This is a genomic window from Kribbella swartbergensis (assembly GCF_054784135.1).
Window position 1 is genome coordinate 503,944 of the sequence record NZ_BAAGPM010000027.1, and the last position, 92,733, is coordinate 596,676.

Here is a 92,733-nt window from a genome sequence, read left to right on the forward strand (position 1 = left end):
GACCTACACGTTCAAGGTGCAGTCATGAGGGCCTTGGGCGGCGCGCTGGTCGCCGGCTTCGTCGCAGCGGTCCTGACGGTCGCACCGGCTCATGCGGTGACGACCATCTCCAGCGGTCACGTGGACGCGATCGACGTCGACTGGACCGGGTCAGCACTCACACTCGACCTGCGCGACGGCACGGTCACCCCGGCGGTGGATCGGCAACCGGCTGACGTCGTACTCAACGCTGTGTCGGCCAGCAAGACCACCGTGCCGTCGAGCTCGGCGTACTCGTTCCTGGGTACGCCGGGGTCGCCGGTGTGGATCCTGCCGCAGACGCAGGCGAGTGGGATCGTCTGGCCCGGGTTCAACACCGAGGGGGTGCCGAGCGGCGCGTTGTCGGGGAACACGGTCAGCTTGAGGCTCGTGTCGGCGACCGGACCGGCCCACGTGAGCGTGTACACCACGAGCTCACTCGGTACACCGACGGTCTGGTTCGACTCCGGCAACGGGCTGCCGGACGCCCGGTCGATCCCGGTCAACACCCACTCCCACGCGAACTGGGCCTTCGAGGCGGCGGGCACCTACACCGTCGTCTTCGAAGTCACCGCCACCACAGCGGGCGGCACCCCGATCAGCACCGGCCAGAAGACCTACACCTTCACCGTCCAGCCGTAACCGGCAGACGTCGGGACCTGGGACAGCCTTTGGGTGCCTTGAACATTTCCTGTTCAGGTCACCGCTGGGTGTTCCAGGTCCCGATCCGTTACGTGAGCTTGGTCCAGACCTGGCGGAGGGCACGGGCCGCGTCCCCTTGGAGACCGGCTTCGTCCAGGGTCTCGGCAAGTTCGTCGAACTCGGGACCCCAGCGCCAGGCCACTCGGCGGAGTTGCTCGGGAAGGGACGGGTCCTGGAGTGAGCCGGCATCGCCGCGGACCTGTTGGGCGGTGAGGGCGTCGGTGACGCCGTACTTCTCGGCGAGCTGGAAGGCAAGGACCGCAAGGGCTGCTTTGCCCTTGTTGTAGAGGGCGTACGACGACTTGGCCGCGCTGGCCGCACCGGGCTGATCGCCGACCACCATGGGTGTGACCGCGGTCCCGGCCCACAAGTCGGCTGCCTGCTGAGCGGCCGCGCCGGACAGCATGAGGTGCGTCGGGCTCGGCCCCCCGGTCGGCGGCGGACCGACCACACCCGCGTCCACGAACGTCGCCGCGGAGACCGCTGCCTGTGCGGCGCGCAACGACTTCGGCGACAACGGGTTCGCCTCGATGTACAGCCCGTCGAACCCGGCCTGACCCACCTGTACGGCGATGTCCACCGCACCCTGTGGTGCACACGAGCACAGCACCACCTCGGCCTGACCGACCGCCTCCGCGAACGGCGTTCCGATCAGCCCGGCCTCCTCGGCCCGCGTCGTACTCTCCGGACTCCGTCCCTCCGGCACCCAGTGCACTTCGTGGCCTGCGGCAACCAACTGGGCGGCCAGCTTCGAACCCATCGCGCCGGGGTGGAACACAGCAATCCGCATGGAGCCGTCCTCTGCAGAAGCGGTCAGTGCTCCCCAAGATAGGCCAGTACGGCGAGCACGCGGCGGTGCTGTTCCTCGTTGGTGAGCAGACCGAGCTTGGTCAGGATGCTGCCGACGTGCGTCTCCACCGTGCGCTCGGTCAGGAACAGCCGGCGGCCGATGCCGACATTCGTGCAGCCCTCGGCCATCAACGCGAGCACTTCACGCTCCCGCGGGGTCAGCGGGGCGAGCCGATCGTCGGCGCGCCGGCGGCCGAGCAACCTGGCGACGACCTCGGGATCGAGTGCCGACCCGCCTGCCGCGACCCGGTCGAGGGCGTCCAGGAACTGGTCGACCGCGAGCACGCGATCCTTCAGCAGGTAGCCGAACCGGCCGGTCGCGACCAGTTCGACCGAGTGCCGGGTCTCGATGTGCTGGGACAGCAGCACGATCGCGAGACCTGGATTCAGCATCCGGAGCCGGCGCGCCGCCCGGGCCCCGTCGTCGGTCTGGTCGGGCGGCATCCGGATGTCGATCACCGCCAGGTCGGGCGCGGTCTCCGCGACCACCGTCATCAGGGTCGGCGCGTCCGGTGCCAGGCCGACGATCTCGTGCCCGGCATCGGCCAGCAACCGCGCCAGCCCCTCCCGGAACAGCGCCGAGTCCTCCCCGATCACGATCCGCACGGCAGCACCGCCTCCACCGTCGTACCCCGGCCGGCCGGGCTCCGCAGGTTCAGCGAACCACCGACGGCGTCCACCCGATCCAGCAGTCCGCTCAGACCCGATCCCGGACGCGGCGCCGCACCACCACACCCGTCGTCCTCGATCAGCACCGTCACCTGCTCGGCCGAGCGGTCCACCCGAACCGCGATCGACGTCGCGTTCGCGTACTTCACCGCGTTCGTCACCGCCTCCGCCGCCACGAAGTACGCCGTCGTGGCCAGCTCCTCCGGCAGATCAGGCGGGATCTCCAGCCGAACCGGGATCGGCAGCGACTGCGTGATCGCGCTCAGCGCAGCCTGCAACCCGTCGTCCAAGCTGGTCGGCCGCAACCCGTGCGCGATCTGTCGTAGCTCGGCGACCGCGGTGGCCAGCTCCGCGACCCCCTGGTCGAGCAGCCCGTCGACATCGACCGTCCCGTCGTCCAGGTGCCGCTGGGCGAGCCGCATCGCCATCCCCAGCGAGACGAGCCGCTGCTGCGCTCCGTCGTGCAGGTCCCGCTCGAGCCGTCGGCGTTCGGCATCACCCGCCTGCACGAGCCGGGCCCGGCTCGCCTCCACCTCCCGCAAGGCCCCGGCCAGCTCGGCTCTCAGCCGCGTCACCTCGACCAGACTGGCCGCCCCGGCCGCCACAGCCTTCAGTACTGCGGGACTGGTCGAATCCGATCCGAGTACGCCGATCTGCGAACCACCCAGCATCACCGGGACCAGCTCTTGCCCACCAACCGGCGTACCCGCGGCATCGACGAAGCCCGACGCCCCGGGAACGAGCAGACCGACGCGCAGGCCCGGATCTCGTAGTGCCGTGCGCAGGGCGGACTCCAGCTCCTCCGGCTGAGCCTGCTCGGTGTGGATCCGGCGCTGCAGGTCCTCGATCGCCAGCAGCGCAGCCCGTCGTGGTGGATAGAGCCTGCGGTCAACTGAGCGCTGGAGTCTGGTCCGCAGTGGCGACAGAGCCAGTGCGCAGAGGGCTGTGGCGGCCGCAGCCACGACGGCCGAGTCGCGGCCCAGAAGTAGACCCAGCGACACGGCTGCTACGGCGTACGTGCCCAGCAGGACGACCATGACGATGCCGTACGTGACTGTGTCGGCCAGCACGCGGTCGACGTCGTACAGGTCGTGCCGAAGCATTGCCACTGCCACCGAGACGGGGAGGGACAGGAGCGCGACGACACCGAAGACGGTGGCCACGATGCCGGTGTCACCGGTGACCACGATCTCGGCCAGGCAGACGAACGGGTAGAGGACGGCGGCGAGACCTGCCAGCGCCAGCCATTTGAGCTGAGCCCGGACCGTGCCGGTCGATCGGCGGTACCGGACCATCACGGACACCGCTGACGCCAAGCACAACGCCAGGAACGCGACGAACACGACCTCGCTCACAATCTGGAGCGGTCGCGGCAGGACGTCGTACGGGCGAGGCAGGTCCTGCAGGGGTTCGAGGAACGGGCTCGACGCGAAGGCACCGAAGACCTGCTGGGCCAGGCACAGCAGCACCAGGGCCGGCGCGATGGGCCGCCAGAACGCACGGCCGTTCGGGAAGTAGAGCAGCAACAGGCTGATCGCGGCGAGCAGCCACCAGCCGCTCTCGTCGAGCCAGGCGACGACACGGGTGTCCAAGGGCACGCCGTCGGCGTTGTAGTAGACGCCGCGGGCGGCCAGGAACACCGTGATCGCGCCGATCCAGCCGAGCAGTGCTCCGACCACGCCCTCACGTCGGCTGACCACCAATCCGAGCAGGGTGACCACGATCCCGATCGCCGCCAGGCCGAGGAAGTTCCGCAGCGTGTGCGGGCCGGTGCGGTAGGCGATCAGCAGCCAGGAACTCCCCGCCACCATCACCAGGACGAGCAGGAAGGTACCGAGCGCGACCCATCGCGGCCACCGCATGTCGTCAGAGTAAGACCGCAGGACACCGTACGGCTCTGAGCCAGCACGGAGACCGCCTCCGTACCCGCTCCGATGTGCCCGGTGGTCCCTCTGCCGTTGGCTGAGAACGTCAGCTCAGACCCGGGAGGTTCACCATGGCTACGCAGACCGTCGCCAGCCCTGTCACCGCCGATCCGGTGCTCCGGCGCCGGGTGGGAACCGTCGCCGTGTTGCTTGCGCTCACCGCCGTCGCGGCGATTCCGGGCGGACTGCTGTGGCCGGAGCCCGCCGCAGGTGGCGAGACGTACGCCTACAGCGACATCCAGCCGGTCCGCGACCTGTGGTGGGGCCTCCTGGTGGTGCTCAGCGCCGCACTCGTCATCAACGTGCCGGCCCAGGCGCTGCTGACCACGTTCATCGTCCGCGGCCGCGGGTCCGGCTGGGCGACGGCGGGCGCATTCGTGATGTGGGTCGGCACCGCGCTGTACGCCGTCGGGGTCGCGGGCTGGGCCGCCGTGTACTACTTCGCCACCGCGCCCGGTGTCGACGCGGGCGTGATCGAGCGGATCAACGACGACACCTCGCACCTCTTCGGAGTGATGATCCCCGGTGCGCTGCTGGTTGCTCTCGGCACCGTTCTGCAGGCGATCGGCCTCTGGCGTTCCCGCGCCGTCCCGCGCTGGATCCCGCTGCTGTGGCTGACGATCGTGGCAACGTTCATCGTCCCCGGGAACGGCGTGGCAGGACTCGTCACCGCCCTGCCGATGACAGCCGCTGCCCTGGGTACGGCGTACTACGCGTGGCGAAAGGTCTGACGGCCTGGGTCAGGCGCGGCCCTCGAAGAGGCTGGTCACCGAGCCGTCCTCGAACACCTCGCGGATGGCCCGGCTGATCAGCGGCGCGATCGACAACTCGGTCAGCTTGTCGAACCGGCGCTCCTGCGGGATCGGCAGCGTGTTGGTGACGATGACCTCGCTGGCCTGGCAGTTCTTCAGCCGGTCGACGGCCGGGCCGGACAGGATCGCGTGGGTCGCCGCGATCACCACCCCCGCCGCGCCGTCGGCGTACAGCGCGTCGGCCGCCTTGGTGATGGTGCCGGCGGTGTCGATCATGTCGTCGACCAGGATGCAGACCCGGTCCTTGACCTCACCGACGACCCGGTTCGCGACCGTCTCGTTCGGCCGTTCGATGTCGCGGGTCTTGTGGATGAACGCCAGCGGTACGCCGTTCAGCCGGGCCGACCACTGCTCGGCCACCTTGATCCGGCCGGCGTCCGGCGACACCACGGCCAGCTTCTGGTCGCCGTACTTGTTCTGCACGTACTCGCTCAGGATCGGCAGCGCCATCAGGTGGTCCACCGGGCCGTCGAAGAAGCCCTGGATCTGCGAGGTGTGCAGATCGACGCAGATCAACCGGTTCGCGCCGGCGGTCTTGAAGAGATCGGCCATCAGCCGCGCCGAGATCGGCTCCCGGCCGCGGTGCTTCTTGTCCTGCCGGGCGTACCCGTAGAACGGCAGCACCACGGTGATCCGCTTGGCCGACGCCCGCTTCAGCGCGTCGACCATGATCAGCTGCTCCATGATCCACTCGTTGATCGGCGAGGTGTGGCTCTGGATCACGAACGCGTCGCTGCCCCGGACCGACTCCTCGAACCGCACGTAGATCTCGCCGTTGGCGAAGTCGTACGCCGACGTGGGCACCAGGCCGGCCCCGAGCTGCTCGGCGACCTCCTCGGCCAGACCGGGGTGAGCCCGGCCGGAGAACACCATCAGGTTCTTCTCGGTGGTTCGCTTCATCCCGCTCATGGCCGGCCTCCCGTTACGCCTTCTCGCCAGTGTCGCCCACAGCGCCTTCGGCCGTCTCCGCTACGGCGTCCGACTGCTCTGCGGCCAGGGCCTCTTCCGCGGCCTTCGCGGTCTTGGTGCCGGCGCGCTTGCGGGCCACCCAGCCCTTGATGTTGCGCTGCCGGGCCCGCGCAACGGCGATCTCACCCGGGCCGACGTCCTCGGTCAGCGCCGTACCGGCGGCCAGGTAGGCGCCGTCCGCAACGGTGCGCGGGGCGACCAGCACCGAGTTGCTGCCGATGAACGAGTGCTTGCCGATGTGCGTCGGGTGCTTCGCGACCCCGTCGTAGTTGGCGAAGATCGTGCCGGCGCCGATGTTCGCGCCCTCGCCGATCGTCGCGTCACCGGCGTAGGTGAGATGCGGAACCTTCGCGCCGTCGCCGATGCTGGTGTTCTTGGTCTCGACGAACGTGCCGACCTTGCCCTTCACACCGACCTTCGTGCCGGGGCGCAGGTACGCGAACGGGCCGACCGAGGCCTGCGGGCCGATCTCCGAGTCCGATCCGTGCGCCCGGATGACGGTCGCCTGGGCACCGACCCGGACGTTGGTCAGTGTGGTGTCGGGGCCGATCGTGGCGCCCTCGTCGATGGTGGTCGAGCCGTGGAGCTGCGTGTTCGGCAGCAGGGTGACGTCGCGGGCCAGCTGGACGGTCTGATCCACCCAGGTCGTGTTGGGGTCGACGATCGTGACACCGTCGCGCATCAGCTTGCCGAGGGTACGGCGGTTCAGCTCGGCGCGGAGCGTGGCCAGCTGGACCCGGTCGTTGACACCCTCGGTCTGCATCGCGTCGGCGGTCACGTAGGCACCGACCCGCTTGCCGTCCGCCTTGGCGATCGAGATCACGTCGGTCAGGTACAGCTCGCCCTGCGCGTTGTCGGTGGTGATCCGGCTCAGGCCGTCGCGCAGCGTGGCCGCGTCGAACGCGTAGATCCCGGCGTTGATCTCGTCGATCTGCCGCTGCTCCGGCGTCGCGTCCTTGTGCTCGACGATCGCGGCGACGGTGCCGTCCTCACCCGGGACGATCCGCCCGTACCCCGTCGGGTCGGGCACCCGCGCAGTCAGCACGGTCACCGCGTTGCCCCGCTTGTCGTGCTCGGCGACCAGCTCCAGCAGGGTCTCGGCCTCGAGCAGCGGGACGTCGCCCGACGTGACGATCACCGAGCCGTCGAAGTCGTCCGGTACGGCGGTGAGCCCGGCGCGCACGGCGTCACCCGTACCCAACTGCTGCTCCTGGACCGCGGTCTTCACGCCGGGGTCGATGTCGTGGAGGTGCGCCTCGACCAGTTCGCGGCCGTTGCCGACCACGACGACCAGGTGTTCGGGGGCGAGGGCACGGGCGGTGACCACGGCGTGCCCGACGAGACTGCGCCCGCCGATCTCGTGCAACACCTTCGGGGTCGCCGATTTCATCCGGGTTCCCAGACCGGCGGCCATGATCACGACCGCCGCGGGACGTTGGGAAGTCACGCGGTCTTCTCCTCGAGTTCCCTGCGAGTTTCTGGAACCAGTATCAGCATGGACACTCGAAACGGTGCCCGCGCAAGCCTACTTGCTCTCCCATCCCCCGCCCGCACCCGCCCAGAGGCACCACGTGACCGGCCTCACTCACCGCGTGCGCCCGCCGTACCGCCACCGCTTCACCTCCGGCCGGCCCGGAGTTCGTCCGTACCGCCTGAAGTTCCGGACGGGAAGCGTCCGGAACCGGTTCTATCGTGGCTTCACAAGGCCAGAACCACACCATCCTGCGCATGACCGCCACCCCCGCCTGACAAGACCTGGTGAGCCACAGAAGGAGCTGTCATGAGTCTGTCTCTCGGAGCCGTCGTGCTGAACGTCCCGAACATCCACCGCTCGGCATCCTTCTGGAGCCAGGCCCTCGGGTACGAAGCTCGCCCGGACAACCCGGCGTTCCTCGGACCGCGCAGCGGCGCCGGCACCCGGCTCCACCTCGACGAAACCGACCGCACCCACCTCGACCTGTGGGTCGACCGCACAACCTCCGACCTGGAGACCGAGGTGGAGCGCCTGATCGGGCTGGGGGCACGGCGGGTCGACTGGGACTACCCGCCGAACGCCGACTTCGTCGTACTCGCCGATCCGGGCGGCACCCTTTTCTGCGTCATCGAGTGATACTGGCTGGAACCGGCGTTCGAGGAGGGGCGATGTCTGGTTCGATCGAGCCGTTCGCGGTGGGGGCCGAGGACGGCAGGCAGCTGATTTCTCCGACCGGTGCGGAGGTCCGAATCATGGCGCGGACGCCGGAGACCGGCGGGGCGCTGACCGTGATGGAGATCGTGAGCCCGGCGAAGGACGGGCCGGCCGTACACGTCCACTCGCGTGAGGACGAGGTCTGGTACGTGGTCGAGGGCGACTACCGGTTCCGGGCGGGCGACGCGAAGTTCCGGGTTTCGGCGGGTGGGATGGCGTTCGGGCCGCGCGGCGTACCGCATGCGTTCCAGAACCTCGGCAACGAACCCGGGAAGCTGCTCATCATCACCGCGCCATCCGGCCTGGAACGGTTCTTCGAGGACTTCCACGCCCTGCTCCCCGGCCCCCTCGACCCCGACGCACTGGCCACCGTCGGCCAAGCCAACGGCATCACCTTCGTCGGCCCACCCCTAGCAGTCTCCGACCCCGTCTGAGAGGTGATCGCCGGCCACGACAACCGCATCGTCTCGACCGCGCCGGCGGTGCGAGGATGGCGGCGTGCGTTCCTCTTCGGTGCAGCGGAAGGAAGTTCTGCGAACGGTTGCCGAGCTCGTACCCGAGGCGGTCGGCGCGGACTGTGTGCGGGTGGGCGTCGACGGAGTGGACGGTTCAGGCAAGACCACGTTCGCCAATGAACTCGCCGACGTACTCCGAAACCTCGGCAGGTACGTCGTACGCGTATCCGTGGACGACTTCCACCACGTCGCAGCATCAGATACCGGCGCGGGCGTCAATCACCCGAGGGATTCTGGCTCGACTCGTTCAACTACGACCGCCTCCGCGCCGACGTACTCGAACCCCTCGGCCCAGGCGGCTCCCGCCCCACAGCCCACGACCTGACCACCGACCAGATCCTCACCCCTCCCTACGAACTCGCCCCCGCATACTTCGCGGAGTTTGAGCGTCAGCAATCGAGAGGTCAGGGACAGGCCGACCGGCGGTGTTTGCGACCGCATGCTCGCGACACTGCACGGTGTGGCGCGGATCTCGGACGGTCCCTGTTCGGTGGCTCAGATGAAGTGGGCGGCGGAACGGCGCGTTACGTGTCGTACCCGAGTCCGTCCCAGGGTTCGTAGTACGCGATGAAGTCCCCTGGCTCGATGTTGATGGAGTATTCGCCGCCGGACCGGTAGACCACCCAGCCAAAGGTCACACCGTCGACCTTCTCGGTGAACGGCTCGACCTCGATCGGCTCCAGGACGTACTCGCCGAGCTCGGCCAGCCGGGCCGCGACGAGCTCCTCCGCGCCGGCCGAACCTGCCTGACCTGGGGGCAGCCCCGCACGGCGAGCAACCTTGTCGACCCGCACCTCGTCGAACGTGCCGTCGGCCTTCCACAGGAACAGCCCGACATAGGCCGCCCTTGCATCGAACAGTTCGTCGCTCAGGAAGAACTTCCGCCCGTCCTCGGCGGTCCCGGCGTACGGCACGTGATAGTCATCAGGCACGATCGTGAAACGCGCAGGAGCTTGGCCCACGGCACCTCCTCCACTCACAGCCGTCGACGACGGCAACCTTGTCGGACCCGCCGCCGTTGCCGACGGCTCGTCCGGCCTCGACGCACACCCGGCCAGTACGACGACCATCACAAGCGCGACCACCCACACCACGCCCCGACGCAGCACCAAGCGAGCCGCGGCTCCCCTCGCCCGCCGCGCAACCATCGACTGACTCACGGCGCACAACCTACGGGCCCGACGCCATTCCCCGAACCCGTTCTCGGACCACCGTTATCGGACCGTCTCTTTCCTGCGTGAGAACGGCGCCCAACAATGCGCCCGCCGCAGTGCAAGCCACCACGACGTGTGCGCATCCCACCCGCCGAAGCTACAGCTCGTCGACTGCCTGGGCGGCAGACGGGCAGTGGAATCCTGTGGCGGCACTTGCGCACCGGTGACAAGGTGATCTCATGCCCGACGTCGTGCTTCCGCTGACGGTCAGAGATCTGACCGCCGAAGATCTCCATCCGGGGTTCTCCGGCTGGTCAGAGACTCACCTCGAGGGAACATTCCGGGCGCTCGACCGGGCGAAGCTCGGCGAGGTCGACTTTCTCGCGGTCTGTCCGCCTTCAGGCATTCCCGTGGCTACCGGCGGCGTGGACTACGCCAAGCCGTCAGGTATCGCAGTGCTCTGGCAGCTTTCGGTTGATCGGCCGCTGCGTTCCTGTGGCATCGGCACAATTCTCGTTCAGGCGCTGGAACAGCGCATCCGCCGCCGCGGCCTCACCTGGGCCGAACTGGGAGTCGACGAGAACAAACCCCGCCCCCGCGCCCTCTATGAGCGCCTCGGGTACGTCGCCACCGGTCGCGAACCCGCCGCCTGGAACGAGCAGGCGCCAGACGGCACAATCACGCGCTACGAAACGATCATCACGGTCATGCGCAAGAAGCTCGCATAGCCCCTCTCCAGTCCACCCGAGTTCGTCGGACCGATCGGGAGCACTCACCCGACCACACGCTCACGACATCACAGGGTCTGACAGCACGCCGTACGTCGCCGCTGCACCGCATCCCGGAACTGAAGACAGCGCGCCGTCAGAGGCACCGTCCGAGGCGGCGGCGGCCCGCGTCGCCCGGCCTATAGTGACGCCGTGGATATGAACGATTATCAACAAGCAGCCCTTCGCACAGCTGCACCAAAGGAGAAGCACAACGAACTGTTCCACCTTCTGCTCGGGCTCGTGGGTGAAACAGGAGAGATCGCCGAGAAGGCCAAGAAGATCGTCCGCGACAAGAACAGCGATTTTTCTCAATGGGACCTCGAAGATCTCAAGAAGGAACTCGGTGACACGCTGTGGTATGTCGCTGTCATCGCGGACCACTTTGACGTCCAGCTCGAGGATGTTGCTCAGCTCAACATTGCGAAGCTCGCCGACAGGCAGAACCGAGCGATGCTCGGCGGCAGCGGCGACAACCGTTAGTAGTCCAGCCGTAGACCGTGATCCACGGCTGTAGTACTAACTGGGCACCGTCGATGGGGAGGGACGCACTGACCGCATACGATGCGTCGCCGGACAGTCCGCAAGGTCGGCCAACTGGTGCCGGCCTTGCTTGTCTTCGCCGTACTTGGTGCCTTTCCGGCAGGAAACAGAGGAGAAACTCGTGACGCTCCCGGCCCCGGTCCAGGACCTGTGCGACCGCTTCCTGTTGCTGGCCGAGCGGGAGCTGCCCACGGGACTGCTGACCGGGCTCTATCTCCATGGCGGGGTGGTCTTCGGCGAGTGGGCGCCGCGGGAGTCCGACGTCGACTTCCTCGCCACGCTCGCCCACCGGCCGGAGCCGGCGGAGGTGGAGGCGCTGCGGGGCGTGCACGCACGGATGGCGGCGTACTCCCCGATCCGGTTCGACGGGCCGTACGTGCTCGCCGCCGACCTGGCGTGCGACCCGCGCACGCTGCCGCCGGTGCCGGAGATGATCCACACCGGGCAACTCGAGACGATCGCCTCGCCGGCGCGGATGATCGTCTGGCACGAGCTGGCCCGGGGCGGCATCACCGTCACCGGTCCAGAGCTGTCCACGCTTCGGGTATGGACTGACGAGGCCGCGCTGCATGACTACACCGTGGGCAACCTCGACACCTACTGGCGCCGCAACGCCGAAGGCCTGGTCCGGGCGACCCCTGGCGACCTCCCGGCGGACGAGCGCGAGCGCGACTATCTGCTCTCGCACTGCATCCTCGCCTCTGTGCGTCTGCATCACCTCCTGGTCACCGGCGAGATGACCGCGAAGTCGCGCGCCGGCCGCTGGGCACTGACCCACTACGACGAGCGCTGGCACCGGGTGCTGGCCGAGGGTCTGCGTCTGCGCGACGCCACCGGCTCTTCCGGGTACGCCGACCAGGCGGACCTGCTCGCGGACGTCCGGGACTTCCTTACGCACGTCGTGGAGACCACCACCGGCAGACCCGTCGCCCCTGCCGACGCCTGACGACGATCCATCCGGTTCGCGACGGCGGGTGAGGCGGCTCGGTCGCCCCGCGACATCGGGCCGAGCCGGGCAGCCGGTGCCCGCGGCTGATTTCCGGACGGCGTGGGTCGCGATCCGGAGCTACGGCTGGAGTACTAACGGCCGACGAGCCAGCGGATCAAGCCTTCCTCGGTCGCAGAGTGGTCTCCGATATGGCCACCGGGCGACCAGACCGGCGCGGCGCCCGGAATCCCGGCAACAAGCCACTCCGTATGCCGGCGAGGAACGGACTCGTCCTCTGTTGCGGCCATGACCCGAGTCGGCGCCTTCACCTGGTCGAGCCGGAAGCCCCACGGGGACACCAGAGAGATGGCGTCGTCGACGTAGCCACCCGGCCCGTTCGCCACCCCCTCTCGAAATGCCTCCAGCAGCATCTCGCGGAGCTCCCCAGACACGTCAGGCAGCGGGTCCGGACCGTCGAGCCAAGCGACCAGGTCTCGATACTCATGTTCGACGATCCACGCCTCGCCGCGTTCGGTGTCCTTCCACTCGCGCACATCGTCGTCCGACATACCGGCGAAGAAGTCCAGGTCCGAGGCGGTGTAATCGGCGACCCCGAGTTCAGTCGCACACCGTGTCACCCGCTCCGGCAGCAGCGCAGCCACGGCGAGCGCCCGCGGTCCGCCCGCGGAGATTCCGAGTACCGCGAACTCGTCGATCCCGAGCCTGTCCGCTATCAACATGACATCCTCGGATGCGTCCGCGACCCGAAGGCCAGGACGACGCGTCGACTGCCCATACCCGGGCCGATCGTAGGTGATCGCCCGCACCTGCTGCCGTTCGTAGACACCGCCGATGTGCCGCAGATACCGGCTGCCAGGCGCACCGTGCAGCACGAACAACGGTCGCCCATCCGGCACACCCCACTCCGCGAACGCGATGGTGCGTCCGTCCGGTGCCGTCACATAGGCCGTTCCTCCCATCAGCCCACCCCCAAACTGCACTGTACGACCCGATGGCCGTCCGAGTGGTTCAGCGAAGTGAGGCCGTGCCGCGAGGCGAGGCCGCGTGGTGGAACGCCACTGCACCAAGCCATGCCCATGAGTTGCCAACTACCTCCGCTACTTCCGCCGACACCCTCCCCTCAGAGGTTGTGGTGAGGAGCCCCCGTAGCGCCCGAAGGCACGCCACCACAGCGGCCGGCCGGTGAGACCCCTCCAGCGTGAGTTCCACTCGACCACAGGCAGACGACGCCACGTGGCGGTCGACAAGCGGGCGACAGCACGCGCCCAAGGGTGGGCGGGAGCGGCGGCGAGCACGGCGACGCAGGAGCCGCGCGTAGCGCCGCGTGGGGATACAACCACCACAGCAGCCGGCCTGAGCCGGGTCCACGGTGAGCTCACTCGACCAAAGGCCCCCGACACCACGTGGCGGTCGACCAAGCGGGCGACAGCACGCGCCCAAGGGTGGGTGGGAGCGGCGGCGAGCACGCGACGACAGGAGCGGGCGTAGGGGCGCGTGGGGAATCCGCATGGAGTGGCGGGACCCGCAGGCGGGGCCTGCGGGTCCGGGGGCTCCCCCGCCTGGTTTCGATCCAGGTCTTCGAGATTCAAAGTCTCGCGGGCTGCCGAGTACCCCACGGGGGATCGTGGTCGCCGGGACAGTTTGCCATGGAGTGGGGTGATCGACACGCCAGGGGTTCCTTACCTACGGCTCCGTAGGTTACGGTGGCGTAGGTAAGCAGGACTCCACCCGAGGGAAAACGCCATGACTCCACCCCCCGTAGCAGCACCGGAGGCGCCCGTCCGGGCCCAGCAGGTCGACGACTTCGACGTCGACACCGGAACGCTCGGAGGTGAGCAGAAACGCCCCTGGGAACAGGTGGCACTGGGGTTGTTCATCGGCATCCCGTTCCTGGCCGTGTTGGCCGCCGTGCCGATCGCCTGGGGCGGGTTCCTGGGCTGGCGCGACATCGTCATCGCGGTGGTGTTCTACACGATCGCCGGCCACGGCATCTCGATCGGCTTCCACCGGCTGTTCACGCACAAGTCGTTCAAGCCGAACCGGCCGATGAAGTACGCGCTGGCGATCGCCGGCTCGCTGGCGATCGAGGGTCCGGTGATCCGCTGGGTCGCCGACCACCGCAAGCACCACAAGTTCTCCGACCGCGACGGCGACCCGCACAGCCCGTGGAAGTACGGCACCAGCCTCGGCGCGCTGACCAAGGGGTTCGTGCACGCGCACATCGGCTGGCTGTTCGACACCGAGCAGACTCCGCAGCGGCAGTACGCGCCGGATCTGCTGAAGGACAAGGACATCGTCAAGGTGTCCCGGATGTTCCCGCTGCTGGTGACGATCTCGCTGCTGGCGCCGGCCGTCATCGGTGGACTGTGGTCGTGGTCGATCGAGGGCGCGCTGACCGCGTTCTTCTGGGCCAGCCTGGTCCGGATCGCGCTGCTGCACCACGTCACCTGGTCGATCAACTCGATCTGCCACACGATCGGCGACCGGCCGTTCAAGAGCCGGGACAAGTCCGGCAACGTGTGGTGGCTGGCGATCCTGAGCCAGGGCGAGTCGTGGCACAACCTGCACCACTCGGACCCGACCTGCGCGCGGCACGGCGTACTCAAGGGCCAGCTCGACACGTCGGCGCGCTGCATCTGGTTCTTCGAGAAGATGGGCTGGGTCAGCGACGTCCGCTGGCCGGTGCGCGAACGCCTGGAGGCGCGCCGGGTCGACCCGAACGCCAGGACCACGCTGAAGGCGGCCGCCTGAGGCGTCACCGGAGGTAAATCGCCCACCGGCAACACCGAAGTACGGCATGATGCTGACGTGATCTCGACGTGACGGAACCCAAACCGCGGCGGTCCGGCCGGATCCGGATGACGAGTGCCGAACGTCGCGAACAACTCATCACCATCGCCCGCGGGCTCTTCGCCCAGCGGGGGTACGAGGCGACGTCGGTGGAGGAGATCGCGGCGCGCGCCGAGGTCTCCAAGCCGGTCGTGTACGAACACTTCGGTGGCAAGGAGGGCCTGTACGCCGTCGTCGTGGACCGTGAGGTCCGGGCGCTGCTCGACGGTGTCACCCAGTCGCTCACCGCCGGGCGGGCGCACGAACTCGTCGAGCAGGCGGCGCTGGCGCTGCTGGACTACATCGAGAACAACTCCGACGGCTTCCGGATCCTGGTCCGCGACTCGCCGGTCGGGTCGTCGAGCGGTTCGTTCATCTCGATCCTGAGCGACGTCGCCACCCGGGTCGAGCACATCCTGGCCGAGGAGTTCAAGCGCCGCGGCCTGGACCCGAAGAACGCGCCGATGTACGCCCAGATGCTGGTCGGCATGGTCGCGCTGACCGGCCAGTGGTGGCTGGACGCCCGCAAGCCGAAGAAGCCGGACGTGGCCGCGCACCTGGTCAACCTGGCCTGGAACGGCCTGTCCGGCCTCGAGGCCAAGCCGACCCTGTCCACGCGTCCGCACAAGTAACCCCAGACCCCGGTAGGACGCGACATCCTCCCGTGGCATGACCCCCGGCGGGGCGCTTCCCCGTACCCTGGCCCGCATGACGGGGATCCTCACCGCGCGGCCCGTGCCTGCCCGCAGCAAGGCGTTCGACCTGCTGCTCGCCGCCGCTCTGTGCATGTTCTTCGGCTTCCTGTCGCTGGCGATGGTCGGCGCGGGCGCCGCCGGCCCGCTCCGGGGCGCCCTGGCCGCCGTCCTCGGGTTCGGCATGCTGATCCCGCTGATCTGGCGCCGGACCCACCCCGAACTCGTCTTCTTCGCGGTGTCGTCGGTCGCGGTGCTGCAGTGGCTCGCCGGGGCCCAGTTGATGCCCGCCAACATCGGGCTGCTGGTCGCGCTCTACACGATCTCCGTGTACGGCGACGTGCGGTACAGCCGGATCGCGCTCGGGATCGGCGGTCTCGGCGTCCTGATGGCGACCGCCCGCTACTACGGCAACAGCGACTGGCGTCAGCAGGTCACGATGATGGTCGCCTTCGGCGCGGTCGTCTTCGGCGTCTGGGCCTTCGGCGAGCGCCGGCGTACCCGGGGCCTGTACGTCGCTCAACTCGAGGAGCGGGCCGCCCAACTCGAACGGGATCGCGACCGTGAGGCCAAGCTGGCCGTGTCCAACGAGCGGACCCGGATCGCCCGGGAGATCCACGACGTGGTCGCGCACGGTCTGTCGATCATGATCGTCCAGGCCGACGGCGGCCTGTACGCCGCGGACCAGTCGCCGGAGGCGGCGAAGAAGGCGCTCGCCACGATCGGCGACACGGGGCGCGCCTCGCTGACAGAGATGCGCAAGATGCTCGGCCTGCTCAAACAGGAGGAGCAACTCGAGCTCGACCCGAACCAGCCCCGGCCGCAGCCCGGTGTGTCGAGCCTGCCCGAACTGATCGAGAACGTCCGCGATGCCGGGCTCACCGTCGACTACGAGGTGACCGGTGAACCTCGGGATCTTCCGGCGCTGCTCGGCCTGACGGCGTACCGGATCGTGCAGGAGGGCCTGACCAACACACTGAAACACGCCGGGCCGGGAGCGCGAACCTCCGTCCGGCTGGACTTCGGGCGCGAGATGCTGACCGTGGTGGTCACCGACGACGGCCGGGGTGCCGGGGTCGCGCCGAGTTCGGATCCGGGTCACGGCCTGGTCGGAATGCGGCAGCGGGCCTCGATCTCCGGCGGTACGGTGAACGCCGGACCGAAGGCGGGCGGCGGTTACGAGGTGATCGCCAAGCTCCCGTACCACCTGCCCACTGGAGGCGAGCAGTGACGGACGATGTGATCCGGGTGTTTCTGGTCGACGACCAGGAACTCGTCAGAGCCGGGTTCACGATGCTGGTGGACTCCCAGGCCGACATGCGGGTGGTCGGTCAGGCGGGCGACGGCGGTGAGGCGATCGAGAAGATCCAGGTCACCGCGTGCGACGTCGTCCTGATGGACGTCCGGATGCCGCGGCTGGACGGGGCGGAGGCCACCCGCCGGCTCCAGTCGTTGCCGCAGGCACCGAAGGTGATCGTGCTGACCACCTTCGACCTGGACGAGTACGCCTTCGCCGCGATCAAGGCCGGCGCGGCCGGCTTCCTGCTCAAGAACACGCCGCCGGCCGACCTGCTGTCCGCGATCCGGCAGGTGTACTCCGGTGACGCCGTGGTCTCCCCGAGTACGACGAAGCGGCTGCTGGAGCACTTCGCCGGATCCCTCCCCGACACCGAGACGGAGCGTCCCGACCTGGCCGAGCTGACCGCCCGGGAACGCGAGGTCCTGGTCGAGGTCGCCCGCGGCCTGTCGAACACCGAGATCGCCCGCCTGTTCACGTTGTCCGAGGCAACGGTCAAGACCCACATCGGCCGCATACTGGCCAAGACTGGCCTCCGCGACCGGGTCGCGCTGGTGGTCCTCGGCTACGAAACGGGCCTGGTGAAACCCCAGAAGTAATACCCAGGTACTACGTCGACTGCAGTCTGCGGTCCGACGAGATCCGCGGCTGAACTCACTAACTTCGTGGCCAACGACAACGTCGAGCTGAGGAGTGAGATGAGTTTGCAGACCGGTGAGCTTGCGGTGGGACGGCTGCCGCAGGACGGGGAGCCGCGGACGGCGATCCGGGCGCACGAGCTGCGCAAGGTGTACGGGCAGGGTGACACCGCGGTCGCCGCGCTCGACGGCGTCTCGGTCGACTTCGGGGTCAGCCGGTTCACCGCGATCATGGGCCCGTCCGGTTCGGGCAAGTCGACGCTGATGCACTGCCTCGCGGGCCTGGACACCCCCACCAGCGGTCAGGTGCTGCTCGGCGAGACCGAGCTCACACAGCTCCGCGACGCCGAGTTGACCAGGATCCGCCGGGATCGGGTCGGCTTCGTGTTCCAGTCCTTCAACCTGCTGCCGATGCTGTCGGCAAAGGACAACATCCTGCTCCCGCTGGAGCTCGGCAACCGCAAGCCCGACCAGCAGTGGTTCAGGACGCTGATCGACGTACTCGGGCTGGAGGACCGGCTGACGCACCGGCCGTCGGAGCTGTCCGGCGGTCAGCAGCAGCGCGTCGCGGTGGCTCGCGCGCTGATCGGCCGGCCGGAGGTGGTGTTCGCGGACGAGCCGACCGGCAACCTCGACTCGCGGTCGGGCGCCGAGGTGCTCGGGTTCCTGCGCCGTTCGGTGCGCGAGTTCGGCCAGACGGTGGTCATGGTGACCCACGACCCGCTGGCCGCGTCGTACGCCGACCGCGTCGTGATGCTTGCCGACGGCAAGCTCGCGGGCGAGCTGCTGGAGCCGACGCCGGAGACCGTGCTCGACGCCCTGCGGCAGCTGGGGGCCTGAGGTGCGACGCTCCATCCTCTCCTCGCTGCGCGCCCACCTGGGCCGCCTGATCGCCGCCTGCCTGGCGATCGTGCTCGGGGTCGGTTTCGGCACCCTGGCCCTCACCGCGCACGCGTCCGCGTCGAACGGGGTCGACGAGACCATCGGCGCCCAGTACCGCGGCGTCGACACGTTCGTCTATCCGGAGAACGCGGAGATCACCCCGGCCGACGTGGCACAGTTGAAGAACCTCCCGCAGGCCGACTCGGTCGTCACGTACATCAGGACGTACCTGACCGCCTCGTTCCCCGACCTGGTTCGGCCCGCCGGTCTCACCGTCGAGGCGCTGTACGACAGCACCCGCATCGCCGGTCCCGGTACGTCGTCCGGCCGGTTGCCGACCGCAACGAACGAGATCGCGCTGCCGGCCAAGCTCGCTGCCAAGCACAAGATCTCGGTCGGCCAGTCGCTGCGGATCAACGCGTACACCGGCAGGTCGTGGACCGTGACCGTGGTCGGCCTGCTCGACGACTCCAAGGTCGTCGGCCCGCCGGCGGCCGTCGCGACGCCGGCCGCGGTGAAGACGTTCGAACCGGACGCCTTCACCCGGGGTGTCGGGATCGCCGCGAAGCCCGGCGTCGACCAGCAAACCCTCGCCACGGCAGCACGGGCCGTCCTTCCCGGTGAGCTGGCGGTCTACACGGGTGAGGCGTGGATCGACCGCGAGGTGAAGAGCTTCACGAACGGCATCGACGTACTCGGTGGCGTGTTCGGCATGTTCGCCGTGATCGCACTGTTCGTCGCCTGCCTGGTGATCGGCAACACCTTCACCATCGTGATCGCCCAGCGCACCCGCGAGATGGCGTTGCTGCGCTGCGTCGGCGCATCCCGCAAGCAGGTGTTCTCGTCGGTCCTCGCCGAAGCGTCCGTGGTCGGGGTGATCGCGTCAACTGTCGGTGTGGTCTTCGGTGTGGCGCTTTCCGCGCTGGCGCTCGCGCTGGCCCGCGAGTTCGACTGGGGTCTGCCTCCGGTCACGCTGCACCTTGATCTCCGGTCGCTGTTCGTACCACTCGTGCTGGGTACCGTGGCCACCATTGCGGCTGCCATCGTACCGGCTCGCCGGGCGACGAAGGTCGCTCCGCTCGCCGCTCTGCGGCCGGAGGCTGCTCCCGCGGCGGCGTCGAAGGCCGGCGTACTGCGGCTGATCCTCGGCTTCCTGTTGCTGGCCGGCGGAGGCGTTCTTCTGACCGTCGCTGCCTCCTCGCACCAGGTGCTCGTCGGAGTCGCCGGCGGTGTGCTCTCGTTCCTCGGCATACTGGCGGTCGGATCCCTGCTCGTGCCCGCCCTGATCCGGCTGATCGGCATCCTGCCGGCCCGCAGCGGCGGGGTCCCGGCCCGGATCGCCCTCGCGAACGCCGTACGGAATCCGAAGCGTACGGCGGCCACCACGTCCGCACTGCTGATCGGTGTGACGCTGATCAGCCTCACCTGCGTCGGCATCGCGTCGGTGCGCAAGACGTTCGACGTGTCGATGGACGGGCAGTACCCGGTCGACATCATGGTCGGCGCATACAACGAGAAGATGCCGGCCGGTGCCGAGCAGCAATTGCGCGACATCAAGGGCATCACCCAGGTCGTCCCGGTCAGCCAGGTCAGGATCACCACCGGTGGCCAGGAGCTTCCGGTGACCGGGATCGACCAGGCCGCGGCCGGGTCCGTCGTCCACAACCCGTCGCTGGCCGCGCAACTGCAGCCGGGCAACGCGCTGCTGGACTCGCAGACGATGAACATGCTGAGCCTCGAGGACGGCAGCCAGGTGACCGTCGTGGCCGGAGGTCAGAAGCTCACCCTCACGGCCCATCGGGCGAACGGGCTGGATCCGATCACGATCACCTCGGCCGACCTGCGCAAGTTGTCGCCCACTGCGTCGACCACCGGGTTCTGGCTGGCTTCGGATCCGAAGGCGGACGGTTCGGCGGTGATCGACGCGGTCGAGCAGTCCATCCCGACCGTCAAGGAACTCTCGGTCAGCGGCGGGCTGGCCGAGCGCAGCAGCTACACCGAGATCTTCGACGTCCTGCTGATCGTCGGAATCTGCCTGCTCGGCGTTTCGGTGCTGATCGCGCTCGTCGGCGTCGGCAACACGCTCAGCCTGTCCGTGCTCGAACGGACCCGCGAGAACGCGTTGCTGCGAGCGATGGGGCTCACCCGCCGCCAGTTGCGCAGCATGCTCGCGGTCGAGTCGTTGCTGATGGCACTCGTGGCCGCCGGCCTCGGGATCGCGCTCGGCCTGATCTACGGCTGGACCGGGACCAGCGCGTTGATGGGCGGTCAGGTGGTCGACGGCAGCGTCCAGTACGCCGTACCCGTGAGCCTGCTGCTGGCCATCGCCGCGGTCGCCGCAGTGGCCGGCCTGCTGGCCTCGGTCCTGCCGGCTCGGCGGGCGGCCAAGGTGGCACCCGCCGGAGCTCTGGCGACCGAGTAGCTCAGACGATCTCGACCCTGTTCCCGTGGCCGTCGGCGGTGTGGAACCGCCGGCGGCCCTGGATCGTCTCGTTGTCCCACGTCACGGGATAGCCCAGCTTCTCGAGCTTCGCGGCCAGCGCATCCAGGTCGTCCACCGCGAACGCGGGGTGCGCCTTCTTCGCCGGGCGGACACGACACCTGCACATGGTCCAGGCGCATGCTCACGCCTCCTTCTTCCGGGCGACGGCGAAGATCCGGCGGAACGGCAGCAGCGTCCCGTAGTCCTTCTGCTGGTAGACCTTCGCCAGCCGAGCGCCGTACTCGTCCTCGAACCGCTGACGCAGGTCGTCCGGCAGCGACTGCAGCACGGGCCGCGCGCCGGTCCCCTTCACCCACTCCAGTACGGCGTTGTCGCCCTGCAGCAGGTGGTAGTACGTCGTCTCCCACGCATCGACGACACACCCCTCGGCGCTGAGCACGTCGACGTACGTGTCCGGACCCGGGACTTCAGGGCGCAGCGAGGCGTTCTTCGCGTACTGCGCGTACGGCTCGGTCGCGGCCAGGTCGCGCAGGATCGCGTGCGACGGGGCGTGGCCGTTGCCGGGGATCTGGATCGCGAGCCACCCACCCGGGCGCAGGGCCCTGACGAAGCCGGGCAGCAGGTCGAGTTGCTCCGGGATCCACTGCAGGACGGCGTTCGTGACGATCACGTCCAGCGAGCCGGGCTCGGCGGTCCACTCGAGCAGGTCGCCGACCTCGAAGGTGAGCTTGTCGTCGGCGTACTGCTGCGCCGCCTCGATCATCTGCGGCGAGCTGTCGATGCCGCGGATGGTGGCCTCGGGCCACCGCTCCCGCAGCGTCGCGGTCAGGCTGCCCGGACCGCAGCCGAGGTCGACGACCGTGCGTACGGCGTCCGCCCGGATCCGGCCGACCAGATCCGCGAACGGGCGTCCGCGCTCCTCGGCGTAGGTGCCGTACTGCCGCGGACTCCAGACCGGTGACGTACGCATGGTGCCGCCTCTCCCCGAGGATTTATCTTGATGTCGAGATACTGTAGACCTGCGAGTTGTCTTGATGTCAAGAGTCTTGATGACGTAATCTCGACGGCATGGAAGACGAGGTCGATCGGCTGCTCGAGGCCTGGCGCCGGGAACGACCCGACCTCGACGTGGCGCCGATGGAGGTGCTGTCGCGGGTCAGCCGGCTCGCCCGCCACCTGGACCGGGCCCGCAGCCAGGCGTTCGAGGCGCACGGCCTGGAGTCCTGGGAGTTCGACGTCCTCGCGGCGCTGCGCCGGTCCGGGGCGCCGTACCAGCTCTCCCCGGGCAAGCTGCTGAAGGAAACCCTGGTCACCTCGGGCACGATGACGAACCGGGTCGACCGCCTCGCCGCCCGCGGCCTGGTCGAACGCCTCCCGGACCCGGCCGACCGCCGTGGCGTCCTGGTCCAGCTCACCGACGCCGGCCGGGACGCGGTCGACGCCGCGATGGCCGACCTGCTCGCCCACGAGCGCACCCTGCTCGGCTCGATCAGCGAGCGCGACCAGGCGAAGATCGCCCGGGTCCTGCGTGAACTGGTCCGGCCGTTCGACCTCGAAAAGCACTGAGCCGGGGATTTTCCCGGCACCAGAGAAACCACCGGGAATTGTGCCGGAATTATCCGAAAAGACGACCCGTCACTTCGCCTCGATCCAATCGTTGCTAGTTGCAACGAGATCGTGAGACTGCTGTAGCGGTCGACTATCGACACTGAGTGAACAGGCCGACTAGGGTCGTCACTGTCGGTGGCAGACCGACCACGAATCGTATAACTCAAGGCATCTTCGGCGGCTAGAGGTGGCCCGCCGAGGATGGCCGCGCGGTGTCCGGGGCTCGGGGCCCGAACAACGCCGGCCGGCACGGGGCCCGCTCACCCGAGGTCGCGGTGCGCCCTCCGAATCACAGGGGATCGGAGGGCGCACCGCGACTCAGTTCTGTTTCCACACGTTTTTCCACAGGCGCGGCGGCAAATATTACTCGCGGGTCGAGGATCGTGCGGCTGTTCACAATCCCGGCATTTGATCAAAGTGGGGGTATTAGCGCAAGCGGATCATTCGGCGCGTTCCGCGGCGTCGAACCAGGCGGTTTCCAGTTCCGCCCGTTCCTCGGCCAGCTTGCGCAGTTCGGTGTCGAGCTCGGCGAGCCGCTCGTAGTCGCTCGCGTGCGCGGCCAGCTGGTCGTGCAGTTTTGCTTCGGTCTCGGTCAGCTTGGCCAGCTGGCGCTCGATCCGGTTCAGCTCCTTCTTCGCCGCCCGGGCCGCTGCGGCGTCAACCACCGGCGCCGGCTCGGTCTCGACCTCAGGCTCCGGCACAGGCGTCGTACGGCGTGGCGCCTCGCCGCTGAGCTCGTCGATGTACTGGTCGACACCGCGCGGGAGATGCCTGACCCGGCCGTCGCCCATGATCGCGTAGACCATGTCGCTGACGCGCTCGAGGAAGTAGCGGTCGTGCGTGACCGTGACGACGACGCCCGGCCAGCTGTCGAGGAAGTCCTCCAGCACGGTGAGCGTCTCGACGTCCAGGTCGTTGGTCGGCTCGTCCAGGATCAGCACGTTCGGCTCGTCCAGCAGGATGCGCAGCAGCTGCAGCCGCCGGCGTTCCCCACCGGACAGATCGGAGATCCGCGTCGTCAGCTTCTCGCCGCTGAACCCGAACCGCTCCAGCAGCTGCGACGACGTGAGCTCACCACCACGACCGGCGAGGGCCGCTGTACGGCGTATCTCGGTGATGTGCTCCAGGACCGTCGCCGTACCGTCGATGTCGTCGAGTGTCTGCGACAGGGTGGCGACGCGGACTGTCTTGCCCTGCTTGACCACGCCGCGGTCGGGTGCCAACTCGCCGGTGAGGACCTTGAGGAACGTCGTTTTGCCGGCGCCGTTCGGGCCCAGCAACCCGATCCGGTCGCCCGGGCCGAGGCGGAACGTGACGTGGTCGAGCATCACCCGGTCGCCGAACCTCAGGGTCACGTCCTCCGCGTCGAACACGTCCTTGCCGAGCCGCGCGGTCGCCAACTGCGACAGCGCGAGCCGGTCCCGCGGGGGCGGCTCGTTCTCGATCAGGGCGTTGGCGGCGTCGATCCGGAACTTCGGCTTACTCGTCCGGGCCGGTGCACCGCGACGCAACCAGGCCAGTTCTTTCCGCAGCAGGTTCTGTCGCTTGGTCTCCGCAACCTGGGCGGTGCGGGCGCGCTCCGCCTTGGCGAGTACGTAGGCGGCGTACCCGCCGTCGTACGACGTGACGCGGCCACCCTGCACCTCCCACGTGTTCGTGCACACCGCATCCAGGAACCAACGGTCATGGGTGACCACGATGAGAGCTGACGCGCGGTCGACCACGTGCTGGGCCAGCCAGTTGACCGCTTCGATGTCGAGGTGGTTCGTCGGCTCGTCGAGGACGAGCAGGTCCACCTCGGTCAGCAGCAACCTGGCGAGCGAGACACGGCGGCGTTCGCCACCGCTCAGTGTGCCCACCAGCGCTTCGTGGTCCACTCCGCCGAGCAGGTGCTCCATCACCGACCGTGTGCGCGGATCGGCCGCCCAGGTGTAGGTCTCGACGTCGCCGAGTACGGCGTGCAGGACGGTCTGCTGCGGGTCCAGGTCGTCACTCTGGCCGAGGTACCCGAGCCGCAGGTCGCGGTTGTGGGTGATCCGGCCGCTGTCGGGCTCCTCCCGGCGCGCGAGGATCTGCAGCAACGTCGACTTGCCGTCGCCGTTGCGCCCGACCACGCCGACGCGCTCACCCCGGCCGATGCCGAGGCTCACCGTGTCGAGAAGTGTCCGGGTTCCGAAGCCTTTGGAGACGGCTTCCAGGTTGACCAGATTAGGTGCGGGAGAACCAGCCATATCGCGGACCAGGGTAGCCGACGGCGTCCCGCGTGCCAGGATCGTCCACGTGCTGACTCCTTCCTGGCTCGAGGGCCTGTCACTCGGTGACCCTGTGTCGTACTCCGTGCTGGAGGGTGGTGTCGCCAGCAAGACCTACCGCGTCCGTACGACGCTCGGCCGCTCGGTGATCGTGAAGACGCACAACGACCCCCCGCCTGAGCTGTACTCCCTGGAGGCCGAGGGTCTCAACGCACTACGAGTGCCCGGCGGATTCGCCGTACCCACGGTGCTTCGGGTGGCTCCCGAATTCCTCGTCCTCGCCGACCTCGGCTCCGACGCTCTGGCGGACCAGACGCCTGACTTCTGGCGCGACGCCGGCCACCGCCTCGCGATGCAACATCAGGTCGTTTCGGACAAGTTCGGTTACCACCACGACAACTACCTGGGCCTACTCCCTCAACGAAACCCCTGGACGGACGACGGCCACGCGTTCTTCGCCGAGCACCGACTTCTCCGCTTCCTCGAAGTCCCGCGCTGCTACGAAGCGCTGGACGCCGAGGACCGCCGCCGTCTGGAACGCGTCGCCAACCGCCTCCCCGACCTCGTGCCGGCGCAGGCCCCGTCCCTCCTCCACGGCGACCTCTGGCACGGCAACCTCCTCCCCGGCCCGGCCCTCATCGATCCAGCGGTCTACTACGGCTGGCCCGAAGCCGAACTCTCCATGCTCCACGGCTGCGGCAACATCCCCGACACCTTCTACACCGCCTATCAAGACCTCCACCCCCTCGAACCAGGCTGGCAAACCCGCCTCCCCCTCCTCCACCTCAGAGAACACCTAGCCGTCCTGGCCCACTTCGGCCCCACCCCCACCGCCCAAACCGAGATCCACCAAACCCTCGCCCCGTACTAACTTCCCCAGACTTCAGGTCTGGTTGAGGTGGAGGAGGTATTGGTTTTGGTTGAGGGGGTTGCCGTCGGTGCGGCGGTAGCCGGGGGGTGGGGTGGGAGCGGGCGTAGCGGTGGTGGTTGTGGGGGTGAGGATGCCTTCGCCGTGGGTGAGGGCTGGGAGGTGGGTTTCGAAGGTGTGGGTGGTGGCGGCGGGGATGGTGCCGGTCAGGTGGGCTGTGTCGGGCTGGAGGGTGGTTCCTTCGATCACGGCGCGGGATTCGGCGAGGAGGGAGAGGACTCGGGCGACGGAGTCGGGCGGGATGTCGAGTTCGAAGTGGATGACGGGTTCGTGGACTGTGGTGCCGGCGGCCGCTATGGCTTGCAGGAGAACGAGCGGGACGAGGCGGCGGAAGTCGGCGGCCACGGTGACGGGGGCGCTGTAGCCGGTGTGGGTGAGTGCCACCTCGATGTCCGGGATCTCCCAGCCGTAGAGGCCCTGTTGCAGGGTTGTACGGACGGTCTCCTCGATGGCGGTGTGGAAGGCTCGCGGAAGCGCACCCAGTTCGGACTCGATGCGATAGTCGACACCGGAGCCGGGGCCGACGCGGAAGCCGACAGTCGCCGGCCAGAGGTTGTCAGGGGCACCGATCTCCCGGTACGCCGTACCGACGCCGTTCAACCGTTCGATATGGATGGGGCTGGTCTCACTGAACTCGACGGCCAGCCCGTACTCGCTCTCCAGCAGCGACGCGATGACTTCCTTCTGCACCTCGCCGTACAGGCTCACGGTGATGTCGTCGGCCTTGCGGACGTGGATCAGCGGGTCCTGCTCGGCAAGTTGCGTCAGCGCCTGGAAGAGCTTCACCCGGTCACGCGCACCGACCACGGTCTCGAGCGTCGGCGGCGGGAACAGCCGTCCGACGCCGTTGCCCGGCACCCCGAGCTGATCCCCGATCCGCACCTCCTTCAACCCCCGCAGAGCGACGATCTGTCCGGCCTCGGCGCACTCGACGGGAAGGCGAGCTCCGCGAGAGAACAGTTCGACCGCACTCGGACGGGCCTGGTACGACGCCCCGGCCGCAGGGTGCACGTCGACGTACGACCGCGCCGGCAGCGATCCCGCGAACACGCGAGCCGACGCGATCTTCTGACCAGCGGCACCACGCTCGACCTTGAAAACCCTGGCCTGCAAGGGCTCCTGGCGAGATCCTGTTGCTCGTGGCAACCACGAGCGAATACCGTCGATCAGGTCGGCCACGCCAGCGCCCGTCATCGCGGATCCGAAGTACACCGGATGAACAGCAGCCGCAGCCACCTGTCGTCGCAGTTCGGCCGAGTAGTCGTCGGCAACCAACCGGTCGTCCAGATACCGGGCCACGAAATCGTCGTTGCGCTCGGCAAGCAGTTCGGCGAGTGCTTTGCCTACCAGGTCGAACGGCTCGAAAGATGCCGTTCGAGTGCCGAGACCCATCACCGACCCCATCGGCACGCAGGCGGGGGTCAGGAGACGTTTCACATCGGCCAGCAGGCCGTCGTACCGGGCGCCTAGCCGGTCGATCTTGTTCACGAACAGCAGCGTCGGGATCCGCAGCCGCTGGAGCGTGCGCATCAGCAGCCGGGTCTGCACCTGCACGCCCTCCACCGCGGAGATCACCAGCACGGCGCCGTCCAGCACGGACAGCGCACGCTCGACCTCGGCGATGAAGTCGGAGTGCCCCGGGGTGTCGATCAGGTTGACGGTCAGGTCGCCCAGCTCGAACGACACCACCGCCGAGCGGATGGTGATCCCACGCCGCCGTTCGAGCTCCATCGAGTCGGTCTGCGTGTTCCCGTCGTCGACCCGGCCGACCCGGTCGATCACCCCGGCGGCGTGCAGCAGCCGCTCGGTCAGGCTGGTCTTACCGGCGTCGACATGCGCCACAATGCCCATCGTCAGAGAGTTCAAGAGTCCTCGCGAATGCGTCGAAGCGATCAGTCCTGTCGAGGTCGATCACTCCGCGGCGCATCCCGGTCTCCCATCCATCCAACGAGGCAACTCCATCGGACGCTAACACCCCTCCCCCTCGCCCGACGACCGATTTTCTCCCGGCCGAGGTCGCGGGGCCTACCGGTTGGCGGGGGCGGGGAGGATGCGGGCGCCGGGGACGGGGCCTTCGGCTTGGCGGACCATGCGGCAGAGGCCGGATTCGGCGAGTTCGACCGCGAGGTCGACGGCGCTGCGGCTGTCGGCGGCCAGGAACAGGCAGGTGGGGCCGGAGCCGGAGATCTGGGCGGCCAGCGCACCCTGCTCGAGGCCGAACTGCAGCGTGTCGCCCAGCTCGGGGCGCAGCGACAGCGCCGCAGGTTGAAGGTCGTTGCTGAGGGCAACCGCGAGAGCTCCCGGCTGACCGGACAACAGGGCCGACAGCAGCTCGGGCCGGACCTGCGGCGCCTCGACCCGGCGGAGCGGGCGCAGCCGGTCCAGTTCCCGGTAGACGGCCGGCGTCGACAGACCGCCGTCGGCGATCGCGAAGACCCAGTGGAACGTCCCCCGCGACATCACCTCCGTCACCTGCTCACCGCGTCCCTGGCCGAGCGCGGTGTGCCCGACGAGGCAGAACGGCACGTCGCTTCCCAACTCCGCCGCGATGTGCTGCAACTCGGTCTGCGACAACTGCAACCCCCACAGCCGGTTGCACGCCACCAAAGTAGCTGCCGCGTCAGTGGATCCACCCGCCATTCCGCCCGCGACCGGAATCGTCTTGCGGATGGTCAGGTCGACGCCCTCGTCGACGTCGTACTCCGCCTGCAGCAGCCGGGCCGCCCGCACCGCGAGGTTGGTCTCGTCGGTCGGTACGTCGGCCGCGAAGTCGCCCAGCACCTCGACCGAGATCGAGGGATCGTCCTCCCGCAGCACCGCCGTGACGTCGTCGTACAGGGCAACAGCCTGGTAGACGGTGGCGACGGGATGGAACCCGTCCGGGCGCGGCGGGCCGACCGACAGACCCAGGTTGATCTTGGCCGGCGCACGCACCGTGACCTCAGCAGAAGGTGACACCCGCACAGGCTAGGGCATCGCCGCGCCGGCCAGGGCGGCGAACTCGGTGATGCCGAGCATCTCGCCGCGCAGCCCCGGGTCGATCCCGGTGACCCGGAAGACCTCGTCCAGGCGGTCGCGATCCGGCATCCAGCGCGACAGCGCCGACCGGATGGTCTTCCGCCGCTGCGAGAACGCCGCCTCGATCACCGCGAACACCTGCTCGCGCGAGGCCGCGGTGGCCGGCGGTTCCCGCCGCTCGAAGGCGACCAGCCCGGAGTCGACGTTCGGAGCCGGCCAGAACACGTTCCGCCCGATCGCCCCGGCCCGGCGGACCTCGGCGTACCAGGCCGCCTTCGCCGACGGTACGCCGTACGTGCGTGACCCGGGCGCGGCGGCGAGCCGGTCCGCGACCTCGGCCTGCACCATGACCAGCCCGTGCCGCAGCGACGGGGACACCTCGAGCAGGTGCAGCAGCACCGGTACGGCGACGTTGTACGGCAGATTCGCCACACACGCGGTGGGGGCGCCGATCTCGTCGGGTCGCACGTGCATCGCGTCCGCCTCGACCACGGTCAGCCGATCGGCCTGAGCCGGGGCGTACGACGCGATCGTCGCGGGCAGCGCCGACGCCAGCAGCGGGTCGATCTCGACCGCGGTGACCCGATGCCCCTCGGCCAGCAACGCCAACGTCAGCGACCCCAGCCCCGGGCCGACCTCCAGCACGGTCTCGTCCTCGGACAGCTCCGCGACGCGGACGATCCGGCGGACCGTGTTCGGGTCGATGACGAAGTTCTGGCCGCGCTGCTTGGTCGGGCGGACGCCCAGCCCGGCGGCCAGTGAACGCACATCAGCCGGACCGAGAAGTCTCGGTCCGGCTGATGTCGACGAATCAGACGAGGTCACCCCGTCAGTCTGACAGTGAGGTTGCTATGGCGACCCCACCGCCCCGTCATGCCCGCTTGCCGCAGACCGGCCAGTCGCCGTAGCCGCCGCGCGCCGCGCGGACCTTCTCGGCGATCGCGATCTGCTGCGCCTTGCTGGCCAGGTGGGCGTTGCTCGCGTACGCGTCACCGCCGTACGCGACCCAGGTCTGGTGGCTGAACTGCAGGCCGCCGTAGTACCCGTTGCCGGTGTTGGCCGACCAGTTGCCGCCGGACTCGCACTCGGCGATCCGGTCCCACACGCTGGTGTCGCCGGTCGGCGGATCCACGTCGGTGGTGGCCGGCTTCGGCTCCGCGGGCTTCGGCTTGGTGCCGACCAGGACCTTCTCGTCCACCGGGGCGGTGACGACCTTGCTGGTGACCACCTTCGTGGCCGACAGCTTGCCGTCGAGGTAGGTGTACAGGTACGTGACCGACTTCGCGCCGTCGGCGCCCTTGACCGTGGTCTTCTTCGTGCCCTCGAGCAGGGTGGCCGACTTCGTCTCGTCGGTGCCGTGGGCGATCGCCAGGGTCTTGGTGACCTTCTTCAGGTCGACCTTGACGTAACCGATCCGGTTGACGCCGGGCTTGAGCGCGGTGGCCGGCGCCGGGCTGATCCGGTCGTCCTTGTCCCACACGATCTTCGCGCCGGTCAGCGCCTCGCCGACGGTCGTGGCCATCGACTTGACGGTCGCGACCTTGCCCTGCCGCACGATCTGCACGGTCTTCGGGGTCCGGACCACGAGCTGCAGCCCCTCGCGCCCGATCGGCGCGCTTCGGCTGGTGGAGAACACGGCCGCGGTGTCGTACCGCAGGCCCAGGTCGGTCAGCGCCTCGTTGACGCTGTCGGCGGTGGTCCAGAAGACCTTCTTGGTGCCGTCCGCGGTGACGGTCAGCTGGCGACCGTACTGCACCGCGATCTCTTGACCGTCTTTGAGCTTCGAGTCCAGGGAGGGGGCGACGACGTCGTGCTCGCCGACCTGGATCTTCTCGGCCTTCAGGGCGTCCGCCACGGTGGAGCCGAAGGTGTGGACCTTCTGCACCTGGCCGTCGACGGAGAGACTGACCGTCTTGCTCTTGCTGGCATACGCCATGGAGCCGCCCGCGACGGCGAACGCGGCCGTCGCACCGACGACCGCGATGATGGACTTACGCACTAACGCTCCCAGGTAGGGCTACCCGGGCACGGGGTGGGACAGCACAGGCGCCGGCGGCGCTGACCGGGCGCGATGAGGCCCGAGACCCGCGACTGGCACCGAGGGGCGTACTGCCCGGAACCTTCCCCGATCCCGGCCAACGTCACGAGACCATAACGAAGATGTAGCGGAAGCGCCAATCCCCTCGTCGGCGAGTCGCGAAAAGGTGTAATGGGACGGTCACACTTCGTGATTGCCCCAGTGCCCCCGATGGACGACTTCCGCCGTACTCCGGCGGCCTCGTTTGAGCGACGGCGACCGCTTGTCCGGGGCCCGGTAACCGACCGACAGCAGGCCGATCAGGTCGAAGCCCTCCGGCACCCCGAACTCCTGGTGGAGCTTGCCCACCTTGTCGGCGGGAGGTCCGAAAAAGCAGGCTCCCAGGCCTTCGTCGACGACCGTCTGCAGCATCAGCAGGACCGCCATTCCGGTGTCGACGTACCAGTACGGCGCGGTCCACCGCGACTCGTCGCGGTCGGTCCAGCCCTTGTCCGGCTCGGTGTAGCGATCGAGGTACGCGTCCTTGTGCGCGAAGGCCAGGATCAGCAGTGGCGCGCGGCGCAGCCCTGTGATCCATTCCACATACTTCTCGTCGACGTCGGCGCCGGCGATTCGCCAGTACCGCTCGCGGTCGTCGCCCTCGAGGGTGAGGAACGCCCAGCCCTGGCTGAACCCGCCGGAGGGGGCGCGCAGACCGTTCTCCAGGATGCGTTCCCGGACCTCCGCGGGAACCGGCCGGTCGGGGTCGTAGTTGCGGACCATCCGGCGCCGCCGGACCACCTCACTGAACTCCATGAGGCACTGTCTACCAGGAGCCTCCGAAGACCCGGTCGGCGTTGTCGTTCAGGGCGCCGCAGAGCTCGGCGACCGAGATGTTCAGCACGCCGGCCATCTTCCGGACCGTGTGCGGGATCAGGTACGACGCGTTCGGCTGACCGCGATGCGGGGACGGGGTCAGGTACGGCGCGTCCGTCTCGACCAGCACCCGGTCGAGCGGCGTCACGGCCAGCGCGTCCCGCAGCGACTGGGCGTTCTTGAACGTCACCACCCCGGCGAAGCTCAGGAACGCGCCGCGGTTCACGCACTCCCGGGCGAACTCGGTGTCACCGGAGAAGCAGTGCATGACCAGCCGGTCCGGTACGCCTTCGCGGTCCAGGATCTTCAGGATGTCGTCGTGCGCGTCCCGGTCGTGGATCATCAGCGTCTTGTCCAGCCGCTTGGCCAGCTCGATGTGGGCGGCGAACGACTCGTGCTGCGCGGCCCGGCCGTCCTCACCGGTGCGGAAGTAGTCCAGCCCGGTCTCGCCGATCACGCGGACCTTGTCGCTGCTCTTCGCCAGCCGCTCGATCTCGGCCAGCGCGTTGTCCAGCTCGCCCGCGGCCTTGAGCTTCGGCGCTTCGTTGGGGTGCAGCGCGACACCGGCGACGACGTTCCTGTACTGCTGCGCGGCCTCGACCGCCCACACCGCTCCCGGCAGGTCACAGCCGACCTGGACGATCCGGGTGACGCCGACCGACGACGCCAGCTTGATCGCGTCGGCCGGGCTCAGCCAGGCACCGTCCTCGCCGTCGGCGATGTCGAGATGGCAGTGCGCGTCGACGACACTCATCGGCAACGGATCGGGCACCGCCGGCCGGGACCGGTCCCGCGAGCGGCCGTCCTCCCCGATCGGGGCCCGCTCACGAGTGGGCCGGTCGACTTCCACACCCTCAGCAGACATACGGCCTAGGTTACTGACTACTTCTCCGCAGCCTCTTTGACCTTGGCCACGAGCATTTCCCACATGCTCTGCGAGTGAGCCGCATCCTCCTCGCTCGCGTTGTTGTCCTGTGTCAGCGACAGGTGCGTGGACGTCCCGTGGTCGTCCAGCCGATAGGTGAGCGTGTGGTAGTTCTCCGGTACGTCGGGCCGGCCGCTCAACGGACTGTAGTGCGTCACCTTCAACAGCCGGCCCGGATCGACCTCGAGAATCTCGCCCTTGTCCTCGTAGGGCTTGCCGTCCCACTCACCACTCCAGGTGACCGGGCTGCCTTGCCGCCAGTCCGTCTCCACGTCGGCGCCGAACCAGATCTCCTTGAGCCGATCCGGATCTGTCAGCACCTCCCACACCCGTGCCGGCGAGGCCTCGATGTCGGTCTCCGCCGTGGCCAGGAAGTTCGCCATGATCCTCAACTCCTCTCTCCCCCGACCGTAAGGCCTCCCGTCGTCAAGGTCTTGTAGAAAGGCGTCAGCCGAGGCGACCGAGCTCATCGTCGACCACTTCCGCCGCGAGTTTGGTGAAGATCGGCGTCGGCGGCCGCACCGGTGTCCCCGGTACGACGGGCTCCTGCGCCCAGCGTGGTTGGGCGGTGTAGTCGCCGGTGATGACCGGGTACACCGGTCCGCCGTCGAGATCGTCCACCTCACGGACCTCCGGCTGCGGCACGAACTTGCCGGTTCCGCCGAGCGCCTCGTGCACGCGTTGTGCCGAGTGCGGCAGGAACGGTGCGAGCAGTCGGTTGCTGTCGGCCACCACTTGGGCGGCGACGTGCAGGATCGTCGCCTTGCGGTCCGGGTCGGACTCCTTCCACGGGGCCTGCTGGGAGAGGTACTGGTTGGCCTCGGCCGCGTTCCGCATCGCCTCGCCGATCGCGAGTTTCAACCGGTGATGCCGCAGATGGTCGCCGGCCACGTCGAACGCCTTGTTGCTCGCGGCAAGCAGTTCGTGGTCGGCCGGGGTGAGCCGGCCGGCGGCCGGGATCGCGCCGAAGTTCTTCGCGAGCATCGACGCGGTCCGGTTCACCAGGTTGCCCCATGTGCTGACCAGTTCGTCGTTGTTGCGCCGGACGAACTCGGCCCAGGTGAAGTCGGTGTCCTGCGTCTCCGGCCCGGCGACCGAGATGAAGTACCGCAAGGCGTCCGGGCCGTAGCGTTCCAGTACGTCGCGGACGTAGATCACCACCGACCGCGAGGACGAGAACTTCCGGCCCTCCATGGTGAGGAACTCGCTGCTCACCACCTCGGTCGGCAGGTTCAGTACGCCGTACTGCCCCGGCGACGCGTTGTGGCCGAGCAGTTCGGCCGGCCAGATCTGGGCGTGGAAGGTGATGTTGTCCTTGCCCATGAAGTAGTACGACTCCGCGCCGGGATCACACCACCACCGGCGCCAGGCGTCCGGATCACCGGTACGGCGGGCCCACTCGACGCTGGCCGACAGGTAGCCGATGACCGCGTCGAACCAGACATAGAGCCGCTTGCCCGGGTTGTCCTCCCAGCCGGGCAGCGGGACGGGGATCCCCCAGTCGATGTCACGCGTCATCGCCCGCGGCCGGACGTCGTCGAGCAGGTTGAGGGCGAACTTCAGCACGTTCGGCCGCCAGCCGGTACGAGTCTGCAGCCAGGAGCCGAGCGCGTCGGCGAGGGCGGGGAGGTCGAGGAAGAAGTGCTCGGTCTCGACGAAGACCGGCGTCTCACCGTTGATGCGGCTGCGCGGGTTCCGGAGGTCGACCGCGTCGAGTTGGTTGCCGCAGTTGTCACACTGGTCCCCGCGTGCGGCGTCGTACCCGCAGATCGGGCAGGTGCCCTCGATGTAGCGGTCCGGCAGGGTCCGCCCGGTGGACGGCGAGATCGCGCCCATCGTGGTCTTCGGGACGAGATATCCGTTGCGGTGAACGGTTCTGAACAACTCCTGCGCTACGGCGTAGTGGTTGCGCGTGGTGGTCCGGGTGAACAGGTCGTACGACAACCCGAGCCCCTGCAGGTCCTCCACGATGACGCGGTTGTACCGATCCGCCAGTTCGCGCGGCGACAGGCCTTCCCGCTCGGCCTGCACCAGGATCGGCGTCCCGTGCTCGTCCGTTCCCGACACCATCAGCACGTCATGACCGGCCATCCGCAGGTACCGGCTGAACACGTCGGAAGGAACCCCGAAGCCGGAGACATGGCCGATGTGCCTGGGCCCGTTCGCATACGGCCAGGCCACCGCCGACAGGATGGTGGTCATGCTGCGACTGTAGGGATCAGACTTGGCCGGGACCACCCGATTAGCGCTCGAAGTCGGTGCGACTCAGCAGCCCGAGGTCGGCGGAGGTACACAGGGGCGGGCTACGGTTGGGGTATGTCCTTGACCGCGAGTGACGTCGACCTGTTCGAGGCCTCGAGGCCGCGGCTGGGGGCCATCGCGTACCGGTTGCTCGGATCGGCGAGCGAGGCCGAGGACGCCGTACAGGAGACGTTCCTGCGGTGGCAGGCCGCGGACCGTGACCGGATCGAGGTCCCGGACGCGTGGCTGACCAAGGTGCTGACGAATCTGTGCCTCAACCAGCTCACCTCGGCCCGCGCCCGCCGCGAGACCTATGTCGGCCAGTGGCTGCCCGAACCCCTGCTCGCCGGTGACCCGATGCTCGGGCCCGCCGAGACCGTCGAGCAGCGCGATTCGGTGTCGATCGCCGTACTGACGCTGATGGAGCGGCTGTCGCCGAACGAACGGGCGGTCTACGTACTGCGGGAGGCGTTCGGCCACTCGCACCGCGAGATCGCCGAGATCCTGGACATCTCCGAAGCCGCCAGCCAGCAGATCTTCCACCGGGCGAAGCAGCGCGTCGCCGACGGCAGGACGCGTACGGCGGTCGACGAGGCGGCCGCCCGCCGGATCGTCGAGGAGTTCCTCGCCGCGGCCGCCAGCGGCCGGACCGAGCCGCTGGTGAAACTGCTGACCAGCGACGCGGTCGCGATCGGCGACGGCGGCGGGAAGATCCCGGCCCGCACCAGCCCGTACACCGGCGCACTGGCGGTCGCGAAGTTCGTGCGCGGCCTGTTCAGACCCGCCGAGCACAAGCGGGCCATGATCGGCGGCAGTCCCGACCTGTACGCCGGCGTGGCGAATGGCGAACCCGCGATCCTGATCGTGGTGGACGGCCGGGTCGTCGGAGTGATGGCTCTCGAGGTCACCGCCGACGGCATCACCGCCGTCCACAGCGCAGTCAACCCCGACAAGCTGGAGCGTGCCACCGCGCGGTGGAACACGTCCGACCACGGTGAGCCGCTGCTGCGCGCGTGGTGACCCCGATGTGACCTGCTTCACAGCAAGGACCTGTCAGGAATCCGGCGCCCTCCCTGTTCAGGAGGCGTCAGCAACCAGACAGGAGCGCCCCTATGAAGCACCACATCATCGTCCTCGGCGCCGGTTACACCGGGGCCGTCGCCGCCGGCCGCCTCGCCCGGCGGCTGCACCGCGACGACGTCCGGATCACCCTGGTCAACGCCGAGCCCGACTTCGTGGAGCGAGTCCGGATGCACCAACTGGCCACGGGGCAGGACCTCAAGACCCGGCCGCTCGACCAGCTGTTCGCCGGTACCGGGGTCGAAGTGCGCCTCGCCACGGTGACCGGTGTGGACGTCGACCACAAGACGGTCGCCGTCACCGGCGCGAACGGCGACGAGGAACTCGCCTACGACACGCTCGTCTACGGACTCGGCAGCCGCTGGAACGACCACGGCGTCCCCGGCGCGGCCGAGCACGCCTACGAAATTGCCGGCCGACGCGGAGCGCTGAAACTGCGGGAACGCCTGGCCGGCATGGCTGCCGGCGAGACGGTCACGGTCGTTGGCGGCGGTCTGACCGGCATCGAAGCGGTCACCGAGATCGCCGAGGCGAGGCCTGACCTGAAGGTCGCGCTCGTGGCCTCCGGCGGTCTGGGCGACTGGATCGCCCCGAAGGCGCGGACGCACTTGCGGAAGGTCTTCGCTGACCTCGACATCAGCGTCCACGAGAACGCCGAGGTCGCCCGGGTCGAGGCCGGGTCGGTCGTGACCACGGACGGCGCCGTCATCCCGTCGGCGACCACGGTCTGGACCGCCGGGTTCGCGGTCCACCCCATCGCGGCCGCGAGCTCGCTGGAAACCACCGACAGCGGCCAGATCGTGGTCGACGAGGTGATGGCCTCGGTCTCGCACCCGGACGTCTACGCGATCGGCGACGCGGCCTACGCGATGGGCGACACCGGGAAGCCGCTGCGGATGTCGTGCGCGTCGGGGATCCCGACCGCGTGGCAGGCGGCCGACACGATCGCCGCGCGCCTGACCGGCGGGAAGCTCCCCCATGCCCCGCTGCGCTACTTCAACCAGTGCATCAGCCTTGGCCGCAAGCAGGGACTCATCCAGTACGTGACCGCGGACGACCAAGCGCTGAGCTACTCGCTCCGTGGCCGCAAAGCCGCCGTCTACAAGGAGCTCGTCTGCAAAGGCGCCGCCTGGGGTGTCGAGAACCCGATGCTGAAGCTACCGGTACGCCGCAAGCGCATCGTGCAGTCGCAGTCGGGAAAGGGCTCCGCGGTGCGGGCCCTGGCCTAGCCTGCGTGAGCGGGCGTCCTCATGGGAGGGCGCCCGCCGCTTCGCTACAGGAGTACGACGATCTTGCCCTGGGCGTGGCCGGACTCGCTCAGTTCCTGCGCCTTGGCGGCGTCGGAGAGGGCGAAGGTCTCGGCGATGCGGACCTGGAGGGTGCCGTCGGCAACCGCCTGGAGCTGCTTCGACAGGTTGGCGCCGATCTCCCCCGGTGTGGCGGAGCTGACCGCCGACAGCGCGACGCCCAGTTCGCCGGCCTGCATGTCGGCGATGGTGACGATCCGGTCGGTGCCGCCGCGCAGCTCGATCGACTCCTGCAGGCCGCCCTGTCCGGCCGCGTCGAACACGGCGTCCACGCCCTGCGGTGCGGCCTCCCGGACCCGGTCGAGCAGCCCGTCGCCGTACGCGACCGGAACAGCGCCGATCGAGCGCAGGAAGTCGTGGTTCGCGGGTGACGCCGTACCGATGACCGTGACACCGGCGGCCGTGGCGAGCTGTACGGCGACCGAGCCGACCGCGCCCGCGGCACCGTGCAGGAGCAGCGTCTCGCCGGCCTTGACCCCGAGCTCGTTCAGGACACGTTGGGCCGTCTCACCCGCGACCGGCAGGGCGACCGCCTGCTCCCAGCTGACCTCGGCCGGCTTGCGTACGACGTTCCCGACGATGGCGTGCTCGGCGTACGCACCGGTCGCGGACCAGCCGACCACCTCGTCGCCGACCGCGAACTGCGCGCCCTCGCCGGCCTCGTCGACCACACCGGCGACCTCGAGCCCGGGCGTGGCCGGGAAGGTCACGTCGATGAAGCCCTGGGTCCAGCCGCGGCGGATCTTGAAGTCGATCGGGTTCACGCCGGCGGCACGCACCCTGACCCGTACCTCCCCCGGACCGGCGTGCGGCTCGGCCGCGTCCTCGGTCCGCAACACCTCGGGACCGCCGAACTCCTCGAACACCACCGCTTGCATGTGCTTCCTCCATCGATTGGTTGACACTTCAACCGATGGTGGTGCCGCGGCCGGCCAACCCGACTGGCCGTTCGGCCAGTTGTCCACCGCCCGAACGACGGGCTCGGGTGGACGTATCAACCGACGTACTCTGACTCTCATGCTGAAGGCAGGTTTGCTCGCGTCGGTGGCGCACATCATCGACGGACCGGCGGTGGAGATCCTCGAGCGGCTGTCGGCGGCCACCGCGGAGCTGATCCCGCACCGAGCGGTCGCCCAGCTCGCCTCCCAGTGCGCGTCCACCCCGGTCACGTCGTACGGCGAACCCGCCCTGGCCGAGGCGATCACCGGCGCCGACCTGGCGGCGTTGCTCGGTGCCGTCACCGCCGGTCAGCCGTGGCAGGGCGTCGTACCGATCGCCGGCTCGGATCACCCCGTCCTGGCCGTCTCCAGCGACCGGGCACCCCGCGGCTCGGTGGTCGTCTTCATCCGGTACGACGAGACGCCGACACCCGCCGCGACCGTGCTCCAGGACCTGTGGGACCTGATCACCACGCACATGTACCGCCTCACGCTCGAGCGCGAGCCCGGCGCCCTCGCACAGAACCGGGCCGTCGCCGAGGCCCGGGCCGACGTGGCCGCCGAGCTCGGCGAGGCCCACGCCGCCACCCTCGCCACGCTCCTCGGCGTCCTGCGCAACCAGCGCATCGACGACGCGTCAGCCCGGTCGATGGCGGTCGAGCTGGCCCTCAACGGGCTGGCCGACCTCCGCACCGACAGCCGGCGGGACCGGGTGGACAGCGGCGAGGAACCGGCCGGCAAGGCGTTCGACCGGCTCGCGGACTCGCTCCGCGCGCTGCTCCGGCACGGCCCCGTCGACCTCGAGCTCGATGCCCCCGGCAACGACCGGCTGATCCCGTCCGGCGTGGCGCACCGCGCCCGGGTCGCGGTCCGGGCCGTCGTCCTCGCGATGCTCACCCAGGACCCGGTACGACGGATCCGGGTCGGCTGGCGGTGGAACGGTAAGGAGCTCCAGGCGACCGTCCGCGACGACGGCCCCGGCCGGCTCGAGGACGTCCTCGACCTGGGCCAACTGGCCGAGCGCCTCCGCCTGCACGAGGACGACCTGGACCTGGACGCCGTCCCCGGCTGGGGGCTGACCGCCCGGATCACCATCCACCCGCACTCGACGCCGCACACGGTCACCTCGGACCCGCTGGCCGCGCTCGGCACCCGCGAAATCGAGGTCCTCGAGCGCCTGGCGCAGGGTCAGCGGAATCGCTCGATCGCCGACGAACTGCACATCAGCGAGTCCACGGTCAAGTTCCACGTCGCCAACATCCTCACCAAGCTGGCCGTGACCAGCCGCACCCAAGCCGCCGCCCTCTACCACGCAACAGCGGTCTAGAAAGGCCCAGTTCAGCCGGTCACACCGTGCCGTCTGGCGTAGCGAGCCGCCTCGGCGCGGTTCGGAAGTCCCAGCTTGCGGAGCACGGCGGCGACGTGGTGTTCGACGGTTCGAGTGGACAGGAACAACGTCCGCGCGATCTCGGCGTTCCGCAGCCCGTCGGACAGCAGCGTCAGTACCTCGAGCTCACGGGCGCTCAGACCATCGGGCGACGTGCGGGACGACCGTCTCGGGATGTCGCGAACACCCGCCCGTCGAAGCCGGCGGGCCGTCAAGTCCCGCATCGGGGTGGCGCCAAGCCGATCGAACTCCGCCAGGGCCTCGCGGAGCGCCCACTCGTCGGGGGCGTCAGCCAGCGCCAGAGCCGCTTCGTACGGACAGCCGATTTCCCGCCATGCTTGTGCTGCCTTCCGCCACTCGCCCGCAAGTTGCAGGCGATAGGGCTCAGCGGCGTCGGGCGGTGGCGTCGACGGGCCGCCGACCCGTGACGACCAGTAGGCCAGCTCGCCCACGAACCAAGGTTCCCGCCCCTGGCCGGCGCGGATCAGCGGCGCAGACGCAACAGCGCGGACCAGTTCGCCATCACCGGCGTACACCCCGGCTTCGGCCAGCGCCGGCGCGGTCCCGACGATCCAGCCGACGACCGGTTCTGCGGGACGCATCGCCGCCCGTGCCTCCTCGAGCAGCCGGCGCGGCTCGGATTCCCCTCGGCGGACGCGGAGACGACCGAGCACGACCATGCTCACCAACTTGCGTCCGTCGTCCACACTTGCCGATCGCAAGACGTCGGCCGCCATCGCCTCCGCCTGCTCCCACCTGCCCTGATCAAGCAACGCACGCGACTGGAAGGCACGCAGCCACTGGCGCCAGATCTCCTGGTCGTGCTCTTCGGTGAAGGTGATTCCCTCGGTGTACCACCGCTCGGCCTGCCGGTACCACCGTCGGGTGACGCTGATGAGCTCGAGCCAGAAGTAGCCCAAGCCCACCTCGCTGTATGCGCCGGCTCCTTGGGCGAGCCGGATGCTCTCCGCGAGCAGGTCGAGTCCCGACGGCTCGCCGTTCTGGGCGCGACCCACACCGATCGACATCAGTGCGAGCGCCCGGACCAGCGGCAGTTGGTCGTCGTCTCCAGCAGGCATGACGCGCTCTCCCCAGGCGATCGCCTCGGCGTTGCAGAACGACATCGCGCACAGCTTGGCTCGTATTGCGCAAGCCGAAGCGTACTCCGGTCCCGGCTGCCCGGAGAGCACCTCGAGTGCCTCGTCGCACGCAGCCTGGCCGAGCGGTATCCAGCGGGCGCCGAGCAACGCGGTGACCGCGAGACCGAGAAGAGCGCCACCGTGGCGACGGGCGTCGCCGAGGTCGCGCCATACCGCAACCGCTTCCTGCCAGGCCACGAGCGCGCTGTCCAGGTCGTCGCCGAGATGGCTCTCCTGGGCCAGTCCCTCGAGAAGTGCCGCACGAAGCCTGGGCGGAATCGGTTCGGAGACCTCCAGGGCCCGGCGGAAATGCCTCGTAGCCTCCCTGTGCGCACCCATGGCAGCGGCCTGCTCTGCCGCCGCTCTGGCGAACTCGAGAACTCCGGCCGCGTCGCCGGCCAGGGCGGCGTGCTCCGCCAGACGCGCAGGTTCGACCTCACTCGCCGGACGCGAGCGCAGGACGGCAAGCGCGCGTCGATGAAACAGCGCGGCACGGCTCGGCGTGAGCGCGTCCTCGACAGCGACCCGTGCGAGCTCGTGCCGGAAACACACCGCTCCGTCTGCGGCTGTCAGCAGGCCGCGGTCCACACACTCGTCGAGTTCGATCGCCGAGCGACCCGAGACCGCCTCCACCACCGCGGCGGCAACACGGATGCGCAGACAGGCAACGGCGTCGAGCGCGTCCCGCGCAGCCGGCCGCAGGCGCGCCGCCCTCGCGAGTACGGAATCACGTACGGTCGCGGGAACTCCGGCCTGACCACCGGCGATCACCTGGGTGACGAAGAACGCGTTCCCACCCGTCCGCCGGTGCAACTCCTCCGGGTCGACGTCGGTGCCCGTGGCGAGCCTGGCCACCGCCTGCTTGGTGAGCGCGGGGACGGTCAGCCGCCGGACGACCGGCAGGGTGGCCAGGTCCCCGGCCAATACCCGGAGCGGATGCCGAGCCCCCACTTCGTCCTGCCGGTAGGTCACGACGATCATCAGGGCACAGTGCTCCAGCCGACGAGCGAGGTAGCGAAGGACGTCGAGAGTCGCTTCGTCGGCCCAGTGCGCGTCCTCCACCACGACAAGCGTCGGTCCGCCGGCGGTCAGCTCGCGGAACAACCGGCGGCGCACTTCCTGCGGATCCGGGTGGCCGGTGAGAAGCCCGGCGACTTCCGGCGCCAGGTCGTCGGCCATGTCGCGGAGTGGCCCGAGCGGAATCGGCGTAGCGAGCGCCTCGGCCGCACCGGAGCAGGTTCGAACCTGGCCGAGCCCACGCCGGAATGCCGTGACGAGCGCAGTCTTTCCCGCCCCGGCATCGCCACCGACGAGGACGAGGCGTCCGGCGCCACCTACCGCCTCCGCCCACCACGAGGCCAGCGACGCCAACTCCTCGTCGCGCTCCTCCAGGGTTCGGGCAGCCTCCATGACACCACGATGCCAGTGACCGGGCCCGACTAGGTACCACGACGACTCTTTGGGTAGTCACTACCGATGTCGACGACCGCCCATTCATCCCATCGTCTGGATACCGAACGAAGCGGGAGGGCGGAACATGAAGTACGACGTGATCATCGTCGGCGCGAGCATCGCCGGGTGCACGGCCGCGACGGCCTACGGACGCGCGGGTCTGCGGGTCGCACTACTGGAACGGCACAGTAGCCCACAGTCACACAAGACGCTGTGCGGGCACTTCATCCTCGGAGGGACGCACAGTACTCTTCAACGGCTCGATCTGTGGCAACCGATGCTCGAGCACGGAGCCGCCGTCATTCGCGGTCTTGGGGTCTGGACCGAATCAGGCTGGATCATCCCCCGTCCGGGCAACGGGGTCCCACCTGCCATCAGCCTTCGCCGGAGAGTGCTCGACCCCCTGTTGCGAGAGATCGCCGGCAACACGCCAGGAGTCGATCTCCTGCTCGGACACCGGGCGGAGGATCTCGTCATGGACCCGGCCGGAACCGTCGGAGGAGTCGTGGCGGTCACCGCCGACGGCGATCGCCGGACCCTGCGCGGAAGGCTGGTGGTCGGAGCGGACGGTCACCGGTCGACCGTGGCCGGCCTGGCCGGTGTGGCGGAGGACCGGGCTCCCAATGAGCGCTTCCTGTTCTGGACCTACTACGAAGGCGCGGCCATGAACGGCCCGGGCGACGGACAGGTATGGATGCTCGATCCCGACGTCGCCGTCTGTATCCCGGTGGACGCCGGCCTGACCCAGGTGGGGGTTTTCCCCAGCAAGGCGCGGCTGCCCGAGTTCGCCGACGACCGCGTCGAGGCGTTTCACCGCTTCGTCGAGCGGCTACCGGACGGCCCTACCCTCGCCGGCGCCCGTCGGGTATCGAACCTCGTCGGCACGACCGACTACCCCTGCGTCAGGCGCGACCCCACGCCACGCCCCGGACTCGCGCTCATCGGCGACGCCGCGACCGCGTCCGATCCAGTGCCCGCGGTCGGGTGCGGCTGGGCGTTCCGGAGCGCGGCCTGGCTGGTGGACGCCACCGCCGGCACCTTGGCTGCCGGCGGCGACCTCCGTCCCGCCCTGCGGAAGTACCGCCGCGCCCACCGATTCATCGACAAGTGGGACGACCTCGGCCGCCAGGACGCGCTGGCCGGACCGCCGAACGCCATCCAGCGCGCGATCCGGAAGGCCGCGGTCCACGATGCAGGCATCGCCCGCAGGCTCGCGATGTTCTCGATGCGGGCGGCGGCACCCTCGGTGCTGGTCAACCCGGCGGTTGCCGTCCGGGCTACAGTCGGTTCACAGCGCCGACTGGTGCGCGAGCCCGCCGGCACCTGACCGGTCGTCGTCGAATGAACTGTCTGATCACCCGATCGCGGTGACCGGAGTTTGATCAGTCGTCCTCGCTGAGGCGCGGGAAGAGTGGCTCGCCCTTGGTCAGTACGGCGCCGGCCGGGAGTTGACCCCAGGTGGCGGCGTCCTGGATCCGCTGGTCCTTGAGCGAGCCGAGCTTCTCCTCGGCGCCCAGCAGAGTCCAGAGCTTGGCGGCTGTCTTCGGCATCGTCGGGTTGTGCAGTACGGCGACCGCCCGCAGCGTCTCGGCGGCCGTGTAGAGGATCGTGGCGAGCCGGTCACGCTTCGACTCGTCCTTCGCGACCTTCCACGGCTCCTGCTCGGTGACGTACCCGTTGATCGCGCCGACCAGGTCGTTGATCGCGGCCAGCGCGTCGTGGAACGCCAGCGTGTCGATCGCCTTGTCCGCGGTCGCCACGGTCTGGGTCAGCTTGTCCACCAGCGCCTGCTCGGCCGGGCCGTGGTCGGTGGGCTCCGGCAGCGAACCGTCGAAGTACTTGCCGACCATCGCGGCGATCCGGCTGGCCAGGTTGCCCAGGCCGTTGGCGAGCTCGGAGGTGTAGACCGCGCTCAGGTGCTCCCAGGAGAACGAGCCGTCCGAGCCGAACTGGATCGTGCGCAGGAAGTAGTACCGGAACGCGTCGGAGCCGAAGTGGTCGGTGATCTCGTGCGGTGCGATCGCGGTCAGTTTGGACTTGCTCATCTTCTCGCCGCCGACCAGCAGCCAGCCGTGCGCGAACACCTGCCGCGGAACCGGGATCCCGGCCGCGATCAGCATCGCCGGCCAGATCACCGCGTGGAACCGGAGGATGTCCTTGCCGACCAGGTGCACGTTCGCCGGCCACAACTGCCCGAACCGCTCCGGGTCGGCACCGTAGCCCGCGGCGGTCGCGTAGTTGAGCAGCGCGTCGACCCACACGTACAGCACGTGCTTCTCGTCCCACGGGACCGGGATGCCCCAGTCGAAGGTGGACCGGGTGATCGACAGGTCCTGCAGACCCTGCTTGACGAACGCGACCACCTCGTTGCGGGCGCTGGCCGGCGCGACGAAATCGGGCTGCGACTCGTACAGCTCCAGCAGCCGGTCGGCGTACGCGGAGAGCCGGAAGAAGTAGTTGGTCTCCGAGACCGTCTCCAGCTCGGTGCCGTGGATCATGCACCGCTGGGTACCGTCCTCGTCGGTCCTGATGTCCGCCGGGAGCTTGAACTCCTCGCAGCCGACGCAGTACAGGCCCTCGTACTCGCCCTTGTAGACGTCGCCCTGGTCGTACAGCGCCTGGACGAACTCCCGGACGCGCTCCGTGTGCCGCGGCTCGGTGGTCCGGATGAAGTCGTCGTACGCGATGTCGACGTCGACCCAGGCCGGCTTCCAGGCCTCCTCGACCAGCTTGTCGGTCCACTCCTTCGGCGACATGCCCTGGGCCTGTGCGCTGCGCATCACCTTCTCGCCGTGCTCGTCGGTACCGGTCAGGTACCACTTCCGCTCGCCGCGCTGCGCGTGCCAGCGGCTGAGGACGTCCCCGGCCACGGTCGTGTACGCGCTGCCGATGTGCGGCGCCGCCGTGACGTAGTAGATCGGGGTGGTGACGTAATAGGCCTTCTCGGACATAGGAAAAGGGTAGTGCCGCCCGCCAGGGCTAGTGACCAGGGTCCCGGGCGGCGAGGACGGCGTCGTATACGGTTCTTTTGGGGACGTTGAAGCGCTTGGCGACGTCTGCGATGGCCTGTTTGCGGGGTGTTCCGGCTTCCTCGTCCGCGGCGACCTCCTCGGCGAGCTCCGCCGGGGTCAGGATCCGGTCCGGATCGGCGCCGGAAACGACCACGGTGATCTCGCCGCGTACGCCGTCCTTCGACCAGGCCACCAACTCTTCGAGCGGGCCGCGTTTCACCTCTTCGTAGGTCTTGGTGAGCTCGCGGCACACCGCCGTACGACGATCCGCGCCGAACGCCTCCGCCATCGCCTCCAGGGACGCGGTCAGCCGGTGCGGCGCCTCGAAGAACACCATCGTCCGCGGCTCGTCCGCCAACTCGCCCAGCCGTCGCGCCCGCTCCCCCGGCTTCCGCGGCAGGAACCCCTCGAACGTGAACCGATCCACCGGCAGGCCGGACACCGCCAGCGCGGTCAGCACGGCCGACGGGCCCGGTACGACGGTCACGTCGACGCCGGCCTCGATTGCCGCGGCGACCAGCCGATACCCCGGGTCCGACACACTCGGCATCCCCGCGTCCGTCACCACGACCACGGTCTGCCCCGACGTCAGCGCCTCGACCAGCTCACCGGTCCGCTCCCGCTCGTTTCCCTCAAAGAAGCTGACCACCCGGCCGGCCAGCGCGATCCCCAGCTCCGAGGTCAATCTCCGCAACCGCCGCGTATCCTCCGCCGCCACCACATCAGCCCCGCTGAGCACCCGCCCCAACCGAGCCGAAGCATCCCCCACATCCCCAATAGGCGTCCCCGCCAACACCAATCGCCCGGTCACGGTCCCCATCATCGCAGCCCTCGAGCCGCATACGGCGGGACAGTGCTACTGGGGGCTCCGTACCATGGCGGGCGTGACTGCTGTGATCGAGGACGGGACTGCTCGGCGTGGGGACGCTGCCGAGGGGCGGGACACGCTCGGGCGGGACGTGCTCGGGAGGCGGCTGCCGCCGCTGAAGGAGCGGCTGTATCCACCGATGCCGAGGGACTTCGAGGGCGGCTGGATCGCGACGCTGCTGATCACCGGCCTGGCCGCGTTCCTGCGGTTCTGGAACCTCGGCGACCCGGTGAAGTTCGTCTTCGACGAGACGTACTACGCCAAGGACGCGTTCAGCCTGCTCAAGTTCGGCTACGCCCGGCAGTTCATCGACCAGCCCGAGGGCGCCGCGGACAAGGCGATCCTGGCCGGCAACCTGGACGTCTTCAAGGACACCCCGAGCCTGACCGTGCACCCCGAGGTCGGCAAGTGGATGATCGCCGCCGGTGAGCAGTTGTTCGGGATGAACACGTTCGGCTGGCGGTTCATGCCGGCCCTGTTCGGCAGCCTGACCGTGCTGCTGCTGATCCGGACCGTACGGCGGATGACCCGGTCCACCCTGATCGGCTGTATCGCCGGCCTGCTGCTCGCCGTCGACGGCCTGCACTTCGTCATGTCCCGGGTCGCGCTGCTCGACATCTTCCTGGCGTTCTGGCTGGTCGCCGCGGTCTCGTGCCTGGTCGCCGACCGCGACTGGACCCGCCGCCGGCACGCCGACTCCCTCGACACCCCGGTCCCGGACGGCGAGCGCCGTACGATCGGCCGCTGGCTGCTGGTCCGCCCGTGGCGGATCGCCGCCGGTGTCTGCTTCGGCCTCGCGCTCGGCACCAAGTGGTCCGCGGTCTGGGTGATCGCCGGTTTCGGCATCCTCGTGTTCGCCTGGGACTTCGGCGCCCGGCGCGCGCTCGGCGTACGGCGCGCGTTCCTGAAGTCGGCGCTGGTCGACGGCATCCCGGCGTTCCTCAGCATCGTGCTGGTCGCCGTCGTCACCTACACCGCGACCTGGACCGGCTGGCTGCTGCACGACAACTCCTACGGCCACGACTACGCGTCCAAGAACCCGGCGCACGGCGTGATGAAGGTCGTCCCGGACGACTTCCGGTCACTGATCCATTACCACGAGGAAGTGCTCGCCTTCCACACCGGCGACTACATCAAGAACGCCACCCACCCGTACGCCTCGAACCCGGCCGGCTGGCCGATCATCGCCCGCCCGATCGGGTTCGACGCGGTCAACGACATCAAGCCCGGTACGGCGGGCTGCACCGCGCCGGCCGGGACGAACTGCCTCTCGGTGATCTCCGCGCTGGGCACCCCGCTGCTGTGGTGGGGCGGCGCGCTGGCGCTGATCGCCTCGCTGGTCTTCTGGATAGGCCAGCGAGATTGGCGGTTCGGCCTACCGATCGTCGGCTACGCCGCCTGCTGGCTGCCGTGGTTCGCGTTCGACGACCGGCCGATCTTCTTCTTCTACGCGGTCACGATGGTCCCGTTCACGGTGATGGCCCTGGCCCTGGTCCTGGGCAAGATCCTCGGGCCGGCCCGGACGGCGCTCGGCCAGGTGGCCCCACGCCGCCTGATCGGCAGCGCGGTCGTCGGCGCGTTCGTCGTCCTGGTCGTGCTGAACTTCGCCTACATCTGGCCGATCCTCACCGACGAGGTCCTCCCCCACCCCCAGTGGCTCCAGCGCATGTGGTTCAAGTCCTGGATCTGACAGCCCGGGACCGAAGCGCGCACCAGCAAGACGTCACCTGCTCGGCAGGACCTGCCGGGGTCAGTGGCCGAGCTGACCGTGGTGGCCGTCGAGGCCGTGGTGGCGGTGGCCTTTCTTCTTGTGGCGTTTCGAGGAGACCTGGCCGCCGACGCCGCCGAAGAGGGCCAGGCCCTTGACGACCACGACCGGGGCGTTCGGGTCCGGGTGGTCGCCGCCCCGGGCCGCGAAGCCGCCGAAGATGCCGACGCCCTCGCTGCGGACGGTGACCGCGTCCGGCACGGTGATGTCGATCCCGCCGAACACCGCGAACGCCCAGACCGTCACCTCCCGGCCCTCGAACACCGCGTTGGTCATGTCCAGGTCGTGCCCGCCGAAGATCGCGACCGCGTTCGTCCGCCGCTTGACCCGCCACCGGCCCTTCCGCTCCCCGCCGCCGAAGATCGCGAACATGGTGTCGAAGCTGCGCGACGGGTCGGCCGGCTCTTCGATCGGCACCGGGCTGTTCGACGGCGCGGCGGCCGGGATCGTCTGCGCCGGGATCACCAGATCCCGCGTGATCGGCTCGAGGTCGCCCAGCGTCTTCGCCTGCAGCGTCTGGTCGAGTCGCTCGGCGTGCTCCTCCTGCGTCAACCGCCCGGACATCAGCGCGTCCCGCAGTACGTCGACCACCCGGTCACGATCTGTGTCAGAGGCACGCAGGTGTGCCTGCGGGTGCGGGCGGTCGGGCAGGTTCTCCATAAGACCGAACGATATAGCCGAACAGGCTCCGGAAGGACCCGGATTATTCCCGGACCGGCCCCCTAGGCCGTCGCCTGGCGGCGTACTCGGAGGGCGAAGAGGACGGCGATGGTGGTGATCGACGCGAAGGTGAGGGCGGTGCCGGGGTAGCCGCCCAGGCCGAGTCCGAGACCGCCGAGCGCGGCGCCCAGGAAGGTGCCCAGGCTCATGCCGGCCGCGTTGATGCTCAGCGCCGAGCCACGGAGGTAGCCGCTGCGGCGGACCAGGAGCGTGGTGACGCAGGCGGCGACGGTGGCGTGGCTCGCGCCCATCAGCGCGGTCAGCAGCAGCGTCAACGGAAGAGTCGGCGAGAAGTAGAAGGCGGACACGCTGATGAGCGCGACGCCGAGGCCGACGAGGAGCATCTTCTCCGGGCCGATCCACGGACGCTCGAGCGCGATGTAGCGCCCGGCCAGCAGGTTGCCGAGGAAGAACGAGGCACCGCTCAGCGACCAGACCAGCGCGAACCAGCCCGGCGCGAGGTCGAACTTCTCGTCGTAGAACGCGGCCAGGTAGGCCAGGTACCCCATGAACGCCGCGGTCCGCAGCATCGCGATCACGAGCAACGGAAGCGCGCCGGGGATCCGGCCCAGGGCCCGGTACGTCGCCAGGTAGCTCATCCTCCGGCCGCCTTCGGAACGCAGCGGAGCCTTCCGGCCGCGGCCGCGCCAGAAGAACGCGGCCGACAACCCCAGCGACACGGTCGCCGCGGCGAGCAGGTTGCCGCGCCAGCCCCACAGCATTCCCGGTACGGCGAGAACCGGCGCGGCCAGCATCGCCATCGCCGACGTGGTTGCGGACACCAGTGTCGCCGCCCGGCCGGCCGCCGCCGGTGACGTGAACCGGTCGGCCGCGGCGGCTCCGATCGCCGGCGTCAGGATCGACGTCGACGCCCCGATCAGCAGGCAGAACGCGGCCAACGCGAACACGTTGCCAACAGCACCCAACACCGCCGAGATCCCCAACAGTGCAAGCCCTCCGGCCGCCACCAGCTCACGGGGAAGCCGATCGATCAGCGGCGCCAGCGAGAACCCGACGATGAGCGCCGCCAGACCGCCGAGCCCCCGCAGCCCGCCGATCTCCGCCACGTTCCCGCCGGCCGCCGCCGCGATCGGCACCAGGTACATCCCGAACACCGTGAACGGAATCAGACTCACCGCGGAGGCCAACAGAAACGGCCACAGCCGCCGAGCCATCCGCCAATCCCCCGGCACCTCCGTGGGAAGTGACGGGACGACAGGGGTGGTGAGGGCTGGGTTCTGACTGGGGCTGCTCATGTGTCCGTCCTTGCGTAGCGGTAGAGGCTGCTCGGGCGGGAGCTGAACTGGGAGAAGGGGAAGGGCTCGGCGGAGAGGGCGGTGACGCCGGACCCGAGGAAGGACCGAATCACGGCACTTCCGGTCTGAGCATAGACGGCCAGCGGCTTCGCTTGCTGGCGGCAACGATCGAGGAGTACGTCGAACGTCCCGTTGGACAAGGTCATTCCGGTCGCCACCACCGCGTCGGCGGCGTCGATCACCTCCGTCATGTCGCGGGAAACCGGCAGTCCGGACGCGGTCTCGCGGAGGTTGAAGTCACACGGCAGGCAGACCCCGCCGCGGGCCGTGATCGCGTCGACGAGCGGGTTCACCACGCCGATCAGCGCAACCTTGGTGCCCTCGGCAACATCCAGCAACCCGGCGACGGCGGCGTCCCGGGCCCGGGCCCGCACGTCCGGCGTACCGGCGGGAAGCACGATCTCCTCGGCCAGCAGCGACGCGTGGTGCGGCTCGATCGACGCCAGGTAGGCGTCCAGCGCCGCGATCCGGACCGGCAGGGCGGCATCGGAGCGCAGTACGTCGTCCAACGTCAGGCCCGAGGTGTCGGCGCAGTACTCCGGGTCGACATCACCCGCCTCGAAGGACGCGGCGCCGAAGACCTCACCGACCCTGAGCAGGACGTAGTAATTCCGGTAGGTCACCTCAGCCCCGGGCAGCCGAGTGGTGTGGTGCAGCCAGAAGGCACTGACAACGGGAAGTGTGGACGGGTCCGGACCGACCGAGCCGGCAAGCACCGCAGCAGTCAACTCGGCAACAGACATGGGTGCAGAATCCGACAGATGAGCGGTCATGGGAGATCGGCCAGCCTTTCGGGGTGGTACGACAGGGCGGACAGTTCTGGGCGGCCCGCGGGCTGGAAGCAGTACAGCAGCGAGCGGCGGTCGGACGCGGTCCGGTTCGGCGCCGAGCGGTGCACCATCAGCCCGGGGAACATGAGGACCGACCCCGCCGGTGCCTCCACCGTCACCGCGCGGGACGCGTCGAGGGACAGTGGATCCACCAGCAGACCGGTCGGGTCCCGCGGATCCCGGCGTACCGGGCCTTCCGCGGGACTCCCCGGAATCAACGTCATCGCGCCGTTCCCGACGGTGTTGTCGTCGAGCATCACGATCGCGGTCGCGATGTCGTACGCCGCCTGACCGGCCCAGCAGTACCAGTACGGAAAGTCCTGGTGCCAGGCGAACTCCGAGCCGACCCCGGCCCGCTTGAAGTTCAGCTTGGCGACGAACCGCCCGGCCGACGCACCGATCAGCGAACTCATCGGCGCGATCAGCCGCGGCTCGTCCCACAACGCATCCAAGGCCGGGTGTAGTTGCGACACCGGCGACAGACTGCGGACCGCCTTGCCCTCCAGGCCCGGCTCCCAGTGGATCGTTGTCCCGCGCACCGATTCCAGCCGGTGGCCGTCAGGCCAGACCGTCACCTCGGTCTCCCCGGCCTCGGCCGCCGCCACGACGTCCGCGTGCACCTGCTCGACCACGTCCCGCAGCCGGTCCACTTCGGTTGCCGTGAACAACTCGGGCAGCAACTCATACATGTGGACTCCTTCCCCGCCCCGGTCAGGCATATCCCTAGATTAATGCGACGGTGTCGCAGATGGAAACGCCTCGCGCCGGACCAGCGCCGAGTCCCGCCGGTCCCACGACATCGCCGACCACGGCACCGCGAGTTCGTCCAACGACGCGATCTCCCGCGGCCGCATCGACGCGATCGGCCGTGCCTCGGCATGACGGGAAAAGGCGGAGTCGACGTACCGCGTCCCGGTGTCGGCGGCCAGGAAGATGTGCGTGCGGCTGCTGTCGCAGTGGTGTTCCCACAACGCCGACAGGTACGCCGCGCCGGCCGACAGCCCGGCGAACACACCCGAGGTCCGGAGCAGGTCCACGGCGGCCGACATCGCGTAGTCGAACGACACCCAGTGCAGCCGGTCGTACAAGTCGTGCCGCACGTTCCGGAACTCGATCGAGCTGCCGATCCCGGCGATGATCATCTCCGGGTCCTGCGTGTGCCCGGCGCCGAACGTGATGCTGCCGAACGGCTGCACCCCGACCAGGTTCACGTCACGGCCGCGGTTGCGCAGGTACTCCGCGATCGCGCCGGTCGATGCACCGGTCCCGACCCCGCCGACCAGGCACAGCGACCCGGTCGGCACCAGCTCGTCGACCAGGTCGGCCACCGCGCCGTACCCGAGGTAGTGGATGTCGTCGTGGTACTGCTGCATCCAGTGGTACGTCGGGTTGTCGCGCAGGATCTCGCCGATCCGCCGGACCCGGAGGTTCTGGTCCAGCTGCAGGTTGTTCGACGACGGCACCTGCTCGACGGTCGCGCCGAGGATCTCCAGCTGGACCTTCAGCGTCCGGTCGACGGTGGTCGACCCGACGATGTGACACTTCATCCCGTACCGGTGACAGGCCAGCGCGAGCGCGTGCGCGTAGATCCCGCTCGAGCTGTCGACCAGCGTGTCGCCGGGACGCACCACCCCGGTCTCCAGCAGGTGGCGTACGGCGCCCAGCGCGGAGTACACCTTCATCGTCTCGAACCGCAGGCAGATCAGGTCGTCGCCGGATCCGGAACGGACCCGGATCGGATCCGGGTCCTTGATGGCCTCCGCCAGGTGGTCGTGCAGTCGGGCAGCAGTCATCGCCGCGGTTCGCTCCTCGTGTCGGGGATCATCACGGGCGGAGAATCGGATGGGCGGTGACCGAGGTGGGCGGCTCTCACCAGCCGCCTGGTGAGGTCGGTCGCAGGGTTGGCCATCACGGTCGCGGGTGAGCCCTGCTCGATCACCCGGCCGGCGTCGATCACCAGGACCTGGTCGGACACGGCCGCGACCAGGCCGAGGTCGTGGCCGATCCAGATCAGCGCGGTGCCGCGATCCTTCAGCTCGGCGAGCAGTTCGACGACGAGCGTCGCACCGCGATCGTCCAGGGCGGTGGTGATCTCGTCGCAGACCAGTACGTCGGGCCGCGCGAGGACGGCGCGGGCGAGGGCCGCACGTTGCAGTTCGCCGCCGGACAGGCGACTCGGCGGCCGGGCCGCGGTCACCGCGGAGACGCCGAGGCGGGCCAGCGTGGCGACCGCTTCGGCCCGGGCGTCGCGAGCAGGGAGGCCGCGCAGGCGCTGCGCTGTCCGAGCGACCTGTTGGTCCACCGGACGGCGTTCGTCGAACGAGCCGCGGACTTCCTGCCAGACGTACTGGACCCGGCGGTTCTGTTCCAGCGATCGCTTCCGGAGGACGGGCAACTCGGCGCCGTCCAGCAGAATCCGGCCCGTGTAGCGCTCGTGAAGCCCCGCAACGCAGCGGGCGAGGGTGGTCTTGCCGCTGCCGGAGCGGCCGACGACGCCGACGCAATGGCCCGGTCGGACGGCGAGGTCGACCTCGTGCAGGATCGGGTCCCGGCCGCGCGGGCGCAACGACGCTGACAGATTCATCGCCTGAAGCAATGGTTTGCCGGCGTTGGACGTTCCCAAGGGTTGGAGTTCGGGCGCGGCGGGCAGGACCTCGGGGCCGCCGGACTCGATCACCTGCCCGGCCGAGAGTACGACGACGTGCTGTGCGAGCGCCCGGACGAGGTCGAGGTCGTGGCTGAGCAGCAGGATGCCGAGCCCGCTGCTCGCCAACTCCTCGAGTTCGCTGACGAGTTGGAGGCGGGTGATCGAGTCGAGGCCGGTGCTCGGCTCGTCCAGCACCAGCACCTTCGGGCGGCAGGTCAGCGCCTGCGCCAACGCGATCCGCTGCCGCTGCCCGCCCGAGAACTGATGCGGAAAACGGCGCATGGTCGCACGATCGTCGGGCAACTGAGCCGCCCGGAGTGCGCCCGGGACGACGTCCTCCCCCGGATGATGCAGACGTTCCAACTCCTTGAGCGTCGCACCGATCCGTCGCGCGGGGTTGAGTGCGCTGCCCGGATGCTGCGGCATGTAGGCGACCACTCGCCCACGGACGCCGGCCGCCGCAGTCGTCGGCCCGTTGCCGTCGACAACCACCCGCCCGTCGGCCTCGACCGAGCCGCCCAGTCGCACCCCGTTCCCATGCTCCCCCAGCAGCGCCAACGCCGACGTGGTCTTCCCCGACCCCGAAGCCCCCACCAACGCCGTCACCTCCCCCGCCCACACGTCAAAGCAAACCCCATCGACGAGGATTGCTTCGCCGGCCCTGGCAGTCAGCCGGCTAACACGCACAAGGGGGCTCATCGGGCCACCTTGGCGAGGCGGCGGGAGTGGTGGACCAGGCGGTCGGCGAGGAGGTTGAAGCCTAGGGTGAACGAGACGAGCATGAGCGCCGGCGCGAGCACGGCCCATGGTTGGAGCAGGAGGCCTTCGCGGTTCCGGGAGACGCTGACCGCCCAGTCGGGTGCCGTCGGGCTCAACCCGAGCCCGAGGAAGTTCACCGAGGCGACCAGGAACACGGCCAACGTGATCCGGGTGCCGACATCTGCCGCAACCGGTCCGAGTACGGCGCGGCCGACGTACCCGAGGTGGATGCCGAACCAGCTCTCCCGCTGCATCCGGAGCGCCTCCACGACGGGCCCGCTCGCCGCATCGAGCGCGGCCGCCCGGACCAGCCGCGCGACGGTCGGAACGTTGACCATGGCAACGGCTGCCGTGATCGCCAGGGCCGACGCCCGCCACCCCACGGCGACCACGCTGATGACCAGCAGCGACGGCAACGGGAGCAGTACGTCGAGCGGCCGGATCAGCGACTCGTCGAGCCAACGATGCCGAGTCGACGCCGCGGTCAACCCGATGAGACCTCCGACGAGGTAGGCGATCAGCACCGCACCCAGCGCCATCCCGAGCGACGTCCGGCCGCCGTTCAGCAGAAGTTGCAGCACGTCTCGTCCAAGCCCGTCCGTCCCCAGCAACCCCTCGGGTGCGTAGGGCAACCCAGGTTTGGCCTCGAGCCGGATCAGCGGCCCGAAAAGGGCGACGAGCAGCGGCAAGAGCACCAGCGCAGCCGACAAGGCGACCGGCACCCGCGCGGCGAACACCCCAGATCGAGCTCTCATCGCAACAGCTCCGTGCGCGGGACCAAGCGGTTACAGACCAGGTCGGCGCCGAGATTGATCACCAGGGCCGCGACCGCCAGCACCAGCGTGAGCCCTTGCACGACCGGAACATCACGGGTCTCCACTCCGTCGACCAGCGCGGTCGCGAACCCAGGGATCGCAAAGATCGCCTCCACGACCAGAACCCCACCCAGCAACGTGTCCCCCGTCCGCGCCAGCTCCTGCACTCCCGGCACCGCCGCGTTCGGCAACACATGCCGCAACAGCAACCGCCGCCGCGGCACTCCGAGCCGCCGGGCTTGTACGACGTACTCCGCATGCAGGGCTGTGATCGTGCCGGCCCGCACCTGCCGCGAGAGCAGACAAACCGTCCGCCCGAACAGCACCGCGACCGGCAGCACCAGCAACCCCGGACTCGCGAGCAGATCGCCGCCGACCCAGGTGGCCGGCAACCACCCGAGCTTCAGCGAGAACACCGCCACCAGCACCACCGCGATCACAAAGTCCGGAATCGCACTCAGTGCCAGCGTGATCGAGGTGATCGCCCGGTCCAGCCGGCCGTTCTCGCGCGTGCCCATCACGATGCCCAGGGCAACGGCCAGCGGAACCACGACCGCCAGCGTGGCGAGTGTGAGCACCAGCGTCGCGCCGATCGAGTCCTTGACGATGTCGATCACCGGCCCGCCGCTGATCAGCGACGTACCCAGGTCACCGGTCAGCACGTTGCCGAGCCAGTGCGTGAACCGTTCGATCGCGGGCTGGTCGAGGCCGAGCTGCGTGCGCATCCGGTCGACCTGCTCGGGGGTCAGCGTCTCGGTGAATCGCAGGTCGGCCGCGTCACCGGGAAGCAGCGCGGTCAGGACGAAGACGAGGACGGACAGTACGGCGAGCTGGCCGACGGCGAGTGCGGCGCGTTGCGCGGCGTACGACCGCATTCAGGCCAGCCACACCTTGTCGAACCGGCCGGAGTCCAGCGTGTTCGGCGGAGCCGGCTGCACCCCTTGCACCTTGGCCGACACCGCGACCAGATAGTCCGGCAGACCCCAGGCGAGGATGCCGCCCTCGTCCCGGAGCGTCTTCTGCAGTTCGCCGTACTTCGCCGAGCGCGCCTTCTCGTCGGTGAGCACCTGCGCGGCCGCGAACGCGGCGTCGAAGGTCGGCCGGCGCCAGTGCGTGACGTTGAACGGCGACTTGGACAGCAGCCGGTCGGTGACGTACTGCGGGATCGGCATCGCACCGGATCGGTGGTTGCCGATGACCCCCTTGGTGAGCAGGTCCTTCGCGTACGTCTGCGGGCTGCCCGTGGCGACCTTCAGTTTGACCCCGGCCTCGGCGACCTGCTCGGCGAACAGCGTGGCCGCCTCGACGAACCCGGCCGACGCGTCCGCGGTGAAGATCTCGATCTCCTTGTTCACCAGGCCGGCCTTCTTCAGCAGCGCCTTCGCCTGCTCGACGTCGCGCTCGCGCTGCGGCAGGTCCTCCGGGTAGTACTGGTAGCCCTTGCCGAACAGGTCGTTGCCGACGGCACCGCGACCGGCGAGCACCACGTCGACCAGCCGCTGCCGATCGGCGAGCAGCTTGAACGCCATCCGGACGTCCGGGTTGTCGAACGGCGGCCGGTCGCACTTCATCACGAACGCCTGCATCGTGCTGGCCTTCGCCGCGACGATCCGGACCGCCGTGCCGGCTTCCGCCGTACGGGCGAAGGTCGCGGTCATGTCGTTCGCGTACTCGGCCTGTCCGCCCTGGACGGCGTTCGCCCGGGCCTCGGCGTCGGCGGACAGGATGTGGAGTTCGTCGATCCGGGCCGGCTCGTCCCAGTAGTCGTCGAACCGGCTCGCCACCATCGACCGGCCGGCGTCGAACGAGACGAACCGGAACGCGCCGGTGCCGATCGGCCGGGTCGGATCGGTGAAACCGTCGCGGACGATCTGGGTGCCGATCCCGGCCAGCAGGGCGGGAAACTCGGCGTTCGGCGCCGCCAGCACGAGCTCGACGGTCCGCGGGTCGACCGCCCTGCTGCGGCGCAGGTCGAGGGTGGCCAGTGACGACTGCGCGACGCGCTCCGGCACCTTCGGATCGGCGATCCGGGCCAGGCTGTAGAGGACGTCCTCGCTGGTCAGCTTGTGGCCGTCGTGGAAGGTCGCGTCCCGGAGGGTGAACCGCCAGGTCGTCGCCTGCGCGTCACTCTCCCACTGCTCCGCCAGCCGCGGCACCGGCTTCAGGTCGGGACCGAGTTCGACCAGCTTCTCGTACATCGCCTTGTGCCGGGCGATGTCGACGAACAGGCTCTGGACGTGCGGGTCGAGCACCTCCTTGGCCCCGCCCCCGGCGTACACGGCACGCAGCCGCCCACCCTGCTTGGGCTGGGCGGCCGCCTGCCCGTCGGATCCGCAACCGGTCAGCGCCGCCAGCCCGAGTCCACCGGCCAACCCCAGGAATCCTCGCCTGTTCAGAGCTTCGGACATGCGCGTTCCTTCACGGTAGAGGTCCCGGCAGCGCGGCGGCCGCCGGTGAGGAATCCTGCCGTTAATGAAAATCGTTGTCAAATTCAGCGCGCATCCGAACCTGACGAGTTCATTCTTTCCGGCGACCCGACCCCCTGCTCAGCGTGACGGCGTGTCACCACCCCGGTCCCCGGAGTTGTGAGACGGCCGGCGGGCTGCTACTCGTCGCAGTCGGCGGAGGCGCAGGGGTCGGCGGGGATGTTCGCGACGATGCGGTCGAAGACGGCCGTGAACTGGTCCTGCTCCTCGCGGCTCAACTGGTCGAAGAAGTAGGTCCGGACCGCGTCGACGTGGTCCGGCGCAGCGGCCTCGACCGCCTTGCGACCCACGTCGGTGAGCCGGACCATCGAGCCGCGGGCGTCGGAGGCACACTCCTCGCGGCAGACCAGTCCGCGCTTCTCCATCCGGCTGACCTGGTGCGACAACCGGCTCCGCTCCCAGCCGACGGACTTGCCCAGGTCGCGGGTCCGCAGGACGCCGTCCTCGGCGACGGACAACGGGTGCAGCAAGGCATAGTCGGCGCCGGACAGGCCGGAGTTGCCGATCAGCCGGCTCTCCAGAGCGCGCATCAGCTCGCGGTACGCGTCACGGTACGACTGCCACAGACGCGCCTCGCGCGCGTCCAGCCACCGTGGTTCCGTCATCCGACCATCATACGGACTTCTGTTGACATATCACCGAGTCCGGCGTTCACGGGGTGCGCGCGAGGGCAACGGCCAGCCCCACGGTCGCCGCCATGATGAGCAGTTCCACGCACGCCAGCCGCCGGAAGGCCGCCGGGTCGCCGGCCGCCAGGTCCGGCAGCGTCGTACGGCGATGCCACCAGCCGACCGTGACCAGTACGGCGAACGCGACCGCCTTGGCGAACACCAGAGCGCCGTACCCGCTCGTCACCCACTGGGTGATCAGCCCCCAGCCGTCCTCACGGCCGCCGAGGTGGATCTCCGCCGTCAGCAGCCCGGTGACCCCCATCGCGATCGCGGCCGTCAGAGCCAACCGGCTGAACAACTCGACCGCGTGGCGTTCCCGGGCGTACCGCAGTACGGCGCCCAGGCCGCCGATCCAGGCGGTTGCCGCGAAGACATGCACGACCAGAGAGCTCGTCCCGAGCACCGACCAGAAGCTCGTTCGATCGATGGCGCCGTGACCGGTGAGCAGCGGTCCCGTGAGCGCGGCCGCGGTGATCACCAGCGCGAACCGGGCTCCCCGGACAGTGCGGCACCCGCTGAGCACCACGGCGAGGATCGCCGTCAGGACGACGGCCACTGCGAGCGCCCGGACCTGGTCGAGCTCGCCGGCCGCGGACGCATGGTCGGCGAGGTGCGCCAGCGGAATGCCGAGGATGACGGCCGCCGTGGTGATCAGCCCGGCGACACTGGCCACCGCCCAGACACCGGCCGCGACCGCCGCGTCCTGACAGGCCCGGACCGCCCGCGGACCCAGCTTCCCGTCGGTTGCCGGAAGCAACAGTACGGCGGCCAGCACCGCACCGCCGGTCGCGATCGCGGCGGCGTCGGCGACGAAGCGCAGTACCGGAACCGACCAGGACAAAGGCAGTCCGGCCCCGAGCAGGCCCGCGGGCGGCGGCTGCGGCGCGCCACCGGCCGCGACCAGGGCAACCACCATCACCACGATGCCTGCCGCGACCATCGCGGCGCCCGCCAGTAGCCGGCGCGACGGCCGGTCGCGTCCCTGCCCTGCGCCGACAGGGCTGGACGAACCGGCTCCTGCCGGACTCATTGCGAGGCGGGACGACGACGGACGATGACCACGGCCAGGGCGACCACGACCAGCATGACCAGGCACATCGCGACGATGGTGACCGTGTTCGAGCTGCCCTGGCCGGCGGCGGGCGTGGTGCCGGCCGGCTCGGTCGCCGGATGACCGACGTGGGTGACAGTGAACGACCCGGTGACCGTGATCGGGTGACCGTCGGCGGACACCACCCGGGCGTCGACCTGATACCGGCCGGCCTCGATCATCGCGCCGACCGGCTGAGTCACCTTCTTGTCGAGCACCTGGACGTCACCGGTCGCGACGTTCTTCCCACTCGGTGACTTCACCTGGACCTGGGTGCCATTGGTGCCGACCGGCTCGCTGAAGGTCAGCACCACCTGGGTCGGCGGCGCGGCCATGGACGACCCGTCGGCCGGTGTCATCGACTCGAGTTTGGCGTGCGCCGCCGCCACTCCGGTGGACCCCACCAGGGCGAGCAGCGACGCAACCACGACTGCAATCAACCGGCGCACGACTACGACTGTGCCCTTCCGGCGTCCGCCGTACCAGCGGCAACGGCCGGCGCGGCCTTCCGCGGCCGCAGGCCGAAGGCGAGACCGAGCAGGCCGGCGACCAACCCGGCGCCGCCGAGCCAACGGGCGACCGGGTCGGATTCACTGTCGCCGTCGGCGGTCGTCGCCGCGACCGGAGTGGTCGCGGCGGCCAGTTTCAGCGTCGGTGCCGGGTGCTCCGGCTCGTCGGCGCCGTCCTTGGCGACGTCGGCCCACTTGACCACCTCGCCGTCGCTGTAGGTCTGGTCGGCGGGGAAGTTCAGTGAGTCGACGCCTTCCGGCAGCCGGCCGACGGACAGGGCGAACTCGTCGAAGTCGTTCGGCGGGATGCCCGGCCCGGTGGCGGTCCAGGTGACCGTGGTGACCGCCTCGGACAGGTTGACGTCGCCGACCTTGATCGGCGCAGGCAGCTTCTCGGTCTTCTTCTCCACCTTCCACCCGTCCTTCACCTGGGCCCCGACGTGGGCGAACGGGTGCTCCTCGGGCAGCGAGACGACGAGCTTGGTGGTGCTGGTGGTGTCGGACTCCGTCGGGACCCGGAAGACCAGCTTGGCGTACCCGCCGGGCTTGGCGTCCGGCGACGACACCGTGACATGGGCCGACGCCGACGTGGCGGCACCAGCCAGGACGAGCGTGGACACCGCGGCGATAGCGGCGGCACGCAGGACGTACTTCTTGGACATGACACGACCTTTCGCGGTCACACGAGTTCACCGGACCGCGTTGCGATGCGGCCCGGTCAGGAAGGAATCGGGATCACTCGTGCGACCGGCGGTCCACGCCGGGAAACGTTCGCGGTCAGCCATCGCTGCAGCGGCCGAGGCGCCGACGGCATTGCGGCAGGTACGGCGGCATGGCGCCGTACCGGAATCAGGACAGGAAGCCTTGGCAGCAGGCGCGCGAAGATCCGCCGAACGCGGTAGACCCAGCGGTGGGCACCGCTGACGACGGCGACGCCGGCCATCAACGCGGCCAGGTGGGCGGCGGTCATCAGCAGGCTGCCGTGAATCCCCGGGTGCATGCCTTCGTGTCCGGTGTGGGACGCATCGAGCGTCACGTGGACGAAGAGTTGCACGCCGGCCAGGACGAGTGCGGACAGCAGGCGTTCGCCGGCCAGATACTCACCTAGCATCCAGCAGACACCCGTCAGGGCCAGCAACGGCGGTAGCACCCCGAGCGGCACCGGCCCGCCACCCGCGAGCGCATGCCCGACCACCGCGACCACGACGCTCAGCGCCGCGACCACAGACGTCGTACTGCTCTGCGCGGCCAACGCCAGTCCCCCTCGAGTCCCGGTTGTCTATCGGACACTCTACGAACAGCGGCCGGCACGGAGTTCCGAAGGCCTGTCGACGGGCAGTGACATGATGACCGAATGGATGTAGCGGTTCTGGAGGTCGGTGGGAGCCATGTGACGGCCGCCGTGGTGTCGTCGGGCACGTGGGACGCCAACGTGGTGGAGCGATCCGAACTGGATTCGCAGCAGGCGGCCGAGCTCGTCCTGGACGACCTCGCCACCGCGGCGCGGAAGTTGCCGTTGGCAAACGGCCTGGCGGTCGCGCTGCCGGGACCGTTCGACTTCGCGACCGGGGTCGCCTGGTACCGCGGACAGGGCAAGTTCGACAACCTCTACGGCCACAACGTCGGCGACGGCCTGCGCGACCTGCTGGACCTCGACCAGATCCTGTTCATGAACGACGCCGAGGCGTTCGCGGTCGGTGAGTGGACGGCCGGTGAGGTCCGCGGCGTCGAGCGCTGCGTCGGCGTCACCATCGGCACCGGCATCGGTACGGCGTTCCTCGCCGACGGACGCGTGGTCCGCGAGGGTGAGACGGTGCCGCCGGGCGGTGAGCTCTACAGGACGTCGTACGACGGCAAGCCGCTGGAGGACTGGATCTCCGCGCGGGCGATCCTGCGTGCGTACTTCGCCCGGACCGGCACGGAGGAGCCGGAGATCGGGGTGAAGGAGATCGCCGAGCGGGCGCGCGGTGGCGCCGACGACGCGCGAGACGTGCTGCTCACGGCGTTCGGCGTACTGGCTGCTGCTCTGACGCCGTGGCTGGAGCGGTTCGGGGTGACGAAGGTGGTGCTTGGCGGCTCGATCTCGGGGGCGTTCGACCTCGTCCGGTCCGTCTTCGAGTTCGACGTCTCGGCGACCGAGGACACCGAGCGGTCCGCGCTGATCGGCGCGGCGGCGCACTACCTCCGGTCGCGCTGAACTGTCGGCACCCCTGGCTACGGTCGGCTCATGAAGATCGCCGCACCACGGCTGCGCACCCACCTCGACCCCGCGTCGCCGACGCCGGACGAGATCGACGACGAGACCCGCTGGCTCGATCTCGCGCTGGAGGACGTGGACCTGAGCGACGTCGTCGCCGAGCACGTCGAGCTGAGCGGCTGCCGGCTGACCCGCTGCAAGCTGGCCGGTTCGGACCTGGACAAGCTGATCCTGGTCGACACCGAATTGTCACAGTGCGACCTTGCGAACGCCCGCTGGTCCGACGCCGCCGTCACCCGGCTCGCGGTCACCTCGTCCCGGCTGACCGGGTTCGCCGGGCCCGGGGTGAGCCTCCAGCACGTCACTGTCCGCGACAGCGTGCTGGACTTCGCGTCGTTCCGGTTCGCGAAGTTCGTCAAGGTCGAGTTCAGCGACTGCCGGCTGCAGAGCGCGGACTTCATCTCGGCCGACCTGAGCGGCACGGTGTTCCAGCGCTGCGACCTGACCTCGGCCGAGTTCTCCCAGGCGAAGGCGAGCGGCGCCACCTTCGTCGACTGCACCTGGGACGGCACCCGCGGCGTCGGCAGCCTGGCCGGTGCCACCATCGCGAACGCCTCCCCGATCGACATGCTCGCCGTCACCACCGCGCTCGCCTCCGCCCTGCAGATCAAGCTGGCCCACCCGGACGAGCTCGACGGAGCGTGACCATGGACACGTACCGGCTGGGCGGGCCAGGGTCCCTATTAGGGTGGGGAACGCATCGACGGACATTGGCAGAGGGAAGCGGAGCACGTGGTGACTGACTCGACCATCATCTACACCCACACCGACGAGGCTCCGGCGCTGGCCACGTACTCGTTCCTGCCGGTGATCCAGGCGTACGCCGGCCAGGCCGGGATCGCGGTCGAGACCCGGGACATCTCGCTGGCCGGCCGGATCCTCGCGGTCTTCCCGGAGTACCTGAAGGAGGACCAGCGGATCGCCGACGCGCTCACCGAGCTCGGCGAGCTGGCCAAGACGCCCGCGGCGAACATCATCAAGCTGCCGAACATCTCGGCCTCGATCCCGCAGCTGAAGGCCGCGATCGCGGAGCTGCAGAGCCAGGGTTACGCGCTGCCGGAGTACCCGGACGAGCCGAAGACCGACGAGGACCGCGACATCCGCGCCCGCTACGACAAGATCAAGGGCTCCGCGGTGAACCCGGTGCTGCGCGAGGGCAACTCCGACCGCCGCGCCCCCGCCTCGGTGAAGAACTACGCCAAGGCCCACCCGCACCGGATGGGCGCCTGGACCGCCGAGTCGAAGACGAACGTCGCGACGATGGGCCACGACGACTTCCGCTCCACCGAGAAGTCGACCGTGATCGAGGCCGACGGCACCCTCCGGATCGAGCTGGTCGCCGAGGACGGCACCACCACGGTGCTGCGCGACGCGGTCCCGGTGGCGGCCGGCGAGGTCGTCGACGCCTCGGTGATGCACGTGGCCGCGCTGCGCGAGTTCCTCAGCGGGCAGGTCGACCGGGCAAAGGCCGAGGACGTGCTGTTCTCGCTGCACCTGAAGGCCACCATGATGAAGGTCTCCGACCCGATCGTGTTCGGCCACGCGGTCCGCGCGTTCTTCCCGAAGACCTTCGAGCAGTACGGCGAGACGCTCGCCAAGGCCGGCCTGTCCCCGAACGACGGGCTCGGAGCGATCCTGTCCGGGCTGGCCGAGCTCCCCGAGGGCGCCGAGATCAAGGCCTCGTTCGATGCCGAGCTGGCCGACGGCCCGGCGCTGGCGATGGTCGACTCCGACAAGGGCATCACGAATCTGCACGTCCCGTCCGACGTGATCGTGGACGCGTCGATGCCGGCCATGATCCGCACCTCCGGTCACATGTGGGGCGCCGACGGCCAGGAGCACGACACCCTCGCGGTGCTGCCGGACAGCAGCTACGCCGGCATCTACCAGGTCGTCATCGACGACTGCCGGGCCAACGGAGCGTTCGACCCGGCCACGATGGGCTCGGTGCCGAACGTCGGGCTGATGGCGCAGAAGGCCGAGGAGTACGGCTCGCACGACAAGACCTTCGAGGTCGCCACCGCCGGTACGGTCCGGCTGGTCGACGAGGCCGGCAACGTCGTCCTGGAGCAGGCGGTGCAACCCGGTGACATCTTCCGCGCCTGCCAGACCAAGGACGCCCCGATCCGCGACTGGGTCAAGCTGGCCGTCACCCGGGCCCGCGCGACCGGCGACCCGGCGGTGTTCTGGCTGGACGAGACCCGCGCCCACGACGCGAACCTGATCGCGAAGGTCAACGAGTACCTGGCCGACCACGACACCGAGGGTCTGGACCTGCGGATCCTGGCGCCGGTGGACGCGATCAAGCTGTCGCTGGAGCGGATCCGCCGCGGTGAGAACACCATCTCGGTGACCGGCAACGTGCTGCGCGACTACCTGACCGACCTGTTCCCGATCCTCGAGCTCGGCACCAGCGCGAAGATGCTGTCGATCGTCCCGCTGATGGCCGGCGGCGGCCTGTTCGAGACCGGCGCGGGCGGCTCGGCGCCGAAGCACGTGCAGCAACTGGTCAAGGAGAACTACCTGCGCTGGGACAGCCTCGGTGAGTTCTTCGCCCTGGCCGCGAGCTTCGAGCACCTGGCCCAGGTGACCGGCAACGCGCGCGCCCAGGTCCTCGCCGACACGCTGGACCGGGCGACCGCGACGTTCCTCGAGGAGGACAAGTCGCCGACCCGCCGCGTCGGCGGGATCGACAACCGCGGCAGCCACTTCTACCTGTCCCTGTACTGGGCGCAGGAGCTCGCCAAGCAGACCGACGACACGGAGCTGGCCAAGGCGTTCGGCCCACTCGCCGAGACGCTGGCGACGAACGAGCAGACCATCGTCGACGAGCTGCTCGCCGTCCAGGGCAGCCCGGTCGACCTCGGCGGCTACTACCGGCCCGACCCGGCCAAGGCCGCCGCGGTCATGCGCCCGTCGCAGACCTGGAACAACGCCCTGACGTCGCTCTGACCCAGGCCTGTCGAGCGCCCGGTGACCCGCGTGGTCACCGGGCGTTTCGCTTGTCCGGGTGACCGGAAAACACGTCGCGGCAACGGTTTCGCCATTCCTACACTGACCGGCATGACAGCGACCCGATCCGTACTCGCCGACCAGGCGACGGACTTTCCCCGGTGGTTCCAGGACGTGATCGCCAAGGCCGAGCTCGCCGACAACGGGCCGGTGCGGGGGACGATGGTCATCCGACCGTACGGGTACGGGATCTGGGAGCGGTTGCAGGCGGCATTGGATCAGCGGATCAAGGCGTCCGGCGCCGCCAACGCGTACTTCCCGCTGCTGATCCCGGAGAGCTACCTGCGCCGTGAGGCCGAGCACGTGGAGGGGTTCAGCCCCGAGCTCGCAGTGGTGACGCATGCCGGAGGCAAGCAACTCGAGGAGCCGGCTGTGGTCCGGCCGACGTCCGAGACCGTCATCGGCGAGTACATGGCGAAGTGGATCCAGAGCTACCGTGACCTGCCGCTGCTACTCAACCAGTGGGCCAACGCGGTCCGCTGGGAGCTGCGGCCGCGGTTGTTCCTGCGGACCACCGAGTTCCTCTGGCAGGAAGGTCATACCGCGCACGCCACCGCCGAGGACGCTCGTGCCTTCGCCACCAGGATTCTGTACGACGTCTACCGCGACGTGATGGTGAACGTCCTGGCGATCCCGGTCCTGGCCGGCCGGAAGACCCGACGCGAGCGGTTCGCCGGGGCGATCAACACGATGACGCTGGAAGCGATGTCCGGTGACGGCAAAGCCCTGCAGATGGCCACCGCGCACGAGCTGGGGCAGAACTTCGCCCGGGCCTTCGACATCGGGTACCTGTCGAGCGACGGGCAGCGCGAGCTGGCCTGGACGACCTCCTGGGGCAGTTCGACGCGGATGGTCGGCGGGTTGATCATGGTGCACGGTGACGACCACGGGCTGCGCATCCCGCCGTCGGTCGCCCCGACGCAGGTCGTCGTACTCGCCGTCAAGGACGAGGTGATCTCAGCCGCTCGACGCATCGCCGATGAGCTCACCGCGGCCGGGCTGCGGGTCGACGTGGACGTTCGCACCGACCAGCCGTTCGGCCGGCGCGCGGTGAACTGGGAGTTGAAGGGCGTCCCGGTCCGAATCGAGCTCGGGCCGCGCGATCTGGACAGCAACGTGGCGACGGTCGTGCGCCGGCTGCGGGACTCGGGCAAGTCACCGGTCGGCCTGCCGGACCTCGCCTCCACTGTGGTGGCCGCGATCAACGCGGACCAGGCGCACCTGCTGGAGGAGGCGACGGCTCGCCACGCCGCACGGACGACGGCCGTCTCCAGCGTCGACGAAGCCGTGGAAGCGGCCGCTTCCGGCTGGGCCAGCCTGCCGTACGACGTCGTCGGCGAGGAAGGCGAGGACAAGCTGGCCGCGGCGGGCATCACCGTCCGCTGCCTCCAGCGCCCGGACGGCACGCTGCCGACCGACGACAACGAGACCGGCCTGACCGCGTACGTCGCCCGCTCGTACTAGCCCGCAGTCGGAGTCGAACGGCGGGTTGGTCAGGCGGCGGCGGAGCGCCACGGCGCAGCTTGACCCTCCCGTTACCGGAGGGCGCAGGGTGGATCGCGTCACCGAACATCGTGAAGGGATCCGCAGCCATGATCACCGGCATCTTCCCGACAATCTGCGCCGACGACGTCGCCGCGACCCGGGACTTCTACGTCGACCTCTTCGGCTTCGCCGTGGTGTTCGACAGCGGCTGGTACGTCCAACTGGAGGCGCCCGCCGGCGCGCGGCCGCAGCTCGGCATCGTCGAGCGGGAGCACTCCAGCGTGCCCGAAGCGTTCCGACGGCGGCCGGCGGGATTCCTGGTGGCGATCGAGGTCGACGACGTCGACGCCGTCCACGAGCACGCCCGCGCCGCCGGACTCCCAATGCCGCTCGCCCTCCGCGACGAGGATTTCGGGCAACGGCACTTCATGATCGTGGACCCGAGCGGCACCCTGGTCGACGTCATCACCCCCATCCCGCCGGCACCGGAGTACGCCGACGCCTACGCCACCGGCCAGAAGACCCGGTAACCCAACCGCTGGTGACGGTGAGGCGCGTCGGCGCCGAGGCTCCTGAAGGTGCCGTCGAGGAAGCGCGCGCTGCTTGGCCAAGACCTCAGCGGGCCAGGTATCGGCGGACGTCGTCGGCGACCTGGGCGCGGTTCGCCATGCCGTACTTGCGCAGGATCGCGCTCAGGTGCGTCTTCACGGTGTTGAGGCTGATGCCGAGCTCGGCCGCGAGCTGGTCGTTGTCGAAGCCGTCGACCAGCCGGACCGCGACCCCTTGCTGAGCCTTGGTCAGACTCGAGAACCGTCGCTCCGGCCCCTCGTCGGTGTCCATCAGCATCTCGATCAGCTCGGACTGGATGTGCTCGGTGGCGTCCACAATCCGGGTCAGGTGGCTCTGCACCGCCGCGGTCACGTCGGCTTCGTTCATCGCCTCGTAGGCGACCTCCCGGATCGACGCGATGCGGTGGCCGAGGTACTCCATCACGTGGTCCGACGTCAGCAGGTTCGGCCCGGCGTCGCCGGCCGGGAGCCGCCGCAACGCCTCCCGGTCCTCACCTTCCCGCGTCAGGACGCGCTCGACCACGCCGCACAGCCACTCGAACGCCCGGACGGCGTTGTCGTCGTAACTGTTCGGGGCGTAGCTCTGCATCGACAGCATGCCGAACAGCTGGTCCGGACCGTCCTTGGACGGCCGGAAGATCGGTACCGTCACCACGTCCTCCGACCGTCGGCCGGTGTCGCCGAGCGGTATGCCGGCGTGCAGCGCGACGCCGCCGTCGTACGCGAACCGGTACGTCTGCCGGTGCTTCAGCAGCCAGGCGGTCTGGCCCTTCGGACCGAAGATGTGCGTGTCCGGGTCGACGTAGCGGCCGTCGTCGTACGCGTAGGGATAGCGGACCCGGCTGCTGCCCTGCAGCAGCCCCACGAAGAAGGCGTCGACGCGGGCGATCTTGCCGGCCACCACCCGGACGTAGTCGTACAGGCCGTAGTGGTCGGCGCGGAACAACGCCTCGATCTTGTGGTACGCCTCGCGCAGGATGATCGCGGTTTCGGCATCAACCCGCAGCGGGGCGGCCGCCTTGTCACCGTCCACGACACCGGCTCCCCTGCTGCTGTATCGATCATTCGACTATGCGTCGGGTGCCCGACGGATGCCAAGTCCTAAACCCTTCAGTCTGGTCCACGAGGATTCGTCGATCCAGAGTGACTGCGAATCGACGTACGGGCGGAGCAGCGCGCTGACCTCGGCGTCGTCCGAGCCCTTCAGCTGGTCCGAGGCGATCTTGCGGGCCACGCCGGCCAGGAAGTCCGCAACCTGCACTCGCTGGTCCGTAAAGGAGTCGACCTGCTGCAGTCCGGCGAAGCCTGGGGCCGACCGGCGGAGGGTGAAGATCCGTGCCGGCGACAACGTGGTCTGCCGGTCATGGGCGACCGCCACCGGCCGGCCGTCGGCACCCCAGTGCTCGACCGCCCGCACGATTGCCGGGATCAACGGGTCGAGCGGCGACACCACCGGTTGCTCGTCGCGGAACGTGGTCCGCAGGAAGTCGTTGGCCGCTCTGAGGAAGGCATCGCCTTCCGCAGTACGGCGGGCTGCGTCGTACAGGAACCGGGCCAGCTCAGGGCGCGCGCCGAGGAAGGTGACCAACCCGGAGGCCAGGAAGAAGGTCTTGTCGACCAGGAACACCCGCGCGTTGCCGAGCAGCGGGCCGTCGGGTCCCAGCAACCACAGCAGCACCGACCGATGCTTCGACCGAAGCAGATGCCCGGCCTTGTACATCGTCGCCGGCGACCGGATCCGCTGCCGCAACTCCCGGATGCACTCCGCCGCGGCCGCCGACTCCATCCGCACACTCGCATGCGCGAACACGTCGGTCACCCCACCGACGAGCTTCTCGCCTTCGTACCCGGACTCGTCACACGCGATCTCGAGAGTCGCGGGCGCGGGCTCGGCCCTCGCTGCGTCCGTCACGCAGTCGACTCTCTCACCAAGTACCGGCGCCGCGCACAGGATTACGGTGCGTACCCGTGCCGGAAATGCGGTCGCGGGTGGGGTGCGGGGTCCCGAGTCGCCCTCCCAAGCCTCGGTACACCTGCGCAACCACCACCCGCAACCACGGTTCTGGACGCCTGGGCCGTGAACCCCCCGCGTCGCTCGATCCCACGCCCCCTGTGCGATCCGGCGACCCCCCGGCGTCCTCCCTCCACCCCGTTCCCTACAAGGTGCCATCTGGTGTCAGGGGCTGCCTATCGCCCGGCGTATGAGATCGTTGTGCCCTCAACCTCACCCCGGGAATGAGACGCTGCGTAGTCGTTTACGCAACGTTTCCCGGCGGAAATCGCCGTACGGCGGAACGCCACTGTCACCAACTGGTGTCGAGCGGCTTGCCTTCGGTGTAACCGGCCGCGGTCTGGATACCGACGACGGCCCGTTCGTGGAACTCCTCCAGGTTGGCGGCACCGACGTACGTGCAGGAACTGCGGAGACCCGAGACGATCTGGTCGAGCACGTCCTCGACACTCGGCCGTTCCGGGTCGAGGTACATCCGGGCGGTCGAGATGCCCTCCTCGAAGAAGCTCTTCCGGGCCCGCTGGAACGGCGTGTCCTCCGACGTCCGCGACCGGACCGCGCGGGCCGACGCCATCCCGAAGCTCTCCTTGTAGATCCGGCCGTCGTTGTCGCGGTGCGGGTCGCCGGGTGACTCGTAGGTGCCCGCGAACCACGACCCGATCATCACGTTCGACGCCCCGGCGGCCAGGGCCAGCGCGACGTCCCGCGGATGCCGTACGCCGCCGTCCGCCCAGACATGCTTGCCGAGCCGGCGGGCCCGCTCGGCGCACTCCAGGACGGCGGAGAACTGCGGCCGGCCGACAGCCGTCTGCATCCGCGTCGTACACATGGCGCCCGGGCCGACACCGACCTTCACGATGTCCGCACCGGCCGCGACCAGGTCGCTGACACCCTCGGCGGTGACGACGTTCCCGGCGACCACCGGCACCTTCGGCTCGAGAGCCCGGACCAGCCGGAGCACCTCGATCATCCGCTCCTGGTGCCCGTGCGCGGTGTCGATCACCAGGACGTCGATGCCGACGTCGAGCAGGGCCTTCGCCTTCTGCTCGGCGTCGCCGGTGATCCCGATCGCGGCCGCGATCCGGAGCTTCCCGTTCGCGTCGACGGCCGGTTCGTACAGGGTCGCCCGGAGCGCGCGCTGCCGGGTGAGGATGCCGACGATGGCCCCGTCGGTGTCCACCACCGGAGCCAGTCGATGCCGGCCGTCGTAGAGCAGGTCGAAGGCGTGCTCGGCGTCGATCCCGGCCGGCACCGTCAGCAGTTCGCGGGACATCACCGCGTCCAGCTGGGTGAACCGGTCCACCCCCGCACAGTCGGCCTCGGTGACCACGCCGACCGGCCGGCCGCCGTCGACCACGATCACCGCGCCGTGACCGCGCTTCGGTAGCAGGTTCAGCGCCTCGCCCACCGTTCCGGTCGGCGGCAGCACCAGCGCGGTGTCGTGCACGGTGTCGCGTTGCTTGATCCAGGCAACCACCTCGGCGACCACGTCGACCGGGATGTCCTGCGGGATCACCGCCAGCCCGCCGCACCGCGCGATCGTCTCGGCCATCCGCCGCCCGGACACCGCGGTCATGTTCGCCGCGACAATCGGGATCGACGTCCCACTGCCGTCCCTGGTGGACAGATCCACATCCAACCGCGACGCCACCCGGGACCGGTTCGGCACCAGAAACACATCACTGAACGTGAGATCCCCCGCAGACTCCCAATCCCGATGAAACCGCATGGCACAGCCCCTTCCGCCGGACGGCACCCACCATGGTGCCACGCGGACGTGAGGAGACCGGCTCCCTCGGGGTGAGGGAGCCGGTCTCCTGATAGTGGTACGACGCTCAGCGGTGGAGGTCGAAGCGGTCGAGTTCCATGACCTTGGTCCAGGCGGTGGCGAAGTCGTTGACGAACTTCTCCTTGGCGTCGTCGGCGGCGTAGACCTCGGCGAGGGCGCGCAGTTCGGAGTTCGAGCCGAAGACCAGGTCGGCGCGGGTTCCGGTCCACTTGACCTCACCCGAGGCGTCGCGGGCCTCGAACGTCGTCGACTCGTCGTCGACCGGCTTCCACTCGATGCCCAGGTCGAGCAGGTTGGCGAAGAAGTCGTTCGTCAACGTGCCCGGGTTCTCGGTGAAGACACCGTGCTTGGAGCCGTCGTAGTTCGCACCCAGCACACGCAGACCGCCGACCAGCACCGTCATCTCCGGTGCGCTCAGGTTCAGCAGGTTCGCCTTGTCGAGCAGCAGGTACTCGGCTGGCAGCCGGTTGCCCTTGCCGTAGTAGTTGCGGAACCCGTCCGCCGTCGGCTCGAGCGCGGCGAACGAGTCGACGTCGGTCTGCTCCAGCGTCGCGTCGACCCGACCCGGGGTGAACCCGACCTCGATGTCGTACCCGGCGTTCCGGGCCGCCACCTCGACACCCGCCGTACCGGCGAGAACGATCAGGTCCGCCAGCGAGACCTGCTTGCCGCCGGCCGAGTTGAAGGACTTCTGGATGTCCTCGAGGGTGCGCAGGACGAGCGCGAGCTGGTCGGGGTTGTTGACCTCCCAGCCGTTCTGCGGCTCGAAGCGGATCCGGGCGCCGTTCGCGCCGCCGCGCTTGTCGCTGCCGCGGAACGACGACGCCGCCGCCCACGCAGTCGAGACCAGTTGCGACACCGACAGGCCCGACGCGGCGATCTGCGCCTTCAGCGCGTTGATGTCGTCGGCGTCGATGAGCTCACCCTCGACCGGCGGCAGCGGGTCCTGCCAGATCAGCGTCTCGTTCGGGACCTCCGGGCCGAGGTAGCGCACGACCGGCCCCATGTCGCGGTGGGTCAGCTTGAACCAGGCGCGGGCGAACGCGTCCGCGAACTCGTCCGGGTTCTCCAGGAAGCGCCGCGAGATCTGCTCGTAGATCGGGTCGAAGCGCAGCGCCAGGTCGGTGGTCAGCATCGTCGGCTTCTTCTTCGGGCCGTCGTACGCGTCCGGGATGATCTCCTCGGCGTCCTTGGCCACCCACTGGTGGGCGCCGGCCGGGCTCATGGTCAGCTCCCACTCGTACCCGAAGAGGATCTCGAAGAAGTCGTTGGTCCACTGCGTCGGCTTCGTCGTCCAGGTGACCTCGAGGCCGCTGGTGATCGCGTCCTTGCCCTTGCCCGAGCCGTACGTGCTCTTCCAGCCCAGGCCCTGCGCCTCGATCGGCGCACCCTCCGGCTCCACCCCGACGTGCTCGGCCGGGCCGGCGCCGTGGGTCTTGCCGAACGTGTGGCCGCCGGCGATCAGCGCGACCGTCTCCTCGTCGTTCATCGCCATCCGGCCGAAGGTCTCCCGGATGTCGCGGGCCGCGGCCAGCGGGTCCGGATTGCCGTTCGGGCCTTCCGGGTTCACGTAGATGAGGCCCATCTGGACCGCACCCAGCGGGCTTTCCAGCTCGCGGTCACCGGTGTAGCGCTCGTCGCCCAGCCAGGTGGTCTCCGGACCCCAGTAGACGTCCTCGTCCGGCTCCCACACGTCCGCACGTCCACCGGCGTACCCGAACGTCTTGAAGCCCATCGACTCCAGCGCCACGTTGCCGGTCAGGATCATCAGGTCGGCCCAGGAGATCTTCTGGCCGTACTTCTTCTTGACCGGCCACAGCAGCCGGCGGGCCTTGTCCAGGTTCCCGTTGTCCGGCCAGCTGTTCAGCGGCGCGAACCGCTGCTGCCCCGAACCGGCACCGCCGCGGCCGTCGCTGATCCGGTACGTGCCCGCGCTGTGCCAGGCCATCCGGATCATCAGCGGGCCGTAGTGACCGAAGTCGGCCGGCCACCAGTCCTGTGAGGTGGTCAGCACCTCGGCGATGTCCCGCTTCACCGCGGCCAGGTCCAGGGTGGCGAACTCGGCGGCGTAGTCGAAGTCCTCACCCAGCGGGTTCGCCACGGCCGGGTTCTTGGCCAGGATCTTCAGGTTGAGCCGCTCCGGCCACCAGCCCCGGTTGCCGCCGCCCTGGGTCGGGTGCGGCGCGCGAGTGGTGTGCGCGACCGGGCACTTGCCCTGGCTTTCCGTGGTCGCTTCCGCCGGCAGCGGCGGGTGGTTTTCAGACATCGAATTCCTTCCAGACTGGACGTTTCGAGGAAGTCACGCAGTTCGTGTGGAGCAGTCGGAGCAGAGGCCCCAGTAGATGACCTCGGCCTCGTCGATGACGAAGCCGTGGTCGTCGGACGCGGTCAGGCAGGGCGCATGACCGACCGCGCAGTCGACGTCGGCGATCACACCGCACGACCGGCAGACGACGTGATGATGGTTGTCCCCCACCCGCGACTCGTACCGGGCCACCAGCCCGTGCGGCTGGATCCGCCGCACCAGCCCGTTGTCGGTGAGCGCCCGCAGTACGTCGTACACGGCCTGATGCGAGACCTCGGGAATTTCGTTGCGCACGGCACCGATAAGCGAATCCGTGTCCGCATGCGGCAGCGCGTACACAGCCCCCAACACCGCCACCCGAGGCCGAGTGACCCGCAGGTCAGCCCCCCGCAACAACCCCTGCAACTCCTCAACCGACGGCACGCCCGAAGTCTGTCGCGTTTTCTGGAATGAGTCAAGATTAGCTTCCGCCGCACGCGACGCCCGACTGTTGCTGGCGTAACAATCTGATCCGGACGATGTCCTCCCCTGGACGAGCCGGCTACACGCTGTCACCCTCACCTTGAGCGCGCCGGCCGTGGGGGGATGGCGCGGACAGGGGGAGACGAATGACCGACGAGAAAGTGCGGTGGCCAGGCAAGGCCGTCAACGCCGACGGGGACGACCTGAGCGCCCCGGTACAGCAGTTCCTGGTCGACCTGCGACTGCTCGAGAAGAAGTCCGAAAGCGCCAATCTGTTCGGGACTCCTGCCAGCCTGCAGGTCATCACCGCCGGCGCGACGAGTCTGGGAAAGGTGTGGCCGATGATCGTGGCCGCCTTCGGTGGCGGCAGCGCGATCCTGACCGGCTTGATGGGCTTCGGCGTCGGCACCGATGAAGCGACCGGTACGGCGAACGTCGTCCAGCGAGCCGTCTTCACCGGATCCGCCTCGTTGCTGGCGTCAGCCGTCGCGATCGCCATCGCCATCATGGTCCGGGCGGATGTCAATGCACGCTCGACGGCGTCGGCAGCACAATTCGAGGCCCGCGCGGCCGTGACGGCGGCCATCCTGTCGAGCTCGGAGTTCGGCCGCCCCGTCGCCGCACCACCCACGCCCGAACCGAACTACATGCTGAGGACAGACAACGACGAGTGGCTGCCAGTCCTCCGCTTCACGATGAAGGACGGCGGCGTAGTCGCTGTCGTCGGCAACAACCGCGAGATCCTGGCCCACAACTTCAAAGCCCTCATCCCAACCAACAGCTGGCAATAACAACCACCCCGCCTCGACCCCGCCGCAGCGCGCGACACAGCACGTCTCGTCCACGTCGGGACAAATGAGCGGCTGCAGCAAGCTGCGAGCACGCGACGTAGGAGCGGGCGTAGCGGCGGCGTCGGACTGACCACAGTTGCCCGAACCACGGCGCGGTTGGATGAGCGGCGGCAGCCGCGCAGAAGGGGGTGGGTGGGAGCGTGCGACGAAGGAGCTCGCGTAGCGGACGCGTGGGGTCAGCCACAGCATGCGAAAGGCCGGTCCTGTTGGGACCGGCCTTGGTTCGGGTGGAGCTGAGGGGATTCGAACCCCTGGCCTCTTCGTTGCGAACGAAGCGCGCTACCAACTGCGCCACAGCCCCGAGCGGTTCGCCAGGTTTCCCTGGCGACCGCGAAACTCTAACACGCACATGGTCGCTGGTTAAAACCGAGGTTGTCGACCGGGTTTCAGTCGCCGACCGCGCGCCTGACCTCGGGCTCCACGGGCGTCTCCACCACCGGTTCGGCGGGCTTCTCGGCGGGGTCCGTCGTACGGGCCGAGGAGAAGACCGCGTCGTCGGTGAGGGAGATGGTGCGCACCGTGCGGTCGGGAGCCTTCTCCTTCATGACGTACGTCGGCAGCGTCACCGGCACCGGGTCCCACAGGCCCTCCGCGGGCACCGGCGGCTTCGACACCACGGGCTGCGCGGGGAGCTTCACCTCGATGGTCAGCTCCTCATCCGGAGACGGAGACGGCGAGGGTGCGGGCGCGGGCTTGCCGGCCGGGCCGCGGTCGTGCCGGGCCTTGGCGCGGGCACGCCGTTCGGCGGCGAGGCGGGCGCGCTCACGGGCCTGGCGCCGCAACTGAACCCGCGTCAGTACGACGAACGCGACGATCAGCGAACCCGGGATCGCGACCGTCCACCACAGCAGGATCTGCAGGCCGGCGAGTGCGGTCACCGACAACAGCGAGAGGGTCAGGATCGACAGGACCCGCCGGCGGCGCATGGCGGCCACCCGGCGGGCGCGGTTGGGGACGTACCGCGGCCGAGGCGGCGGCAGGTCCTCGTCCGGCACGGGACCAGCACTAGCAGCACCAGCTCCAGCCGGGCGTACGACGTACCGCGGCCGCGACGGGTCGCGCGAGAGCACCCGCGCATCGGACGACGCCACCGGCGGTCGCCGGGCCTCGTCGCCTCGCTTCAGCAGCATCGGGACGAGGTAGGCGGCCCACGCGGCGACGATCGCCACATAGATCAGTCCTGTCGTCCCCATGCGACGACGCTAAGACCCAGGGAGGGCCAGATGAGGCATGTCTGTCGGTGTGTCGCAAGAAGACTCGTGTGACTGATGTGAATAGCGACTCTCCGTGATCACGGCAGTCGCGCTACGAGACCGTGTCCGACTTCCTCCACGTTGAGCGCGAAGATGAGGTGGTCGCGCCAGTCGCCGTCGATGTGCAGGAACCGCGGCCGCTCGCCCTCGTACCGGAAGCCGAGCTTCTCGACGACGCGCAGACTCGCCTTGTTCTCGGGGCGGATCGCGACTTCGATCCGGTGCAGGCCGAGGGTGAACCAGCAGTGGTCGGCGGCCAGCGCGACCGCGGTCGGCACGATGCCGCGGCCGGCGTACTGCTCGTCGACCCAGTAGCCGAGGTTCGCCCAGCGCGCGGAGCCGTAGGTGATCCCGGACACCGTCAGCTGTCCGACCAGCGGCCACTTCGATCGCGACCCGACTCCGGCCGCACCGCCGTACGTGATGACGAACGGCAGCATCCGGCCGTACCGCGCCTGCCGGTTCCAGTCGCGCGCCATCGCGCGGAACGTCCGCGCGCCGTCTTCCGCGCCGGGCGGCTGGGTAGCGTCCCAAGGACGCAGCCAGCTCACGTTGCGCTGCCGCGCCGCCGCCCACTCGGCGCCGTCGCCGGCGCGCAACGGCCGGAGTGCGACCTGTCCGTGCCGCAGCTCGACCGGCCAGCGGACGATTGCCATCAGTCGTTGTCCGTCCTGACGTGGTCACCGCCGCGGACCTGGTCGACCGCATGCCGGAGCAACGGCTCCAGCACCGTCAGCCCGTCCTTCACACCGCCGCGCGACCCGGGCAGGTTCACGATGATCGTCATACCCGCGACGCCCGCAAGTCCTCGCGACAACGCAGCGGTGGGTACGCCGTTCGCCACGCCGTACGCCCGGATCGCTTCAGCGATTCCGGGGACGACCTTGTCGAGCACGGCACCAGTCTGTTCGGGTGTCTCGTCGGTCGGTGAGATGCCGGTGCCGCCGGTCGTCAGGATCACGTCGTACGACGCCGAGACGCCGGCCCGGAGCGCGTCGCCGACCGGAGCCCCGTCGGGCACGACCTGCGGACCGGTGACCTCGAAACCCCATGAGGTCAGCCGGGACGCGATCAGCGGGCCGGTGGTATCGGTGTAGACCCCGGCGGCGGCGCGGTTGGAGACGCTGACGACCAGGGCTCTCACGGCCGCTCCCAGTGCCCTGTCTTGCCGCCTTCTTTCAGTTCGACGCGTACGTCGGACAGCACCGCGGCCGGGTCGATCGCCTTCACCATGTCGATCACCGCGAGACCGGCGACGGCGACCGCGGTGAGCGCCTCCATCTCGACACCGGTGCGGTCGGTGGTCTTCACCGCGGCGGTGATCAGTACGGCGTCGTCGGCGACCTCGAGGTCGACCTTCGCGCCAGTGATCGCGATGGGATGACACAGCGGGATCAGGTCGGGGGTCCGCTTGGCGCCCATGATCCCGGCGATCCGGGCGACACCGAGCGCGTCGCCCTTGGGCACCCCGTCCCCGCGCAGCGCCGCGACCACCTCGGCCGAGACCAAAACCTTGCCGCTGGCAACGGCACGGCGGCTGCCGGCCTCCTTGGCCGACACGTCGACCATCCGCGCCGCCCCGGTCTCGTCCACATGGGTCAGCCCGGCGCCGGGCGTCGCGCCCCGATCGTCCGTCATCCGGTCTCCTCGTCCAGCAGCCACAGGTCCACCTGATCTCCGGCTCGGACCGACGTCACGTCTTCCGGTACCACGATCAATGCGTTCGAGCGGCTCAGCCCGCCGAGCAGGTGTGAGCCGTGCCCGCCGACTGTACTGGCCATCCAGCCCTCGTCGCCGGAGGTGGCCGCGGCGCGGACGAACTGGCGCTTCCCGGCGGGCGAGCTGAAGCTGTCCAGCGACACGCCCCGGACCGGCCGGCGGCGGTACGGCATCTGACCCATCAGCTTCCGCAGCGCGGGCCGGACGAACACCTCGAACGACACGTACGCCGACACCGGGTTGCCGGGGAGCGTGAAGATCGGGACCTCGTCCTCGCCGAGTACGCCGAACCCCTGCGGCTTGCCCGGCTGCATCGCGACCTGGGCGAAGTCGACCGTGCCGGTCTTGGTGAGGACCTCCTTGACGACGTCGTACGCGCCCATGCTCACCCCGCCGGTGGTGATCACCAGGTCGGCGCGGACGAGCTGGTCGGACAGCGTGTCCATGATCCGCTTCGGGTCGTCGCCGACGATGCCGACGCGGTAGACCACCGCACCGGCGTCACGCGCCGCCGCGGCCAGCGCGTAGCTGTTCGAGTCGTAGATCTGCCCCTCGCCCAGCCTGGTCCCCGGCTCGCGCAGCTCGGCGCCGGTCGACACCACAACGACCCGGGGCCGCGGCCGCGCCTTCACCCGGGCCCGGCCGACAGCAGCCAGTACGGCGATCTGCCGGGGCCCGAGGACCGTGTCGGCGTCCAGGACCTTCTCCCCGGCCTTCACGTCCTCACCGGCGTACCGGACGGACGCTCCGCGGGCCGGCTGCTGGGTGACGCGCACCGTCGCCGTACCCCCGTCGGTCCACTCCACCGGTACGACGCTGTCCGCGCCGCGTGGCATCGGGGCGCCGGTCATGATCCGGACAGCGGTCCCCGGGGTCACCACGATCGGCTCGACCCGGCCGGCCGCGATCTCGCCGACCACCGGCAGCGCGATCGGGTTGTCCGGCGACGCCCCGGCCAGGTCGGCGGCCTGAACGGCGTACCCGTCCATCGCGGAGTTGTCGAACCCCGGCAGGCTCACCCCCGAGACGACGTCCTCGCAGAGCACCAGCCCGACAGCCTCCATCAACGGCTGATCGAACGCCGGCAGCGGCCGGACCCTCCCCAGCACGACTTCCAGATGCTCATCCACACTCCGTCTCACGCCCCGACCCTAATCCAAGGGCGCCGCCGGGTCTCAGCCGGTGGATTCGGGGTGGTTCCCCCAGGTCATCCGGATGTCGGGGGCCTTCTCCTCGTTCCCGGCTCCCGACGTACGGCGTACCTCGGTGAAGCCGTGGCGAGCGTAGAACGACTGCGCCGCGGTGTTGGACTGGAAGGTCCACAGCGCCAGACCGCCGGGGCGGAGGTCCTTCGCGAGGTCGACCAGGGTGGATCCGATGCCCTGGCCGTGCGCGTCCGGGTCGACGTACAACTGGTCGAGATCGTCACCGTCGAGGGTCAGCACGGCGACGATCCGGCCGTCGTCCAGCGCGACCCAGGTCTGCGCGTCCGGCAGGAGTACGTCGGCGAACCAGGTCGCGACCTCGTCGAAGGTGTGGATCGCGGGCGGCAGCAGCGTGCCGTCCGCGTGCCGCGACCGCCACCACAGCCGGGCCGCCTCGTCGGTGTCGTACGGCTCCATCGGCCGGATCAGCAGGTCGTCCACTCGGTCCCCCAGTACGAAGCGTCAGCCGCGGAGCTCGGCGCCGTCCGGGATCTCCCGCCGCTCGCCGTCGGGCGCCGTGATCTCGACGTCGCCGATCACGGTCACATCTTTGCCGAAGGCAACGTCGCCGCGCACCTCGAGCCGGTCGGCGCGGACCAGCGACGGCGGCCCGGCCGGGAACCGCGCCTCGAAGTCGGCCAGGATCTTGAAGTACTCCGGATCCAGGTCGACGTACGGCTCGTCGCCCTCGTGGGTCGTGGTCAGGTCACCGGAGTCGGTCAGCTCGTACACGTCGGAGCGCAGGACCAGCAGGTCGTTGGTCGTCTTCACCGGCTTGAACCGGCTGCGGTCGACCAGCACCGCCTGCGAGCCCTCGAAGGTCTCGATCGCCGTCCCCATCCCGGTCTCCAGCTGGATCACCTTCGGCGAGGACGGGTCGGCCGGGTCGACGGTCTTCTTGTTCACGATGATCGGCAGACCGAGGATGCCGTCGTGCCCGTCCATCAGCTCGGCCAGCCGGTCCAGATCGATCCACAGGTTGTTGGTGTTGAACGTCTTGTGCCGGGTGATGTCCTGGAAGGGCTTGGTGTCCTCCTCGGCGACCTGGGCGCTGTCCCGCAGGATCAGCCGGCCGTCGGACTTGCGCACCGCGACGTGCCCGCCCTTGCGGTCCGACCTGGTCCGGCGGCAGACCTCCATCCCGAACGGGACGTCGTGCTCGGCCATCCAGGCCGCGATCCGGCCGTCCGGGGTGGCGCCGAGGTTGTCGGCGTTGGAGATGAACGCGTGCCGGAACCCGTGCTCGCGCAGTGCGCCGAGGGTGCCGGAGGCAACCAACGCGGTGAACAGGTCGCCGTGGCCGGGCGGGCACCAGGCCAGCTCCGGGTCGGCCGGCCACTCGGCCGGCGTCAGGTCGTCGGCGAGCAGCTTGGGCTCCATGTTCTGCAGGAAGTCGAGCGGGATGCCGTCGACCCGCAGGCCGTCGTACTCGCTCAGGATCTGCAGCGACTCCTCCTTGGTGCGGAAGGAGTTCATCAGCACCAGCGGCAGCGGTACGTCGTACTCCTTGCGCGTACTCAGGATCTGCCGGGCGATGATGTCGAGGAAGCTCAGCCCGTCCTTGACCGGCAGCGCCGACTTCGGCCCGGTGACGCCCATCGACGTACCCAGCCCGCCGTTGAGCTTGATCACGACCGTCTCGGCCAGTGCGGAGCGCATCGCCTCGGCGTCGAAGTCGAGGTGGTCCAGGTGCGGTAGGTCGCCGACCGGCTCGATGTCGTCCTCGCGGATCGTGCCCTGCTGGCCGGATTCGAGCAGCCGGTAGTAGTGCGTGAAGACGCGGATCGCGACGTCGGCGGCGCCGGCCGCGCGCATCTTCTCCTGCGCTTGTCGTAGACCTGCCTCACTCATGTGACAACCCTATGGGACTCGAGGTGATCGCCCTGTTATCCGCGTCACGCCGCATACGATCGGGCTGTGTTCCCGTCGAAGGCCGTGGCACGGCAATACCTGCTCGGTGCCCGGAAAGCCAGGCCGCATGCAGAAGACCTGCTGACGAGCGCCCGCTCACAGCAAGAAGTGCAGGAGGCGCGGCGGATCGCTCTGTACGTGTCGAGGGGTGCCGAGCCGCAGACCGGTGCCCTGATCGACTGGCTGCTGGCTGCCGGCCGTGAGGTGCTGCTGCCGATCCTGTACGCCGACAACGACCTCGGCTGGGGCACCGCACCCGGAGCCGCCGACCTGGTCCCCGGCCGACTCGGCCTGTCCGAGCCGCCGGTCGACCTGGGCCCGGACGCCATCGCCACCGCCGACCTGGTCATCTGCCCGGCGTTGGCCGTCGCACGCGACGGTGCGCGCCTCGGGCGCGGCGGCGGCTCGTACGACCGTGCTCTCGCCCGTGTCGGCCCTGGTACGCCGATCTGGGCCGCGGTGTACGACTCAGAGGTCTTCGACGCGCTTCCGTCCGATGAGCACGACCACCCCGTGCACGCGGCGCTGACGCCAAATCGGTTGATCGTCCTGAGAAGATCGCTGGATGACTGAGAACGCGGTACAAGCCGCCGCAACTGCCGGACGGCGCCTGGGCCTGACTGTCACCGACCCGACGGTTCTGTACGACGCGTTCTCCGTGGTGGTGCACCTGAAGCCGTCACCGGTGGTCGCACGGGTCCCGATGACTCTGCCGCCCCCGCTGATGGACCCGGAGGTCGCCGTACGACGGATGCAGCGGGAACTGGACGTGACCGGCTGGCTGGCGGAGCAGGGCAAGCCGGTGACCGCGCCGAGCCCGCTGGTACCGCGCGAGCCGGTGCGGCAGGACGGGTTCTCGATGACGTTCTGGCAGTACGTGGAGCAGGACAAGTCCGCCGAACCCGACTACATCGCCTGGACCACCCGGGCTGCCGAGCTGCACGCCGTACTGGCGTCGTACCCGGCTGAGCTGCCGTGGATGACGCCGCTGCTCGCCGTGCCGCGGGCTCTCGCCGAGCTGGAGGCTGTGCCGGGTCTGCTGGAGCAGGAGGATGTGGACCGGGCACGGGCCGAGTGGGACGTGCTGGGACCGATGTTGACGAGCCAGGCCGAGTTCGAGGCCGTCTTCCCGTCGGCGACGATCCAGACGATCCATGGCGACGCTCCGTCGTACAACGTGATCCCGACGGCCGACGGCGTGCTGTGGTCGGACTTCGAGGACGTGACGCTCGGTCCGCCCGAGTGGGACATGGCCGGGTTCGGTCCTGACCTCGGGAAGGTCTACAACGAGGCTGCGGAGGCTCTGGGGCGGCCGGTGCTGGACACCCGAGTCCAGCAGGTCATGGACACGGCGCGCGTGCTGCAGCTCATCGCGTGCACCCGGATGGTGCCGCAGCTGCCCGCGCTGGCCGATGCCATCCGGATGTTCGTGGGGCAATGGCGGGACACACCGTTGGCTGGTGGACTGGGCTGATGCTGAGCGAGTACGTCGACAACGGGACTCTGCCCGGACTGGTCTCCCTGGTGAGCCATGCCGACGAGACCCGAGTCGAGGTGCTGGGCCACACCGCCTTCGACGGTCCGCCGATGCAGCGGGACAGTCTGTTCCGGGTCGCGTCGTTCACCAAGCCGATCGTCGCGGCCGCGGCGATGATCCTGGTCGACGAGCTCCGGCTGTCCATGGACACGCCGGTCGACGACCTGCTGCCCGAGCTGGCGGATCCCGTCGTACTCCGTCATCCGGACGGACCACTGGACGACACCGTTCCAGCCGAGCGGCCGATCACGCTCCGGGACCTGCTGACGTTCCGATTGGGGCTGGGTGAGTCGGACAACCCGGCGATCCGGCAGCGGGAGGAGGAGCTGGGACTGCGGACGTTCGGACCGCCCTTGCCGCGGACTTCACTCGAGCCGGAAGAGTGGATGCGACGGTTCGGAACGCTGCCGTTGCAGTACCAGCCGGGTCAGCGGTGGATGTACTCGACCGGCTCGCACGTGCTCGGCGTCCTGCTCGCACGGGCCACTCGGCAGCCGCTGGAGGAGTTCCTGCGTGAGCGGCTGTTCGAGCCGCTCGGGATGCGTGACACCGGCTTCACCGCGTCGGACCCGTCTCGACTGACCACGGCGTACGTCGGTGAGGACCTGCTCGACCCAGCGGCTGGGAGCCAGTGGCTGGAGCCACCGTCGTTCCCGGATGCGAGTGGCGGGCTGATCTCGACGGCGGACGACTTCCACGCGTTCGCCCGGATGCTGCTGGCCGGTGGACACGGCATCCTGTCGCCGGCGGCCGTGGCAGAGATGACGACGGACCACCTGACGGCGGGACAGCGTACGGCGGCTGCCGACTTCCTCGGCCCGGACACCGGGTGGGGCTACGGGCTGTCGGTCAGCAGCGACCGCTACGGCTGGGCCGGCGGACTGGGCACACTCTGGTCGACCATTCCGGCGGACCGGACGATCTCGATCCTGCTCACCCAACGGGCACTGTGGACCTGGCCCGAGGGGTTGTTCGCGGAGACCGCCGCGCCGGCGTGGTGACTACGACTCCGGCTTGGTGAAGGTCACCGTGTGCTCGCGGGTCGCCTCGACGGCTCCCTTGGTGTACGCCCACGGCAGGGTCTCGCCACGCACCCACAGGTCTGTCTGGTCGGTGTAGTTGGACGAGAACGCGTGCCCGGACACACCGGTCAGGTTGATCCATCGCGACTTGTCGAAGTCGGACAGGTCGACGACCATCCGCATCGACGGGGTCGCGGTCACCGTGTAGCCCTTCGACGCGTCCCATGCGGTCGCGTTGACGATCGACGAGCCGCCACCCAGCTCGTACGGGCCGCGGTTGAACAGCTTCTCCACCACGCCGATACCGGACTTGCCGAGCGTCTGGTTGGTCAGTGTGAGCTGGTGCAGGCGGCCCCACTGCCAGTTGGACGGGTCACGCGCCATCTTCTGCGTGATCTCCTCCCGCGCGTCGACCAGCGCCTCCCGCAGGATGTCGTCACGGTTCTCGTGCTGCGGCGTACCGATGTTGTCCCACCAGGCGCTGTTCGGCTGCGCGAGCAGCGTGTGGATCACCTCGAACCAGCGGGAGCCGCCGTCCGGCCAGGCGCTCTGCGGGAGCTGGTCGTGGAACGTCAGCGCGAGCACGTTCCGCCAGACCACGTTGAAGTACGCCGCCGCCGCAGAGTCGGCCGGCTGGGTGAAGTCCCAGTTCCGCAGCGTGTCCTGACCCTGGCGTTCGAAGTCGTCGTCGATGGCGATCTGGAGCAGATGCGGCACCAGCATCTCGGCGGCCCGGTTCTTGGTGTCCAGCTGGATCGACGCCATCGCGTTCGCGTCCAGCTCCCCGGCGGCCTTGATCCGGTCGAGGATCTGCTGCGAGCGGTAGCCGTAGTCCCAGTCGTTGGTCAGGTAGTGCGTGTACGTCCGCGGCACCACGGCCTGGTTGGCGGTCACGATGATGCCGTCGGCCGGGTCGAACTCGGTCGGTAACGCATCGAACGGGATGTACCCGGCCCAGTGGTACTTCGGGTCCCAGCCAGGCACCGGCCAGTCGCCCCGGCCGGTCTTGCGGATCGGGATCAGACCGGGCGCCTGGTAGCCGATGTGCCCGGCGGTGTCGGCGTACACGAGGTTCTGCGAGGGGACCTGGAACAGCTGCGCGGCGGCCCGGAACTGGGTCCAGTTCTGGGCCCGGTTCATCGCGAACAGGGCGTCGGCGGTGCGGCCCGGGTTCAGCGCGGTCCACTGGATCGCGACGCCGTACGCCGTCGGGTTCTTGCCCTGCTTGGCGGCCAGCTCACCGGTCTCACGCTGGTCCTCGCCGACGTCCGAGATGAGCGGGCCGTGCCGGGTCTCGCGGACGGTGATCTTCACCGGCTCGTCCTGGCCGGCCACCTTGAACGTCTCCTCGCGGGTCGCCATCGCGCGCCACCTGTTGTTGTAGAGCACGTTGTTGCCGTCGATGCGCTCGAGGTAGAGGTCGGTGACGTCCGGGTCGAGGTTGGTGAAACCCCAGGAGATCGCGTTGTTGTGGCCGATCACCACACCGGGCAACCCGGAGAAGCTGAAGCCCGAGACGTCGTACGGGCAGGACCGGCTGACGGTGTTGCAGTGCAGGCCGACCTGGGTCCAGATCCCCGGCATGGTCGCGCCGAGATGTGGGTCGTTGGCCAGCAGCGGCTTGCCGGTGGCGGTGTGGTCGCCGGAGACGACCCAGGAGTTCGAACCGAGGCCGTCACCGCGGCCGAGGAGTTGCGGGAGACCCTTGGCCACCTTGTCGACGGTGTCGAGCGACTTGAGCAGGTCCTGGGTCAGCATCCCGCGGCGCGCCTCGGAGGCGATCGGCGCGGTGGAGAACTTGCCGTCCCGGACCGAGCCGGTGGCCATGATCGGCTCGTTCCGGCCGTACGGGTACGGCGGGTAGAGGCTCTCGATGTTGCGGGCCGAGTACGACGCGAGCAGCCTCGTCCGGGTGATCTCCTCGTCCATGTTGCCGCCGAGGTCCCACGCCATCGCCTTCAGCCAGGCCAGCGAGTCGGCCGCGGTCCACTTCTCCGGGACGTAGTTCCGCAGGCCGCCCGGCTGCAGCGACAGGACGGCGTACTCGAGGCTGAGAGCGGAGCCGCTGTGCGTGTCCAGGTACGCGTTCACGCCGCGGGCGTAGTCGTCCAGATACTGCCGGGTGGACGGGCTGAGCAGGCCGAGTTCCTTCTCCGCCACCCTGCGCCAGCCGAGCGTGCGGACGAACTTGTCTGTCTCGAGTGCGTCGGGACCGAACAGCTCCGCCAGCCGGCCGGACGTGACGTGCCGGCGGAAGTCCATCTCGAAGAAGCGGTCCTGCGCGTGGACGTACCCCTGCGCGGCGAACAGGTCGCTCGGGCGGTCCGCGTAGATCTGCGGGATGCCGTTCGCGTCCCGGATCACCTCGACGTCGGCTTCCAGACCGGTCAGCTCGATCGTTCCGTCGTACGTCGGGAAGGAATGGCGGACGACGAAGACGACGGTACCGGCGATCACCAACAGGACGGTGGCGAGGGCGATTCCGCTGATGATGACGACTCGAAGCAGGCGACGCACGGACCAACCGTAGAGAATCCCGCCGCCCGCCCCAAATGGGGTCCCGGACAACTTTGCGTAGCTCTGCGTCCGGTGGACAACCACGCTCGGTTGAGGTATCCCACGCCCGAGTTGGAATAGTTCGGGTTGCTGGAGCATTATTAGCAGTCGAGTAGTAGGAGTGCCAACGGCCTGAGAGGAACGAACCGTGCCGACGTACCAGTACCAGTGCACCGACTGCGGCGAGGCGCTCGAGGTGCGGCAGAGCTTCACGGACGACGCGCTGACCGTGTGCCCCGCCTGCCAGGGCACCCTGCGCAAGGTCTTCAACGCCGTCGGCGTCGTGTTCAAGGGCTCCGGCTTCTACCGCACCGACAGCCGCAACTCCGGCAAGGGCTCCGTCTCCACCAAGTCCGACTCGACCCCGTCGTCGACGACCTCGGACTCCAGCTCTTCGACCTCCACCGCGCCCTCGACGACCACCACATCGTCCCCCTCCACCACCAACACCAGCGCCGCCTAACCCCGAGCCCTCCCCCGGCCTGCCACCCACCCGGCAGGCCGGCTCTGCTCTCCCCGCCCCCACCTGCCCCTCAGTCCGCCCCCCGGGCCTGCCATCCCACCCGGCAAGCTGGCTCTGCTCGTCCCCGCCCGCACCTGCCCCCTCACCACCGCCCCACCTAACACGTCGGGTCAACGCCTCACAGACCTCCCACACCCAGCCCCACCGCACGGGCCGCACGGACGTCTCACCCGCGCCCCGGCGCCCGTCGTACCCGACAAGTCGGCCTGCGCCACCCCCTTCGCGGCCGCCGACCACCGGCACCACAGACAAGGCCTCCGGCCGCCGCAGCCGCCTCAAGCCATGTGGATAACTAACCGCTGGCCCAGCGAAAGACTCGTACTTTCTCTGGCATGAGAAACCCTTTCCGACCCCGCGACCTGTTGCGCGCCGTGAGGTGGCACCGCCGACTCCTAGCCGGCGTGGCCGCCGCGGCAGCCGTGTACTTCGCCCTCCAATCCCTCTCCCCGCCACCCCCACCAACCGTCGCCGTCCTGGCCGCCGCCCGCGACCTCCCCGGCGGAAAAGTCCCCGCCACCTCCGACCTCCGCACCCTCGACCTCCCCCCGAACGCCGTACCCGACGGCGCCCTCAAACCAGGTACCGACCTCACCACCCGCGTCCTCAGCACACCGGTCAGATCCGGCGAACCACTCACCGACGCCCGCTTCCTGGCCCCGGTCTCGGTCCCGGCCGGCTCCGTCGCCTACCCGTTCCGCATCGACGACGCCGACATCTCCGCCCTCCTCCGTGTCGGCGACCACATCAACCTCTACGCCGCCACCAGCACCCCAGCCGACTCCGCCAACCTCCTCGCCCAAGCCGTCCGCGTGGTCGCCCTCCCCTCCCCACGTACGACGACCTCCGGCGCGCTCATCGTGGTCGCCACCACCCCCGCAGTCGCCACCCGCCTGGCCCAAGCCGCCACCAACTCCAAAATCACCATTGCCCTCACCCCAGACACCAGCTAACGGCCCGCCCGAGCCAGGCGCCGAAGCGACGACCGCCCTCGTTCCGTCGACACCTCACCGGGTGGCGTCGTCCGATACCGATCACTTATCGGACACAACCGGGCACGATGCGTGTCGGCCCCGGCGCGGACGCTCGCGCTGACCAAGCGGTGGCTCTACGTTGTCGGGGAAATATCACCCGTCCATGGAGGCACCACACATGCTCAAGGGCTTCAAGGAATTCGTCATGCGCGGCAACGTGGTCGACCTGGCGGTCGCCGTCGTCATCGGCGCGGCGTTCGGTCAGATCGTCACCGCCTTGGTGGAGAACCTGATCAACCCTCTGATCGCGGCCGCCTTCGGCGAGCCGGACATCAGCAACGTCCTGACGTTCACCCTCAACAGCGCGAAGTTCTCGATCGGCGCGATCCTGCAGGCGGCGATGAACTTCCTGTTCGTCGCGGCGGCCATCTACTTCTTCATCGTGTTGCCGCTGAACAAGCTCGCCGCCCGCCGCGCCCGCGGCCAGGAACCCGAGCCCGACCCCCTCACCACCGACCAGCAACTCCTCACCGAAATCCGCGACGCCCTCCGCGAACGCCGCTGACCCACACCCGCCATCCCATGCCGACGACGCTGTCCGGCGTACTCACGCCATCTGAGTCAGATCCGGCGTGCGGCATCTGGTGAGGGCTGGCTGGGGTAGCGCATCCAGCGGTAGGGGATGGGTTGGCCGGCGTTCCATTCGTTCATTTCTTGGTGGGAGACGTCCGTGAAGCCGACAGCCAGATAGGTCTTGATCCCGACGGCGTTGTCCGGCCGGACCCGGAGGAAGATGTCCGGGTGGCCAGCCGCGACCGCCGGCTCGAGTAGTGCGCGCACCAACGCAACGCCGATTCCCCGGCCGCGTTGTGACGGATCGACGATGATCCGGGCGAGTTCGACCTCGTCCTCCTCGTCGTCGAGCCACACCTCGCCGTACCCGACCGGGTCCTCGCCGTCGTAGTACAGATAGGCCTGGATGTCAGGATCGGCCTTCCGCCAGCTCCCGATCAGCTCCTCGGGAAACGGGAACTCCTCGCGCCCGCACAGCAACGCCACTTCCTGTGCCGTCGTGGCCCAGCCGGCAACCAAACGCCCGTACTCCTCTGTGAACCCCCGAAGCTCCACGGCAGCTCCCAAGGCCTCACTCGTGGTGCGGCGGAACCTCGCGGAGGATGCGTTCGTCGTCGTCGGCGGCGGGGTCGCTGTCGCCCCAGGTCCGCGGGTCGTCATCGCGGGTCTGTTCCGGGAAGAGCGGCTCGTCGTCTTCGTACGGGCTCGTCATGGCTCAAGGTTACCCAGTCGCCGCGGCTGCCCGGTGTCGAGTTCGCCGTGCACAACACCCGGCGGCAACTGCTGCCCGGTAGCCGCCTGAAGTAGCGGCGCGATGCCCGGTTCGCCTTGCCAGCGGCCGTTTCCGAGCACGCACCACGCGGTGAGCACGGACAGCGTCGGCGCGGCCAGACCGGCGAGCCGCAGCGGCTCCGCGTTCTGGAATCCGAAGGTGACCATCCAGTTCGCCGGATCGGGATAGAACTCCTGCACCGCGCTGTAGTAGAAGCTCAGCCAGCCGCGCTGCGGCAACATGCACAGGATCCGGTAGTTCGTCACCACGGTCGGCACTTCCTGCCGGTCGCGCCACATCAGCTGCATGTCCCGCTTGGCCGCGGCCTTCCGGCTCGCGTTGATCGCCGCGTTCGCCGCCATCATTCCGAGGACCATGCCCGGTTTGCCGATGAACAGCCCACTGCTGTGGGTGTACCGGCCGCTGCCGCCGTACAGGCGAGCGTAGTGCGCCGGGGTGTTGACGTACGCGACCTCACCCGGCTCGAGGACGAGCCCGTAGATGGTGAGGGGCTGTGGGGTGTTGCCGGCCAGCAGCCAGCGGGCCCAGTCGATGCCGAGTTGCCACTCGTCGCGTTCGCGCTGCGCCGTCGCTGCGTCGTTCTTCTTCCGGCCCACGGGAGGTCATCGTAATCCGGACCTGCCAGAGCGCGCGTGTTACAGGTGTGCCTCGGTTGCCGCACGTTCTTCCTGCATGACTGGAACGACGCGCCGCCGTGATGCTTCTGGCACGCGGGACGAGACGCCGGTCGACCATCATGGGTGACCTCGCCAACCCGGAAGGACCGAGTCGTGAGTGCATTACGGACACGGGGCCTGATCGGTGCGACGCTCGTCGTGGCTGTACTCGGAGTTGCCGCCGCCTGCGGTGATGAGAGCGCCACGTCCCCGCCCGCCGCCCAGCCCACGGATACCCCGACCAGCAGCACCACCCCTTCGCCGCCCACCCCCAGCGGCACACCGAGCATGGACTGCCCCGACACCATCGCGTCGGTGCGTACGGCAACCGACAAGGTTGTCTGGGGCAAGGGCGCGGCAACGTCGCTGTTCCAGCCCGTCAGCGTGACGATCTGCCAGTACGACGCCAAGGCGTCCGGGCAGGACTACGCGACAGTCCACACCAAACGCAACGCCAAGCAGGCAACGGATCTGTTCGCCCTGGCGAACACTCCGAAGCCGGTCGCGAAGAAGCCGGCGTTCTGCACCAAGGAGCTAGGCCCCACCTACGTACTGCGGTTCACCGACAACGACCGCGGGGTCCTCTCCTACACCGTGGAGGCATTCGGCTGCCGCCGTCTGGTGGCGACCTCCCTCGAAGGCCAGGGCAAGCCCGGTGAACTGCCGGCCCCCCGCCAGGTGACACCCGAGCTGATCAAGTCGCTCGGCCTGCGCTGACCCTGCGCTGGACGCGCCCCCCGAAGCCGTCCGGGCCGGGTCAACCCGCGCCTGCCTTGCGGGTCCCTCCCTGAGGTCGACCCGCAAGGCAGGTGGCGGCTCTTGCCACAAGCATTGGACGCTGCAGCATGTGCATGCGAAGTACGGCCTTACCTGTTGGTCTGAGACTCAACTGTGTGTGAATGGTTGCAGCACCCTGCACACCTCGATGCGTCTAATAGATGTGAGGTGTTCTACGCCCAGCCGGGGAGTGGCGAGTGGAGTTCGAGGAGTACGTGTCCGCACGCGGACAGGAACTGGTGCGGCTCGGTTTCACCGTCTCCGGCGACTACCAGCGAGCGGAAGACCTGGCCCAGATCGCGTTGATGCAGGCGTTCAAGTCGTGGCGGAAGGTGCGCAAGGCGGACGATCCGCACCACTACGTCCGGCGGATCCTGATCAACGCGTATCTGTCGATGACGCGGCGGAAGTCGTTCACCGAGGCACCGACGGCCGAGATCGACCCGCCGCACACGGTGCCCGATCCCGCCACCGACATCGTGAACTCCGACGACCTCTGGCGAGCACTCGCCGAGTTGTCGGCCAGGGAGAGGGTCGTGCTGGTCCTGCGCTACTACCAGGACCTCGACGACCAGACGATCGCCGACGTGCTCGGCATCAAACCGTCCTCCGTGCGGGCGACCGCCAGCAGGGCGCTCGCCACCTTGCGGCGGCGTCGTGTTCCTTCTGGGGCAGGCAGTCCCACCATGCGTGATGAGAGGTTGTCGTGAGCAACACCGATCTCGAGGATGACCTGCGCGGTGTCTTCGACCGCGCCGCGGCGACGGTGCCGCCGGCCACCGGCCTGACCGAGCGGGCGACCGCGGGTGCACGGAAGGCCCAGCGCCGTACCTGGATCATCTCAGGAGCCGCGGCCGTGGCGGTCGCCGGCATCGCCGTCACCGTGTTCAGCCTGGGCGGCGGCCCGAGCGCCTCGGAGCAGCCACCAGTCGCGGGCGCTCAGACTCCGGCCGCGTCGACATCGGTCCAGGCCCCGCTCTCGGCTTCGAACGTGTCCGGGACGTGGCAGCCGGTCCAGATGGTCGGCGTGAGTTCGCTGAAGGCTCCGCGGCCGGACGACCCGGTGCTCGTGCTGCGCGCCGACGGGACCTGGACCGGTTCGGACGGCTGCAACGGACTCCAGGGAACGTATTCGATCGGCCAGGACGGCGAGTTCACCGCAACGGCCGGCCCGCAGCGGTTGATGGGATGCGACAACGTGCCGCACACCGCCGTACTGAAGGATGCCGCCCGGGTCACTCTCGACGGCGACACCCTGATGTTCCTCGGCGGCGACGGACGTGAGCTTGCGAGGTACGCTCGCGCACGGTAATCGAACTTGTTCGCCGAGAGTGATCAACTCTTGACTGAGTGGAGTCCCTGACCGGAGGATGGACGCGGCCGTCCACCGATCTGGGGAGCTACGTGCGACTCTCAGTTACTGTCCCGCTGCTCACTTTCGGCTCGATGTCACTCATCGCGGTCGGTCTCACGGCCACCGCGACGCCTGGCGCTCCGGTCGCCTCGACCGCCGGTTCGGCGTGCTCGCACGGCCAGCCGAGCGCGAGTTCCGTCCAGTCGAAACGGCTGGCGCAACCGACGTCCGCGTCGGATCCGCGGCCGCTCGGCGAGGCCCTCGGCGACGGCATCGCCATCGCCGTACGGTCCCTCGAACCGCTGGACGCCACCGGCCGGCCGAAGTCCGGGCTGCCCTACGGCCTGAGCCAGGGTGTGATCGGCGTCGTCGGTTCGGCCTCGACCGGGTACAAGGTCGTGGTCGACAACTCGATGCTGGACTCGCGCCGCTACGAAGCTGCGATGGCTCGGCACGTCCCCGCGGCCGGCAAGCAGATGGTCGGCATCGAACGCAGTTGCCGCTCGGCCCGCGAGATCGCCGACGCCTGGAACGCGGTCGGCGCCCGCTCCTGGTCCGGCGACGCGACCCGTACGACGTTCGCCGCCGATCTCGACCCAGTCACCGAAGACATCATCATCGAGTACGACAAGGCGACGACATCGGCCGCGTCGCTGGAGGGGTTGCGCCGCCTGTCCGGCGTACGGCTCGTCGAGAGCTCGCTCACCCGCACGTCCCGCCTCAACGACACCCCGAAGGGTGGCCACTGGGGTGGCGCCCGGATCACGTCGGCTCTGAAGAACTGCACTGCGGGCTTCTCCGTCGTACGACGTTCCAACGGCCAGCGCGGGTCAGTGACCGCCGGACACTGTGGCGGCGTCGGGACCGTGTGGAAGTCGGGTAAGAACTACTACGGCACGACGACGGTCAGGAAGAACTACCCCGACTACGACCAGGCTCTTCTGACCGGCAGCACGTACGGCTCGAAGATCTGGACCGACGGCCCCGGCGACTCCGCCGACACCCGCACAGTCCGGGGCGGAGCCGACCCCGGCGTCGGCACGGTCGTCTGCCAGTCCGGCAGCTTCAGTACGTCGCTCTGCGGCATCACTGTCCGCTCGACGTCAGCGAAGTACTGCGACAACGACGGCTGCACCACCTACGTCATCCGCGCGACCCGCGGTGGTCAGATCGCCATCATCGGCGGCGACTCCGGCGGCCCCGTCTACACCCGCTCCGGCTCCAGCGCCGCCACCATCCGCGGCACCACCTTCGCCGGCTCCGGCTGCGCCTCCTCCCGCTGCACCACCCTCTACGCCGAGCGCTACGCCTCCATCACCGGCCACCTAGCCGTCACCGCCCTCACCGGCTAACAGCCAGACCTCCGACCGGCCGACTGGATGCCCGCACGCCTGACAATGGATGGCGACCGGTTCACGGCGGATACCCAAGAGGCTGACGATGAATCCCCGACCGGCCAACAATCGATGCCCGCCTCCCCCGCCCCCTCCGCTAAGCTGTCCCCGCGTGCGCCCCCGTAGCTCAGGGGATAGAGCGTCGGTTTCCTAAACCGTGCGTCGCAGGTTCGAATCCTGCCGGGGGCACCATGTGATGTCTCAGGACATCGGCGACAGGTGAACCCACGATTTGTGGGTTCACCTGTT

General features: G+C 69.2%; 90 protein-coding genes and 2 tRNA genes (1 of these 92 only partly in view). 39 read left to right on the plus strand and 53 right to left on the minus strand.

Translation table 11 applies throughout. The annotated features are described in order from the left end of the window. Both ACYVOK_RS28600 and ACYVOK_RS28605 read left to right on the plus strand, forming a co-directional pair. On the plus strand, positions 1 to 28 hold the end of the coding sequence (locus ACYVOK_RS28600; protein WP_460665653.1) for a choice-of-anchor M domain-containing protein. The gene continues 614 nt to the left of window position 1, outside the view; the window shows 28 of its 642 coding nt (coding positions 615-642); the start codon falls outside the window, past its left edge; the stop codon is at positions 26 to 28. Then, positions 25 to 660, plus strand: a complete 636-nt coding sequence (locus ACYVOK_RS28605) for a choice-of-anchor M domain-containing protein (protein ID WP_460665654.1) — start codon at positions 25 to 27, stop codon at positions 658 to 660. Before ACYVOK_RS28600 ends, ACYVOK_RS28605 begins: the two co-directional genes overlap by 4 nt. Positions 661 to 748: 88 nt before the next feature. Here the strand turns inward: ACYVOK_RS28605 and ACYVOK_RS28610 are convergent, their stop codons facing one another. Genes ACYVOK_RS28610 through ACYVOK_RS28620 form a run of 3 tightly spaced genes read right to left on the minus strand, consistent with a single transcriptional unit; the run spans position 749 to position 4,100 of the window. Next, positions 749 to 1,510 carry a DUF1932 domain-containing protein gene (locus ACYVOK_RS28610; RefSeq protein WP_460665655.1) on the minus strand — a complete coding sequence of 254 codons (762 nt, stop codon included), beginning with the start codon at positions 1,508 to 1,510 and terminating at the stop codon, positions 749 to 751. Positions 1,511 to 1,533: 23 nt separating this feature from the next. Further along, entirely contained in the window at positions 1,534 to 2,175 is a 642-nt protein-coding gene (locus ACYVOK_RS28615; RefSeq protein ID WP_460665656.1) for a response regulator transcription factor, read from the minus strand. Then, complete coding sequence (locus ACYVOK_RS28620) at positions 2,163 to 4,100, minus strand: sensor histidine kinase (protein WP_460665657.1); 1,938 nt, start codon at positions 4,098 to 4,100, stop codon at positions 2,163 to 2,165. The genes ACYVOK_RS28615 and ACYVOK_RS28620 overlap by 13 nt, the downstream gene beginning before the upstream one ends. A 134-nt stretch (positions 4,101 to 4,234) precedes the next feature. On the opposite strand from ACYVOK_RS28620, the gene ACYVOK_RS28625 reads away from it, so the two are divergent. Then, positions 4,235 to 4,894 carry a hypothetical protein gene (locus ACYVOK_RS28625; protein ID WP_460665658.1) on the plus strand — a complete coding sequence of 220 codons (660 nt, stop codon included), beginning with the start codon at positions 4,235 to 4,237 and terminating at the stop codon, positions 4,892 to 4,894. A gap of 9 nt (positions 4,895 to 4,903) precedes the next feature. On the opposite strand, the gene ACYVOK_RS28630 is transcribed toward ACYVOK_RS28625, so the two are convergent. After that, on the minus strand, positions 4,904 to 5,884 hold the full coding sequence (locus tag ACYVOK_RS28630) for a ribose-phosphate diphosphokinase (protein ID WP_460665659.1): 981 nt from the start codon (positions 5,882 to 5,884) through the stop codon (positions 4,904 to 4,906). Positions 5,885 to 5,897: 13 nt separating this feature from the next. Further along, positions 5,898 to 7,391, minus strand: a complete 1,494-nt coding sequence (gene glmU, locus ACYVOK_RS28635) for a bifunctional UDP-N-acetylglucosamine diphosphorylase/glucosamine-1-phosphate N-acetyltransferase GlmU (protein WP_460665660.1) — start codon at positions 7,389 to 7,391, stop codon at positions 5,898 to 5,900. Between the two features lie 333 nt (positions 7,392 to 7,724). Here glmU and ACYVOK_RS28640 point away from each other — a divergent pair, with 333 nt between their 5' ends. The 3 genes from ACYVOK_RS28640 (at position 7,725) to ACYVOK_RS28650 (ending at position 8,972) form a co-directional block, all read left to right on the plus strand. Then, positions 7,725 to 8,054, plus strand: coding sequence for a VOC family protein (locus tag ACYVOK_RS28640; RefSeq protein ID WP_460665661.1), 330 nt, complete (start codon positions 7,725 to 7,727; stop codon positions 8,052 to 8,054). 32 nt (positions 8,055 to 8,086) lie between these two features. After that, the gene (locus ACYVOK_RS28645; protein ID WP_460665662.1) at positions 8,087 to 8,566 is read left to right on the plus strand and encodes a cupin domain-containing protein; all 480 of its coding nucleotides are present in this window, start codon (positions 8,087 to 8,089) and stop codon (positions 8,564 to 8,566) included. A 64-nt stretch (positions 8,567 to 8,630) separates the two neighbouring features. Next, the gene (locus tag ACYVOK_RS28650) at positions 8,631 to 8,972 is read left to right on the plus strand and encodes a hypothetical protein (RefSeq protein ID WP_460665663.1); all 342 of its coding nucleotides are present in this window, start codon (positions 8,631 to 8,633) and stop codon (positions 8,970 to 8,972) included. 199 nt (positions 8,973 to 9,171) lie between these two features. On the opposite strand, the gene ACYVOK_RS28655 is transcribed toward ACYVOK_RS28650, so the two are convergent. Continuing rightward, entirely contained in the window at positions 9,172 to 9,609 is a 438-nt protein-coding gene (locus tag ACYVOK_RS28655) for a hypothetical protein (RefSeq protein ID WP_460665664.1), read from the minus strand. Between the two features lie 431 nt (positions 9,610 to 10,040). Between ACYVOK_RS28655 and ACYVOK_RS28660 the strand changes: the two genes are divergently transcribed. From ACYVOK_RS28660 to ACYVOK_RS28670, 3 genes are all read left to right on the plus strand, one after another. Continuing rightward, the gene (locus ACYVOK_RS28660; RefSeq protein ID WP_460665665.1) at positions 10,041 to 10,529 is read left to right on the plus strand and encodes a GNAT family N-acetyltransferase; all 489 of its coding nucleotides are present in this window, start codon (positions 10,041 to 10,043) and stop codon (positions 10,527 to 10,529) included. Positions 10,530 to 10,727: 198 nt separating this feature from the next. After that, positions 10,728 to 11,051, plus strand: coding sequence for a nucleoside triphosphate pyrophosphohydrolase family protein (locus tag ACYVOK_RS28665; RefSeq protein WP_460665749.1), 324 nt, complete (start codon positions 10,728 to 10,730; stop codon positions 11,049 to 11,051). Positions 11,052 to 11,232: 181 nt separating this feature from the next. After that, on the plus strand, positions 11,233 to 12,057 hold the full coding sequence (locus ACYVOK_RS28670) for a DUF4111 domain-containing protein (protein ID WP_460665666.1): 825 nt from the start codon (positions 11,233 to 11,235) through the stop codon (positions 12,055 to 12,057). A gap of 134 nt (positions 12,058 to 12,191) precedes the next feature. On the opposite strand, the gene ACYVOK_RS28675 is transcribed toward ACYVOK_RS28670, so the two are convergent. Continuing rightward, positions 12,192 to 13,019 carry an alpha/beta fold hydrolase gene (locus ACYVOK_RS28675; protein ID WP_460665667.1) on the minus strand — a complete coding sequence of 276 codons (828 nt, stop codon included), beginning with the start codon at positions 13,017 to 13,019 and terminating at the stop codon, positions 12,192 to 12,194. A 784-nt stretch (positions 13,020 to 13,803) separates the two neighbouring features. Between ACYVOK_RS28675 and ACYVOK_RS28680 the strand changes: the two genes are divergently transcribed. The 6 genes from ACYVOK_RS28680 to ACYVOK_RS28705 all read left to right on the plus strand — a co-directional run bounded on the left by ACYVOK_RS28680 (position 13,804) and on the right by ACYVOK_RS28705 (position 20,820). Then, positions 13,804 to 14,811 carry an acyl-CoA desaturase gene (locus ACYVOK_RS28680; protein WP_460665668.1) on the plus strand — a complete coding sequence of 336 codons (1,008 nt, stop codon included), beginning with the start codon at positions 13,804 to 13,806 and terminating at the stop codon, positions 14,809 to 14,811. A 68-nt stretch (positions 14,812 to 14,879) separates the two neighbouring features. Continuing rightward, positions 14,880 to 15,521: a TetR/AcrR family transcriptional regulator gene (locus tag ACYVOK_RS28685; RefSeq protein ID WP_460665669.1), complete on the plus strand. Its 642-nt coding sequence runs from the start codon at positions 14,880 to 14,882 to the stop codon at positions 15,519 to 15,521. 76 nt (positions 15,522 to 15,597) lie between these two features. After that, a complete protein-coding gene (locus tag ACYVOK_RS28690; protein WP_460665670.1) occupies positions 15,598 to 16,812 on the plus strand; it encodes a sensor histidine kinase in 1,215 nt (404 codons plus the stop codon). Continuing rightward, on the plus strand, positions 16,809 to 17,477 hold the full coding sequence (locus ACYVOK_RS28695) for a response regulator (RefSeq protein ID WP_460665671.1): 669 nt from the start codon (positions 16,809 to 16,811) through the stop codon (positions 17,475 to 17,477). The genes ACYVOK_RS28690 and ACYVOK_RS28695 overlap by 4 nt, the downstream gene beginning before the upstream one ends. Positions 17,478 to 17,576: 99 nt before the next feature. After that, on the plus strand, positions 17,577 to 18,356 hold the full coding sequence (locus ACYVOK_RS28700) for an ABC transporter ATP-binding protein (protein ID WP_460665672.1): 780 nt from the start codon (positions 17,577 to 17,579) through the stop codon (positions 18,354 to 18,356). 1 nt (position 18,357) lies between these two features. Then, positions 18,358 to 20,820, plus strand: coding sequence for an ABC transporter permease (locus ACYVOK_RS28705; RefSeq protein WP_460665673.1), 2,463 nt, complete (start codon positions 18,358 to 18,360; stop codon positions 20,818 to 20,820). Between the two features lies 1 nt (position 20,821). Here the strand turns inward: ACYVOK_RS28705 and ACYVOK_RS28710 are convergent, their stop codons facing one another. Both ACYVOK_RS28710 and ACYVOK_RS28715 read right to left on the minus strand, forming a co-directional pair. After that, the gene (locus ACYVOK_RS28710) at positions 20,822 to 21,007 is read right to left on the minus strand and encodes a VOC family protein (RefSeq protein ID WP_460665674.1); all 186 of its coding nucleotides are present in this window, start codon (positions 21,005 to 21,007) and stop codon (positions 20,822 to 20,824) included. Between the two features lie 15 nt (positions 21,008 to 21,022). Beyond that, a complete protein-coding gene (locus ACYVOK_RS28715) occupies positions 21,023 to 21,811 on the minus strand; it encodes a methyltransferase domain-containing protein (protein WP_460665675.1) in 789 nt (262 codons plus the stop codon). 98 nt (positions 21,812 to 21,909) lie between these two features. On the opposite strand from ACYVOK_RS28715, the gene ACYVOK_RS28720 reads away from it, so the two are divergent. Further along, positions 21,910 to 22,407 (plus strand): MarR family winged helix-turn-helix transcriptional regulator, encoded by a 498-nt coding sequence (locus ACYVOK_RS28720; protein ID WP_460665676.1) that lies wholly within the window; start codon positions 21,910 to 21,912, stop codon positions 22,405 to 22,407. A gap of 482 nt (positions 22,408 to 22,889) precedes the next feature. Here ACYVOK_RS28720 and ACYVOK_RS28725 read toward each other — a convergent pair whose 3' ends face one another. Next, positions 22,890 to 24,680 (minus strand): ABC-F family ATP-binding cassette domain-containing protein, encoded by a 1,791-nt coding sequence (locus tag ACYVOK_RS28725; RefSeq protein ID WP_460665677.1) that lies wholly within the window; start codon positions 24,678 to 24,680, stop codon positions 22,890 to 22,892. Between the two features lie 49 nt (positions 24,681 to 24,729). Between ACYVOK_RS28725 and ACYVOK_RS28730 the strand changes: the two genes are divergently transcribed. Beyond that, a complete protein-coding gene (locus tag ACYVOK_RS28730) occupies positions 24,730 to 25,572 on the plus strand; it encodes a fructosamine kinase family protein (RefSeq protein ID WP_460665678.1) in 843 nt (280 codons plus the stop codon). A gap of 12 nt (positions 25,573 to 25,584) precedes the next feature. Here ACYVOK_RS28730 and ACYVOK_RS28735 read toward each other — a convergent pair whose 3' ends face one another. The 8 genes from ACYVOK_RS28735 to metG (ACYVOK_RS28770) all read right to left on the minus strand — a co-directional run bounded on the left by ACYVOK_RS28735 (position 25,585) and on the right by metG (ACYVOK_RS28770) (position 34,667). After that, positions 25,585 to 27,480: a GTP-binding protein gene (locus tag ACYVOK_RS28735; protein ID WP_460665679.1), complete on the minus strand. Its 1,896-nt coding sequence runs from the start codon at positions 27,478 to 27,480 to the stop codon at positions 25,585 to 25,587. A 174-nt stretch (positions 27,481 to 27,654) separates the two neighbouring features. Beyond that, positions 27,655 to 28,593, minus strand: a complete 939-nt coding sequence (locus ACYVOK_RS28740; RefSeq protein ID WP_460665680.1) for a 4-(cytidine 5'-diphospho)-2-C-methyl-D-erythritol kinase — start codon at positions 28,591 to 28,593, stop codon at positions 27,655 to 27,657. 3 nt (positions 28,594 to 28,596) lie between these two features. Continuing rightward, entirely contained in the window at positions 28,597 to 29,472 is an 876-nt protein-coding gene (rsmA, locus tag ACYVOK_RS28745) for a 16S rRNA (adenine(1518)-N(6)/adenine(1519)-N(6))-dimethyltransferase RsmA (RefSeq protein ID WP_460665681.1), read from the minus strand. A gap of 46 nt (positions 29,473 to 29,518) precedes the next feature. Further along, on the minus strand, positions 29,519 to 30,646 hold the full coding sequence (locus ACYVOK_RS28750) for a transglycosylase family protein (protein ID WP_460665682.1): 1,128 nt from the start codon (positions 30,644 to 30,646) through the stop codon (positions 29,519 to 29,521). A 219-nt stretch (positions 30,647 to 30,865) separates the two neighbouring features. Continuing rightward, complete coding sequence (locus ACYVOK_RS28755; protein WP_460665683.1) at positions 30,866 to 31,480, minus strand: nitroreductase family protein; 615 nt, start codon at positions 31,478 to 31,480, stop codon at positions 30,866 to 30,868. Between the two features lie 10 nt (positions 31,481 to 31,490). Beyond that, positions 31,491 to 32,405: a TatD family hydrolase gene (locus ACYVOK_RS28760; RefSeq protein ID WP_460665684.1), complete on the minus strand. Its 915-nt coding sequence runs from the start codon at positions 32,403 to 32,405 to the stop codon at positions 31,491 to 31,493. A gap of 17 nt (positions 32,406 to 32,422) precedes the next feature. Next, positions 32,423 to 32,848 (minus strand): SRPBCC family protein, encoded by a 426-nt coding sequence (locus tag ACYVOK_RS28765; RefSeq protein ID WP_460665685.1) that lies wholly within the window; start codon positions 32,846 to 32,848, stop codon positions 32,423 to 32,425. 64 nt (positions 32,849 to 32,912) lie between these two features. Further along, positions 32,913 to 34,667 (minus strand): methionine--tRNA ligase, encoded by a 1,755-nt coding sequence (metG, locus tag ACYVOK_RS28770; protein ID WP_460665686.1) that lies wholly within the window; start codon positions 34,665 to 34,667, stop codon positions 32,913 to 32,915. Between the two features lie 114 nt (positions 34,668 to 34,781). Here metG (ACYVOK_RS28770) and ACYVOK_RS28775 point away from each other — a divergent pair, with 114 nt between their 5' ends. Further along, positions 34,782 to 35,726, plus strand: coding sequence for an RNA polymerase sigma-70 factor (locus ACYVOK_RS28775; protein ID WP_460665687.1), 945 nt, complete (start codon positions 34,782 to 34,784; stop codon positions 35,724 to 35,726). A 92-nt stretch (positions 35,727 to 35,818) separates the two neighbouring features. Further along, entirely contained in the window at positions 35,819 to 37,015 is a 1,197-nt protein-coding gene (locus tag ACYVOK_RS28780) for an NAD(P)/FAD-dependent oxidoreductase (RefSeq protein ID WP_460665688.1), read from the plus strand. Between the two features lie 44 nt (positions 37,016 to 37,059). On the opposite strand, the gene ACYVOK_RS28785 is transcribed toward ACYVOK_RS28780, so the two are convergent. Continuing rightward, a complete protein-coding gene (locus tag ACYVOK_RS28785) occupies positions 37,060 to 37,971 on the minus strand; it encodes an NADP-dependent oxidoreductase (RefSeq protein ID WP_460665689.1) in 912 nt (303 codons plus the stop codon). A gap of 139 nt (positions 37,972 to 38,110) precedes the next feature. Here ACYVOK_RS28785 and ACYVOK_RS28790 point away from each other — a divergent pair, with 139 nt between their 5' ends. Continuing rightward, positions 38,111 to 39,358, plus strand: coding sequence for a helix-turn-helix transcriptional regulator (locus ACYVOK_RS28790; protein WP_460665690.1), 1,248 nt, complete (start codon positions 38,111 to 38,113; stop codon positions 39,356 to 39,358). An 11-nt stretch (positions 39,359 to 39,369) separates the two neighbouring features. Here the strand turns inward: ACYVOK_RS28790 and ACYVOK_RS28795 are convergent, their stop codons facing one another. Continuing rightward, positions 39,370 to 41,967, minus strand: coding sequence for an ATP-binding protein (locus ACYVOK_RS28795; protein ID WP_460665691.1), 2,598 nt, complete (start codon positions 41,965 to 41,967; stop codon positions 39,370 to 39,372). A 127-nt stretch (positions 41,968 to 42,094) separates the two neighbouring features. On the opposite strand from ACYVOK_RS28795, the gene ACYVOK_RS28800 reads away from it, so the two are divergent. Next, the gene (locus ACYVOK_RS28800; RefSeq protein WP_460665692.1) at positions 42,095 to 43,336 is read left to right on the plus strand and encodes an NAD(P)/FAD-dependent oxidoreductase; all 1,242 of its coding nucleotides are present in this window, start codon (positions 42,095 to 42,097) and stop codon (positions 43,334 to 43,336) included. A gap of 55 nt (positions 43,337 to 43,391) precedes the next feature. Here ACYVOK_RS28800 and metG (ACYVOK_RS28805) read toward each other — a convergent pair whose 3' ends face one another. Together metG (ACYVOK_RS28805) and rsmI are read right to left on the minus strand one after the other, a co-directional pair. Continuing rightward, positions 43,392 to 44,960: a methionine--tRNA ligase gene (metG, locus tag ACYVOK_RS28805; protein ID WP_460665693.1), complete on the minus strand. Its 1,569-nt coding sequence runs from the start codon at positions 44,958 to 44,960 to the stop codon at positions 43,392 to 43,394. Between the two features lie 28 nt (positions 44,961 to 44,988). Then, positions 44,989 to 45,843, minus strand: coding sequence for a 16S rRNA (cytidine(1402)-2'-O)-methyltransferase (gene rsmI, locus ACYVOK_RS28810; protein ID WP_460665694.1), 855 nt, complete (start codon positions 45,841 to 45,843; stop codon positions 44,989 to 44,991). A 52-nt stretch (positions 45,844 to 45,895) separates the two neighbouring features. Here rsmI and ACYVOK_RS28815 point away from each other — a divergent pair, with 52 nt between their 5' ends. Beyond that, a complete protein-coding gene (locus tag ACYVOK_RS28815) occupies positions 45,896 to 47,578 on the plus strand; it encodes a dolichyl-phosphate-mannose--protein mannosyltransferase (protein WP_460665695.1) in 1,683 nt (560 codons plus the stop codon). Positions 47,579 to 47,638: 60 nt separating this feature from the next. On the opposite strand, the gene ACYVOK_RS28820 is transcribed toward ACYVOK_RS28815, so the two are convergent. The 14 genes from ACYVOK_RS28820 to ACYVOK_RS28885 form a co-directional block, all read right to left on the minus strand. Further along, positions 47,639 to 48,316, minus strand: a complete 678-nt coding sequence (locus tag ACYVOK_RS28820; protein WP_460665696.1) for a DUF1707 SHOCT-like domain-containing protein — start codon at positions 48,314 to 48,316, stop codon at positions 47,639 to 47,641. Between the two features lie 62 nt (positions 48,317 to 48,378). Beyond that, on the minus strand, positions 48,379 to 49,632 hold the full coding sequence (locus ACYVOK_RS28825) for an MFS transporter (RefSeq protein WP_460665697.1): 1,254 nt from the start codon (positions 49,630 to 49,632) through the stop codon (positions 48,379 to 48,381). Next, entirely contained in the window at positions 49,629 to 50,435 is an 807-nt protein-coding gene (locus tag ACYVOK_RS28830; protein ID WP_460665698.1) for a Rossmann-like domain-containing protein, read from the minus strand. Before ACYVOK_RS28830 ends, ACYVOK_RS28825 begins: the two co-directional genes overlap by 4 nt. Positions 50,436 to 50,461: 26 nt before the next feature. Next, positions 50,462 to 51,211, minus strand: a complete 750-nt coding sequence (locus ACYVOK_RS28835) for a phytanoyl-CoA dioxygenase family protein (protein WP_460665699.1) — start codon at positions 51,209 to 51,211, stop codon at positions 50,462 to 50,464. A 39-nt stretch (positions 51,212 to 51,250) separates the two neighbouring features. Further along, complete coding sequence (locus tag ACYVOK_RS28840) at positions 51,251 to 52,315, minus strand: pyridoxal-phosphate dependent enzyme (RefSeq protein ID WP_460665700.1); 1,065 nt, start codon at positions 52,313 to 52,315, stop codon at positions 51,251 to 51,253. Next, positions 52,312 to 53,868, minus strand: coding sequence for an ABC transporter ATP-binding protein (locus ACYVOK_RS28845; RefSeq protein WP_460665701.1), 1,557 nt, complete (start codon positions 53,866 to 53,868; stop codon positions 52,312 to 52,314). Before ACYVOK_RS28845 ends, ACYVOK_RS28840 begins: the two co-directional genes overlap by 4 nt. After that, positions 53,865 to 54,683, minus strand: coding sequence for an ABC transporter permease (locus tag ACYVOK_RS28850; RefSeq protein WP_460665702.1), 819 nt, complete (start codon positions 54,681 to 54,683; stop codon positions 53,865 to 53,867). Before ACYVOK_RS28850 ends, ACYVOK_RS28845 begins: the two co-directional genes overlap by 4 nt. Further along, complete coding sequence (locus ACYVOK_RS28855) at positions 54,680 to 55,618, minus strand: ABC transporter permease (protein WP_460665703.1); 939 nt, start codon at positions 55,616 to 55,618, stop codon at positions 54,680 to 54,682. Before ACYVOK_RS28855 ends, ACYVOK_RS28850 begins: the two co-directional genes overlap by 4 nt. Beyond that, complete coding sequence (locus ACYVOK_RS28860) at positions 55,619 to 57,151, minus strand: ABC transporter substrate-binding protein (protein WP_460665704.1); 1,533 nt, start codon at positions 57,149 to 57,151, stop codon at positions 55,619 to 55,621. A 197-nt stretch (positions 57,152 to 57,348) separates the two neighbouring features. Further along, complete coding sequence (locus ACYVOK_RS28865; RefSeq protein WP_460665705.1) at positions 57,349 to 57,834, minus strand: MarR family winged helix-turn-helix transcriptional regulator; 486 nt, start codon at positions 57,832 to 57,834, stop codon at positions 57,349 to 57,351. Positions 57,835 to 57,880: 46 nt separating this feature from the next. Continuing rightward, entirely contained in the window at positions 57,881 to 58,930 is a 1,050-nt protein-coding gene (locus ACYVOK_RS28870; protein WP_460665706.1) for a copper resistance D family protein, read from the minus strand. Then, positions 58,927 to 59,439, minus strand: a complete 513-nt coding sequence (locus ACYVOK_RS28875) for a copper resistance CopC family protein (RefSeq protein WP_460665707.1) — start codon at positions 59,437 to 59,439, stop codon at positions 58,927 to 58,929. Before ACYVOK_RS28875 ends, ACYVOK_RS28870 begins: the two co-directional genes overlap by 4 nt. 2 nt (positions 59,440 to 59,441) lie before the next feature. Then, positions 59,442 to 60,161, minus strand: coding sequence for a YcnI family copper-binding membrane protein (locus ACYVOK_RS28880; protein ID WP_460665708.1), 720 nt, complete (start codon positions 60,159 to 60,161; stop codon positions 59,442 to 59,444). Between the two features lie 56 nt (positions 60,162 to 60,217). Beyond that, the gene (locus ACYVOK_RS28885) at positions 60,218 to 60,751 is read right to left on the minus strand and encodes a hypothetical protein (protein ID WP_460665709.1); all 534 of its coding nucleotides are present in this window, start codon (positions 60,749 to 60,751) and stop codon (positions 60,218 to 60,220) included. Positions 60,752 to 60,853: 102 nt separating this feature from the next. Between ACYVOK_RS28885 and ACYVOK_RS28890 the strand changes: the two genes are divergently transcribed. From ACYVOK_RS28890 to ACYVOK_RS28910, 5 genes are all read left to right on the plus strand, one after another. Further along, complete coding sequence (locus ACYVOK_RS28890; protein WP_460665710.1) at positions 60,854 to 61,696, plus strand: ROK family protein; 843 nt, start codon at positions 60,854 to 60,856, stop codon at positions 61,694 to 61,696. Between the two features lie 30 nt (positions 61,697 to 61,726). Next, positions 61,727 to 62,401 (plus strand): pentapeptide repeat-containing protein, encoded by a 675-nt coding sequence (locus ACYVOK_RS28895; RefSeq protein ID WP_460665711.1) that lies wholly within the window; start codon positions 61,727 to 61,729, stop codon positions 62,399 to 62,401. Between the two features lie 90 nt (positions 62,402 to 62,491). Then, positions 62,492 to 64,708 (plus strand): NADP-dependent isocitrate dehydrogenase, encoded by a 2,217-nt coding sequence (locus ACYVOK_RS28900; RefSeq protein ID WP_460665712.1) that lies wholly within the window; start codon positions 62,492 to 62,494, stop codon positions 64,706 to 64,708. 111 nt (positions 64,709 to 64,819) lie between these two features. Next, positions 64,820 to 66,232 carry a proline--tRNA ligase gene (gene proS, locus ACYVOK_RS28905; protein WP_460665713.1) on the plus strand — a complete coding sequence of 471 codons (1,413 nt, stop codon included), beginning with the start codon at positions 64,820 to 64,822 and terminating at the stop codon, positions 66,230 to 66,232. A 128-nt stretch (positions 66,233 to 66,360) separates the two neighbouring features. After that, positions 66,361 to 66,783, plus strand: coding sequence for a VOC family protein (locus ACYVOK_RS28910; protein WP_460665714.1), 423 nt, complete (start codon positions 66,361 to 66,363; stop codon positions 66,781 to 66,783). Between the two features lie 85 nt (positions 66,784 to 66,868). Here ACYVOK_RS28910 and ACYVOK_RS28915 read toward each other — a convergent pair whose 3' ends face one another. The 5 genes from ACYVOK_RS28915 to ACYVOK_RS28935 form a co-directional block, all read right to left on the minus strand. Beyond that, positions 66,869 to 67,855 (minus strand): helix-turn-helix transcriptional regulator, encoded by a 987-nt coding sequence (locus ACYVOK_RS28915; protein WP_460665715.1) that lies wholly within the window; start codon positions 67,853 to 67,855, stop codon positions 66,869 to 66,871. 36 nt (positions 67,856 to 67,891) lie between these two features. Beyond that, positions 67,892 to 68,734 (minus strand): hypothetical protein, encoded by an 843-nt coding sequence (locus tag ACYVOK_RS28920; protein ID WP_460665716.1) that lies wholly within the window; start codon positions 68,732 to 68,734, stop codon positions 67,892 to 67,894. A gap of 391 nt (positions 68,735 to 69,125) precedes the next feature. Then, complete coding sequence (locus ACYVOK_RS28925; protein ID WP_460665717.1) at positions 69,126 to 70,562, minus strand: GuaB1 family IMP dehydrogenase-related protein; 1,437 nt, start codon at positions 70,560 to 70,562, stop codon at positions 69,126 to 69,128. Positions 70,563 to 70,668: 106 nt separating this feature from the next. After that, positions 70,669 to 72,888 carry a catalase/peroxidase HPI gene (katG, locus tag ACYVOK_RS28930; protein ID WP_460665718.1) on the minus strand — a complete coding sequence of 740 codons (2,220 nt, stop codon included), beginning with the start codon at positions 72,886 to 72,888 and terminating at the stop codon, positions 70,669 to 70,671. A 33-nt stretch (positions 72,889 to 72,921) separates the two neighbouring features. Continuing rightward, positions 72,922 to 73,323, minus strand: coding sequence for a Fur family transcriptional regulator (locus tag ACYVOK_RS28935; protein ID WP_460665750.1), 402 nt, complete (start codon positions 73,321 to 73,323; stop codon positions 72,922 to 72,924). 212 nt (positions 73,324 to 73,535) lie between these two features. Between ACYVOK_RS28935 and ACYVOK_RS28940 the strand changes: the two genes are divergently transcribed. Further along, positions 73,536 to 74,180: a hypothetical protein gene (locus ACYVOK_RS28940; RefSeq protein ID WP_460665719.1), complete on the plus strand. Its 645-nt coding sequence runs from the start codon at positions 73,536 to 73,538 to the stop codon at positions 74,178 to 74,180. Positions 74,181 to 74,468: 288 nt separating this feature from the next. Here the strand turns inward: ACYVOK_RS28940 and ACYVOK_RS28945 are convergent. The 8 genes from ACYVOK_RS28945 to ACYVOK_RS28980 all read right to left on the minus strand — a co-directional run bounded on the left by ACYVOK_RS28945 (position 74,469) and on the right by ACYVOK_RS28980 (position 80,268). Next, positions 74,469 to 74,541: transfer RNA gene (locus ACYVOK_RS28945), tRNA-Ala, on the minus strand. Positions 74,542 to 74,626: 85 nt separating this feature from the next. Beyond that, positions 74,627 to 75,433, minus strand: coding sequence for a divisome protein SepX/GlpR (gene sepX, locus ACYVOK_RS28950; RefSeq protein ID WP_460665720.1), 807 nt, complete (start codon positions 75,431 to 75,433; stop codon positions 74,627 to 74,629). Between the two features lie 98 nt (positions 75,434 to 75,531). Further along, positions 75,532 to 76,149, minus strand: coding sequence for a GNAT family N-acetyltransferase (locus ACYVOK_RS28955; protein ID WP_460665721.1), 618 nt, complete (start codon positions 76,147 to 76,149; stop codon positions 75,532 to 75,534). Beyond that, positions 76,149 to 76,637, minus strand: a complete 489-nt coding sequence (locus ACYVOK_RS28960; RefSeq protein ID WP_460665722.1) for a MogA/MoaB family molybdenum cofactor biosynthesis protein — start codon at positions 76,635 to 76,637, stop codon at positions 76,149 to 76,151. Before ACYVOK_RS28960 ends, ACYVOK_RS28955 begins: the two co-directional genes overlap by 1 nt. Beyond that, positions 76,634 to 77,131 (minus strand): cyclic pyranopterin monophosphate synthase MoaC, encoded by a 498-nt coding sequence (gene moaC, locus ACYVOK_RS28965; RefSeq protein ID WP_460665723.1) that lies wholly within the window; start codon positions 77,129 to 77,131, stop codon positions 76,634 to 76,636. Before moaC ends, ACYVOK_RS28960 begins: the two co-directional genes overlap by 4 nt. Next, positions 77,128 to 78,354, minus strand: a complete 1,227-nt coding sequence (gene glp / locus ACYVOK_RS28970; RefSeq protein ID WP_460665724.1) for a molybdotransferase-like divisome protein Glp — start codon at positions 78,352 to 78,354, stop codon at positions 77,128 to 77,130. Before glp ends, moaC begins: the two co-directional genes overlap by 4 nt. Before the next feature lie 33 nt (positions 78,355 to 78,387). After that, positions 78,388 to 78,858 (minus strand): GNAT family N-acetyltransferase, encoded by a 471-nt coding sequence (locus ACYVOK_RS28975; RefSeq protein WP_460665725.1) that lies wholly within the window; start codon positions 78,856 to 78,858, stop codon positions 78,388 to 78,390. Positions 78,859 to 78,879: 21 nt separating this feature from the next. Continuing rightward, positions 78,880 to 80,268 carry a UTP--glucose-1-phosphate uridylyltransferase gene (locus ACYVOK_RS28980; RefSeq protein WP_460665726.1) on the minus strand — a complete coding sequence of 463 codons (1,389 nt, stop codon included), beginning with the start codon at positions 80,266 to 80,268 and terminating at the stop codon, positions 78,880 to 78,882. A gap of 66 nt (positions 80,269 to 80,334) precedes the next feature. Between ACYVOK_RS28980 and ACYVOK_RS28985 the strand changes: the two genes are divergently transcribed. The 3 genes from ACYVOK_RS28985 to ACYVOK_RS28995 are packed head-to-tail and all read left to right on the plus strand — an operon-like array spanning position 80,335 to position 82,866. After that, positions 80,335 to 80,901 (plus strand): 5-formyltetrahydrofolate cyclo-ligase, encoded by a 567-nt coding sequence (locus ACYVOK_RS28985; RefSeq protein WP_460665727.1) that lies wholly within the window; start codon positions 80,335 to 80,337, stop codon positions 80,899 to 80,901. Next, positions 80,894 to 81,802: a phosphotransferase gene (locus ACYVOK_RS28990; RefSeq protein WP_460665728.1), complete on the plus strand. Its 909-nt coding sequence runs from the start codon at positions 80,894 to 80,896 to the stop codon at positions 81,800 to 81,802. Before ACYVOK_RS28985 ends, ACYVOK_RS28990 begins: the two co-directional genes overlap by 8 nt. After that, positions 81,802 to 82,866, plus strand: coding sequence for a serine hydrolase domain-containing protein (locus ACYVOK_RS28995; protein WP_460665729.1), 1,065 nt, complete (start codon positions 81,802 to 81,804; stop codon positions 82,864 to 82,866). Before ACYVOK_RS28990 ends, ACYVOK_RS28995 begins: the two co-directional genes overlap by 1 nt. Here the strand turns inward: ACYVOK_RS28995 and ACYVOK_RS29000 are convergent, their stop codons facing one another. Next, complete coding sequence (locus ACYVOK_RS29000) at positions 82,867 to 85,404, minus strand: penicillin acylase family protein (protein WP_460665730.1); 2,538 nt, start codon at positions 85,402 to 85,404, stop codon at positions 82,867 to 82,869. 187 nt (positions 85,405 to 85,591) lie between these two features. Between ACYVOK_RS29000 and ACYVOK_RS29005 the strand changes: the two genes are divergently transcribed. From ACYVOK_RS29005 to mscL, 3 genes are all read left to right on the plus strand, one after another. After that, positions 85,592 to 85,906, plus strand: coding sequence for an FmdB family zinc ribbon protein (locus ACYVOK_RS29005; RefSeq protein WP_460665731.1), 315 nt, complete (start codon positions 85,592 to 85,594; stop codon positions 85,904 to 85,906). A 392-nt stretch (positions 85,907 to 86,298) separates the two neighbouring features. Continuing rightward, a complete protein-coding gene (locus ACYVOK_RS29010) occupies positions 86,299 to 86,916 on the plus strand; it encodes a CpaB family protein (protein ID WP_460665732.1) in 618 nt (205 codons plus the stop codon). 184 nt (positions 86,917 to 87,100) lie between these two features. After that, the gene (mscL, locus tag ACYVOK_RS29015; protein ID WP_460665733.1) at positions 87,101 to 87,502 is read left to right on the plus strand and encodes a large conductance mechanosensitive channel protein MscL; all 402 of its coding nucleotides are present in this window, start codon (positions 87,101 to 87,103) and stop codon (positions 87,500 to 87,502) included. Between the two features lie 56 nt (positions 87,503 to 87,558). Here mscL and ACYVOK_RS29020 read toward each other — a convergent pair whose 3' ends face one another. Genes ACYVOK_RS29020 through ACYVOK_RS29030 form a run of 3 tightly spaced genes read right to left on the minus strand, consistent with a single transcriptional unit; the run spans position 87,559 to position 88,899 of the window. Continuing rightward, positions 87,559 to 88,065 (minus strand): GNAT family N-acetyltransferase, encoded by a 507-nt coding sequence (locus ACYVOK_RS29020; RefSeq protein ID WP_460665734.1) that lies wholly within the window; start codon positions 88,063 to 88,065, stop codon positions 87,559 to 87,561. 16 nt (positions 88,066 to 88,081) lie between these two features. Beyond that, positions 88,082 to 88,222 carry a hypothetical protein gene (locus ACYVOK_RS29025; protein ID WP_460665735.1) on the minus strand — a complete coding sequence of 47 codons (141 nt, stop codon included), beginning with the start codon at positions 88,220 to 88,222 and terminating at the stop codon, positions 88,082 to 88,084. Beyond that, a complete protein-coding gene (locus ACYVOK_RS29030) occupies positions 88,219 to 88,899 on the minus strand; it encodes a hypothetical protein (RefSeq protein WP_460665736.1) in 681 nt (226 codons plus the stop codon). The genes ACYVOK_RS29025 and ACYVOK_RS29030 overlap by 4 nt, the downstream gene beginning before the upstream one ends. 174 nt (positions 88,900 to 89,073) lie before the next feature. On the opposite strand from ACYVOK_RS29030, the gene ACYVOK_RS29035 reads away from it, so the two are divergent. The 5 genes from ACYVOK_RS29035 to ACYVOK_RS29055 all read left to right on the plus strand — a co-directional run bounded on the left by ACYVOK_RS29035 (position 89,074) and on the right by ACYVOK_RS29055 (position 92,676). Then, positions 89,074 to 89,676: a hypothetical protein gene (locus ACYVOK_RS29035; protein WP_460665737.1), complete on the plus strand. Its 603-nt coding sequence runs from the start codon at positions 89,074 to 89,076 to the stop codon at positions 89,674 to 89,676. A 257-nt stretch (positions 89,677 to 89,933) separates the two neighbouring features. Further along, positions 89,934 to 90,446, plus strand: a complete 513-nt coding sequence (locus ACYVOK_RS29040) for a SigE family RNA polymerase sigma factor (protein ID WP_460665738.1) — start codon at positions 89,934 to 89,936, stop codon at positions 90,444 to 90,446. Further along, entirely contained in the window at positions 90,443 to 91,048 is a 606-nt protein-coding gene (locus ACYVOK_RS29045; RefSeq protein WP_460665739.1) for an META domain-containing protein, read from the plus strand. The genes ACYVOK_RS29040 and ACYVOK_RS29045 overlap by 4 nt, the downstream gene beginning before the upstream one ends. A gap of 134 nt (positions 91,049 to 91,182) precedes the next feature. After that, on the plus strand, positions 91,183 to 92,442 hold the full coding sequence (locus ACYVOK_RS29050; RefSeq protein WP_460665740.1) for a S1 family peptidase: 1,260 nt from the start codon (positions 91,183 to 91,185) through the stop codon (positions 92,440 to 92,442). Positions 92,443 to 92,600: 158 nt separating this feature from the next. Further along, positions 92,601 to 92,676 (plus strand) — tRNA-Arg (locus tag ACYVOK_RS29055). The last annotated feature ends 57 nt before the right edge of the window (positions 92,677 to 92,733 follow it).

What these genes read in the sequence shown, in the direction of transcription:
- sepX (WP_460665720.1), bottom strand. Translation starts at nt 75,433, where the DNA reads ATGGGGACGACAGGACTGATCTATGTGGCGATCGTCGCCGCGTGGGCC.
- proS (WP_460665713.1), top strand. Translation starts at nt 64,820, where the DNA reads ATGACAGCGACCCGATCCGTACTCGCCGACCAGGCGACGGACTTTCCC.
- ACYVOK_RS28645 (WP_460665662.1), top strand. Translation starts at nt 8,087, where the DNA reads ATGTCTGGTTCGATCGAGCCGTTCGCGGTGGGGGCCGAGGACGGCAGG.
- ACYVOK_RS28760 (WP_460665684.1), bottom strand. Translation starts at nt 32,405, where the DNA reads ATGTCTGCTGAGGGTGTGGAAGTCGACCGGCCCACTCGTGAGCGGGCC.
- katG (WP_460665718.1), bottom strand. Translation starts at nt 72,888, where the DNA reads ATGTCTGAAAACCACCCGCCGCTGCCGGCGGAAGCGACCACGGAAAGC.
- ACYVOK_RS28725 (WP_460665677.1), bottom strand. Translation starts at nt 24,680, where the DNA reads ATGGCTGGTTCTCCCGCACCTAATCTGGTCAACCTGGAAGCCGTCTCC.
- metG (WP_460665686.1), bottom strand. Translation starts at nt 34,667, where the DNA reads ATGACCACCATCCTGTCGGCGGTGGCCTGGCCGTATGCGAACGGGCCC.
- ACYVOK_RS28860 (WP_460665704.1), bottom strand. Translation starts at nt 57,151, where the DNA reads ATGTCCGAAGCTCTGAACAGGCGAGGATTCCTGGGGTTGGCCGGTGGA.
- ACYVOK_RS28785 (WP_460665689.1), bottom strand. Translation starts at nt 37,971, where the DNA reads ATGCAAGCGGTGGTGTTCGAGGAGTTCGGCGGTCCCGAGGTGTTGCGG.
- ACYVOK_RS28605 (WP_460665654.1), top strand. Translation starts at nt 25, where the DNA reads ATGAGGGCCTTGGGCGGCGCGCTGGTCGCCGGCTTCGTCGCAGCGGTC.
- ACYVOK_RS28800 (WP_460665692.1), top strand. Translation starts at nt 42,095, where the DNA reads ATGAAGTACGACGTGATCATCGTCGGCGCGAGCATCGCCGGGTGCACG.
- ACYVOK_RS29025 (WP_460665735.1), bottom strand. Translation starts at nt 88,222, where the DNA reads ATGACGAGCCCGTACGAAGACGACGAGCCGCTCTTCCCGGAACAGACC.
- ACYVOK_RS28990 (WP_460665728.1), top strand. Translation starts at nt 80,894, where the DNA reads ATGACTGAGAACGCGGTACAAGCCGCCGCAACTGCCGGACGGCGCCTG.
- ACYVOK_RS28830 (WP_460665698.1), bottom strand. Translation starts at nt 50,435, where the DNA reads ATGTCTGTTGCCGAGTTGACTGCTGCGGTGCTTGCCGGCTCGGTCGGT.
- ACYVOK_RS28855 (WP_460665703.1), bottom strand. Translation starts at nt 55,618, where the DNA reads ATGCGGTCGTACGCCGCGCAACGCGCCGCACTCGCCGTCGGCCAGCTC.
- ACYVOK_RS28795 (WP_460665691.1), bottom strand. Translation starts at nt 41,967, where the DNA reads ATGGAGGCTGCCCGAACCCTGGAGGAGCGCGACGAGGAGTTGGCGTCG.
- mscL (WP_460665733.1), top strand. Translation starts at nt 87,101, where the DNA reads ATGGAGGCACCACACATGCTCAAGGGCTTCAAGGAATTCGTCATGCGC.
- ACYVOK_RS28665 (WP_460665749.1), top strand. Translation starts at nt 10,728, where the DNA reads ATGAACGATTATCAACAAGCAGCCCTTCGCACAGCTGCACCAAAGGAG.
- metG (WP_460665693.1), bottom strand. Translation starts at nt 44,960, where the DNA reads ATGTCCGAGAAGGCCTATTACGTCACCACCCCGATCTACTACGTCACG.
- ACYVOK_RS28890 (WP_460665710.1), top strand. Translation starts at nt 60,854, where the DNA reads ATGGATGTAGCGGTTCTGGAGGTCGGTGGGAGCCATGTGACGGCCGCC.
- ACYVOK_RS28980 (WP_460665726.1), bottom strand. Translation starts at nt 80,268, where the DNA reads ATGAGTGAGGCAGGTCTACGACAAGCGCAGGAGAAGATGCGCGCGGCC.
- ACYVOK_RS28625 (WP_460665658.1), top strand. Translation starts at nt 4,235, where the DNA reads ATGGCTACGCAGACCGTCGCCAGCCCTGTCACCGCCGATCCGGTGCTC.
- ACYVOK_RS28720 (WP_460665676.1), top strand. Translation starts at nt 21,910, where the DNA reads ATGGAAGACGAGGTCGATCGGCTGCTCGAGGCCTGGCGCCGGGAACGA.
- ACYVOK_RS28680 (WP_460665668.1), top strand. Translation starts at nt 13,804, where the DNA reads ATGACTCCACCCCCCGTAGCAGCACCGGAGGCGCCCGTCCGGGCCCAG.
- moaC (WP_460665723.1), bottom strand. Translation starts at nt 77,131, where the DNA reads ATGACGGACGATCGGGGCGCGACGCCCGGCGCCGGGCTGACCCATGTG.
- ACYVOK_RS28845 (WP_460665701.1), bottom strand. Translation starts at nt 53,868, where the DNA reads ATGAGCCCCCTTGTGCGTGTTAGCCGGCTGACTGCCAGGGCCGGCGAA.
- ACYVOK_RS28825 (WP_460665697.1), bottom strand. Translation starts at nt 49,632, where the DNA reads ATGAGCAGCCCCAGTCAGAACCCAGCCCTCACCACCCCTGTCGTCCCG.
- ACYVOK_RS28995 (WP_460665729.1), top strand. Translation starts at nt 81,802, where the DNA reads ATGCTGAGCGAGTACGTCGACAACGGGACTCTGCCCGGACTGGTCTCC.
- ACYVOK_RS28865 (WP_460665705.1), bottom strand. Translation starts at nt 57,834, where the DNA reads ATGACGGAACCACGGTGGCTGGACGCGCGCGAGGCGCGTCTGTGGCAG.
- ACYVOK_RS28780 (WP_460665688.1), top strand. Translation starts at nt 35,819, where the DNA reads ATGAAGCACCACATCATCGTCCTCGGCGCCGGTTACACCGGGGCCGTC.
- rsmI (WP_460665694.1), bottom strand. Translation starts at nt 45,843, where the DNA reads ATGATGGGGACCGTGACCGGGCGATTGGTGTTGGCGGGGACGCCTATT.
- ACYVOK_RS28630 (WP_460665659.1), bottom strand. Translation starts at nt 5,884, where the DNA reads ATGAGCGGGATGAAGCGAACCACCGAGAAGAACCTGATGGTGTTCTCC.
- ACYVOK_RS28835 (WP_460665699.1), bottom strand. Translation starts at nt 51,211, where the DNA reads ATGTATGAGTTGCTGCCCGAGTTGTTCACGGCAACCGAAGTGGACCGG.
- ACYVOK_RS28870 (WP_460665706.1), bottom strand. Translation starts at nt 58,930, where the DNA reads ATGAGTCCGGCAGGAGCCGGTTCGTCCAGCCCTGTCGGCGCAGGGCAG.
- ACYVOK_RS28690 (WP_460665670.1), top strand. Translation starts at nt 15,598, where the DNA reads ATGACGGGGATCCTCACCGCGCGGCCCGTGCCTGCCCGCAGCAAGGCG.
- ACYVOK_RS28955 (WP_460665721.1), bottom strand. Translation starts at nt 76,149, where the DNA reads ATGGCAATCGTCCGCTGGCCGGTCGAGCTGCGGCACGGACAGGTCGCA.
- ACYVOK_RS28755 (WP_460665683.1), bottom strand. Translation starts at nt 31,480, where the DNA reads ATGGAGTTCAGTGAGGTGGTCCGGCGGCGCCGGATGGTCCGCAACTAC.
- ACYVOK_RS28925 (WP_460665717.1), bottom strand. Translation starts at nt 70,562, where the DNA reads ATGCGGTTTCATCGGGATTGGGAGTCTGCGGGGGATCTCACGTTCAGT.
- ACYVOK_RS28880 (WP_460665708.1), bottom strand. Translation starts at nt 60,161, where the DNA reads ATGTCCAAGAAGTACGTCCTGCGTGCCGCCGCTATCGCCGCGGTGTCC.
- ACYVOK_RS28790 (WP_460665690.1), top strand. Translation starts at nt 38,111, where the DNA reads ATGCTGAAGGCAGGTTTGCTCGCGTCGGTGGCGCACATCATCGACGGA.
- ACYVOK_RS28610 (WP_460665655.1), bottom strand. Translation starts at nt 1,510, where the DNA reads ATGCGGATTGCTGTGTTCCACCCCGGCGCGATGGGTTCGAAGCTGGCC.
- ACYVOK_RS28675 (WP_460665667.1), bottom strand. Translation starts at nt 13,019, where the DNA reads ATGGGAGGAACGGCCTATGTGACGGCACCGGACGGACGCACCATCGCG.
- ACYVOK_RS28640 (WP_460665661.1), top strand. Translation starts at nt 7,725, where the DNA reads ATGAGTCTGTCTCTCGGAGCCGTCGTGCTGAACGTCCCGAACATCCAC.
- ACYVOK_RS28840 (WP_460665700.1), bottom strand. Translation starts at nt 52,315, where the DNA reads ATGACTGCTGCCCGACTGCACGACCACCTGGCGGAGGCCATCAAGGAC.
- ACYVOK_RS28940 (WP_460665719.1), top strand. Translation starts at nt 73,536, where the DNA reads ATGACCGACGAGAAAGTGCGGTGGCCAGGCAAGGCCGTCAACGCCGAC.
- ACYVOK_RS28660 (WP_460665665.1), top strand. Translation starts at nt 10,041, where the DNA reads ATGCCCGACGTCGTGCTTCCGCTGACGGTCAGAGATCTGACCGCCGAA.
- ACYVOK_RS28710 (WP_460665674.1), bottom strand. Translation starts at nt 21,007, where the DNA reads ATGTGCAGGTGTCGTGTCCGCCCGGCGAAGAAGGCGCACCCCGCGTTC.
- ACYVOK_RS28715 (WP_460665675.1), bottom strand. Translation starts at nt 21,811, where the DNA reads ATGCGTACGTCACCGGTCTGGAGTCCGCGGCAGTACGGCACCTACGCC.
- ACYVOK_RS28735 (WP_460665679.1), bottom strand. Translation starts at nt 27,480, where the DNA reads ATGGGCATTGTGGCGCATGTCGACGCCGGTAAGACCAGCCTGACCGAG.
- ACYVOK_RS29010 (WP_460665732.1), top strand. Translation starts at nt 86,299, where the DNA reads ATGAGAAACCCTTTCCGACCCCGCGACCTGTTGCGCGCCGTGAGGTGG.
- ACYVOK_RS28815 (WP_460665695.1), top strand. Translation starts at nt 45,896, where the DNA reads ATGGCGGGCGTGACTGCTGTGATCGAGGACGGGACTGCTCGGCGTGGG.
- ACYVOK_RS29050 (WP_460665740.1), top strand. Translation starts at nt 91,183, where the DNA reads ATGTCACTCATCGCGGTCGGTCTCACGGCCACCGCGACGCCTGGCGCT.
- ACYVOK_RS28895 (WP_460665711.1), top strand. Translation starts at nt 61,727, where the DNA reads ATGAAGATCGCCGCACCACGGCTGCGCACCCACCTCGACCCCGCGTCG.
- ACYVOK_RS28820 (WP_460665696.1), bottom strand. Translation starts at nt 48,316, where the DNA reads ATGGAGAACCTGCCCGACCGCCCGCACCCGCAGGCACACCTGCGTGCC.
- ACYVOK_RS28765 (WP_460665685.1), bottom strand. Translation starts at nt 32,848, where the DNA reads ATGGCGAACTTCCTGGCCACGGCGGAGACCGACATCGAGGCCTCGCCG.
- ACYVOK_RS28700 (WP_460665672.1), top strand. Translation starts at nt 17,577, where the DNA reads ATGAGTTTGCAGACCGGTGAGCTTGCGGTGGGACGGCTGCCGCAGGAC.
- ACYVOK_RS28910 (WP_460665714.1), top strand. Translation starts at nt 66,361, where the DNA reads ATGATCACCGGCATCTTCCCGACAATCTGCGCCGACGACGTCGCCGCG.
- ACYVOK_RS28620 (WP_460665657.1), bottom strand. Translation starts at nt 4,100, where the DNA reads ATGCGGTGGCCGCGATGGGTCGCGCTCGGTACCTTCCTGCTCGTCCTG.
- ACYVOK_RS28775 (WP_460665687.1), top strand. Translation starts at nt 34,782, where the DNA reads ATGTCCTTGACCGCGAGTGACGTCGACCTGTTCGAGGCCTCGAGGCCG.
- ACYVOK_RS28850 (WP_460665702.1), bottom strand. Translation starts at nt 54,683, where the DNA reads ATGAGAGCTCGATCTGGGGTGTTCGCCGCGCGGGTGCCGGTCGCCTTG.